This is a genomic window from Exiguobacterium flavidum, assembly GCF_003344535.1.
Taxonomy (GTDB): domain Bacteria; phylum Bacillota; class Bacilli; order Exiguobacteriales; family Exiguobacteriaceae; genus Exiguobacterium_A; species Exiguobacterium_A flavidum.
This window is the reverse complement of the sequence record NZ_QPKS01000007.1, coordinates 56,024-154,178: the sequence shown is the minus strand read 5'-3', so window position 1 is coordinate 154,178 and position 98,155 is coordinate 56,024. Positions and strand designations below refer to the sequence as shown.

Sequence of the window (98,155 nt, the reverse complement as noted above, 5' to 3'; positions counted from 1 at the left end):
AGCTGGGAGAGCGCCTGCCTTGCACGCAGGAGGTCAGCGGTTCGATCCCGCTAGGCTCCACCAATCTTTTTTCCTGAGATCTTAAGCAATCGCTTAAGTTTTTTCTTTTTAATGGAATGCCAAACCAGAGTACGTACGACCTGAGCACCGTGATTCCCTTCACGGTGCTCTCTTTGTGTATAAACATGCGCGTTTTTGTCGAGTTGAACCATCTTTTTGTTACCGCTTACAATAAGGGTATCAAAATGCGTAAAGGGGATACGTCAGATGAACATTGCGTACATCAGTGTGCCATATTGGTACGGTCAAGGAAAACGGGGAACGGATCTTGGACCGAAGGCAGTCGAGGAGGCAGGACTTTTCGAGACATTCGAGCGCTACGGGGAAAGCATCGAACGATTCGGAGAAGCAGCCGTACTTCCTGAAAGAGCAGTCTGGGAAGAAGATACATCGCTTAAGCGCTTAGAAGGCGTTCTGCACACGACGAATGACTTGCACCATCTCGTCCGCGACGCAGTCGATCAAGGGAAGTTTCCGCTGCTCGTCGGCGGCGATCACAGTATGGCGATCGGGACGATCGCAGGACTGAAGCAGGCGACACCGCGCCTTGGAGTTATCTGGTTCGATGCGCATGCGGATTTGAACACGCCGGACTCTTCGCCGTCAGGTAACATTCATGGGATGCCGCTTGCCGTCGCAATTGGAGAAGGCGAAGAACGCCTCGTCTCTGTAGGCGGTGCAGGAGCAAAGTTGCTGCCTGAACAGATCGTCTACATCGGTCTGCGCGATGTCGATCCAGGCGAACAACAATTGATTGAAGAACGGGGTATCCGGGTCTACGGGATGAACGACATCCGCGAGAGAGGCATGGAAGCGATCATGGAGGAAGCCGTACGCTATCTTGAAGAGGTGGCCGACCATTTCTATCTCAGTTTCGACCTCGACGGTCTCGACCCGAGCATCGTCCAGGGAATCGGGACTCCAGTCGCAGACGGCATCTCGCTCGAAGACGCACAAGTCGTTCTCAAACACTGTGCGGATCATGCCAGATTCATCGCGGCGGAATTCGTCGAAGTGAACCCGCTCCTTGAGGAAGGAAACGGGACGGCCATCGTAACGAACGGATTGATCGATAATCTGCTTGAGTATATGCAATCTCACCGACTGGTAAAATAATGGGATGATCTTGAACTCTTTTAGGGGAGTTCAAGATTTTTTTGTTACAATTCGAAGTGAAGTGAAACATTTATCGGATGTTCTCGTATAAGAGAATGACCGCATAGAGCGGGGGGTATTAATAGTGGAAGAAACGACACTTCGCTTGATCGAGCGGGTGAAGGGAGGAGACCGCGACGCGTTCGCCGCGCTCGTCGACCTCTATAAGGACGGCGCGTTTCTCGTCGCATTCCGGGTCTTGCGTGACCGGATGGAGGCAGAGGACGCGACGCAGGAAGCATTCATCCGTGTTTATACGAAGATTGACACATACAATGCACAATGGAAATTCCGGACATGGCTCTACCGGATCGTCACGAACGTTTCAATCGACCGGCTTCGGAAGAAACAGCCTGACTATTCCCTTGATGCTGAGATGTCGGGTACTGAAGGACTTACGCTGTACTCGCAGCTCGAGAGCAAGGATAAGCTGCCGGAACAGCAAGCTGTCGAATCGGAACAGCGATCCGAGGTGGAACAGGCGATTGCGATGCTGCCCGAGAAGTACCGGGTGCCGCTCGTCCTGAAATATGTAGAGGATCTGTCGCTCAAGGAAATCAGTGAGATGACGGATCTGCCTGTCGCTACAGTCAAAACACGCATTCACCGTGGTCGGGAAGCGTTAAAGAAACAATTTGTCAAACGGTGAGGGAGGACTTCTAATGACACGAGAACAGGCGCGTCAGCGTATTCATGAGTACTTGGATGAACAACAGCCGCCAGAGGACTGGAAGGCATTTGAAAGAGAGATGCAGGAAGCAGACGCAATGGAAGAATTCGAAGAGTATCGGCTCCTCGACGCGGAAATCCGTGCGCTCCCTGCACCGCGGTTATCGGCGGACTTTACGTCCCGCGTGCTGGCACGATTGCCCGAACAGGCGGAAACGCCGACGCCGCTTCTACGCAAGCCTTCAAGGTTCGGTAGCAAGATGAAGCAATATCCGCTGCTTGCGGCAGCATCGATTTTCTGTCTTTTATCACTTGGCAGCCTCGGCGGCTATTTCTCGCAGGAGAAACATGATCTATCCTATACGAATGTTCCGGGATTGATGGCGCAAAACGGTGAGGTCGTCGTACCGGCCGGCGTGACGGTCGACCAGGACCTGTACGTCGAGGGCGGGAATGTCCGGATCGAAGGAGTCGTCAACGGTGACGTCACGACGGTCGACGGCGATGCGTACCTCGCGAGTGCAGGCAGGGTGAACGGGAAGATCCAGGAGATCGATCAGCTGTTCGAACGGGTCTGGTACGGCGTCAAACGAATTTTTGAATAAGACGGAGGGACGAGTCGAGCTCGTCCCTTTTGTGCTATAATGGAGACTGTTTAAATCAGAAAAGATAGGGGGCACGGTTGGTGAATCTGTTCAACTGGCAACCACTTCAATTCCAGTTATTGAAACTAGGTGAAAACGTACACTGGTACGATTATATTAATGATGTCATCGATATCGCGGTCGTCACTTTCGTGATCTACAAGCTGATGGTCATCGTAAAAGGGACGAAGGCAGTCCAACTGATCAAAGGGATATCCGTCATTCTCATCAGTTGGTTCCTTAGCGGCTTCTTCGGATTGAAGACGCTCCAGTTCCTTCTCAATCAGGTCATCACATACGGATTGCTCGGCATCATCATCATCTTCCAGCCGGAGCTCAGACGGGGCCTTGAGCATCTCGGACGGACGAGCAAGTTCTTCTCGCGCAGCACGATCAGCGACGAGGATGAGCAGACGCGCGTCGTCGATGCACTCGTGACGTCCGCGCAGTACATGTCGAAGCGGCGGATCGGGGCACTCATCACGATCGAACGCGAGACAGGACTGAGCGAGTACGTCGAGACGGGCATCCCGCTCGGCTCGCAGATCACGAGCCAGCTCCTGATCAACCTCTTCATCCCGAACACCCCGCTCCATGACGGGGCGGTCATCGTTCAGCACGGCAAGCTTGCCGCCGCTGCCTGTTATCTGCCGTTGTCTGAGAGCGCGCACATCTCGAAGGAACTCGGAACCCGGCATAGGGCCGCGATCGGAGTCAGTGAGGTGACTGACAGCGTCACTCTCGTCGTATCGGAGGAGACGGGTGGCGTCTCTCTTGCGATCAATGGGCGTCTTTACCGTGAACTCGATGAAGAAGCGTTGCGTGCGAAACTGCTCGAGACACTCGTCAAGGAAGAGCCGGTCGCTTCGAACTTCTTCAACTGGAAAGGGGCGAAGAAGTGATGTTCGAGAAATGGTTCAACGAGACATGGTTCCTGCGGCTCGTCGCAGTCGTACTCGCGATCCTGCTCTATTTGATGGTCGCAGGGACGAACACCTCGACCGGCAGCGATGCTTCAGGATTTTTACCTGTCGCAGGGCAGAGCACGGCGAAATTTGACGTCCCAGTCACGGTCGACTATGATGAATCGCAGTGGGTCGTCTACAATGTTCCCGAGACGATTGAGGTGACGGTCAATGGACCGTCGAGCAGCCTGACGATGCTCCGGCTCGTACAGGACTTCGAACTCGGAATCGACCTGATCGGACTCGATACAGGATACCACCGGGTCCGGGTCCAGGCGAAAGGCTTCGGTAAGGACGTCGAAGTCGACATGAAGCAAGAGACGATCGAGGTCTTCCTCGATAAGAAAGCGACGAAGGAAGTCCCTGTCCAGGTGAAACTGTTGAACAAAAATAAATTGGCAGAAGGATTCGTCGTCGGTGAGGCACAGCCGAGCGAGCAGTCGATCGAGGTGACGGGTGGGGCGGAGAAACTCCAAGCGATCAGCGCGATCGAAATCCCAGTCGATTTGACGGGACGCGCTGCGACCTATACCGAAGCATTCAACGTCAAAGCGTTCGATACGAACGGAAATCCGGTCCAGGCGACCTACGATCCGAAGACGATCGACGTGACGATTCCGATCTATAAAGAAAGCAAGACGGTACCAATCAACGTGAACGTCAAGGACGCCGTCAAGAAAGGTTACAAACTCGTCAAGGTCGTCCCAGTCGTCACGGAGGCCCGCCTTTACGGCGAGATGGATCTCCTGTCGCGCATCGTCGCGGTCGAGACGGAAGCGATATCGATCAAGAACTTGACGAGCACGACGGAGAAGACGGTCAAGCTCGTCCAACCGGACGGCGTGACCGGCATGGATCCGATGACTGTCACGATCAGTATCGTCATCGATCGTAAAGATGCGAAGGCGACGACGGAGACGGTTGAGGACCGCGGTGAGAAGACGATCAGCAACGTCCCGCTCACCGTCAATGGATATGATGAAACGCGTTATACGGCGGAATACCCGCCGGCGGTCGATGTCGTCGTCCGCGGGAGCGAAACGGATCTCGCGACGATCGACGCGACCGACATAAAAGCTGTCGTCGATCTGACGGGGCTGAAGGAAGGCACGCATGGCTTGCCGATCTCCTATCAGACGTCCCGCGCCTTCGATGTGTTGCGTCCGGACAATGTCGACGTGACGCTCAAGTCGCGGGTGAACGCAGAGACGACCAATTAAACAATCAGTGAAAAGAGGAAAAACTAATATGGGTAAGTATTTTGGAACTGACGGCGTCCGTGGCGTCGCCAACGTAGAATTGACACCGGAACTCGCACTCCGTCTCGGACGGGTCGGCGGGTATGTCTTAACGAAGCACGAGAGCACACGTCCTAAAGTCTTGATCGGGCGTGATACACGTGTCTCCGGTCCGATGCTCGAGAACGCGCTCATCGCGGGTCTTTTGTCGATCGGTGCCGAGGTCATGCGTCTAGGCGTCATCTCGACACCAGGGGTCGCCTACTTGACGAAGACACTCGATGCGACGGCGGGCGTGATGATCTCTGCTTCGCACAATCCGGTCGCAGACAATGGCATCAAGTTCTTCGGGTCAGACGGCTTCAAGCTTGATGATGCGACGGAACTCGAAATCGAGTCACTGCTTGACGAGGCGGAAGATACTCTTCCGCGTCCGTCGGGTACGGAACTTGGATTCGTCCACGACTACTTCGAAGGAGCACAGAAGTACATCCAGATGCTCCGTCAGACGGTCGACGAGGACTTCTCGGGCATCCATGTCGCGATCGACGGGGCGCATGGCGCGACGTCGAGTCTGGCCCCGCGCCTGTTCGGTGACCTCGAGGCCGAGGTCTCGACGATCGGGACGACACCGAACGGATTCAACATCAACGACGGAGTCGGTTCGACGCATCCGGAACATCTTGCGTCCTTCGTCAGAGAACGCGGCGCGGACGTCGGCCTTTCGTTCGACGGCGACGGCGATCGTCTGATCGCAGTCGATGAGAACGGTGATATCGTCGATGGCGACAAGATCATGTTCATCTGCGGTAAGTACCTCAAGGAGATGGGCCGCCTGAAGGACAACACGATCGTCGCGACGGTCATGAGTAACCTCGGCTTCCACAAGACGGTAGCGGAGTCGGGCATGATCGCACTCCAGACTGCGGTCGGTGACCGTTACGTCGTCGAAGAGATGCGCAAAAACGACTACACGCTCGGTGGCGAGCAGTCGGGTCACATCATCTTCATGGACTATTCGACGACTGGGGACGGCATGCTGTCAGGCGTCCAGCTCCTGCAGATCATGAAGGCGACAGGCAAGAAGCTGTCGGAACTCGCTGCAGAGATGCCGGTCTTCCCGCAACGTCTCGTCAACATCCGCGTCTCGGACAAGAACGGCGCGATGAACGGACCGGAAGTTCAGGCGATCATCGCCGAAGTCGAGCAGGAGATGGCTGGTAACGGCCGGATTCTCGTCCGTGCTTCTGGTACGGAGCCGCTCGTCCGTGTCATGGCGGAAGCTCCGACGCAGGAAGCGTGCGACATGTACGTCGAACGCATCGCAAACGTCGTTCGTGAGCATTATGCGCTCCAGGAGAGCTAAATCGATTCAATGATTCGGCGTGTCTTTCGTCCTGTCTCAAGCAGGAACGAGGGACACGTCTTTTCTTTGGAAGTATTTAGGGGGAACAGGTTTGCATTCCCTTGGAAATCGGGAATAGTTACAAATGCGTTACCTTTGTTGCTTTTAGCAGGGAGAGTCCGTATGATTTAAAGGTCGGGCAGAAACGGTGGCCGGACGGAACGACAAGCGCCAGGGCTTCAACAGGAAGTCGACGAGGTGGAGGTTTATCGAATGATTCGGCGGATGCCTCCCGGTACCCTGTCAGTACCGAAAAGCACGGTTGAAAACGCCCGAGTGATCGGACGGACAAACAATCGCGCGATGACAGCTCTCTTCCGGAAGCCGTTTCCTTCCAAGGGAAATACAAGTATCAGAGGAGAAGTTAACATGTGTGGAATCGTAGGAATGATCGGTCAGGTCAACACGAAGGAAATTTTGCTGAAAGGACTCGAGAAGCTCGAGTACCGCGGTTATGACTCGGCAGGCCTTGCATTCGTGAACGATGGTGTTCAGGTGTTCAAGGAAGTCGGACGCATCGCTGCGCTACGCGAGCACGTTCCAGCTGAGGCGGACGGATTCGCAGGTATCGGCCACACGCGCTGGGCGACGCATGGCGTACCGAGCGTACCGAACGCTCACCCGCACCAGAGCACATCAGGGCGCTTTACGCTCGTGCACAACGGTGTCATCGAGAACGACGAGCAGCTCAAGGCAGAACTCGGCGTCGATCTGCTCAGCGACACGGACACGGAAGTCGTCGTTCAGTTGATCGAGAAGAACTTCAAGGCGACTGGAGACGTCACGGAAGCGTTCCGCAAGACGCTGAAAGCACTTCACGGCTCGTATGCGTTCGCATTGCTCGACTCAGAGAACCCGGACGTGATCTATGTCGCGAAGAACAAATCACCGCTTCTCGTCGGGATCGGTGACGGCACGTTCAACGTCGTCGCTTCGGACGCGATGGCGATGCTCCAGGTGACGGATCAGTTCGTCGAGCTACATGACGGCGAGATGATCATCCTGACGCGTGACAACGTGACGATCCAGGATCTTGAAGGCAACATCCTTGAGCGTGCGCCGTACACGGCTGAGATCGATGCATCTGACATCGAGAAAGGCACATACTCGCACTATATGCTCAAGGAGATGGACGAGCAGCCTGCTGTCATCCGTAACATCATCCAGAAGTATCAGAACGAAGCAGGGGAGATCACGCTCGATCAATCGGTTCGTGACCTCGTCCTCGGACGTGACCGCGTCTACATCATCGGTTGCGGTACGAGCTACAATGCAGGACTTGTCGGCAAGCAGCTGATCGAACAGATCGCAGGCATCCCGACGGAGGTTCATATCGCGTCAGAGTTCGGCTACAACATGCCACTTTTGACAGAGAAGCCGCTCTTCCTCTTCCTCTCACAGTCAGGCGAGACAGCGGACAGCCGTGCGGTTCTCGTCGAAGCGAAGAAGCTCGGACACCGTGCGTTGACGGTGACGAACGTCCAAGGTTCGACGCTGTCGCGTGAAGCGGATGCGACGCTCCTGCTCCACGCAGGACCAGAGATCGCGGTCGCCTCGACGAAAGCGTACACGGCTCAGATCGCCGTCCTCTCGATTCTTGCGTTCGACCTCGCGAAAGCGAAAGGAAAAGAACTTCCGTTCGACTTGATGAAGGAGCTCGCTCTCATCTCGAGTGCGATGGACACAGTCATGTCACAGAAGGATCGCTTCCAGGAAATCGCGGACGAGTATTTGAAGGAGTCGCGCAATGCCTTCTTCATCGGTCGCGGACAAGACGCATACGTCGGCATCGAAGGTGCGCTCAAACTGAAGGAGATCTCGTATATCCAAGCGGAAGGCTACCCGGGTGGTGAGCTCAAGCACGGACCGATCGCCTTGATCGAGGACAACACCCCGGTCATCGCGCTCGTGACGCAACCGCACGTTCACTTGAACAACCGTGGAAACGTCAAAGAGGTCGTCGCACGCGGTGCGAACGCTTGCGTCATCGCATCGGAAGGTCTTGACCTGCCGACGGACGCATTCGTCATCCCTATGGTCGAGACACTGCTCTCACCGCTCCTCTCTGTCCTTCCGCTCCAGCTGATCGCGTATTATGCGGCTCTCGGACGCGGATGCGACGTCGATAAGCCACGTAACCTTGCGAAGTCGGTCACAGTAGAGTAAACGATCTGAAGACAAAAAAGGCCTGCTTGACCGAATACATCGTATTCCTGATCAAACAGCCCTTTCCTGATACGAACGAAAATCGGAGTTCCTCTCTGATTCTCGTTCGTTTTTTTTGTTCAGATAGCCTTCGATCCCGTGTCTGATTGTTCATCTTCTTTCGATAAGATTTCGTTCGATCGTACATTCCCTTTGTAGATGAAGTACAAGGAAAGAACCATGAACAACAGAGCGAAGACCCGCTTCATGTCGAGCTCGATGATTAGACTGTTGAACCAGCCGAAGTGATCGATGATGACCCCGATGATGAGCTGGCCGGCGATTCCGGCAATGTTTGCCGCGATCACCCCGATTTTAGGGACGGCCATGACCGTCAGAAGTAAGTACATCGTACCGAGAAAAGCTGCGCTGAGTTGCCACTTCGGTGCTTCGAACAGTGCGAGCACATCACCGCTTCCAAAAAATAAGACGAAGATGACAAGGAACATCGTCCCGGTGAGGAAGGTAAGGAATGTCGTTTCAATCGTTCCTGTTCTTCGGCTAAGCGTACCGTTGATCGACGACTGTGCGCTTAACGTGATACCGCCGAGCAACGTAAATAAAATCATGAACAAACCCATGAAGTAAAACCTCCTAGTTGATTAATACGAGTGCGATAATCATCGAAAGGACGGCGAAGACCTTTTCTTTGTTGACCTTCGTCCTCCTGCTGCCAAGCCACCCGAAGTGCTCGATGACCATGCTCATGACTAGCTGTCCGATGATGACAGCGACCATCGTGATGCCGACGCCGACGAATGGGACGCTTACGATGATTGACGTCAAGTAGACGACCCCGAGCACTCCTCCGAGCAGAGACCATTTCGGTGCTTCTAGCGCATAGGAGAGCTTCCCTTTTCCAAAAAAGATCCATAGTAGCCCCATGATGATTGAACCCATGAAGAAGTTATAGAAGCTCGTCTCGATTTGTCCGATCGATTTTCCGAGCTCCGCGTAAATAGCCCCTTCAAAGCTGAGTGCAGCTCCGGCAAGTAAAGCGAGTGCGTAAAAAATAAAGCGCATGAAATAGTTCTCCTTTTTTGAATAATTACATATCTAGAAAAATAGATTTGTAGAGCGATAAAAAAAACAGAAATCGTGACTCAGATGTCTGTTTTTAAATATTCGGCTAACTGCTCAATGAAGAGGTCATTGCGCCGGTAGTAAGTCCATTGTCCATGACGAACCGATTCGAGCAATCCTGCTTTTTGCATCATGTTCAGGTAGCTGGAGACCGTCGATTGAGAAACTTTGGCTTTTTCTTGAATGTCCCCTACACATACTCCTCCTTTGTAGCTTACCTCCTTAGGCAGGTGAGCGCCTTGTTTAGGGAAATGCTTCTCAGGTTCCTTCAACCATCTCAGGATGTTGAGTCTCGTTTCGTTCGATAACGCTTTGAATACATCAATAGGTTCCATGGAAGAAATTATATATCGAGATTTTCCGATATGTCAAGTTGACGAATGTTGGAACAGGCGCACTGATGCATCATAGGCAAACCCGCAGGCTGTAAGATGACTTCAGGACGGGGGAGAGCGGGAAAATCAGGACGAACTCCCTGATATTTTTCATGAACTGCATTGTCCTGACATTCCGGACGCCATTCTACACGTCGATCCCGAACATGCTCGTCCTCAGGCTCAGCGTATTCATGCGAGATGCTAAAAGGAGGAGGGTCCTGTTACGGGACACCGCCTCCTCTCATGTTCAGCGTCTGGGCTGATTGTCCGAGTTCAGGATTCTTCTTCCCGGTACTCGAGTATGTCTCCCGGCTGACAGTCTAGCGCCTTGCAGATCGCTTCAAGCGTGGACAGACGAATCGCCTTCGCCTTGCCGTTCTTGAGGATCGACAAGTTCGCCATCGTGATGCCGACGCGTTCCGACAGTTCGGTCACGCTCATCTTGCGCTTCGCGAGCATGACGTCGATATTGATTATGATCATCTCATCCACCTCATACCGTCAGATCGTTCTCTGACTTGATATCGATCGCATTTTGAAGCAACTTTTGCAGGACGGCCGCGAACACGGCGACGATCGCAGAGCCGAAGAGAACGATCAGCCCGATCAGGATGATGCCGGGTGCATCATCCTTCTCACCCATCAGGTAAAGGAGCGGCATGAAGAGGACATACAGACCACCGATGACGAGGGCACAGTATTTGATCTTCTTCAGCGGATCGACCGCGACGGATGAGAAGACGAGATTCCGATCGATTGCATTCAGCAGCCGCACGGTCTGATACAAGGCGAAGAAGAACGTAAATGCCGTCACGTACAGACCGATCAGGAACGGATAGCGTAAAGCGGAAAACTCCGGATTGAGTTCGACGAAAAATGCGGCGATATCAGGCAGGATGAAGATGCATAAAGCGAGGACGGGAAGGGCGAGCAAAAGGACGACGACCTTCAGAAAAGTTGTTTCGCGCTTCATGATAGACACCTCGTTTCGTTAGGTTAATTCTATTTTATCGTTATATTTATCGTTTTACAATAAATAAATATTGTTTTATTTAATTTTTAGTGTCGTTGAGCGGATAGCAGCTTCAGCACTCCCATTTGAAGAAATCGTCATGATTGCTTGACGCGCAATACGGGCTGGTAACGTTCAAATAACAGAGCGATGATGAAAAAGAAGGTCAGTCCGAATCCGATATGAAGCATGGTGAATGCAATTCCGAAAGACGCAATCTCGTAAAGAAGAACAGGTAGCTTGACCGTTGTGAAGGCTCCGAGAAAGAAGACGATATAGCGCAATCCTGCCCCCTTCTTCAGAAGAAGAGTGGCAATGGGGAAAGCGACATAGAGGGGACCAGCCGCGAATGCTGCAAGTAGCAGTGCGTAAACGAATCCTCGTGTTCCTGCATCCGGTCCCATGTATCGGAGCAGTGTCTCCTTTCTTACCCATTGATCGAGCAGGCCGACCAGCACGAGAATCGGTGGAAGGAGCAGCAGCATGTTGAGCAGGCTATTGCCGGTCAGAAGCGTAGCCTTCATGGCACGCGCTGGATCTGCGATGAACAGCCCGACGAACAACAGGGCGACGAAGAGCGGAAATGATTTTTTCTTAAAATTTTTCATCCGAGCACCTCCGAGACGAGAAGAGCGAACAGCAGGCACATCAAAAACGCAGAGGCGTTTCTGGCATAGGCGAAACGTTTTCCGAACAGACGGCTCTCAAGGGGGATCGTCACGACACCTACCGCCATGAGAGAAGCCATCAACGCAGCAACTTGAGCTAGTCCAGCGCCATTTTCGACCAGTGTGGCACCAAGTGGAAAGACGATGAAGCTCGGGATGAGCGCGACGGAGCCAATTAACAGAGCACTCCCCATCCCCATCCATCCGGAGGTCTCTCCGATCATCGAAGAGATAGCGGCCGGAGTAAGCACGGAGAGAGACACACCAACGAACAACATGATGGCGAGCAGGTCCGGAAGCAGATTGAGGAACATCTTCCAGGATTTCGCGAGAGCAGCTCGCGTCTTTTGACGGTCTTTGTAGAAGGAGAGGGTGGTCAGAAGAAGAACCGTTCCGTAAAGTGCGATGCCGTTAGCCATCGTTTTCCACCATCTCCGCGTAACGCTTCAGGAAGAAGGCGAGGTTTTTTTGCTTCTCTTCGATATCTGTCCGGAACGCTGCCAGGCGTTCTTTCCCGAGGGGGGTGATCCGGTACATCTTGACCAGCTTATTTTGCGCAGAGGCAGGGAGGTAGGATTCCACCGCGCCTTCCTCTTCGAGTTTCTTTAACGTTCGGTATAAAATTGCACTATCAATCGGATTATAGGGCAGTTCTTCTGCGCAACGCTGCATGAGGTGTCCGCCGTATGTCGGACCTTCCGCTAGAAATAACAACAAAAATGCTCCTGTGTGCCGACCTGTGTGTTTCATATTAATTCCTCCCTTTACTGTTATAAACACCATACTGTCATTAACAGTATATTGTCAGGATGAATGGAATGCAAGTATGACAATTTCTTTTGTTAATGACACTGGAAAGGAAAGTCGCCGCAACGAAGGATTTTTTTGAAGCGAGAAGATGGTCTGCTGCAGGCAGGTCTTATTCGCTTCGAATCTTTCACTAACGAAGGGGGAGTTGACGTTTTTCGGGGCGAATAAGGATAGGTTGCGACATAGGCGGAAAGGAAGATGGATGAAGATGAAGGAATGGATCGAAGTAGAAGAAGAGCTCGAAGAACTGGCACCGCTGTTCTGCACGGCATATCCGGGACTCGGGATGACCGAGGAACAGATGTATCAGTTGTCGCGCGCGTCGATGGGGGAGACGGTGCGGCATATCGGTTTGAGGCAACACGGGGCGTTCGTCGGAGCGATGCGGCTGCACGACTTCTCGATGAATTTCAGAGGTGTGATGATCGAGGCATCAGGACTCGGCTCCGTCGCGGTCGACTTCTGTCACAAGAAGGAGGGAGTCGCGCTCGAACTCGTGAAGTATTTCCTGAAGGACGCTGAGGAAAAGCAGATGCCGATCGCGCTGCTCTATCCGTTCAATCCCGCCTTCTACCGAAAGATGGGCTTCGGTCACGGTACACGGATGAATCAGTATCAGATCAGACCGGAGCTGTTGCCTGCAGAAGGGTCGAAGGCACATATCCGCCTCGCGACACCGGAGGACGCGGAAGCGATCGCCTCCTATCATGCTTGGCGCGTTTCACGGCACCATGGTCTGATCGAGAAGACGATGGAAGATTTCCTGAAATGGTGGCGCGATCCGCAGTGTCGTGTCTTCGTCCTCGAGCGGTTCGGAGGCGTACGCGGTTATATGTGGACACGCTTCAAGAAAGGCGAGACGTCGTTCCTCGTAAACGACCTGTTCATCTCGGAGTTCGCCTGCGAAGACGAGAGCTTTCTCGACTGGATGGCATTCCTGCAGAGTCAGCGCGACCAGATTCGGTATGTTCTGCTGAACACGCAGGAAGAGGAGTTCTATCTTGCGCTTGATGATCCGCGAAACGGCAGTGATCGTCTGCTCGTCAGCGTCTACCATGAGACGAACCGGCAAGGGAGCGGCGTCATGTACCGCGTCGTCGACGCCGAACGGGTGATCATGATGCTCGACGGGACAGGAATCCCCGATTTCGTTTGCCGCCTGACGATTCGGGATGACTTGATCGCACGGAACGACCGTGTGTTCACGGTCGTCGTGAAGGGCGGACAAATCTCGATCGGTGACGAAGAACCGGCTGTCAGCCTGACGCTCGACATCGCCGATTTCTCGTCGCTCGTCATGGGCGCTGCGACGCTCCGAGGACTTGTCCGCTTCGGCAAGGCACACGTCCCGGAAGAATGGAGCGGCGTGCTTGGTCAGCTCTTCGGGTATGCGAAAAAACCGTTCTGTACGACAGGATTTTAAGGAGGAAACGAACATGACGATTGAGGTAGCTACATATGAGAGAAACGGGCTTCAATACGTGATTCGTCCGGCGGAGCAGCGAGATGCTCTCCAACTCGTCGATTTGCGTCTGACGATCGACGGCGAGACGGAGAACATGGACAGGGAACGCGGGGAAGGATATCTCGATCAGGAGATGTTCGAAGGTTTGATCGAGTCGGATACAAAGAGCAGCAACAACCTGTTCCTCGTTGCCGAGACAGACGGGCGCCTTGTCGGATTCTCGCGTTGTCAGGGAAGCGAGTTGAAACGGCTGGCGCACCAGGTCGAGTTCGGTGTCGGCGTCATTCAGGAATTCTGGGGGTTCGGCATCGGTAAGGGGCTCCTCACAGAATCTCTCGAATGGGCGGACGCGACCGGCATCGAGAAGGTGAGACTCAGTGTGCTCGAAACGAACGAGAAGGCGAAACAACTTTACGAGCGGCTCGGCTTCAACGTAGAAGGTATCCTGAGGAAGGATAAGCGTTTAAGTGACGGAACCTATCACGATACGGTGTTGATGGCCCGTTTTCGCAAGGAGGGGTGAACGTGGAAGCACGCTGGCAAAACAAACAGTACCGACGGCGATTGGAGGACTGGGCGACGGCCGAGACGGAAGAAGACCTCTCCTTCGAGGTACTGAAGAACACCGATATGTCCTTCCTGTTGAGGGGGCGTTCGAAAGACCGCACCTATTTCGTAAAGGCCGTCAACGAGGCAGCAGCCTTCGAGGCAGCTCTGACGGAATTGATTGCTCAGGGATTCCCGGGCGAGACGGTCGATCTCATCGCCGTGAACAGAAGAGAGAATTGGCTGTTGATGCACGAGTTGCCTGGCGTCCTTCTCAGGGAAGCACCGGATCGAGAGCATTATCAGGCATGCTTGCGGCATTATGCAGATTTCCAGCGCCGGACGATTCCGCTCGTTCCGGAATTGCTTGCCAGTGGCGTGCCGGACCGGCGGATGCCTGTCGTCAGACAAGAGATCGCGAATCATCTCGAGTCGTTATGCGCGACGGGACTCGAGGCGGATGAAACGGAGGCCATACTTGCTCTGAAAGAAGAGCTGTTGCAGATGTGCGATGAGATGGAAGGATCATTGCCGGATGCGATCGACCACGGTGATCTGCATTCCGGTAACATCTACATCGACCATGGGCGATGCCGCCTGTTCGACTGGGGGGATGCTTCTGTGACCCACCCGTTCCTCAGTACGCGTGTCTTCTGGAATTCGCTGTTCGAGCTGCTCGAAGATGACACGGAAGAGAATTGGATGCATGAAATCGAAAGGTTCCGTCCCATTTACCTGGAGGCGTGGAAAGGGTACGCGAGCGACGCGACGCTCGCGCGGCAGCTCCTGCTCGCAGAACAGATCGGTTGCGTCTATCGCGCGCTCAGCTGGCACCTGTATATCACGCCGCACCGGGCTGACCGGAAGGAATCGTACGACAAGCCGGCGCAGTGGCTGCGCCTGTTGCTTGATCACCGAAAACTGCTTAAGGAGGAACCATGATCAGAAACTCAGCGAAGGCCGTCATCATCGAGGACGGAAAAGTGTTGTTGACGAAGAACATCGATGCGGAAGGATGCTTCTATCTTTTTCCGGGCGGAGGACAAGAACAAGGAGAGACGCTTCACGAAGCAGTCGTCCGGGAATGCATCGAGGAGCTCGGCGAACAGGTCGAGGCATTCGACTTGCTCCATATCCGTGAATACATCGGACAGAATCACGAGTTCGCGATTCATGACGCGGACGTCCATCAGATTGAATTCTACTTCGCGTGTCGCTTGCTTGGGCGACAGGTGGAGGCGACGCAACCGGATGTCCATCAGACGGGAATCGAATGGGTGCCGCTCGCAGCCCTCGAAAACTATCGTGTGTATCCGATGGCGATTCGCCCGGTAATCGCCGCTCAGCACAAAAAGCTCGTGTATCTCGGAGATGTCAATTGAATAAGTTCTTCTGAACCTGTTTTTGGTTTTGCGAAACGGGGTAATGAAAGACCATGGCCTATCATTCGATTATAGAAACGAGGAGACGATCATGGATCTTTCAAAATATCGTGTCACACCAAATAAGGCGTTCGAACTTTCGAGCTACGCGACGAGTGAGGACGAACGTCCAAGTGAAAAGGAATTGCTCGAGCAAAAGGTACCGGAGAGCATCGAGAAGCTGAAGGATCTTCACTGGAAGCTTCACGCAGAGGAGAAGCACGGGATTCTCGTCGTCCTCCAGGCGATGGATGCAGGCGGCAAGGACGAGGCGATCAGTTATATCTTCTCGAACCTGAACGCACAAGGGTTGAAGACGATCTCCGTCAAAAAACCGTCCGAAACCGAGCAGAAGCATGACTACCTGTGGCGCGTCCATGAAGGGTTGCCGGCACGCGGCGAGGTCGGGATCCTCAACCGTTCCTATTATGAGGAAGTCATCGCCCCGCGCGTCCACGACCTGCTCGAGGAACATGAGGTGCCGGACGATGCCGAAGGGGATGATGTCTGGAAGGTGCGCTACCGGCAGATCAACGACTTCGAACGTTACATGCATGAGAATGGTTTCTACATCGTCAAGTTCTTCTTCAATGTCTCGAAGGAAGAGCAACGCAAACGGCTGCTCGAACGGATGAAGAATCCGAAGAAGAACTGGGAGTTCTCGTTCAACGACGTCAAGGAGCGCGAGCACTGGGACGAGTACCAGGACATCTTCGAAGACATGCTCGCTCATACGTCGACCGAGCATGCACCGTGGCACGTCCTGCCCGCCGACGACGAGTGGCACTCGCGCTATCTCGTCTCGGAAGTGATGAACGAGTTGCTCGAGAAGCTCGATCCGCAGTTCCCGGAAATCTCGGAAGAGGACCGGGAGGAGCTCGACAAATACATCGAAAAGCTTGAAAAAGAAGCGGAGTGATGAGGGGGCGCATGCTTGCATGCGTCCTTTCGCCTGCCTGAATGTCGAAAAATCGATACAACTGTTGAAAGCAGGACGGCTGCTCTTGCGTATAATGGATGGATAGGAAACGGAGGAATGCAAGATGACAGAATTACCGAATTGCCCGAAGTGCGGGTCGGAATACACGTACGAGGACGGAACGCTCTACGTCTGCCCGGAATGCGCCCATGAGTGGACGGCGGGTGAGACTGAAGCGGCGGAAGCGGCGAAGGTCGTCCGTGACGTGAACGGAAACGAGTTGAAGGACGGCGACACGATCACCGTCATCAAGGACTTGAAGGTCAAGGGGACGTCGCTCGTCGTCAAGCAAGGGACGAAGGTCAAAGGAATCCGGCTCGTCGAAGGTGATCATGATATCGACTGCAAGATCGACGGCCTCGGTGCGATGAAGCTGAAGTCGGAGTTCGTCAAGAAAATTTGAAATTGAGTGCCTTCTGCATGCGCAGAGGGCATTTTTTATTTTTTGTGCAGTTATCCGATTTCTTGTATCATTTAGGACAAATGTCCTTTAAGACGAGGGGGAAGTGCTTTTTAATGGAACCAAACGAAAAGGAATAGGGAGGTTCGATCATGAGAGGTACACTGTTCGCCATCGCAGGCGGCTTCTTCCTGACGCTCCAGAGCGTCGCGAACGCAAGGATCAGCTCTGTCATCGGGACATGGCAAGCAGCGACGATCACTCAAATGACAGGGTTCCTCGTCGCGTTGCTCGTCGCGCTCTTGCTGCGGGACAAGACGTTCAAGGAGATGAAGCACGTCAAGCCGATCTATCTGTCAGGCGGGGCACTCGCCGCGATCGTCCTGTTCAGCAACATCACTGCCGTCCACCGGATGGGGGTCACGCTGACGATTTCGATCTTCTTGATCGCACAGCTGCTGCTTGCACTCCTGATCGACTGGAACGGCTGGTTCGGCATGGTCAAACGGCGTCTGCGTATGCCCCAAGTCCTCGGCATCGCGCTGATGATCGCCGGTGTCGTCATTTTGAAGCTGTGAGGAGGGGGATGAATGGAAGAGTCCATCAGAAACGTGCTCGAACAGTACGGGATCGATGACGTGTTCGGTCCGGTGTTCGATCCGTACTTCACGCGGCATACGTTCACCCCAGGCGAACGAATCTGTACGCAGGGAGAACAGGCAGAGCGGCTGTTCGTGCTGATCGAAGGGAAGTTGAAAATCTCGACGACATCGCCGGAAGGGAAACGGCTCGTTCTCTCCTTCAAGCATCCGCTCGATCTGATCGGGGACATCGAATATGTGCAACGAACGGATCTGATGAACACGGTCGAGGCCGTCACACCGGTCACCGTGCTCGGTATCCCATACGAGGCGCTCGTGAAGCACGGATCGGATGATCCGGTGCTGCTCCGGTTTTTGCTCGAGACGATCACGCAGAAGTTTTTCCTGAAATCGAACTCCTTGAGTTTCAACCTGCTCTATCCGGTCGAAGTGCGGCTCGCGAGCTACCTGTTGTCGATGACGCCGATCGGGGAAGTGCTCGAGGAGATGGCGCTCTCGGACGTCGCCGATCTGATCGGGACGAGCTATCGTCACCTGAACCGCGTCTTGCGCGACTTCGAGCAGGACGGATTGATTGAACGCAGACGCGGATCAGTCCGACTGCTTGATCGTTCGGCGCTGCAAATGCGCGCCGGCAACAATATATACGAATGAGGAGGAATCGATCATGGCACTCGGTATGATGCTCGCTCTTTTAGGCGGGACGATGGTCGCCATCCAAAATACGTTCAACGCGAACGTCAAACAGAAGGTCGGCGCATGGGCGACGACGACGCTCGTCCTCGGACTCGGCTTTCTCGCCTCGCTGCTCGCGGGCCTGTCCTTCGAAGGGACGAATTTGTTCGACTTCGAGGCAGAATCCTGGTTCTGGTTCAGCGGCATCATCGGCGTCGGAGTCGTATTGTCGGTGACACAAGGCGTCCAGCAGCTCGGTCCTGGCTACGCGATCTCGCTCGTCATGGTCTCGCAGATCAGCTTCGCGCTCCTGTGGGACACGCTCGGCTGGTTCGGGCTCGAACAGGTGCCGTTCTCCTGGATGAAGGCGCTCGGCGTTGTGATGATCGGCTCCGGCATCCTGCTGTTCCAGCTCGGCGGTAGACGAGCCGAGCAGGTTTCAAAAAAAGAGATGGCTGGATGACGAAAAAAGGACGGGCCGCGGCCCGTCCTTTTTTCGTCAGTTCAAATCCATCTTGCTCAGTTCATTTGCTACGTCAGAAAACCCTCCGCTGACGGCGTTCATGACCTCGTCGCTCGTATCGACTTTCCATTCCCCGTCTACTTTCTTGAGCTGAAGCGTCGTCTTCATCGTGACGCGGTCAAGATCTTTCTTGGCAAGCTCCTTCTCGAGCAACGTCATCATCTTCTGCTCCATCTCCGCGTCACTCGGCGTATCGCCGGCAAAGGCATCCGCGAATGCGTCGCCGATCAACTCCTGCACGACACCTCCGAACACCTTCGCCATGTCCACATTCGTGATATCCGCCTCGACCGTCGCTGTATCTCCGGTGATTTTCTCTTTCGTCACGTCATATTCGAGTTCCTCGAAGATACCCGCGAACATCTCGCGCTCCTCCGTCGTCAGATCGTCGGCTTTTTGTTCGATGCTCGTATTCTCTCCTGTGGAGAGGTCGCGTGCCTTCTCGAGGTCGGCCTTCTTGACGGCGCCAAGGTAGCTTTCGGCCGTCTCTGCCGGTGTCGGACCGCCACACCCGGCAAGCAGTGCGAGCGCCGCCGCAGCGAGCAGTGTCATCCATTTCTTCATCAATGTGCCCTCCTATATCTTCTCATCGTTGCTTTGAAAGAGTAACACGTGCCGAAAGAGAAAGGAGTGCAAAAAAAGAGTAGGGTACTCCAAGAAAGGATGGTTGTTTGAGAAACTTGGAACGAGGCAATGAAATGAGAAAGACATGAAAAGGATAGGAGCGATCAATTTGGATAATAAGACATGGAATGAAGACTTCTTTGGGGAAGGGCTCGGGGAAGAGGAACAGGAACGCAAGAGGGAGATCGACCATGCCTTCGATGAGGCATTCGAGACAGAACGCCGTGACTTCAATCAATCGCTCGATCAGGACGTGACGATCGCATTGATCGGTGACGTCAACGCCGGGAAGTCGTCGACGTTGAACGCACTGCTCGGCCGGGAGGTCGCGACGGTCGGGGCCAGACCGGGTGAGACGACGCGAATCGAGAACGTCCGGCAACATCCGGAGGACCGGGTCATCTTCGTCGACACACCGGGACTGAACGACGCGAACACGGCGAACTCGGAAGCGACATGGAAGTTCTATGAACAGGCGGACGTCATCCTCTATTTCCTGAACGCGGCAGGAACCGTCCTGTCCGAGACGGAGACGGAGGCATTCCAGAAGATATACGCTCACAATCAGAACATCATCATCGTCGTCACGAAAATCGACGCGACGAATGATCTCGAGACGATCGTCCAACACGTCAAAGCGAAGCTGCCGGGACCGGTCATCGTCCCGATCTCAGCGAAAGAAGGGACGAACATCGACCGGCTGCGCCGGAATATCTTGGATCTGTTAAAAAAGTTCGATAAGGAAAATGTCTTCGTCAAAGAGATCGATCCCGCGCTGCGCGGAAAGGTCGCGAACAACTGGATCGTCGGGGCCGGCGCGGCGGCAGGTGCGATCGGCGCCGTCCCGCTACCCGGGGCGGACATCGTCCCGTTGACGTCGATCCAGATCGGTCTGATGCTCAAACTGTCGAACCTGTATGACCGTCCGCTGACGAAGGAGAACGCGAAGGAGCTGATCGTCGTCACGATCGTCGGGAACGCCGGAAAGACCGCGTTCCGGCAACTTGCTAAGATGGTTCCCGGCTACGGTGCTGCGATCGGAGCAGGCGTCGCCTCGGCTGCGACACTCGCACTCGGGTACGGGACGAAATATGCGTTCGAGAACCGGATCGAGCTGACTCCGGATATGTTCGTCGACTTCATCGCGAAGTTCAAGCGGAAGGAGAAATGACAGGGACGGAATTTCTCCCTGCTTCCATCCGAAACACGCCTAAATCCCCCTGTTTCGGGTAAAGAGGAATAGAACTTGAAAGTGGGAGGAAGAAGAATGAAGTGGAGAGGTAGACAGGGAAGTACGAACGTCGAAGACCGCCGGGGCATGGGCGGGAAAGGAATCGCGGGAATCGGGGGAGGGTTCGGCCTCGTCATCTTCCTGATCGTCACGCTGATGGGAGGGAACCCGGGGGATTTGCTCGGTGGACTTCAAGGAGCGGATACCGGGAGCAACACGGAGTATGTCGAGACGAAGGAAGAGAAGGAACTTGCCGAGTTCGTATCGGTCGTACTCGCGGATACAGAGCAGGTCTGGACGCAGGAGTTCGAGGAACGCGGGATGACCTACAAGGAGCCGACGCTCGTCCTTTACACGGATCAGGTCAGTTCGGCATGTGGTCAGGCCGGGGCTTCGGTCGGTCCGTTCTATTGTCCGGGAGACCAGAAGCTGTACATCGACCTCAGCTTCTATAAGGATCTCCAGACGAAGTTCGGCGCACCGGGAGACTTCGCGATGGCATATGTCGTCGCCCATGAGGTCGGTCATCACGTCCAGACGCTGCTTGGGACATCGGATAAGATCATGCCGCTGCGCAACAAGCTGAGCGAAGAGGAGTTCAACAAATATCTCGTCCGCTTCGAGTTGCAGGCGGATTACTATTCGGGCGTCTGGGCCCACCACGCGCAAGGGCAAGGCTTGCTCGAGGAAGGTGACCTGGAAGAGGCGCTGACAGCGGCGAACGCAGTCGGTGACGACACGCTCCAGAAAAAGGGACGCGGGTATGTCGTCCCCGAGAGCTTTACTCACGGGACATCCGCGCAGCGCGAGCGTTGGTTCTATAAAGGCTTCGAGAATGGAACGATCGAAGGCGGGAACACGTTCAACGCAAAAAATCTGTAAGCGAAACCGGCATCTCCTTGCATGAGGGGATGCTTTTTGTTTGAGTGGCGTCGTTAGAAAAAAGGAGGCACATCATGAGAATCGCACCGGGAGTCGAAATGCTCGAGCTTGTGGCGGAAGGATTTGGCGGTCGGTCGGTGCTGCATCCGACGCTCGTCTATGACGAGAACGAGGCTGTGCTGATCGATACCGGCATGCCTGGTCACTGGGATGAAATCGAGGAAGCGATGGACGAGCTTCACGTGCCGATCAGTCGGCTGAAGGCAGTCATATTGACCCATCAGGACCTTGATCATATCGGAAGTCTGCCGGAAGTCGTCATTGCGAAGAAGGACATCGAAGTGCTCGCCCACCGGCTCGATCGGCCATACATCGAAGGTGATATTCCACTTCTGAAAACGAATCTCAGCGTGATGAAAACGTTCATTAAGACGATGCAGCAGGAACATGCCGATGAGATGCGCCGGTTGTGCGAGAATCTGCCGAAGGCACCGGTAACCCGCGTCGTCGAGGACGGAGAGGTGTTGCCGTACTGCGGCGGGATGGAAATCCTGCATACGCCAGGACATACACCGGGACATATCAGCATCTACCTCCAAAAGAGCAGGGTGCTCGTCGCCGGGGATGCGATGATTTGCGTCCACGGAAAGATTGAGGGGCCGGTCAAGCGGACGACACCGGATCTCACCTCGGCCTACAGTTCGATTCGCCGTTTCATGCGCCCGGACATCGATTCTGTCATCTGTTATCACGGTGGGGCGGCTGTAGGGGAACCAAAAGCCCAAATCGAGCACTTGATGAAAGAATTGAAAGTATGAAGCGGAGAAACCGAAGGAGAAAGCTTCCTTCGGTCTTTTCTTCCACAAAACCGTCACACCTTCATCACCCCTCGCGCGTGGCAACTATCGGCTGAATCCGCTATACTGAATGCATATATGTGAATAAATTCACTAGTAGCGTTCACAATCATGGCGAAAGGACGTTTTATAGATGAACCCATTGAAAGGCATCATCTCCGTACCGCGACGGACGATGGTCGCATTCGCCCTGGTGGCCGTCCTGATGGGACTTGCCATCGTCGGGCAATCGTATTTGATCGTCGATATCGTCGACCGGATCTTTTTGAAAGAAGCGGACTTTAAAAGCATCCTGCCGATGATGTGGCTTTTGCTCGGCTTACTCCTCCTGCGTGTCGCGACGACGTATTGGAACGGAAGACTCGGGGCGAAGACCGCAGCGGACATCAAACAGGAATTGCGCGAAAAGCTGCTCGCGAAATATACACGGACTCCTGTCGCCTCCGCGATTTCCGGACAGTCGGGGGAGAAGGTGAGCGTGCTGCTCGACGCCGTCGACGAGATGGACAGCTACTATAGCCAGTACTTGCCGAAGGTCGTCCAGACGACGATCGTCCCTTTGATGGTTCTCGTCGTCGCCTTCTCTTACGATCTGTACACTGGACTGATCATGATGATCACGGCACCCTTCATCCCGCTGTTCTACATCATCATCGGCATCATGACACAGAAGCGGGCGGACGCCCAGCTTGAGAAGATGACGGCGTTCTCCGGGAAGTTCCTCGACACGCTGCAAGGCATCACGACGCTCAAACTGTTCGGACGCGCGCGGCGTGAGGAGCAGGCGATCGAAGCGAGCAGCCATGCGTTCCGCGACGCGACACTCGCCGTCCTCAAGATCGCCTTCCTGTCCTCGCTCATGCTCGAGTTCATCTCGATGCTCAGTATGGGGCTGATCGCGCTCGAGGTGAGCCTGCGTTTGATCCTCTTCCAAAGCATCACGTTCTTCCCTGCGTTTCTCATGCTCGTGATTGCGCCGGAGTACTACCTCGCGCTCAAGGAGATGGGGGCGGCCTTCCATACGGGAAGAGGGAGCGTCGCTGCGGCGAAGCGTATCGCGTCCGAGCTCAGCGCAGAGGAACGGACGGTCGCTTTCGGGAAACTGGAGCTGGAGGCTGACGGACCGCCTGAGATCCGCCTCGACGATGTCTCGTTCACCTACGGGGAAAGCTTCGCGCTTCGCGACATCGAGATGAAGATTCGGCCGTATGAGAAGGTCGCCTTGATCGGAAAGAGCGGGGCCGGGAAATCGACGGTGTTGCAGCTGCTCGCGGGGCTTGCGGATCCGCTTTCCGGGGAGGTCCGGATCGACGGCAGGAAGCGCCATGACTATGCGGAAGCGAGCTGGTTCAAGCGCCTGAGCTACATCTCGCAGCATCCGTACCTGTACGCCGGCACGCTTGCAGACAACATCGCGATCGGCGATCTGCGCACGAGCTCGCGCGCGGAAATCGAGGAGGCCGGACGAAGAGCCGGTCTCGCTGAGCTCGCCTCGACTTTGCCGGAAGGCTACGACACGCTGATCGGCGAAGGCGGACGCGGTCTCTCGGGCGGCGAGAAGCAACGTGTCGCCCTCGCCCGCGCCTTCCTGAAACAACCGGACATCATCCTGTTCGATGAACCGACGACAGGACTCGACGTCCGGACGGAACGGCTGCTCAGGGAAGCGATGGAGGAACTCGGGCGCCGGGCCACGGTCGTCACGGTCGCGCACCGGCTGCATACGGTGCGCAAGGTCGATCAGATTTTCCTGCTCGACGCGGGCAGCCTGATCGATGCGGGAACCCATGAAGAATTGCTCGGACGGAGTGAAGCATACAGGGAGATGACGAAAGTCGGAGGAGGTGTTGCGAAATGAAGGAGCTCGAGTCCGTTTTAAAAGAGATGGTATCAGAGAAGCGCGACATCATCCTGTCGGTCCTGTTCGGCGTCCTCGCCGGTATCACGGCAGTCGGATTGTTCGCCGCGAGCGGCTTTCTGATCTCGAAGGCGGCGCTCCTGCCGCCGATCCAGACGCTCGCCGTCCTGATCGCCGTCCAGAAGCTGTCGAGCCTGACTCGCGCCGTCAGCCGTTATGCCGAGCGCTACTATTCGCACCGGGCGACGTTCACGATCCTCGGAAACTTGCGGACGTCGTTCTACCGGCGGCTCGAGCCGCTCGCGCCGGGCATCTTCAATAAATACCGGAGCGGCGACTTGCTCGCGCGGATCGTCGGGGACGTCGAGAGCCTGCAGCATACGTTTCTCCGTGTGCTCTATCCGCCGATCGTGCTCGTGCTCGTCTTCCTCTGTACGATTTTCTTCGTCAGCTTCTTCGCGATCGAGGTCTCGCTCCTTCTGCTTGCAGGAGCCGTCCTGACGGGCTTCATCATCCCGGCACTCTTCGCGGTGAGGGAGCGACGTCTTGCGCGGACTGTCCGGGCGAGACGCGCAGTCTTGTCGACGGAAGTGACGGAGTTGCTGCAAGGGTATCGTGACCTGAAGATCTACCAGCAGCTTGACGAGAAGGAACGGCTGCTCGCTGAGGCGAGTGCCGCCTATGTCTCAGAGCAGCGCAGACGGGAACTCGACGGTGTCCGCAACCTGTCCGTCAACACGTTCGCGACGTTCATCATCTCATGGCTCGTCCTCGGGCTCGGCGCATGGCTCGTGACGGAAGGTGAGCTCGACGGCGTGTTCCTTGCGCTGCTCGTCATGACGTCGCTGACCGTTTTCGAGAACGCTGCACCGATGGCGATCCTGCCGGGCTTCTTCGAGGACAGCCGCCACGCGGCGGTGCGCCTCGAGGAAGTCGTTTCGGAAGAACGCGTGCAGGCTGAGAGCGGGATGCCGGAAGGACCGGTATCGATCGTCTTCAACGACGTCTCATTCAACTATCCGGGTGAGGCGCGTCCGGCCGTGTCAGGCGTCTCGTTCGAACTTCCTGCCGGTTCGAAGACGGCGATCGTCGGAGCGAGCGGATCCGGCAAATCGACATTGCTTCAGCTGTTGTTGCTGATGTATCCGGCTACAGGCATCACGATCAACGGAACCGACGCGAGACGGATTGATCAGGAAAGCCTGTACGCGATTGCGAACGTCGCACTGCAACAGAACCATTTCTTCTACGGGACGATCCGGGACAACCTGCTTCTCGCCGGTGAGACCGCCGATAAAGACTTGCTTGCCGCACTCGAAGCAGTCGCACTCGGGCATCTCACGCTCGAAGATCAGGTCTTCGAGAAAGGAGAGAACTTGTCCGGGGGTGAACGCCAACGTCTCGCAATCGCCCGCTTGTTGCTCCGGGAGGCCCGGATTTGGCTGCTCGACGAACCGACATCGTCGGTCGATCCGGTGACGGAGGCGCAAATCCATGAACAGCTCCTTGCCGCTGTGAAGGACGGAACGTTCGTCCTCGTCAGCCACCGCTTGCAAGGACTCGAGCGGATGGACCAAATCCTCGTCATGGACGAGGGACGCCTCGTCGAATCCGGCACCTATGCCGAACTGATGGATGCAAGAGGATACTTCTATGAAATGAAACAAATCGAACAGGCTGTCCTTGCCTGAACACGAAAATCCCGCTCTGCCCCCGACTGTGGGGCGAAGCGGGATTATTCGTGCGTCAGATCGGTCTGAGCAGTGCGCGGACCGGACTGCCGTCGCCTTCCGTCAGGGGAAGCGGTACGGCAATCAATTCATAGTCGCCAGGCGCGATGTCCTTCAGGACGACTCCTTCGAGTATATGGACGCCGTTTTCCGCGAGAGCGTGGTGTGCGTCCATCTCCTTGCTGTCGATCGCATCGACGGACGGCAAATCGAGTCCGAGCAGGACGACGTCATGGCGTCCGAGATGTTCCGCGAGATCCCGCGTGACCGGGGGGATCGACTTCGGGAACGTCTTCAAGTCCGGCCAAGCATCCGTCTTGATCAGCAGACGTGATACGCCGGTCAGGTCGATTCCTTCGAGTGCGCCTGCGTCGATCACCTGAAGTCCGGGCAGGTGGACGACCTTCGCCTTACCGATATAGACATCGGGATCGAGCGCGAGGACGCGCTTGCCGGCGTCATCGAAATGGAACGGGGCGTCGATGTGGGTGCCTGTGTGCAGGCTCATCGTCACCTTACCGACATTGACGGACCCGCTCTCCGACTTCGGCCAGACCACCTCGTAGGAGAAGGTGGTGTCGCCCGGCCAGGTCGTGATGGTCGCGTCGAGAGGTTGGGAGACATCGATCCATTTCGTCATAGCTTCGTCCTCACGCTCCACAGCTCAGGGAAGAACCGGTGATCGAGGACGCGACGCAGATAGTGGACACCGGACGATCCGCCCGTCCCCGGCTTGTTGCCGATGATCCGTTCGACGGTGCTCATATGGTTGAAGCGCCACATCTGCTGCTGGCTGCCGATATCGAGCAGCTTCTCACCGAGTTCGTACAGGTCCCAGTACCGCTCGACATCGCGATAGACCGTCACCCATGCGTTCTCGACGCTCTCGTTCGGGACGTAGTCCTGAGACCAGTCACGCTCGAGTGCTTCAGCATCGATCGGAAGACCGCGTCTTGCCATCTCCCGGATCGTGACATCGTAGATGCTCGGTGCGCAGAGGTGCTGTTGCATCTCTGCGAACAATGGAGCATCATGTTCATAAACTTTGAGCATATGCGCGTTCTTGAAACCTAGCGCGAACTCGATCTTCCGGTTCTGGAACGACTGGAAGCCGGAAGAGGAGCCGAGCTGATCGCGGAATTCAAGATATTCGGCCGGAGTCAGCGTCGCGAGCACGCTCCATGACTGAATCAGCTGTTGTTGGATTTTCGAGACGCGGGCGAGCATCTTGAAGGAACGTTCGAGTTCCTCGTTCGCGATCGCCTTCGTCGCGGCATCGATTTCATGCAGGATGAGCTTCATCCAGAGTTCACTCGTCTGATGGATGATGATGAACAACATTTCGTCGTGATGATCGGACAGGCGACGCTGGCTCGACAAAATCGGGTCGAGCGCAAGGTAGTCGCCGTACGACATCGCTTGCTTGAAATCGGTCTGGATCGTTCCTTCGAGCGGACCGTCGTATGCTTTTGTCATGATGAACCTCTCCTTACGGAATCATTTGGCGTCTTCCTTCGCAGCACCCGTCTCTTCCTGCGGCTGCGCGACGACTGCGTTTTGGCGTTTCCAGAAGTAATAGGCAGCTGACAGGAACAATAGCCATGGCACGCCGAACTGCAGGACGATCTTGAACATCGTGAACCAGGTCGACACGACGAGCGCAAACAGCAGCACGGCACCAAGGATCGACAGGTACGGATAGCCGATCATCTTGACCGGAAGCGTCCGGCCGCCTGTCGCTTCCCACGACTTGCGGAAGTACAGGTGCGAGACGAAGATCATGAACCAGGTGAACAGGGCACCAAACATCGAGATGCCCATCATGAACGGATAGGATCCGGCAGCCATGCCGCTGACGAGGGCTGCGAGGAAGATACCGATCGTCGAGACGCCGAGCGCGTAGAGCGGCACGTCCTTCTTGCTGAGCCGGCTGAACACGCGCGGTGCGTAAGTTGATTTCGACAAGGAGTACATCATCCGGGTCGAGGCATAGAGCTGGCTGTTCATGGCAGAAAGTGCGGCGGTCAGGACGATGAAGTTCATGATGCCGGAAGCTCCCGGAATCGAGAGGATCTCCATGACCTTGACGAATGGACTCTTGTCGATGCCAGCCTCTTTCCAAGGTACGATCATCAGCATGAGGGCGATCGTCACGACGTAGAACGTCGACAAACGGAAGACCGTCGCCTTGAGCGCCTTCGGTACCGCCGTGTCCGGGTCCTTCGCTTCACCCGCTGTGACGGCGATGAGCTCAGTCCCAAGGAAACTGAAGAGCGAAATGAAGATCGCGACCCACATGCCCCACCAGCCGAACGGCATGAACCCTCCGGCGTTCGTCAGGTTCTTCGCGCCCATCTCAGGAGAAGGGTCGCCGATCAAGAGATAGGCACCGAGCAGAATGAACATGAGGATGGCACTGATCTTGATGACGGAGAACCAATATTCGAACGTCGCGAACGTATGGACCGTCGTCGCATTGATATAGATGAGGGCGACAGCGAACAACAGAATCCAGACATATCCGGGGACGTCCGGGAACCAATACTTCATGTAGATGGCGATTGCGCTGACCTCGACGCCGATCGCGAGGACGTTCGCGACCCAGTAGGAATAGCGGACGAGGAAGCCGGCATAGGGACTGACATACTTCTCAGCGATCGTACCGAACGATCCGGATGTCGGATGCGCGACGGTCATCTCGGCGAGACAGCCCATCAAAAGCAGGACGATCAAGGCACCGACCGCATAACTGAGTAACACGCTCGGCCCCGCCGTCTGGATGGCAAGACCGCTTCCGAGAAATAGACCGGTCCCGATCGCGCAACCCATCGCGATCATCGTCAATTGGCGTGTCTTGAGATCACGCCGTAATTCGCCTGGCTGGTGTTTCTGCTCCATGAACAATTACCCTCCTTACGCGACTGTTTCGCGTTCATTTGAAAAGCGCTTGTATTGCTCTTCAAGCATGATCGTCCCGAGGAGCGAGACGACGTCGTACACATCCGCATACGTGTTGTACAGCGCGACGGGAGCGAGACGGATGATGTTCGGGGCGCGGAAATCAGGGATGACGCCATTCTCCTTCAGCGCCTTACAGATGCGGGCCGCTTCCGGATGTTCGAGGCTGATGTGGGCGCCCCGTTTGTCGTCTTCCCTTGGGTTTCCGATCACGAAGCCGAATCCTTCGAGCTCTTCGTCGATCAAGTCCATCATGTACTGGGTTAATTGAAGAGATTTCGCGCGGACCCGGTCAATTCCTGCTTCTTTGAACATTTTTAATGCGCCAATTTGCGGGGCGAGGCTAAGGACGTGCGGTGTCCCGATCTGATAAGCGCCGGCGTCTTCGGCCGGCGTCATCGAATGGTCCATGTCGAACTGTTTATCCTTGCGTGAACCGAACCAGCCGGAAAGCCCTGGATATGTCCCGAAGTGCCGCTCGTGGACGAACAGGCCTCCGACGCTCCCCGGACCGCCATTCAGGTGTTTATAGTTGCACCAGTAGGCGAAGTCGACGCCCCAGTCATGGAACTCATGCGGAATCGCACCGACCGAGTGACAACCGTCGAAGCCGATCAGGATGCCGCGCGCATGCGCTTCAGCCGTCAGGCGCTCCATGTCTAGAATCTGCCCACTCCGGTAGAGGACGGTCGGCAGGACGATCAATGCGACGTCAGGCGTCATCGCCTCGATGATGTCCTCCTCGTCAAGGAATCGGCCATCCCTGCTCTCGACCTGAACCAGGTGTTCGGCCGGATCGAGCCCGCGCAAACGGATCTGGCTCTGCAGGCCGTAGATGTCGGAAGGAAACGTCAGGCTGTCTGCGAGGATCTTCGTCCGCTTGCCGTGCGGATGGTAGAATGTCGAAACGAGTTGGTGGAGGTTGACGGTCGTAGAACCTGTCACCATGACCTCCTCCGGCCTGCCTCCGACTAGCGGGGCGTTCAGCGCAGCGAGTTCCTCCGAGAGCGTAAACCACGGATGGCGCCCTTGCATCCAACCGTCGATCCCGAGTTCGCGCCAGTCGGCAAGCGATTCGAGCAATGACTGTTCAGCCCGTTTCGACAGTAAACCGAGCGAATTCCCGTCCATATAGATCGTCCCGGGACGGAGATAGAACTCCTCCCGATAATCAGCGAGAGGATCGACCAGATCCAGCTCGTTTGCGTAGGCGCGTGTATATTCATAAGTCATGGAAAGACCTCCCTGTTTAATTTTCAGATAATTCCAAACAAAGCGTAGCAAAGAAATTGACACTGTGTCAATATTATTCAAAAGAGCACATCGGAAGAGGAGAAATGACGGGTGAGAGAGAAGACGGATAATATGAAAAAGACGGATAAAATCGATCGGCGCCATTTGCGCTCGATCCAGACGAGGGCCAAACTGCTCGAGGCGGGAAAAACCGTATTCCTCGAGAACGGCTTCCAGCAGGCGACGATTTCACAGATCATCAAGCGGGCAGGGGTAGGATACGGGACGGCATACGTCCACTTCGAAGGAAAGGACGACATACTCGTCGTGCTGATGGAGGATGTGATGGCGGCGTTCTACCGCGTGGCGGAAGCACCGTTCGATCCGGTGACGCGCAATGAAGCAACGAGAATCATCGAACGGCAGGCGACGGAGTTCCTGAAGCTCGCCGAGAAGGAGCGGCACATGCTGCGTGTCTTTGAGCAGGCGATCGGTATTTCGGATGCCGCACGACGAACGTGGCAAATGATACGCGAGCGGTTCATCGAGAGCATCGCGAAGGACATCCGCAGTGCGCAGCAGGCGGGACTCGCGCGCGAATTGAACCCGGACATCGTCGCGCGCGGCTGGTTCTTCGCGAACGAGATGTACCTGTTCGAAATCGTGAGGGAAGAGCAGACGGAGTCGGTCGAGACGATTGCGCGGACGCTTACGGCCATCTACACCGGTGGCTTGTACCCGCGCTGATTGGAGGGGGACAGCATGATATCATTCCACGAATACGAGGAGTCGGAACAAGAACAATTGATCGAGCTGTTGACGAGCGAGCACTGGCCTTTCCACGGACAGGAACAGCCGACAGCGGAATCGGTCGAGGCGCTGATCGACAAAGGTTTCTTCTCAGGAGCCGGCGTCAAGACGTTCTTCGTCAGACGCGAGGAGAAAGCGATCGGCCTGCTCCGCCTGTTCGACCTCGAGGATCCGACGGCACTGTTCGATATACGGATGAAAGGTCTTGAGCGGCGCGAAGGATATGGTTTCCTTGCCGTCAAATGGCTGACGAGCTACACGTTCGTCAACTATCCTGACGTCATACGGATCGAAGGACATACGAGGGCTGATAACATCGGGATGCGCAAGCTGTTCCATAAATGCGACTATGTCAAAGAGGCCTATCACCGGAAGGCTTGGCCGCAGGCCGGAAAGTGGTTCGATTCGGTCGGGTACGCGATGCTGCGGGAAGATTTCGAGAACGGGACGGTGACGCCGGTCATCGATGATATCCCGTTTTGAGAATCGATGCGATTGATCGGGCAGTGAACGGGAATCGTACCATCTAGGAGGTGGATGCGGATGGCATTCGATTACGAACTCAATTTCGAGACGACGGACTTCCGGAGAAATCCGGAACTGTACCGGGTCGGACGGGGCGAACAAGGGGTCCTGCTCGTCGAACCGTACAAGGGCGAGATTCTTCCGCACTGGCGTTTCAAGACACCCGCCATCGCGAAGGAGTCGTCCGAGGCAATCTATGCGATGTTTCTCGACTATAAGAAGGATGGCGATTTCGTCGGGATGGACATGGCACGTAAATTCATCCAGATGGGATATACACGGGCCCGGAGATATGCGAACTACAAGGGCGGACGAAAATACAAGGACCGTGAAAACGGGGAGCGTAACGCGAGGCAGATCGATCAGGAAAAGGCAGAGTCGGCGCGGATCTTCAAAGAGAAATGGGACGTCATCCGGGCGGACGAGGAGTACCTCGCCTTGAAGAAGGCGCATCAGAAGAAATACGGCTGAACGAAAAAAACGGACAAGGACGGTTCCTGCATGAGGAAACCGTCCTTGTCCGTTTGTTCAGTCCTGTTCGATTTTTGTGATCAAACGCGCCTGGCGTCGCTGCCAAATCAGGGAACCGGCGAGCGTCACGGCAAGGACGATGAGCCCGAGCATGAACGGGAACAGGATGTCGACGTCATAGAGCAGACCAGCGAGCGTCGGTCCGAGGACGTTGCCGATGCTCATGTAGGCGTTGTTCATTCCCATCGCGAAGCCCTGTTCGTTGCCTGCGAGCTTCGAAATCATCGTGTTCAGAACGGGACGCAGGATGGCTGTCGCAAGGAAGATGACGAGCGTGATCGCGAAGAAGGCGACGTAGCTCGAGGCGAACAGCGACAGCAGGAACCCGATTGCCGCGACGAACAGAAAGGCGTTCAGCACCCTTGCTTCACCGAAGCGGCGCGTGATGCCGTCGACGATGAAGATCTGGGCGACGACGCTGATGATTCCGGTCGATGTGACCATCAGCGCGATATCCTTCGGTGTCGCGCCGAACTGGTGATCGATGAACAATCCGAGAACCGATTCGTAGGCCATCAGACCGAAGCTCATGACGAGGGTGATGACGAGCGGGACGAAGTACGGTTTATGGAACGAGGTGCCAAGCTTCTTCAGCATCGAACCTTCCTCCGGAGCTGGAGCCATCGCCGTATCGGCGTGATATTCGCTCTCCTTCAGGATGACGACGCTGAACAGGACGGCGGCGAGCGAGACGATGGCCGAGACGAGAAGCGGAAGCTTCAGGTCGTAGTCGGCGAGGAATCCGCCGATGCCGGGGCCGATGACGATCCCGAGCGACATCGCGGCTGAGACGAAGCTGTTTCCTTTCGCCCGCTGATCCATCGTCGTGATATCCGCGACGTAAGCGAAGATCGCCGGAATCAGAAGGGCGGCCCCGATGCCGCCGATCGCACGGGACAGATAAAGGACCGTGACGCTGTTCGAGAAGTAGAAGACGAACATCGACAGCGTAAGCCCTGCAAGGCCGTAGATGATCATCTTGCGACGTCCGTGTTCGTCCGCCCATTTTCCGGCGACAGGCGACATGATGAGCTGGGCGCCGGCAAAGATGGCGATCATCAGACCAGCGGCAGTCCCGCCTTCCCCGATCGAGGCGAGGTAGGCTGGAAGGATCGGAATGATGATACCGAAACTTCCGACGGCGATGAACATGTTGATCATGAGGACGGTCAGTTTCTTTCGTTGTTCTGGTTGCATGGAGTACCTGCTTTCTGGAATATGTAGGATAGTCGTATCTGATTATCTTAGGTTCAAGACGAATCATGTGTCAAATCACGGGCTCTGTGAACGATGAACGATATGAAAGATACGCACTTCTCATCAGTCGCAAAATACATGAAAAGCGTCTCCGCGAGGGAGACGCTTTTCATGGTTTCATCTTCTGCGGCTTCAACAGCCACGACAAGTTCGGCTGCAATAGTGGACGAAGCGCCATCGTGACGTAGCGGTTCGAAAGGACCAAGACTAGCATAACCGATCCTGCGAGCGATACGCCGATCAGGAGCCAGGGTGAGTCCGCGATTGCAGGCGGGACATATTCCCGGAAGAACCGGACGGCAATCGTGTGGATCAGGTAGATCGCAAGCGTCTGAATCCCGATCTGGTCCATCGTCTGGCCGAGCGAACGCTTCGGCAAAAGGATCAGGACGGCGAACAGCATCGCGACGCTGAGTGCATAGATGAAGAGATGGGTCGTGATCCCGGTCAGCAGGCTGACGTCGAACTCACGGTAACGGTCGCGGAAGAAGAGCCACTCTGTCTCGAACCCGTTGCGTTGCCACCACCACATGAACACCGTCGCAAGAACGACGAAAGCAAGTGCTGCGAGACGCACCGGTACAGCCGTCAGACGCTCGCGTGTCGCGCCGGGGGCGAGCCAGCCCTTCTCTTTGACAAGGTAGCCGAGCAGGAAGAACGGATAGAAGCTGACGACCTTATGGAGCGAGAAGAACTTCGTGATCGGATCCGGGCTCATCGCGATGAAGACGGCGAGCACCACGCTCCAGAGCAACGGATAGCGCAGCTTCAAGAAGAGCGGGGTGACCGCTTGCCAAAGGATGACGCCAATCAGGAACCAGAGCGTCCACATCGGCACGTACGGCGCAAGCAGCCGGTCGTTCCATTCCACATACGGTATGTCCTGGATGAACGCCCAGTTAAGCACATGGATCGTATACCAGATCGCATAGAGAGCGATGAAGCCGATCAGCTTCTCCGGGCGCAATTTTCGGAAGAAGTAGCCGCTCATGAAGATGAAGGCGGGCATGTGCAACAGGTAGATGACGTTGTAGACGTCGTGGACGATCTCGTTGCCACTGCGCGCCCTGTACGCCTCGACCATATGGCCGAACACGACGAGAAAGATCAACAGCGTCTTGTAATTTCCAAGCCAGTGGTCGTACGCCTTCGCCGGTTCTAAAACCGGCTTTCTCATGATGTTCATGAGTTCTTCCCGAGCAGGATCTGATCGACGAACCGTTCGCTCGACTTGCCGTCCTGATGTTCGAAGAAATGGTTCGCGAAGCGTTCGACCTTCTCGATATCGAAGTCGCCGCTTTGGATGCGCTCGATCAGCTCATCACACGTCCGGACGATCGGTCCAGGGACGAACGATTCGAAATCATAATAGAAGTCGCGTTTTGCGATGTAATCCTCGAGGTCGTAAGCGAAGAAGAGCATCGGACGCTTCAGCAGCGAGAACTCGAAGCATGTCGACGAATAATCCGTGATCATGATGTCCGAGATGAACAGGAGCTCGTTGATCTCGCGATAGTCCGTCAAGTCGAGGAAAAAGTCGCGATAGGTCTCGGGGATGTCGGGACGATCGAGAATGAACGGATGGAGTTTCAATACGAAGACGTACTCCTCATGGAACGCTTCGTACAGTGCACTCAGGTCGAGCTGTCCGAAATCGTAATGGGCGGTACGCGCACCATTCCCGCGAAAGGTCGGGGCGAACATGATGACCTTCTTCTGCTTCAGGAGCGGATACTTCTCGTAGAGCGATTCCTTCGTTTTCGCGATGTATTCCTGGTCGAAAAACATGTCCGTGCGCGGAATCCCGGTCGCAATGACGTTGTCCTCCTCCATCCCGAACCCTTCGGCGTAATGGCGTGCGACGTGCTTCGAGCTGACGATCGCCTTCGTGTAGTTGCGATGGCTGAGCGAGTTCGCGCTCGGACCGCCCGGCTTGCCTAGACGGCTGTAGCCGAATGTCTTGAAGGCGCCAACCGCGTGCCAGACTTGAACAAGTTCCGTACCGCGGCGAATCTTGAGCGGATAGACCATCGGATAGAAATCATCGACGAACACATATTTGGCTGTCGCGAGATGATACGGCAACGCGAACTTGTCGCGCCATTTGCGGCGCGATTTCAGATGAGGCTTGAAGAAGAAACGGATGTCGAGGTCGAGGCCGCGCCGCTTGATCTCGTCTAGGATATAGGCGAAGTTTCCGCTGATGTCATCGCGCGAGTCAGATGCGAAGATGAGCTTGTTCCGTTGGAGCGGCTGCGTCCATTTCGTCACGTTATAGATCGACGTGTAGACGAATTGGCGGAATCGGAAGAGTTTCTGTCGAATCGCTTTTTGCCGTCTTTTGACAGACTGGACGATCCGAATCAATCGCTTCGACTCACCGAGCTTGAGCGAATGGAAACCGAGCGTATCGCTATAGTCCGAATACTGGATGATCAGCTGATAGCTCAGACGGAGCATCGCCGTGTTGTAGAGCGTCTCCGTCTTATAGACGACCGGGATGAGATGCCGCGTGTCGCCAAGCGGTGCTTCTTGGATGACTGTGTCCCCTTGGACGAGACCGCAGAAAGCATCGAAATAACCCATCGGCAACGGGCGTCCCGTTGGTGTGACCTTGTTGAGATCGACCGTCCCCTCGAATACACCATCCTCCCAGCCGGCAGCCCATGGAAATCTGACGATGAACTGGCGTTGGTTACGTTTGTTGCGGAAGATGAGCGCGCGCTCTACAGACAGTGCATCTTCAAAGGTGACGGTATTTTCGAACAGCGTCTGTTCAGTTTTCAAAAAATCACTTGCGCCCTCCATGCGGATGGCGAAGCGCATCTTCGTTCCGACGAACTCAAGGCGCTCCGTTTTCACTTCAAGAATAGGCAAGGTCATTTTGCGTTTCAACATACGAAACACTCCTTGTCAATAAAATGAGTTCAACATGAACAAATTTTACAAATAATTATCTTTCTTTACAATATTACACTGTATGAGGAAGGATAAGTATGATATATAAAGAAATAACTGAATATTTAACCATTAATTTCTTGGATTGTCGTTTGTTGTCGTGTCGTCTGCCTTAAAAAGGGATTACAACGAGCTGAAGGACGTCTGAAGGAGATGAACCGTACTGTCAGGGAGGCAGTGTTTTTATCATGATATGTGTTATTGAGTTGATTTAGCGGAATGAAGATTTCACCTCAAAAAAGGAGGGAGTGGGAGACCTTCTGAAGCAGGTTCCCGCGTAACGAATGATCTATGCAGCAATTTTAGCAGGCGGCAAAGGGACACGAATGGGCAATGTCGATAAGCCGAAACAATTTCTCATGATCGGAGACCGTCCGATACTCGTACACACGGTGGAGAAGTTCCTTCTGCACGAAGAATTTTCGAGGATTATCGTCGTGACTCCTGAAGAGTGGACGAACTATACACTCGATATATTAGAACGGTACATCGGTTTCGATGAACGTATCATCGTCACGAATGGCGGAAGTGATCGAAATGAATCGATCATGGCTGCGGTGAAGTGGATCGAAGAAAATGAAGGTTTAGGGGATCAGGACATCATCGTCACGCATGACGCGGTACGTCCATTCTTAACGCATCGAATCATTTCGGAAAACATTGCATCTTCACTTGAAAACGAAGCTGTGGATACAGTGATTGCTGCGATTGATACGATCGTCACATCAAAGGATGGGAAGACGGTCAGCGGTATACCGGTCCGTAATGAGATGTATCAGGGGCAGACACCTCAAAGTTTCAACATCAAGAAACTAAAAACACATTATGAATCACTTGGACCGCAGGAACGGTCGATTTTGACGGATGCCTGTAAAATTTTCTTGCTCAAAGGCAGTAGTGTCGCACTCGTCGAAGGCGAGATGTTCAACATCAAAGTGACGACTCCATATGATCTTCGCGTTGCGAATTCGATTCTAAAGGAGCATATCAACAGATGATCAATCCAATTTACCGCCTTGTCGCTCCGCGCCGGATTGAAGTGAGTTATGATGTGAGATCCTTAAAAGATGATCGCGTCATCGTTCGGCCGACACATTTGTCGATTTGCCACGCGGACCAGCGTTATTTCACGGGCAATCGCAGTGCCGAAGCCCTCGCGAAGAAATTGCCGATGGCCATGATCCATGAAGGTATAGGCAAGGTCGTCTACGATCCGGCAGGCCGCTTCAAAGTCGGCACGAAGGTTGCCATGGTCCCGAACTCCCCAGTCGATTCGGACGAGATCATCGGAGAGAACTACCTTCGGACGAGCCGTTTCCGATCGAGCGGATATGACGGATACATGCAGGACTACGCATTCATGAAGGCGGACCGCCTCGTCGAGCTCCCTGGATCGATCGATGAGGAAGTCGCTGCCTTCACGGAACTCGTCAGCGTCGCCGTCCATGCCATCACACGCTTCGACTCGATTGCGCACTCGCGCCGTGAAGTGTTCGGCATATGGGGAGACGGGAACCTCGGTTTCATCACAGCCCTTCTCCTTCGTAAAATCTACCCGAAAGCACGCCTCATCATCTTCGGCAAGACACAGGAGAAGCTTGACTATTTCTCGTTCGCGAGTGAAGTTCACCACATCGAGCGCATTCCGAGGGATATGAAGTTGAACCATGCGTTCGAATGTGTGGGCGGCATCGGCAGCCAGTACGCGGTGAATCAGATCATCGAACACATCGATCCGGAAGGGACGGTCGCGCTGCTCGGTGTATCTGAAGACCATGTCGCGCTCAATACACGGATGATCCTCGAAAAAGGACTTCGCGTATACGGATCGAGCCGCAGCACGCCGGCAGATTTCCAAAAGACGATGGATCTCTACGAACAATATCCGGATGTCCCGAAGTACTTGGCTAACCTCGTCTCGAGCGTTCATGACATTCGGTGCATCGACGACATCTACCGGGCGTTCGAATCGGATTTGACGAACGGTTTCGGCAAGACTGTCCTGAAATGGAATATGTGATCCGAATCAATAGCTCGCAGCCGCAATGTTCTTCACCGGACATTACGGTTTTTTTGTTTTCTCGTGCGTCATGTCTGCTAAAAAAGGAACCGGGGGGAGGGCTCGCGGCTCTCCTTCTCTCGGTTCCTTCGGATCATTCCATGGGGCTTTTGGCGCGAGCGGGGGTAGGCTCGCAGGATGCGCATTTCAACTAGAAATGCGTCAACTTGTTGCGTGCGCTCTCACGTTTTTTTACGGGCGGGACGACGTCCGGCCAGCCGAGCTGGAGGACACCGACGACACGTTCCGTCGAGGAAACGCCGACGAGCTGTTCATACTCTTCGGTGTACCAGTGCTTGCCAGTCTTCCAACAGACGCCGAGACCGATATCGGTCGCGAGCAATTGGATGTTCTGGATCAGGGCGGCCGTAGCGAGAAGGTCCTCGGTCTGCTGTGCTTCCGTGCCGATCGTCTGACAAAGCACAGTCAAATATACGGGAACGGTTGTGAACTGGCATTCCAAGGCTTTCCGCTGTTCCGGAGTCTTTCCGTCGAACTTGCCGGACCGCTCGAGCAACTGGAGCAACTCTTCGACATATCGTTCCCGCCCCTCGTCGATTGCGAGGACGAAACGCCACGGTTCCCGCAGCTTATGGTTCGGAGCATAGACGGCGATGTCGAGCAGTTCGAGTACCAATTCCTCGGGCACCGGCTGATCCGTGTATTTCCGGACGGTCCGGCGCTCGAGTATGAGCTGTTTTGCGTTCATGTGGCGCCTCCTTCATCTGATTCGATGTTCGTTCGGTCGAGAATCTCCATGATGTCATCATTGACTTATGTGACTCGATTTTTGCGATGGGATAGAAATGGACTTCTCTTTTCAGTGTCGACTGCCGTGCCATTGGCCAATATTCCATGACTTGGCAGCGTCGACCACCTTGGCACTGCCTGCCAGAGGATACGTCAGGAAAAATGTTGGAATGATCCACAATGCTTTCCTGGATAACTGAAAGACTTAATTGTACAATACTAGGTGAGACTCCACTATAATTGATAACGATTATCATTGTCAATTACTAAATGGCCATTTACGCTGAAAAAGGAAGAAAACCGTGACGTGTACATATAGTTTTGTCAGGAGTCGTCCTATTCCCGCCTCTTGAACTGACAAGGAAAGTTATCATCCTGATTGATGAACGTGGTTCATATCGATTTCGCCTAGCGGCTCGAGGCGTGCGAACTTATTGAAGATGACCAGGACGTATGATCATCATGATGCTCCAAGACCTGCAGCCTAACACATCCTCGCGCTGACGAATGGGAAATTGCCCGCAGAAGGAGAAGCAGAAGCAATTATTTCCCGGGATTAAGTCGAAATGTGTTGAATATGGGATTTAAAGTAATTAAATAACCTATATATGTAAAAAAATTTGTTTTCCTGATTCAAAACGGTAAGAAAAGGAATGAAATGAACGTTTTTTGGAAATTTTCGTTATGAACGAGGGAAATCCGTTCCTACTCATGATAAAGTAGAGGTGTAACCTACGCCCTCTTTCAAATTGGTAGGGTTATCATCACGTCGGTCTGCGGAATCGATAAATGAAAAAAGCGCTTGTCCGGTCCAGACGAGCGCTTTTTCTTATTCCTAGGATGTCCTGCGTTTTAATTGCCGCAGGCGGACGAGGGCGAAGAGGTGGTGCGAGAAATAGAGGCTGAAACCGAAAAACAGATAAAGGACAGCTGTAGAGATCTCGATACCGGGTACTGAGGACAGGTTGATCGAAAGAAGAATCGCGATGCTGAGCGTGTAGAAGAGACTTTCTAACGCTTGAGGCATGAGGCGATTTTTTTTGTACCAGAAGGAACGGATGACAGGCATCAGGACGATGCTTACAAGACGATCGAGCAAGCCGATCAGAAGGACACTGATCAAAAAAGCTGAAACCCCGTCGAAGTCGATGAGGCGGGGGAAAAGTATCCAGGTCGCAAGGACGAGAGGTCCGGCGAACAATAACATCGATATTGAAGCGCGAGAGAAGACGAGAAGTGCGTCAAGGCTCGTCTTGAGAGCACCTTTTAGCTTCTGCTGAATCGAAAGTTCAGGTTTTCCAAGCTGCCATGCGAAGCAGGCGGTAAAGATGAATGCGTAGAATTGAATGAGCGCGATCATGGTGCAACTCCTTTTTGAGAAAAAATCCAACGAACCTAGTGTAGCGATTTTCGTATGGAAGTGCAAAGGGAATGCCGCCTATTCGAAAGGGAGATGTGTCGAAATTGCCGACACATCTCCCTTTCGTCGCTCAAGCTTCGCGGAGGAAGCTGCGTTCGTATGGCGTGACCCGGTTACGGCCATCCTTCTTCGATACATAAAGCGCCTTGTCTGCCTGCTGCAAGACATCGTCCGAAGAGAATTCTTGCGCGGATTCGGAGAGACCGAGCGAGACGGTGATCTGGAGCGTCTGTCCGCGTGCGGAGAAGGTATGCTGCTCGACTTCGTAGCGGCACCGCTCAGCGATCAGTATCGCCTCCTTTATTCGCGTGTCGGGGAGGTATACGAGGAACTCCTCCCCTCCGAAACGCCCGACGATATCCTCTTGGCGGACGGACGAGAGAAGAACCTTCCCGAGCTGTTGCAGGACGTCGTCACCCGCATCATGACCATACTCGTCGTTGACGCGCTTGAAGAAGTCGATATCAACGAGGAGGAGGGAGTATGGATCATTCGATTCCTCCGCCCGCACGAGAACTTCATCGAGGCGGCGGCGGTTAGCGAGTCCGGTCAGCGCGTCGGTCAATGCGAGACGTTGCTGGCGCTTGACGTGATCAAAGTGACGGCGCATCTCCGTCAGCATGCGGTAGGTGACATAGCCCCCGAACAGGTTGGCTACCGTATAGATGAATGCGATCTTAAAGAAGACGATCCAGCCGTTCGTCAAAAAATAGATGGCAGGAAGCGAATAGAGTACACCCGCGATGATCATCCGCTGGAAGTTACCGAAAGTAGGCTTTGAATATTTGCGGAACAATCCCATCGTCACGATGATCAATAGCAGGACGACCGTCGAGATGATCGCACCTTCCAGCTCTTCTGCCGGTGTCGTCGCGAAACGGGCGGCAGAAATCATGGCTCCGGTCGTAAACGAACTGAGGAAACCGCCGAACATGCCGGCGATCACGACAGGTACGAGCCGGAGGTCGACACGGGCGATATCGATTTGTAGACTGTTGAACATCAGCATCATCGCGATGGCGCCTGAGGCAAGACCGATTGCCAGCCGAATCGAAACCGGTGATTTCGGACTGATACGTTTTTTGTGGCGGAACGGCAGGAAGAACAAAGAGACCGCTGTGAACAGGATACAGAAGTTCAGGATGAATTGATTGATCAATACGTACAGACGAAGTTCCCCCTTAAAATGCACTAACATACTTCTAATCCATATAACGGCATTTTCTGGGATGATTTTCACTTTTTTAAGAAGAAAAAGCCGATTCTTGTGCCAACGAGTGAATTGGCAAAGAATCGACCGGTCTGTTAAATTTCCTCTACCGTATCGAGTGTCAGGAGAATCTTGTCGAAGACATCCACCATCATCGAGAGTTCATCGTTCGTCAAATCGCCGAACCGCTCCTGAAGATAATCCCGTCGGATGATTTCGAGTTCACGGAAGGCGCGTTCCCCTTCAGGTGTCAATGTCACGAGAATCGAACGTCGATCCTCGTCCGATCGAATCCGTGTCACGTATCCGAGGCGGTACAATTTGTCCGTCAAAGCCGTCACCTGGCTCGTTGCAAGCTCGAACTGATCAGCGAGCGCAGTTGGCCGCTGAGGTCCATTCTCGACGAGGCTCCTCAAAATGAAGAATTCGCTCCGTGTCGCTTTCCCTTCGAAGCGCTGGTTCATCTCGCGCCGGATCGTCCGCAGAAGGATTCGCATCTGTTCCTCTACACGGTAAGTAAGCCGGTCATGTTCTTGTTTTGAATCTTGATTTGACATTAATCTAAACGCCCCTTCTGTCTGTCGCACATTATCATATATCAAGTGTATAGTATCGTTTCCCGTTATTCCATGCGCAATCGGGAAATCACCGCAATAATCATGGTTGACAAACTAATTTACCGGCGTGTAGTATAGCTTCTGTACTTGAAACTAAATATTCTCACTCAACCAGTGGGATGGAGGTTGCAGTTCTGAAGAGTAGGGACATGGATGTCGTCAAGCGGCAGGAGAAATGTCTTGAAAGGGAGAATTGCCGAAACGGCTTGTTGCTTGAAGGCAAGGCGTTGGGGTCAGATCGAACAGGTCTGATACTGTCACAGAACTTTTTCTGTGGGGAGCTATCTTTCACGACGGTATGATGAGACGCGATCTTAAAACGTCCATGCGTCCTCGTCTTCCATCTGGAAGGCAGGGCGCATTTTTTTGTGTTTTACGCAAAAACTTGTTTTTCGCTTTCATACGTCGGGAATACTACACCAATATAACGAAAAGAAAGCGAGAGGAAATTCATGAACAACTTGAACACACAACGAGCGCCAGAATCGCTCGATTCAACGGAGGAAGGACTCCGGCGCGGGCTGCAGGCCCGTCATATGTCGATGATCGCAATCGGTGGCGCGATCGGGACCGGTCTCTTCATCGCATCCGGTGCATCTGTGGCCGCTGCCGGGCCGGGAGGCGCACTTTTGTCATATGCCGTCGTCGGTCTCATGGTCTACTTCCTGATGACGAGCCTCGGTGAGATGGCGGCGTACATGCCGGTCGCCGGCTCATTCTCGACGTATGGAACGAAATTCGTCGATCCGGCCTTCGGCTTCGCGCTCGGCTGGAACTACTGGTACAACTGGGCCGTGACGATCGCGGTCGAACTCGTCGCCGCGGAGATCGTCATGAAATACTGGTTCCCGGACGTGCCGGGCTTCTGGTGGAGTGCACTCTTCCTGACGCTGATGGTAGGGCTCAACTACTTCTCAGTCAAAGGTTTCGGTGAGGCGGAATACTGGTTCGCGATGATCAAGGTCGTCACGGTCATCGTCTTCCTCATCGTCGGTGTCGCGATGATCTTCGGTCTGATGACGGACGCGGAACCGGTCGGATTCTCGAATTTCGGTCTCGGTGACGGTCCGATCGTTGGCGGTATTCCGGCCGTGATCGGTATCATTCTCGTCGCAGGTTTCAGCTTCCAGGGAACTGAGCTTGTCGGTATCGCAGCCGGCGAGTCGGAAGATCCGAAAAAAAATGTACCAAAAGCAGTCAAACAAGTTTTCTGGCGTATCCTGTTGTTCTACGTCCTCGCGATCTTCGTCATCGGTATGTTGATCCCGTACACGAGTCCGAACCTCGTCTCGAACGATTTGACGGACGTCGCAGTCAGTCCGTTCACGCTCGTCTTCGAACGGGTAGGCCTTGCCTTTTCGGCAGCCCTCATGAACGCCGTCATCCTGACGTCGGTCCTGTCGGCTGGTAACTCGGGGATGTACGCATCGACACGCATGCTCTACACGCTCGCCCGTCAAGGCGACGCACCGAAGATGTTCGCGCAGATTTCGAAGAACGGTGTCCCGCGCAACGCGCTTCTCGCGACTGCCGCGATCGGCGCGCTTTGCTTCCTGACATCGATGTTCGGCGGACAGGTCTACCTGTGGCTCTTGAATGCGTCGGGGATGACAGGGTTCATCGCATGGCTCGGTATCGCGATCAGCCACTATCGTTTCCGTAAAGGATATCTCGCCCAAGGCGGGGACCTCGCCGATCTGCCTTACCGTGCACCAGCCTTCCCGTTCGGACCGCTGTTCGCATTCGCGCTCTGTTTCCTCGTCATCGTCGGACAGAACTATGCGGCATTCCTCGCGGACCGAATCGACTGGGTCAGCATCGCGGCGACGTACATCGGTGTCCCGCTCTTCCTTGCCTTCTGGCTTGGTTACAAATTCAAGAACAAATCGTCGGTCGTCCGCTACGAAGACATGGATCTTGAGATCCCTGAAGCAGCTGCGACGCGTCGCTGACGACACATGCCGTTTCCCTCTTCGTGAGGGAAGCGGTTTTTTTGTACATGATCGTCACTCTTCCCGAATTGTCGTTTCAGCGAAGCGGATTAGAGGAACACCAACACCGTACTTGTCGCTAAGGTTCAATTGGAGAAAGGGTGGATCAGGATGGAACGGATTTTCATCAGTCCAGCGAAATATGTACAGGGGAAGGATGTTCTCGAAAAAGTCGGGACGTACACAGAGGGCTTCGGCAAGCAAGCGCTCGTTCTCGCTGACGAGATGGTGTGGGAGATTGCGGGTCATAAGGTGGCAGATTCACTCCGGTCATCCGGCGTCGCTGTCGAGGAGATCGTCTTCCATGGGGAGGCGTCCCGGCAGGAGATCGATTTGATCACGGAAGTCGCGCGTGAGGCGGACACGACGTTCGTTGTCGGAATCGGAGGCGGAAAGACGCTCGATACGGCAAAAGCGGTCGCGAGCGAACTCGGCATCCACGTCGTCATCATTCCGACGATCGCCTCGACCGATGCCCCGACGAGTGCCCTGTCCGTCATCTATTCGGAAGACGGGACGTTCGAGAGTTACCGATTTTACAAGAAGAATCCGGATCTCGTCCTCGTCGATACCCGTCTGATCGCTCAGGCGCCGGCCCGCTTCTTCGCCTCGGGGATCGCAGACGCGATGGCGACCTGGGTCGAGGTGCGCAGTGTCATCGCCTTTGGCGGAAGCGCGATGGCTGGAGGCGTCCCGACGATCGCAGCGACTGCGATCGCAGAGCGGTGTGAAGAGATCCTGTTCCAATACGGGCGGCAAGCTTATCAGTCCGTTGAGGCGAAGGCCGTCACTCCAGCCCTGGAGGCGGTCGTCGAAGCGAACACCTTGTTGAGCGGACTCGGCTTCGAAAGTGGGGGACTGGCGGCGGCCCATGCCATCCACAATGGATTCACGGCGCTCGAAGGAGAAATCCACCACTTGACTCACGGTGAGAAGGTAGCGTTCGGCACGCTCGTCCAGCTCGCCCTCGAAGGACGGCCGGCTGAGGAAATTGAGCGGTATATCGCTCTCTACATCGACCTCGGACTCCCGGTGACGCTCGAGGACATCAAGTTGAAGGATGCGAGCAAGGAGGACATCTTGAAGGTCGCGCAAGCTGCGACGATGGACGGTGAGACGATCCATCAGGCCTTTCGGGTGACGGCAGAGGACGTCGCGGACGCGATTGTCGCGGCAGATCGATACTCTCTCGCATACCTTCGGAAATGATGCCGGTCTTCTTTCCTTTCGAGTATGATGTAAGAAAGGGAGGTCGAATCATGAACTATTGGTATCACTTCAAACGGGCATTCTTGCCGATCGCGCTGTTACTGTTTGCGCTCGCCGCCTATCAAATGCTTTACCGGATGAACAACATCTGGCTATCGCTCGTCGGTCTCGTGCTCGTGTTCGGTGCGATCTATATCGTCGTCCGCAATCTGCGCAAGAAAGAAGAAGAGTAGGAAAGAAGATTGACCGAGCATGGTCAGGCATCCCTCAGGCCGAAAAAGGGTAAACTGAAGGCAGAAGGGGGAGGTACAACATGAAAAGAGCGATTTTTGCTGGCGGCTGTTTCTGGTGCATGGTCAAGCCATTTCATAAATACGACGGCGTCGAGCGCGTCATTTCCGGTTACACGGGTGGTCATACCGACAATCCGACATACAAGGAGGTCTGTTCCGAGACGACCGGTCACCTCGAAGCGATCGAGGTGACGTATGATCCGGATGTGATCACCTATCAGGAGCTGCTTGACATCTTCTGGCGTCAGATCGATCCGACGGACGGCGGTGGACAGTTCAATGACCGCGGCGAGTCTTATCAGCCGGCGATCTTCTATCTCGATGAGGAGCAGCAGGAGGCGGCTGAGGAATCGAAGGCACGTCTCGACGCATCTGGCCGCTTCGACAAGCCGGTCGCGGTCGACATTCGGAAAGCGTCGACGTTCTGGCCCGCAGAAGAATATCATCAGGATTATTATAAAAAGAATCCGTTCCGTTACGAGATGTATCGTGTCGGCTCTGGCCGTGCCAAGTTCTTGAAGGACGCCTGGAAGGATGCAGACAAGGAGAAGGAATTGAAGGAGCGTCTGACGCCGATCCAGTACAAGGTGACACAGGAGAACGGTACCGAGCCTCCGTTTCGCAACGAATACTGGAACGAGGAACGCCAAGGCCTCTATGTCGATATCGTCGACGGCACTCCGCTGTTCACCTCGAAGGATAAGTTCGATTCAGGATGCGGCTGGCCGAGCTTCGCGAAGCCGATCGCTGAAGAGGAGGTCGACGTCGCGCTCGATACGAGCCACGGCATGACGCGGACCGAGGTCCGTTCGTCGAAGTCGGACAGCCATCTCGGGCACATCTTCGACGACGGTCCGACAGAACTCGGCGGTCTCCGCTATTGCATCAACTCCGCTTCGCTCCGTTTTATCCCGCTCGAAGAGCTTGAGGCGGAGGGATACGGGGAATATAAGAAGATGTTCTAAAGGACGAAAAAGACGACAAAACGATATGTTTTGCTCGTCTTTTTTTGAGGAGGGAAAGGAATGTTTGAAGAAGTCTATGCTGAAATCAGAAAGACGACGATTGCGAAGGTGCTCGATTTCTATGACGGGACGATTCGCCAGTTGGACGAGGAAGGGCGTCAGGCGAAATATGCGAAGATGCTTGAGAGCCCGTTCCGCTTCTTTCGGGGCAGTTCTCACTTGTTCTATTACGATGTGACACGGATTCCGCTCGCCTTCGATACGCCTGTGCACTATCCGACCTGGATTCAGGGCGATTTACACTTCGAGAACTTCGGTGTCCACGGGAATGCTCTAGGAGAAGTCGTCTATGACGTGAACGACTTCGATGAAGGCTATCTTGGCTCCTATCTTTATGATGTGCTCCGGATGGCCGTCTCGGTCCAGTTGTTCGCAGAGGAATGCGGCCATGATCCGCGCGCCGGGATCGAGGCGTTCTGCCAGAGCTATCTTGATCAACTCCGGTTGTTCGCGCAAGGAGCAGAAAACCCGCGCACGTTTTCTTATACGAAGGGAAATACGAAAGGTCCTGTCAAGAAGCTGATCAAGAAAGCGGAAAAGAAACAAGCAGAGCTGCTCGCGGAACGGACGGAACTGCATGGAGGAGAGCGCCGCTTCAAACAGATGCCGGATATGGTGCCCGTCGATGAGACGACGCTCGACGCGATTCGCTCCGTCTGGCCTTCCTATATCGAGACGATCGATGAAGAAGACAGGCAAACTCCTTCGTTCTATAAGATCAAGGACGTCGTGACGAAAATCGAAAGCGGCACGGCATCGATCGGATTGAAACGCTTCTATATCCTGATCGAGGGAGAGGGCGGGGAACATGCCGATACGATTCTTGAGATGAAGCAAGCCCAGTCACCGGTCCCGGCCCTCTTCCTTCCGGCCTATCGTCCGGAAGTCGAGACGGTCCACCAAGGATTGCGAATCGTCGCCACGCAAAAGGCGATGCAAGCCCATGAGGATACATTTCTAGGTTATATGACCATGAAAGGGGAGGAATTCTACGTCCGGGAGCGTTCTCCCTTCAAAAAGAAGCTTAAGGCGAAGCACATCTCTGATGCGAAAGACCTGCTGTCGACACTAGCGATCCAAGGGAAGATCACAGCCAAGATTCACGCCCGGGCCGATGCTGATTCAGAGCTCTTGGCGCATCACGCGGACCAGATGATCGTCTCGTCGATCGGTAAGTCAGACCAGGCCTTCATCAGCCAAGTCTCGCGGTCTGCGGAAGCTTATGCGCGAAGGGTCAGGGAAGATTTTAAGATTTTCCAGGAGTGGGCACAATCGCGTCAGCGTTAAGGAAACCGGAGAAACGCCGCCAGACGGCGTTTTTTCGTTGTCAGAAGGTATGACCTAACAAAATAAAAAAGATGGGTCTTTTGACCTATATTAATTTGTCAGAAAACTTTGTAAATTTGTAACTAAGTTTTGAAAAAAAGAAAAAGAAACAGGGAGGAAGTACAACATGAGTTTGACGCGGAAAAAAGATATCTCCGCTATGATTGCTGCCAGCCAGCAGGGTACAGGGCTCGCACGAAATCTAGGCGCCATCGACTTGACATTTTTAGGGATCGGGGCCATCATCGGCACCGGAATCTTCGTCCTTACCGGGACGGGTGCGCTGACAGCAGGACCTGGACTCATCGTCTCCTTCATTCTTTCGGCCATCGCCTGTGCGTTGGCAGCTCTCGCTTACGCTGAATTCGCATCTACCATTCCGGTCAGCGGATCCGTCTATACGTATACGTATGCGACGATGGGCGAAATCTTCGCCTGGGTCATCGGCTGGAACTTGATACTTGAATATGGACTGGCCTCGAGCGCGGTCGCTGCCGGCTGGTCCGGTTACTTCCAATCGCTAATGGCAGGTTTCGGCCTCCACTTGCCGACTGCGCTCACTGCAGCACCTGGAGCGGTCGAAGGACAATCGACATTCTTCAACTTGCCGGCGTTCTTGATCGTCGCAATCATCACGCTTCTCCTCTCGCTTGGAATCAAGGAAACGAAACGTGTCAACAACATCATGGTCGTCATCAAGCTGGCGGTCGTCGTCTTGTTCATCGTGGTCGGCGTCGGATACGTCGAGCCGACGAACTGGACACCGTTCACACCGTTCGGATGGGGTGGGGTCTTCTCTGGGGCAGCTATCGTCTTCTTCGCCTACATCGGATTCGATGCCGTCACATCTGCGGCTGAAGAAGTCCGTGACCCGCAAAAGAACTTGCCGCGAGGCATCATCGGGTCGCTCGCCGTCTGTACGATTCTCTACGTCATCGTCGCGGCGATCATGACAGGAATCGTTCCTTACCAGCAATTCGCGGGTGTCGATCACCCGGTATCACTTGCTCTGCAACTTGCTGGCCAGAACTGGGTCGCAGGATTCGTCGACCTCGGAGCTATCCTCGGGATCACGACGGTCATCCTCGTCATGACATACGGTATGGTGCGTCTCGCGTTCGCTATCTCGCGTGACGGGATGTTCCCGAAAGTGTTCTCGGAGATCCATCCGAAATACAAGACTCCATTCAAGGCGACATGGATGATCGGCCTCACGAGCGCGACGATCGCAGGTTTCGTTCCGCTCAACGTCATCGCCGATCTCGTCAACATGGGGACGCTCGCAGCGTTCGTCCTGATCTCTGTAGCCGTCTTGATTCTCCGCAAGACACAACCGGATCTCCCGCGTGCATTCAAATGTCCGGGCATGCCTTACGTTCCGATTGCAGCAATCGCGTCTTGCTTGTTCCTCATGTTCAACTTGAAAATCGAGACGTGGATCGCCTTCTTCATCTGGTTCGCGATCGGGCTTGTACTCTACTTCGCGTTCGCCCGTCGCAACTCGAACCTCGAGACTGGTCAGACACCAGCAGCGGAGTTCGCGCCGACGAAGGAAGACTGATTCGAAAAAACTCAAATTCAAAACGGGTTCGCACTTCTCTCGTGAGAGGTGTGAACCCGTTTTTCGTCTGTTCGAAAAAAATCCTGTCTCAGGCCGGAGCCTGAGACAGGATGAATGATCAGAGGGAGATTGCATCATTGATTCGGACCGCATCAAATTCGCGCTTGATACTCTCATTGGCCTTCGCCTCTTCTTCCGGCGACCAACCGAGCTCGGTACGCATCGCGGCGAGAACGCCGTCTGCGTATTGCTGTGCTCTCGGGAAATCGAAGAAGACGGCGGAAGAGCGGCGATTCAGGAAATCCCCAGGCTGCATGACGAGCTCGTTCTCGAGCCCGTAAAGAAGGGCGGCATACCAGTGGAGAGGAAGTTGATAGCGAGCTGCTTCCGGACCGCGAGCACGAATCAGGTCGAAGACCCGCTCGACGTCCGTTCCGTAACGCTGGATCAGCCAAGTCGTCTCATTCGGTGAGAGACCGAGCGCCTCGCCTTTAGGCTGCTGTTCCTTCAGGTAGCGCTCGAATCCTTTGCTTCCTTCCGGGTGACCACCTCCGAGGCGAATCTTCGCCGTCCGGGAGGCGAGGTAGATCCGGTCCTCTTCTTCCTTGAATTGTTTTGCCACCATGTCGACGATTCGTTCGGCCATCTTCCGGTATCCTGTCAGCTTGCCGCCTGCGATCGACATCAGGCCGGATGGAGAGACGAAGATTTCGTCCTTCCGTGACAGTTCACTCGGATCCTTCCCGTCTTCGTGGATAAGCGGACGCAGGCCGGACCACGAGGACTCGACGTCCTCAGCCGTCAGTTCGACGTTGAACATATCGTTCGTCGCTTGCAGCAGGTAGTCCCGGTCCTCGACCGTGACGCCTGGCTCCAGGATATCACCTGTATAGTTCGTGTCGGTCGTTCCGATGTACGCCTTCCCGTCGCGCGGGATAGCGAAGATCATCCGGCCATCTGCGACGTCGAAGTAGATTGCCTGACGGAGCGGGAAGCGGGACTGGTCGATGACGAGGTGGACACCCTTCGTCAGGTGGAGCGATTTTCCTGATTTCGATCCATCCTTTTCACGCAGTTCATCTACCCACGGTCCTGTCGCGTTGATGATTTTCTTCGCGCGAATCGTGTAGGTCTTCCCTGTCAACACGTCCCGTACGTCGACGCCGACTGCCTTGCCGTTATGGTAGACGAGCGACTCCGCCTTCGTATAGTTGACGGCTCTTCCGCCATAGGAGATGGCTGCCTTCAGCACCTCGATCGTCAGACGTGCATCGTCCGTCCGGTACTCCACATACCGTCCGCCGCCGACGAGGTGTTCCGAACGAAGGAGCGGCTCATAATGCAGCGTCTCCTCCTTGGACAACATCGAGCGTCGTTCATGGCGTCGTACGCCGGCCAGCTGGTCATAGACGCGAAGTCCGACCGATGTCGACAGACTGCCGAACGTCCCGCCCTCGATCAACGGTAGCATCATCCATTCAGGCGTCGTGACGTGCGGCGCATTCTCGTAGACGATCGCGCGCTCCTTCCCGACCTCCGCGACGAGTTTGACTTCGAATTGTTTCAAGTAACGAAGACCGCCGTGGACGAGCTTCGTCGAGCGGCTCGAAGTCCCTTCGGCAAAATCCTGCATCTCGATCAACCCGGTGCGCATGCCCCGGCTTTGCGCGTCGAGCAGGATGCCTGCGCCCGTGATGCCGCCGCCGATGACGAGGACATCAAGCAGTTCCTGCCCCATCTCTTCGAGCCATGCTGTGCGTTCTGTACTTGAGAACATATCGCGATTCCCCCTGTTCGAAATTTGTGATTACTCCAGTCTTATCCATTTACCCTCTTTTACGCTTTTTTGAGCACATTCGATGATATTCATGACGGATACGCACTCCTCGGTCGTCACCGCAAGCGGAGCCTCGCCGCGGATGGCACGGGCGAGGTCGAGGTAATAGTCGGCGAAGGACGAGGCGAGGAACGGGCGTGCGATCGCCGGCTGCTCGGGCAACGCCCATTCGAACGTCTCACGCTCCGTGTCGACCGTATCGACGAAGAAGCTTGCTTCCGTCCCGTGGACGACGAGTGAATGCCCGGGCGAAGGGACGATCGAACCGATATGCAGGACGGCACGCCTCGTTCCGAAGGCGAGGATGAGGTGGGTATAATCATCGACGATGCCTCCCGTCCTCTGGATCGTCTGGTCGCAAAAGACACGATCCGGCATTTCGCCATAGAGCGTCAACGCCTGGTCGATCAGGTGCGAACCGAGGTCATAGAGCAGGCCGGCACCGGGGACGTCCTGCTCGCGCCACCGTTCCTTGACGTCCGGACGATAGCGGTCGTAGTGCGCCTCGAACGTATAGATATCGCCGAATTCACCGGCTTCCTTCAGCTTGATCAACGTATGGAAATCCTTCACATAACGGCGGTTGTGGTAGACTGTTAGCAAACGATCGACGGAAGAAGCGAGTGCTGAAAGATGCTCCGCCTCCTCGAGTGTGACCGTGAACGGTTTCTCGACGAGAACGTGACAACCATGCTCGAGCGCCTGTTTCGCGAGCGGATAATGCTCGGCGTTCGGTGTCGCGATGACGACGAGGTCGATGTCGTGGTGCGAGAGAATATCATGGAGCGAGCCGTAGACAGGGACATCCGGGTAGTTCGCCCGAACGGCGTCCGGACGGCTCGACTGGACGGCCGTCAACTCGTAATCCGGTCCCCTCAGATAAGGCGCATGAAGATGTTCTCCCGCGAGTCCGAATCCGATCAGTGCGGTACGTATCAATTGAAGCACTTCCTTCCTGAAATAATGCCTTCCGTCGAATAAGAAAGGTGAATGATCATGATCAGTGAACAACAAGTAATCGAAAAGATGAGACAAGCGATGGAGCGCATCGGACAGACGACCGGTACGGTCAGGACTCAGGAGGTCGCGGCGCTGAAAGCTTACTGTGAGCTGTTGCTGCTCAGTGAGGAGCCGGCAGGGACATCCGCCCCTCAGGTCGTCGTACCCGGTGCTGCGAACCCGGAACCGAAAGTCGATCCGATGATGGCGAAGTTTCTAGGGCTTTCTACAGACGAAGAGGAAAAACCTTCTTCGTTGCTTGATTTCTGAATACAAGGCGCACGAACAGGGAATGAAAAGCGATATGGAATTCAAATAAGAGGAGGTATTTTCATGAAGACGATCATCATCATCGGAGCAGGACCAGGGAATGGGCTCGAAATCGCGAAACGATTCGGAAGAGAAGGGTTCCACGTCGTCTGTGCGGCCCGAAAGACCGAGACGTTGTCTGCGGTCGTCTCCTCCTTGAAGGAGGAAGGAATCGAAGCTGTGGGCGTCGAGTGTGATGCTTCGAGACGCCAGGACATCGAATCGCTGATCAATTGGACGATCGAGCAATACGGGCAGGTCGACGTCCTTCACTACAACGCTTCGATGCTGCATCAGGCGTCGGTCCTTGAAGTCGAGGCGGAGCAGGTGGCGAAGGAGTTCGAAATCGACGTGCTTGGTGCTCTTCATGCCGCACAGCTCGTCGCCCCTGCGATGGTCGAGCGGGGGGAAGGGACGATTCTCATGACCGGAGGCGGAACGGCGCTTCACCCGATCAAGTCCCTCCCTGGCCTGTCGATCGGCAAGGCAGGCCTGAGACAGCTCGTCTACATGTTGAACGAGACGCTCGCGGACAAAGGCGTCTATGTCGGGACGGTCACGATCGCCGGCACGGTCGAGCGTGGCGGCTTCTTCGACCCGGCGCATATCGCGGATGCGTTTTATGAGCTGTACGAGACGCGCGACCAGGTCGAGTGGGTTTTCAAGAAGTGAAGCGTTTGACGGTCTATTACGATGGGGACTGTCCGCTTTGCCGGCGTTCCCGGGCGTTGCTCGAGAAGCTTGACGCTCAAGGGATCCTGAGCTTTCGTGATGCCCGGATTGAGCCGGCGCAAGACCGCGATGTCCTGCTTGCGCGCATGCATGTCGAGCGCGGCGAGGTTCGCTACGGCGGCATCGACGGAGTCCTGCTGCTGACACGCACCTTGCCGATGCTCCGTCCGTTCGCCCCGTTCGTCCTGTTGTCGATCTTGGCCGGATTTGGTCAACCCCTATATGATTTCATCGCAAGAAATCGTGTCGTCCCTGTCCGTTGCGAGGAGAATTGTTCGCTGTCAGGGAATAGAGGGCCGGTATGAAGCGATGGGTCATCATCGCGAGCATGCTGCTCGCAGGCTGCAGTACGACGGATGTCGCCGCTCCTGAAGGGAAGACGAACACCGTGACGGTCGAGCGCGTCGTCGACGGCGATACGATCGAGGTGCGCAGCGAGAACGGAAAAGTCGAGGACGTCCGGATGCTACTGATCGACACGCCAGAGACGGTCCATCCGGATAAACCTGTCCAGCCGTTCGGACAGGAAGCCTCGCGTCTGACGAAGGAGTTGCTGCCGGAAGGAACGAAAGTGACGCTCGAACGGGACGTCTCGGAACGTGACAAGTACGGCCGGTTGCTCGCATATGTCTGGAAGGATGACGAGATGATCAATCAGGTCCTGCTGCGTGAAGGACTCGCTCGAGTCGCTTATGTATTCGAACCGGACACGCGATACGTCGACGAATTTCGCGCCATCGAGAAGACCGCTCGTGAGGAAGAAAGAGGGATCTGGTCGATCGAGAACTATGCGACCGACAGAGGATTCGACGAGGCGCTCTCTGACGATCCGGATTGTGCGATCAAAGGCAACATCAATCGTTCCGGCGCAAAGCTCTACCATCTGCCGGGCGGGCGCTCCTACGATGAAGTGAAACCAGAAGAGATGTTCTGCAGCGAACAGGACGCGAGAGACGCCGGCTTCCGCCGAGCACAATGAGAAACCAAACAACAATCAAGCGAAGCTCTTCCGGCCTGAATAGGCAGGGAGAGCTTTTTTTGTTATCCTGAACTGGAATAGTCAGAAAAAGGAAGGTGTATCTCATGTTATTCCATTTTCATTACTGGACACCGTTCGTCGAGGAGACGGAACGATTTTATATGAACCAGGGATTTCGCGTCACCCAAAGGATCGGCAAACATGAAGGAACGTTTCAGGAGTTCAACCCACCGCTCGAATGGGACGATTTTCGGGAGAAGAAGGTCCTCTTTCGCATCGTCGAGATGAAGCGGGGGGCGGTCAACATCACGTTCGGTTTCGGCAAACGGGTGATGTTCGACCACATCGGCCTCCTCGTCTCGGACGACGAGAAACGGAAAATCTGCGAACGCGCCCGGCGCCTCGGCTGGAGCGTCGACGATGGAGAGCGACGGACGTTCCTCGCTACGCCGTACGGTTTTCGGATCGAGCTTCAAACACATGAGGATGCCGTCGACTCGTTGGATGACGGCATAAGGGTTACACGGATGCAGATCGCAGTGAAGCAGGACGGGCTCGAAGCGGATTTATATCACCTGTTGCCGCACTGGCGGGGGGAAATCACGAGCGTCGTTCGAGAAACATGCACGCTTGAGGAAGTGACGATCGACGGCCTTGCCGAGAGTGACGTCACTGACCCGAATGCTGTTCGGATCCGTACGAAAGAATCGGTTGGTGAAGCATGACAAAAGGAGCAGGCGGCGATAATTGCCGATCTGCTCCTTTGAATTTGTGTTGAATTTGCCCTGTGCGTCATTCCGGCGGTGTCGCTGGCGGCTGATAATGGCGGATGTTATCGTCCTCATCGAAAGCGATCGTGACGTCCGATACGCCTTTTAGGACGCGGATCTGCAGCTCGAGACGGTCCTTGATGTCATCGGCTTGCGCGATCGTCAGCGTCGGGTCGACTTCCACTTCGATTTCGACATGGTAGTGGTCGCCTTCCTTGATGACTTCGAGCTTCTCGATGTCACGTACTTCCGAGTCGGCGAGCAGGATGGCGGCGATCTTCGCAGTCATCTCTTCGTCGATTTCACCGAGGGCACCTGCTGCGTTCTGCATGAAGACGTTCCCGACGACGTAGAACATCATCAGACCGATCAGGATCGAGGCGATTCCTTCCGCTTGATGGAACGGCGTATAGTACGAGATCAAGACTGCGATGATGGCTACGATTCCGCCGAGTGTCGCGACTAGGTCCTCGAGGAAGACGAGCTTCGTCGCCGGCTTCGCGCGTCCGAGGTTCGTGAAACTTTGGAAGAAGAGCGGAATCCCTCGGGCCTTCAACCCGGTCTCGTGAGCGATTTCCGTCATCGCCTTGTAGAGGACGCCGATTTCAAGAACGACCCCGATACCGAGGACGGTCAGGATGATCCAAAGGCCGGACGTCGCTTCACCCGGCGGATGAATGAGATGCAGGTAGCCTTCCCGTACCGTCTCATATGCGAGAATCGCGACGACGAGGATCGCCGCGAGCAGGACGAGGTTGACGAGGCGCCCGAATCCGTTCGGGAAGCGCTTCGTCGGTGCCTTCTTGCTGAGGGCGGAACCGATGTAGACGAAATATTGGTTGGCGGCGTCGCCGGTCGTATGCATCATCTCAGCGAACATGGCGACGTTCCCGGTCAACAGGTATCCGATAAATTTGATGATGGCGATCAGCGTATTGACGAGAGCTGCGGCGAGGGCGGACTTATTTCCGCGTTTCAATAAACCGAAAAATGTGGCCATGTCATGACTCCTTTTGAATAGTAGTGGGCAAAGAGAAAAGAACAGTGGACGATGTGTCTGCTGTTCTTTCGCTCGAGACGGAGGAGCGGCTCGATTGACGTGCTTTGCGATACCGTTTATTTACCCCGTCCTTATTCTCGAAAAACTTTATTCTGTATAAAATTGATTCATTTGAACGGAGAGTCGGCCAGCCTGACGATTTGGCGTCCGATTCTCCGTCCGTTCCATAAGGCGACGACGGCGACGAGTAGGGCGGCCCCCATCATCTCATAGACCGCGAGATAGTATCCGGCATAACCTGCCGGCAGACTGACGATTCCGACGAGCGAGCTCGTCCACTGGCGGATTTTGAGTGATTCGATGTTCGCGTTGCGCGCGAACTTCTGCTGCTCGAACAACCGGAAACGTGTCGGTTCCGCGAGCGCCTCGTTGACGAGGCGCGGCAGTGAAAGGAAGCGGGCTCCGTACGTCCCGGCGATCTTCAGGTAACGGTTCTGCGTCCGTCCTTCGCTCTCGAGCCACCGCTTGACCATCGGCTTCCCGATCTCGAGGAAGTTGATGTGCGGGGAGAGGATTTGCAGAATGCCGAGCAGCGTCGAGACGGCCCGGCCAAAGAAGGCGAACTCGGCCGGGAGCTGGATCGGCTCATTTCGGACGAGCAGTTCGATGTCTGAAAGCACCTTCTCGATGACGCGCGTATCGACCTGTTCGAGATTCGTCTCGAGATAGAAGTTGACCGCTCGTTCGATCGCCTGGCGGATGTTCTGTTTGTTCGCGTTCGGCAGGAGGAAGCGGAGCTCCTCGAGGCCGTCGACGATCGAGTCGTAATCGAGCGTGACGAACGACTGGAGAATGCCGCGGATGGCCTGCATGTCCTGAGGCGTCGTCGAGCCGACCATCCCGAAGTCGAGCAGGATGATCTTCCCGTCAGCACGGACGAGGACGTTGCCGGGATGCGGGTCCGCGTGGAACTTCCCTCCGAAAAGCAGCTGCTCGCCAGCGTTCAGGAAAAGGCGCCGGGCGAGGTCCTCGCGGTCGATTCCATGTTTCTCGAGGAAGTCGAGGTCCGTGATGCGCGCCGCCTCGACGAAGTCCATGACGAGCACGCGGTTCGTACAAAATTCCTCATAATAGTCCGGAATCTCGATGTCCGGGCTGTTCTCATAGACTTGTTTGAAATAAAGGGCGTTCTTCAGTTCGGTCTGGAAGTTCAGCTCGTCACCGATCACGAAGACCATCTGGCGATAGAGGCTCTGCAGATCGGTCGACTTGTTGAGTGCCGTCCGGCGGAGCATCGCGATGACGATCCGCATCGCGCGGAAGTCGGTATGGATGATTTTCTCGATGTTCGGCCGCTGCACCTTGATCGCGACCTTCTTGCCGTTGCTCTTCAGGATGGCGCTGTAGACTTCACCGATCGAAGCGGAGGCGATCGGTTTCGGACTGATGTCCGTGACGACGTCCTCGATCGGCATCGCCCAGTCCTCTTCCATGATCGCCCGCGATTCCTTGAGCTTGCTCGAAGGGACGCGGTCGATCAGCTCCGTCAATTCAAGGAGGACGCTCGGCGGGAAGAGGTCGGCGCGGATCGAAAGGAACTGCCCAAGCTTGATGAGGAGTCCTTCAAGACGGAGCGCCTTCTTTTTATAGTCGCGCGCGATGCCGATCATGAGACGTTCGAACTCCTCATTGTTCGTCCCGCGATGTTTCCGGCTGAACCGATAGATGACGTAGATGTATTTCGCGAACATCGTCACGATGACGAAAATCCGGTAGAATGCCCAACGTTTCATAACACCAACCCGCTTCCTTTCCGATTTGCTTCAGTATATGTTACATTGCCGAAAAGCGAAATATGCAAACGGTCCCCGAATGTCGAAAAAAGAAGCTTTACGGCGACGAAAAAAAGCGTATAGTGAATAGTGGAATTTAATTGGAAAGGTGAAATGTGAAGCATGTCCTGGGAACTGTTGAATATCATCGGAACGATCGCGTTCGCGATGAGTGGCGCGATCGTCGCAATGGAGGAAAAATATGATTTGTTCGGTGTCTGGCTCCTTGCGCTGACGACGGCTTTCGGAGGCGGGGCGATCCGCAACCTGTTGATCGGCGTACCGGTCTCGGCACTGTGGGAACAGGAGGACCTGTTCCTCGTCGCTGTGCTCGTAGCGCTTCTGATCTTCATGCTGCCGCAGCTCTTCCTGCCGCACTGGGGCAAATGGGGCGTGCTCGCGGATGCGCTCGGCCTCTCTGCCTTCGCGATCCAGGGGGCTTTAATGGCGGCCGAACGCGGACTGCCGATTTCGGCTACTATCTCTGCTGCCGTCCTGACTGGCGTCGGAGGCGGCGTCATCCGTGACCTGCTCGCAGGACGGAAGCCGCTCGTGCTGCACAAGGAAATCTATGCGATGTGGGCCGTCATGGCGGCGATCGTCGTCGATCATTTCGAACTGTCGGACCCGCTGCAGCTGTTTACGCTTCTCGGGCTGATCACGACGCTTCGTATGTTATCCTATTATTATGAATGGAACTTACCAGCAAGACGTCTAGGGGGAGAATGAAGTGAAAGTATTGATCATGATCGGCGCCATCTCGATGATGCTCGCCGTCGCGCTCGGGGCATTCGGTGCCCATGCGCTCAAGGAACATTTGACAGAGCGGATGCTCGCGAACTGGCAGACGGGTGTCCTCTATCAGATGATCCACTCGCTCGGCATCCTCGCGCTCGGCGGGTTACTGCTCAAACTGTCGATTTCGCAATGGTCGCTCGCAGGATGGCTCATGCTTGCCGGAATCGTCTTCTTCTCGGGCAGCCTGTACATCATGGCGCTGACTGGGGTGACGAAGCTCGGGGCGATCACGCCGATCGGTGGCGTGTTGTTCATCGCGGCATGGATCTTCGTCGCGATCGGCGCCTATAAAGGACTATGAAAAAAAGCGTTGGGACCTTCTCGGTCTCAACGCTTTGTTGTAGTAGTCTGATCCAGTTTCTTCAATGCTTGCTCATAGCGAAACAGGACGCGATCGGCGACCGGTTTCAACTCCTTCGAAAGCACAGCGAACTGCAGTTCACGAGATCGTGAAGATCGAGTAACAGCGTTCCCCATGGTGGTAATTCCTCCTTAACGATACAATAATGCGTCAGCAGAAATTATATTCCCACGATAGGGAAGGCCGAAACAGCTTTTAGCACATCAAAGTGCGAAATGGCGTGGCAGTTCTTCGCTCGGCAGGATGTTTCCGATGAAGAATTCGCCAAATTCGCCATATTTCGCGCTGACTTCGTCGAAGCGCATCTCGTAGACGATCTTCTTGAACTGAAGGATATCGTTCGAGAAGAGCGTGACTCCCCACTCCCAGTCGTCGAAGCCGGTAGAGCCGCCGATGATCTGTTGGATCTTGCCTGCATAGCTGCGACCGATCAAACCGTGACGGTACATCAGTTCCTTGCGCTTCTCCATCGAGAGCGTGTACCAGTTATCGTTGTCGCGGCGCGCCTTGCTCATCGGATAGAAGCAGATGTGCTTGGACTTCGGCAAGGTCGGATAGAGTCGTTCGCGGATGTATGGGTTCTCGTAAGGGTCCCCCTCGCCTGAACCGCGGTATGTTCCGAGTTCGACGACAGAGACGTAGGAATAGCTCGGGATGAGGTATTCGTAGAGAGCAAGCTTCTGAAGCGAGAGCTCGACGTCCTGGATCTCCTCCATCGTTGGACGAAGCACCATGAAGACGAGATCAGCTTTCTGCCCGATCACTGTGTAGAGGGCATGGCTGCCTTCCTTCTTCGCCTCCACCTCATCCATCTGTGCAAGGAACTGCTGGAATTCAGCGATCATCTCTTCGCGTTTTGCCGCGTCGAGTTTTTTGAGTTCCGTCCAGTTGATCCGGCGGAAATCATGAAGCGTATACCAGCCGTCGAGCGTTTCCGCTGCCTGTTGCGTAGCTGTAGGTTCGGTTGATTGATGTTGCATGATGAAGCCTCCTTGAGAATTCATGAATGATGGTGCTACCGTATTCCATCGTACCATATTTCCGAAAAAGGAGAGAGCGGGGCGTGACAGCGCGAACATCCCGCTGAATGCGTAGTCCGGTGCAATCCGGGGAATGAAAGATAGGGGAACGACAGAATGAGCTCGTCCTCTTCTGTATCAATCGTTTTGATTCACTGTACCACATGGCGGTTCTTCTTGATAATCAAAGGAATTTCTTTGTAGGATTCAAATTGTTTTATAAGAGAAACTGAACTGTGTATAATGTGGTGAGAAGGTTTGAACGACGTGTGAACATTTCGTTCGCGACGCAATCCATTATAAGGAGAGATATTCATGCAACTATTTGAAATGCTCGAAACGAAGGTAAAGGCGGCCCGCCCGACGATCGTTTTCCCGGAAGGAATCGACGCGCGCGTCCTCGGCGCAGCAGTTCGTTTGAAAAATGACGGGATGGTCACACCGATCGTCATCGGACCGCGCGAGAAAATCGAACAGACGGCAAGCGAGAACGGAATCGAGCTCGGGGATTTGACGACGATCGATCCGGCTACTTACGAAGGTCTTGAGGAACTCGTCGCTTCGTTCGTCGAACGCCGCAAAGGTAAGGCGACGGAAGAACAGGCACGTGAACTGATCTTGAAGGACGTCAACACGTTCGGCACGATGCTCGTCCACACGGGCAAGGCAGAAGGCCTCGTCTCGGGTGCGATGCACGCGACAGCTGACACGGTACGTCCAGCCTTGCAGATCATCAAGATGCAGGAAGGCTACAAGAAGACATCAGGCGTGTTCATCATGGTACGCGGTGACGAGCAGTATGTATTCGCAGACTGCGCGATCAACATCGCACCGGATGCGAACGACCTGGCAGAAAACGCGATCGCTTCCGCGAAGACGGCGAAGACGTTCGGCATCGAGCCGAAAGTCGCGCTCTTGAGCTTCTCGACGAAGGGGTCGGCAAAGTCACCTGAGACGGAACGCGTCGTCGAAGCGACTCGCCTCGCGAAGGAACGTGCTCCGGAACTCGCAATTGACGGAGAACTTCAGTTCGACGCAGCGTTCGTCCCGAGCGTCGCGAAGACGAAAGCACCGGATTCGGATGTCGCAGGCCAGGCGAACGTCCTGATCTTCCCGAGCCTCGAAGCAGGTAACATCGGCTACAAAATCGCTCAACGCCTCGGCGGATTCGAAGCGATCGGACCGATCCTTCAAGGTCTCAACAAGCCGGTCAACGACTTGTCACGCGGCTGCAACGAAGAGGACGTCTACAAACTTGCACTCATCACGGCTGCCCAGGCACTCGACGAGCGCGCAGAAGCTTAAACACGAAGAGAGTTTCCCGATATTTCCCGGGAAACTCTCTTTTTTAGATGTTCCATTGACAGACGCGGTTCCGTCCGCTTCTTTTCGCCTTGTAGAGACCGAGGTCGGCCCGTTTCGGCAGTGAGGCGACAGGGTCTTCCGGGAAGCTCGCGATGCCGATCGAGACCGTGATATTGATTTCCGACTCGTCTGGCAAGAGGAAGGACTCAAGCTCAATCCGCTTGCGGGTTCGTTCAGCGACGAGCATTCCTTCCTCCTGGCGACAGTTAGGAAGCAGGATGGAAAACTCCTCGCCACCGTTGCGGGAGACGACATCGCTTTCGCGCGCCGTCTCCCGCAAAAGTTCCGCCACTCTGACGAGGACGGCATCGCCCGCATCGTGTCCATATGTATCATTGACCTGCTTGAAATGATCGATGTCGAGCAGAAGCATCGCACACGGAATATTTTTTTCGGTCGCCTGCGTCTCGAGGCGGCGAAGCAGGTTCTCGAACCTCCGTGTGTTGTTCAAGCCGGTCAGGAAATCGGTATGCGACGACTTCCGGTATTCGGCGACGAGAGAGGAATGTTGCTCCAACTCATAAAACGAATAGTACATCTGGAACAATAGCCAGCTGAGGACGGCACCGGTGCCGACGAACATCGACACGCGAAGGATGAAGTCATCCCCAACCTGGTACTGCATCGAGGTCAGGATGATCAGCAGAATGCTGGAGACGACGTGAAGCGAGAACACCGTCTTCAGCGTCCGGAGCGGTTGCTCAGTGATCAAATACAGCCAGGTCAACAGAAGGACGACGCTGATCGTCAAAAGCTCATCTTCGAAGTCCTGTGCCTCGGTCAGCAGGAAGGCGAGAGCGATGTTGACGGATGTCGCGATGTACAAGCCTTTCTCTCTAAAATAGATTCCGGCGATGGCGAGAGGGAAATAGCCGAAATTGAAATAGTGGAGATCGGAACTCGTGATGCCATGCCACATCGTCAGACCGGCGACGAGCCCAAGGAGCACATTCGAGACGATGACTTCGAGTCGATGAGCCTCAAGCCAATTTTTATAGACGATGTGCACGACATATAGAAGGGCGAACAGGACGGCCGCATTGGAAATGAAATCGTTGATCATATGCATGTTCCCTTCGAGAGTAATTCAACAATCATTGTAACCGTTTTTATGAAAAGCGCTACCAGAAAAATATTTTTCCTGCTAAAAGGTATAGAATTAAGGCATCACAAATCGATTTTCTGAATATTCCGTGTAATATCAAGATAGTGTTTAATGTCGTTGAAAACGTTTACAAAATGGACACATTTTCTTATACTGACATCGTAGCAGTTGGGGAACTGCTAAAAGAACGGGGAATGGGAAGGACGTTAGAGAGATGAAACAACAGACAGAACTGAATCGGGGACTCGAGGAACGTCACATCACGCTGATGTCACTCGGGGCAGCTATCGGTGTCGGATTGTTCTTAGGTTCGGCGACGGCCATCAAACTAGCAGGTCCAGGTATCTTACTAGCCTATTTGCTGGGCGGGGTCATCATCTACATCATCATGCGGGCACTTGGGGAGCTCGCGGTACGGGAACCGGTTGCGGGAAGCTTTGCTGAATATGCCCGGAAATATGTCAGTCCGCTCGCAGGATTCCTGACGGGCTGGAACTACTGGCTGCTCTGGATCTTCACTTGTATGGCGGAGATCACGGCTGTCGGGATCTACATGCAGGAATGGTTCCCGCAGTCGGAACGATGGGCTTGGGCGCTTGGTGCGCTCATCCTCATGACGAGCATCAACTTCGTCGCGGTCAAGTTCTACGGGGAGTTCGAATTCTGGTTCGCCCTGATCAAGATCGTCGCGATTGTCGCGATGATCGTACTCGGAATTCTGACGATCGTCGTCGGCTTCGGCAACGGCGGTACACCGGTCGGAATTTCTAATCTGTGGGCAGAAGGCGGCTTCTTGCCTAACGGATTCGGCGGCGTCCTGCTCGCCATGCAAATGGTCATGTTCGCCTTCCTTGGCATCGAGGTCATCGGCGTGACGGCAGGTGAGGCGAAAAATCCGAAGAAGACGATCAAGAAGGCCGTCAACAACGTCTTTTGGCGTATCTTGATCTTCTATGTCGGAGCTCTCTTCGTCATCCTGTCGATCTATCCATGGAACGAAGTCGGCAAGGACGGCAGTCCATTCGTCCTTCTGTTCGATCAACTCGGTATTCCGGCAGCAGCCGGGATCATCAACTTCGTCGTCCTGACGGCGGCGCTTTCTTCTTGTAACTCAGGAATCTTCTCGACGGCACGGATGATGTTCAATCTGGCGGAGAACAGCGAGGCGCCTAGACGGTTTGCACGTCTGTCACGCAACGGTGTGCCGGCGCTCGCGACTGTCCTTTCAGGGGCAGCTCTCCTCGTCGGCGTCGTATTGAACTACTTCCTTCCGGAGAGCGTCTTCGCAATCGTCACGAGCATCGCGACGTTCGGAGCGGTCTGGACATGGGCGATGATTTTGATCGCGCAGATGCGGGCCCGTAAAGTCTACGGGACGGCGGAGTTCGGGGTTCCGTTCTTCCCGGTCGCGAACTACATCGCACTCTTCGCTTTGGCGGGTGTCATCGTCCTGATGGCGTTCAGTGAAAGCACTCGGATCGCGCTTATCGTCGGTCCGCTCTGGTACGCGGTCTTGATCGCCGTCTACTATGCACGGGGAATGCATAAGGAGACGCGTACGCTCAAGCGTGCGTCTGGGGAATGATGAACAGGGCGGTCTCTTTCGGGGGAAGGAGACCACCCTGTTTTCTTTTGTCTTCGGGCGGGAATATGGCAGTGGGGGTATCATCTTTGGTATTCTGGATACAGGAAATCATTTTAAGGAGGAACTTTCATGAAGAACATCACAGTCGATGAACTCAAACAAAAACTCGAGGCTGGCGAACGTCTGAACGTCGTCGACGTCCGCGAACAGGACGAGTACGATGCGGGTCATATCCCGGGCGTACGATTCCTGCCGATGTCTGAAATCGGTGAGCGTTATACGGAACTTCAGGAAGGTGAGACGTACTACATCATCTGTGCGGCGGGCGGCCGCAGCGAGAATGTCAGCCGCTTCCTCGACCAGTACGGATACGACATCGTCAACGTACAGGGCGGCATGAGCAGCTGGACGGGCGATATTGAAGCATGAGGGGAATGAAGACACGGAAAATTCCGTGTCTTTTTTGTGGGTCAGAACACCTATACACAATGCGCGGGATTCCTCCGATATACAAAGTGGAAGATGTATATCGTGTAGAGGAATGGAGTGGAACGATTTGAAAAGAAGTAAGGAACGAACGAAACGAAGCATGAGCATCAAGCAAAAACTGATTCTCTCATCACTTGCGCTGATGATCATCCCGGCGCTGATCATCGGGATCGTCGCCTATCAGTTGTCGAGCCAGAAGATAGCGGATCAGATCAAGGAAGCGGCACATCAAGCGGTCGTCCGGATCGATTCCGAGATCGAGGGGACGGTCGATCCGATGCGCCGCGACCTCGCATTTTTCGCGGACCGGATCGACGGGACGCTCTATCAATCAGGTGAGCAGAACCTCGCCTTGAAGGAAAAGATGACGGAATACCTCGATATTCATCCGCAGGCGAGCAATATCTATTTCGGCACGAATGACGGAGAGATGACGATCTACCCGGAACAGGCGATGCCGGACGGGTATGACCCGCGCGAACGCCCATGGTACAAGGCAGCGGAAGAAGCGGGCGGCAAGGTCGCGATCACGCCTCCTTACGTCGACGCGGCGAGCGGCAAGATGATGGTGACCCTTTCTCAGAAGACGGGCAACGGCAAAGGGGTCATCGGCATCGATGTCGACGTCGAAGGTCTCGCTGAAATCACGAAATCGATCAAGGTCGGCAAGGAAGGATACGTGACGGTCCTCGACGCGGACCAGCAGTTCGTCGTCCATCCGACGATGAAGCCGGGTACGAAGGGGGAAGGCGAGTGGATCGCTCCCCTCTATGCGAGCAAAGAAGGCCAGTTCACCTACCAGTTCGAGGGAGAAGACAAGGAGATGGACTTCGTGACGAACAAGCTGACCGGCTGGAAGGTCGCAGGCACGCTCTATTCGAAGGAAATCACGGATGAGACGTCCGGCATTCTCTGGACGACACTGATCGTCCTCGCAGGCATGCTGCTCGTCGCGACGGCCCTCATGTTCTTCATCCTCCGCTCGATCTTGAAGCCGCTCCGTGAGCTTTCAGATAGTGCGCAGCGGATCAGCGAAGGCGATTTGACGGAGCAGGTCGCAGTCGAGACGGACGATGAGATCGGTCAGCTCGGCAACAGCTTCAACTCGATGGTCGATTCGCTTCGCCTGATCATCAAGAACCTCGATGAGTCGGTCGCCCAGGTCGCGGCATCCTCGGAAGAACTGATGGCGAACTCGGAACAGACGACTGCCGGGACGGAACAGATCGCAGCTGCTATACAGCAGATGTCGGCAGGTGCGAACCAGTCGAAACAGCAGCTCGAAGGCAATGCCGTCTCGCTCCAATCGATCACACAAGGAGTCATGCGGATCGCTGAGAGTTCGAGTGCGGTCTCGGATCTCTCCCGCACGACGTCGCTCGAGGCGGAGACCGGTACGAACGCGGTCGGACAGAACCTCGAGCAGATGCAGTCGATCGACCGTTCGGTCAGGGAGTTCAGCCAGGTGATCGATTCCCTGTCGGTCCGTTCGAACGAGATCGGAAAGATCGTCGAAGTCATCAATGGCATCGCGGCCCAGACGAACCTCCTCGCCTTGAACGCGGCGATCGAGGCTGCCCGGGCAGGCGAACACGGCAAAGGGTTCGCGGTCGTCGCGAGCGAAGTCCGAAAGCTCGCGGAACAATCGCAAGAGTCGACGAAGCAAATCGCCTCACTCGTCGCGAACATCAAGCAGGATACGGATGTGTCCGTCCGCCTGATGGACGAAGTGACGACAAGCACGAAGCAAGGATTGGCAGTCACGGAGGAGACGGCGAAAAAATTCGCCCAGATCCTGGCCAGCACGCAGGAAATGACGCCGCAGATCGAGGAAGTGACGGCGACAGTCCAGGAAATCGCCGCGAACGTCCAGGAGGTCTCGGCATCGGCGACGGAGATCGCGCATATCGCAGAGGAGAACGCGAACAGTTCCGGCATGGTCGCAGCGACGACCGAGGATCAACTCGGATCGATGGAAGAGATCACCGAATCCGCGAAGTCGCTCGCTGCCATGGCAGAAGAGCTGCAAGGTCTCGTCACGAAATTCAAGATATGAACAAAGGGCCTGTTGAAAAACAGGCTTTCTTTTCGCGAATCATTTGCATATACAAATGATTTCGGCTATGCTTTCTGTGAAAGGGGAGAGGACATGTCGCATGAAGTCGAAGATCACTGCCTCTATTTCGTGGCCGGAAGGTTCCACCGTATCATGACGAAGCTCGCGGAAGATGCTTTCCTACCGAGCGGACTCGCTCCCAGCTATGCCTACATCCTGCTGGCACTCTCACGCAAGGAGATGACACAGAAGGAGCTTGGCGAGACACTCCATTTCCAACCGTCGACGCTGACACGTTTCGTCGACAAGCTGCTCAAGGACGGCTATGTCCATAAACGGCAGGAAGGCAAATATGTCCACATTCGCCTGACGGAAGCGGGGGACGGAAAACTCACGGAAATCAGAGGTTGTTTGAAGGTGCTCTACCGGCGTTACGTCGATCTGCTCGGCAAGGAGACGGCCGAACAGCTCGTATCGGACATCAAAGGCGCAGCTGCGATTTTGGAGCAGGATTGACCTGCTTCTCCCCTCTATATTTGTATATACAAAGGAGAAGATGAAATGAACACACTCGTACTAGTCAGTCACCCGAACTTGAATGAATCCCGCCTCAACCGGAAACTGCTCGAAGCGATTCCTGAAGGGGTGACGGTCCGCGACCTCTATGCCATCTATCCTGACGGTAAGATCGATGCCGAGAAGGAACAGGAGCTCCTGTTGTCCTTTGACCGGATCGTCTTTCAGTTTCCGTTCTACTGGTACTCATCGCCGTCTCTTCTCAAGGAGTGGCAAGACAGCGTCTTGACTTACGGGTTCGCTTACGGCGCGGAAGGAACGGCGCTTCGCGGAAAGCGTTTCCGCCTGGCTGTGACGACGGGCGGACCGTCCGAAGCTTATCAGGCAGAGGGACATAACCGCTTTACGATGGATGAGTTGTTCGCACCATACAAAGCGATGGCGAATTTGACCGGGATGGAGTTCGAGGAGCCGTTCCTCGTCCAAGGCGCGATGCGTCTGACGGAGAGTGAGCTTGAAGCGCATATGCAAGCATACGGAGGCTTATTCGTCCGTTCGATCGTTCGAAAATAATTCATCAGAAAGCCCCATACCTTCGATTGAATCCCCGACAGTAAGGGAAAATACTACTGTTAGCTGCATTGTCTTCTATCGGAGGGAGGCGGAACAAATGTCTTGGCAAACCAAGTTGAAGGAATGGGAAGACGCCGGCGTGATCGACGCAGGGACGAAAGCGCGCGTCTTCGAGTATGAAGGGAAGCTGAAAAGGGAGAAGAAGCGCTTCCCGCTCCTCGTCGTCATCGGTCTCATCTTCGTCGCACTCGCCATCATGAGTTTCATCGCGGCCAACTGGCAGGCGATTCCTGCACTCGTCAAAATCGGTCTCGTTCTTTTATTGATGTGGGCGTTCTACGTCCTTGCTGACGTCTCGGAACGCCGGAAAATCTGGAGTCCGGTCGCGTTTCGGATTCTCGGTATCATCTCGTTCGCCGGTGCGATCGTCGTCACCGTCCAGACGTTCCACATGTCGCAGCAAGGAACCTTTCTTGCGTGGGCGGTCCTGCTGATGGCACTCGGACACTACTTCCTCTGGCGTCACGAAGCCTATACGATCGTCGCCTTCATCGCGGGCATCAACCTGCTGACGACGGCAGGACAGTCCGTGACGTGGCTCGAGTGGGCGTTGCTCCTCGCAGTCGGCCTCGCCTGGTTCTACTTCAGTCAGAAACCGCTGCCGCAGCTGTTCAGCTGGATTTTCCTGTTCGGTTCTGGAGTGCTGCTCTGGTCGCTCGTCGACGGATATGACGGGGTACTTTGGGCGATTTGGACGCTGTTCGCACTCGTGCCGCTTCTGTTCCTGATCAAGGACGAGGAGGCGCGGAAGAAATTCGTTCCGATCTACCTGTTCGTCGGCGGTGCTGCTTCGGTCGTCTACCTCGCGGTGCGCGGAGGGACGGAGGACTGGACTGTCGACATGAGCTATTATGAATCCGCAGCCCTGCTGCTCGTCGCCCTGGCCATCGGCTACGTCGGATACAGATGGTTCAAGCCGCTCCTGTGGCTCGTCCCGCTCGGCCTGTTCGGCTTCGCGCTCTATGATGACACGGCGATCGCGCTCGCTGCGATCATCGAAATCGTCGCGTTCGCTTTCCTGATTTACAGTGAACGCAAGGATCATTCGCTCGTCATGCCGTTCGTCTATTTCATCGCCGTCCAGATGGCGATCTACTTCGTCTACGCCTGGGACCGGCTCGACATGTCGCTGTTCTTCCTGATCGGTGCGATCATCGTCTTCCTGCTCGCAGGCATCGCCTGGTGGCTCCGTCGCAGACGAGAGGGGGCGACGACATGATGATGCTCGGTCTGCTCGTGATCATCGTTGGTGTGATGGCAGCGGGATGGTACTGGTCTCAAGGGAGGGGGAACCGGTCATGAAACGTTATCTCTTTCCGCTCATCCAGACATTGATCGTCGGACTCGTCGTTCTCGCGTTCTTCGCCATCAGCTGGTTCGGTGACAGCTACCGCTTCCGGGCTGAGCCGTACGATCCGTTCAATCCGGTCTATGGTGAGTTCGTCATGCTGCAATATCCGGATCTCACTCCCGGTGCCGGTGTCGAGGAAGGCACGGTCTACGTGACGTTCAAGGAAGGTGACGACGGTTACGCCGTCATCGACCGGATCTCGAACGAACGGTTCCTCGGCTCGACGAAGGGCGACTATTACGATAAGCTCGTCCGGGTCCCTCAGCTCGAGCAATACTACGTCGAACAAGGTACCGGAAAAGGATACGAGGATGCGAAGGACCTCGAAGTGAAGGCGGACGTCGCGCCTTGGGGTGCCATTCGCCCCCGTCATCTCGATGTCCGGAGTGAGTGATGAATCGAATTGAACAAAACGGCCCCCTCTTCCAAGGAATACGATGGAAGAAGGGGCCGTTTTCGTTAGCCGTGTGGTAGTCCGTTAAGCAAGTTTGCGCTTCGCGGCGTCCCAGCGCGGTGATTTGAGCAATTCAATCCACTTGCGTGCGGCAGAGATCGTGATGACGATGCCGAGCACACCCATCGTGATCGAGAGGACGGTGTTCAAGACGCTGAAGCCGGCAGATTCCGGATTCGCATAGACGTTCGCGACCATCCAGACGTCTGCCGTCGCGACTGTCGCGAGCAGATAGACGAGCGGGATGAACGTCGTCAAGGCATAGATTTTCTTGTCGGCGATCTTCAGGATGATCGTCGTACCGATGATGAGGCCGATCGACGCCATCAGCTGGTTCGATACACCGAACAGTGCCCAGATCGAACCGATGTCGCCTGAGAAGAGGAGATAGCCCCAGAAGAACGTACCGAGCGCGCTTGCGAAGATTGCTCCCGGCACCCAGTCGACACGTTTGAGAGGTTTGTAGAACTCGCCGAAGAAATCTTGGATCAAGTAACGGGCGACGCGTGTCCCGGCGTCGATCGCCGTCAGGATGAAGACTGCTTCGAACAGGATGACGAACTGGAAGAAGAACGATGCGATTTCGCGGAACCACGGGATGACACGGAAGATGAACGTCATACCGACTGCGAGCGAGACGGCGCCGCCTGTACGGCCTGCGAGATCCAGACCGATCTCACGCGAGAGGTCGTCGAGATAGACTGTGCTCATGCCGAGTGTCGCGAAGACTTCCGGTGTCGAGTTGATCGCGAAGTAGTCGCCGACTTCGAGTGAAGTCGCAGCGATGAGTGCCATGACGGCGACGAGGCACTCGACGAGCATCGCGCCGAAAGCGACAGGTTTGATATCGCTCCAGCGGTTGATCATCTTCGGCGTCGTCCCCGAACCGACGAAGGCATGGAAGCCTGAGATGGCACCGCAAGCGATCGTGATCGAGATGAACGGCCAGACCGGACCGGCGATGATCGGACCGCCGCCGTTCACGAACTTCGTGAACGCAGGGAAGCGGATTTCCGGGTTGATGATGAAGACGCCGATGATGAGGGCAACGAAGACACCGATTTTCATGAAGCTCGACAGGTAATCGCGCGGAGCGAGGAGCAACCAGACAGGAAGCGCCGCTGCGAAGAACGCGTAGACCGGAAGTGCGATCGCGAGCTGGCGGCTCGAGAGGTCGAACCAGTCACCGATGAATGTCTCCGTCAACTGCGGGCCGAAACCGATCGCAGCAAGGATCAGCAGGAATCCGACCGTCGAAGCGAGGGCGAGGTTCCCGCCTGCTTTCAAGTAGAGACCGACGGCCATCGCGATCGGAATCGTCGCGAAGACGGCGAACGTGCCCCATGGGTTATGTTCGAGGGCGTGCAGGACGACCATCGAAAGGCCGGCCATCGTGATCGTGATGATGAAGAGCATCGCGAGTCCCGTACAGAAGCCGGCGACCGGACCGAGCTCCTTCTTCGCGACCTCGGAGAGCGACTGCCCGTCTTGGCGCATCGAAGCGAAGAGAACGACCATGTCGTGGACGGCTCCGCCGATGACAGCACCAATCAAGAGCCAGAGCAAGCCTGGCAGGTAACCGAACTGTGCGGCGAGGACCGGACCGACGAGCGGACCGGCTGCTGCGATAGCAGCGAAATGGTGACCGAACGAGACCCACTTGTTCGTCGGGACGTAATCTTTTCCGTCCTCGAGTTTATGGGCTGGCGTCTGCTGATCGTCTTTGATCTTCAAGACTTTCGCTGCCATGAACGTACCGTAAAGACGGTAGGCGATGAGTAGAATACAGATGACTGCAATGACGATAGGTGTAGCGTTCATCGTGATGAACCTCCTTCAGGAATGTTTTTCTGAAGCAAGTGTATCTCGAATGAAAACGCTTACTTATCGATTTCGGACGAAAAGCCGTTTTCTGAGGATGAACGGTCGGAAACGGGCAATGAAAAACCGCTCAGCAAGCTGAGCGGTCAGATGTAGGTCGATTGGCTGATGATCCGGTCGAGCAGTCGTCCGCTCTCGACGCCGTCCTCCCCGGTCACCGCGAGCGGATTTCCTTCGCGGATGGCTTCGATGAACTGATGGACGACGTCCGTGAAGCCCTTCGTCCGGAGGATCGTCTCCCAGCTTGGAGCGGTCCGGACGAACGCCGCGTCCTTCGTCCACGTCGACTGGGACAGGTTCCGGACGTCATAGAGCCCGTTGACCGTAACGGCTGAAAGGCGTTCATCATTCGAGCCGCAGGAGCGGTGCATGCTGATGTGCGCAGGAATCCGTTCGTCGATCAGGAAGGAATGCTCTGCGTAGACGAGAGATCCGGCATCGTCGGTCTGGATGATGCCGTTCAAAAGCCGGATCGGCCGGCCGGCGCTCAGCCAGTGGATCGTATCGACGAGGTGGATGTAGTCGTCGAACAGCGTCTCACTCGCCGGGACCGGTTTGACGCGGGAGGCGCGGTGCTTCTCCATCCGGATCGAGGCGACGGAGTCGAGGGGCAGTTCAGCGATTTCCCGGTAGAAGGGTGCGAAGCGCCGGTTGAATCCGACCGTTAGGAGCAGCTTGCGCTCACGCGCGATGCGGACGAGTTCTTCTGCCTGTTCGGTCGTCTCAGCGAGCGGCTTATCGATATAGACATGTTTTCCTGCGAGCAGACTCTCCATCGCAAGGGAATGATGCGCCTCGGTCGCGGCATGAATCATGACGGCATCGACCTCCTGCAACAGGTCGGCGAGGTGTTCGAAGCTCTTCAAACCGCTCTTCTTCTCGATCAGCTCCCGCTTTCCGGCTGAGCGGGTATGGAAACCGATCCATTCTGCGCCGGTCAGCTCATGCATGAGCGGCAGATATACTTTTTCTGCGATTCCGCCGATCCCGACCAGTCCAATCCGTACTTTCATCATGATGACTCCTCCTTGTTAGATACCGAGTGCATCTTTCAGCGTCTTGACATACGTGCGGCTGACCGGCAAATCCATCCTGCCGATCTTGATATTGTAAGCTCCGTTGAACCACGGCTCGATCGCCTCGATCGCTTCGAGGTTCACGATATAGGAGCGATGGACCCGCAGGAAGCGGTGTTCAGAAAGCTTGCGCTCGAGTTCGGTCAGCGTCTCGTTCGACGAGTATTCACCGGAGTCCGTCGTAAGCTTCGTCTTGCCCCCTTCGGCGACGACATAATGAATGTCTTGCGGCGAGAGGAGCTTGAGCTGATCGCCCGACTCGACGGCGAGCCGTTCGAAGCGAGGACTTTTTCGCAATGCCGGGCGGCCGATCTTATCGAGAGCGCGCCTGATGCGGTGGGGGTCATACGGCTTAAGGACATAGTCATAGGCATTCAGCTCGAACGCCTCTAGCGCATGGGCATCGTAGGCGGTGACGAAGATGATCGCCGGGGCATGCGGGATCGACTGCAGACGTTTCGCGACGTCGAGGCCGCTTCCGTCCTGCAGCTCGATATCGAGGAAGACGACGTCGGGCTGATGTGTCCGGACGAGCGTCTCTGCGCCTTCGGTCCGGTCGCTCTCCGCGACGACTTCGACACCGGCATTCAGCACGTGATAGCGCAGCTCGTCCCGTGCCAGCGGTTCGTCTTCAATGAGTATGGCGCGCATAAGCGACATCCTTTCCGGGCTCGAGGGGCAGACGGATCGTCACCGTCGTACCCTCGCCGCTTTTGATTTCAAATGATCCGTTGTTTCCATATAACGTGCGAATCCGTTCCGACGTGTTGAACAGGGCGTTGCCGTTCCCGCTTGATGTAACGACTTCACGGCCGAGCAGTTTCAATCGTTCCGATTCGATGCCGCGTCCGTTATCGACCACTTCGAGGACGAGCTGGTCCCCATCGATGAAGGACGTGATGCCGACATAACCGCTCTCGTTTTTAGGGAAGGCGTGGATGAAGGCGTTCTCGACGAGCGGCTGCAGGACGAATGGCGGAACGAGCATCTGCTCGGTTCCTTCTGCGAGGTCGATGTCGATGAATGCCCGGTTCGGGAAACGGGCGGACTCGAGGGAGATGTAGGCCTCGACGTGTTCGAGCTCCTTCGACAAAGCGATTTCCGGATGGCGTGCTCCCTGCAGGTTGCTGCGGAAGAACGTCGACAATTCGAGCAGCAGTTGCCGTGCCGCCTCGACGTCGGTCCGGCAAAGCGCATAGATCGTGTTGATGGCGTTGAAGAGGAAGTGCGGATGGATCTGTGCCTCGAGCGCACGGATTTCCGCGTCCTTCAACAGCTGGGCCTGGCGTTCGGCCTGGCCGAGTGCGAGCTGCGTCGAGAACAGCTTCGCGAGTCCTTCGATCAACTCGATCTCGACGGCGTCGAGTTGATCGTTGTTCGGGTAATAGACCTTCAACGTCCCGACGGTCTCGCCGCCGACCATCAGCGGGGCGATGATGCCGGCCTGCAGCGGACAGTTCGCTTTCGGACAATCGATGTCCTCCTTCTCAGTCGCGAGCCGGACCTCACCCGTCTGAAGGACATGTTCAGTCGGGCGGGTCGTCCAGTGCTCGCCACTCCTGTGATGGTCGCTGCCTGCACCGACATGGGCGAGGATGAGGGCGCGGTCCGTCAGCGACACTGCGTCGGCACGCGTCTCTTGCAAGAGAATCGACGCGACAGCTTCCGCCGAATGCGGGCTGAGCCCGCTCTTGAGGAACGGAAGTGTCAGGTCGGCGATATGGAGCGAGCGTTCCGCCTCACGGGCGCGGACCTGTTCCTCCTCTCTGGCCGCTGAACGGATGATCGAGAGGAAGAGCCAGACACCGAGCGCGTTGACGATGCTCATCGGGACCGAGATGAAGCGGACGAGTTCGAGGGCTGCGTCGAATGGTGTCGAGACGAGCAGGATGAGTGACATCTCGAACGCCATCAGGAAGATGGTCAGGACGATCGGGAAGAAGGCGTTACTGCGAAAACGGTCACGCCAGATCGGACGGGCAAGGCCGCTGAGCATGCCGGCTGCGACGGTCGAGAAGGCGCAGGCGAACGCCGTGAAGCCGCCGAGCGAATACCGGTGGAGTCCGACGATCAACCCGGTGATCGTACCGCCGACAGGTCCTGCAAGCAGTCCGCTGATGACGACGATCATCGTCCGCGTGTTCGCGATCGCCGATGTGCCGTCGACTTCCTCGAGCCACGTGTGCGGCAGGAAGTTCGCGAGGTCGACCTTGACGCCGGTGTAGTTGCTGATGATGCCGTACGACGCGAAGAAGACGATCAGGGCGGCGAACTGCCACGGCCGGTCCGGTTGCCGCATCAATCGGCGCGTCGGCCCCCATTGCGCGAGGATGAAGGCGAGGATGATCATGATACCAAGCCGTTCCATCAAAAAGGGGATGAGTTCAAGCAATTTTTTCGCCTCCATTCGCTTTTAGTGTATACGCTTCCGCACCGGACGACAACGAGGAACGAACACAAAAAATGCCTGAAGCATCCGCTCCAGGCATGTTGATCATTGAGTTGCTTTATCGAACGTGATCCGTGCGATCGCATCGTGCTGATGGATCGTCTCTTCGTTTCGGCATTCGACGAAGAACTTCGTGACGGCCTCCATCTCGTAGAGGTCAGCCGCGATCAGTCGGACCATGTCCTCGACGAAACGCGGGTTCTCGTACGCCATCTCCGTCACCCGCTTCTCGTCCGGACGTTTGAGGACCGGGTGGAGCGGTGCCGAGGCATTCGATTCCGCTGCGTGCAGCAAATCCTGCTTCCAGTCGAATTCAGGTGCTTGCACGTCGAGTGTCGCTTCGATCGTGACGTACCCGCGCTGGTTGTGGGCGCTGTATTCGCTGATTTCCTTCGAGCATGGGCAGAGCGTCGTGACGTTGATCGTCAGACCGACCGAGAGCGTCGCCTCGTCCGTCTCATTGTTGACGCTGACAGTCTGCCAGACTTCTGCGTTCATGAGGCCGCTGAGGCCAGTCGCAGGCGCCTTGCGCGAGAAGAACCAAGGGTAGCGGACAGTCAGCTGTCCTTCCGTCTGTTCCATCCGGACGGCGAGGTCGCGCGCGAATGCGACGAGGCTGTCGTTCGTGATGACCCAGCCTTCGTTGTGATAAGCGTCGAGCTGCTCCGTCAAGCGGCTCATGTTGATGCCTTTACGGTCCTGGACGAGGGACGTCGAAAGCTCGAACGTCGCAATCGTCGCTTGCGTCGCGTCGCCATCCTTGACGACGACAGGGTGTTTGACATTCGAGATGCCCACGGCGTCGAGTGCGAACAGGAAGTTCTTCGGCGTGTTCTGCAAATCGACCATCTGTTCTTTTTCAGTCGGTTTCGTGCCTTCGATCGGAGGGACAGAACCAAACAATTTATGGCGCTCCTCTTTCGTAGGCAAAGTGATTGGGTAGGTAGACATGGAATCGGCCCCTTTTTCGTAATGATCGCTGATATATACAACATGACAGCAGTTAGAGCGCTGAGCAAGTGTAGTGACTTGATTGATGTGCTGTATTGCATTTTATCATGAAGTGGGACGAATCGGAACTTGAATGTCTCGGACATATCGAGAAAGACCGGGGTTGCCAAAATAGGGTCTATGCCTTAGTATATGTTCATATGAACGCATAAAGTGAAATCATCCAAAAATGGAAGAGAAGGGAATGTGGAATATGGATTGGCAGTTAGTATTACAATATGCGTGGATCGTGCTCGTCTTGATCGCGCTCGAGGGTCTGCTTTCGGCGGATAACGCCCTCGTCCTCGCCGTCATGGTCAAGCACTTGCCGGGAGAACAGCAGCGTAAAGCGCTCTTCTACGGTCTCGCAGGAGCGTTCGTGCTCCGCTTCGCGGCATTGTTCGCGATTTCTTTCCTCGTCAACATCTGGCAGATTCAGGCGATCGGGGCAGCTTATCTCCTCATCATGAGTTTCCGTCATATCTATAAGACGATACAGGCTCGGCGAATCGGTGAGACCCACGGCGCTGAAGAAGAGGACAAAAAACCGAAATCGGAAGAGCCGGTCTCAAAAGCCGAGTTCTGGAAGACGGTCGCGAAGATCGAATTCGCCGATCTCGCCTTCGCGGTCGACTCGATTCTTGCAGCGGTCGCTCTCGCGGTCGCGCTTCCAGACTGGGGTACCGGTGAAGTCGGCGGCCTCAACACGGGTCACTTCGTCGTCATCCTGACAGGCGGTCTGCTCGGTGTCGTCCTCATGCGTTTCGCCGCTCGCGTCTTCGTCAAGTTGCTTGCTGAACGCCCGGGTCTCGAGACGGCAGCATTCGGTATCGTCGGCTGGGTCGGTGTGAAGCTCGCGGTACTCGCGCTCGAACACCCGAAATACCACGCATCGATCGAAGGCACGTTCATGGAAGCGTTGAAGCTCCCTGAAGGTTTCGGCCACAGCACGATCTGGCAGATCTTCTTCTGGACGGTCATGATCGGCATCGCGCTTTGGGGATGGTTCTCGTCGCCGAAGACGAAATCGAACCCGGAAGCGGAGAAAAAGGTCGAGAAGAAAATCGATAAGATGTAATCAGGGGCGGCCGCTTTGCGGCCGTTCTTTTTCGTGCAGGCGAATCGCTTTTTCTTTTTCAGGAAGTGACCTTATAATGTATAAGTAAGTTAGCTTTTTAGAAAAGGAGTCTTCGCTCATGGATGTTGGATTAATCACGCAATATGTAACGGTCGGACTCGTCCTGATCGTCCTGCAAGGGCTGCTGTCTGCCGACAACGCGATGGTCATGGCCGTGCTCGTTCGTCCGCTGCCGGACGAACAGCGCAAGAAGGCGCTCTTCTATGGGCTCGTCGGCGCACTTGTCCTCCGTTTCGTCGCTATCTTCTTCGCGTCCTATCTCGCGACCGTCTGGCAACTTCAGGCACTCGGTGCGATCTACCTGTTCTATGTCGCGCTGAAAGGGATCGTCGAGTCGCGCTCCCATCATCACAGTGTGCCGGGTGCGCTCGCGCCGAAGAAGGAATCACCGAACTTCTGGTGGACCGTCGTCAAGGTCGAGTTTTCGGACCTTGCCTTCGCAGTCGACTCGACGCTCGCTGCCGTCGCGATGGCGACGACGCTTCCTGCCGTCGGCGGGATGATCGGCGGACTGAACACCGGCCAGTTCTGGGTCGTCTTCTTCAGCGGAATCGTCGGTCTCGTCATCATGCGATACTTCGCGAGCTGGTTCGTCGTGTTGCTGCAAAAGCGTCCTGGTATCGAGGAGGCGGCATTCTGGCTCGTCGCCTGGGTCGGCGTCAAGCTCGTCGTCATGACGCTCGCCCATCCGAAGATCGCCGTCCTGCACGAGGAAGTGCCTGAAGGCGCCGTCTGGCAGACGATCTTCTGGGCCGTCCTGCTCCTGATCCTCGTCGTCGGCTGGTTCCGCGGCGGAAAAGAAGCGGACAAAAGCACGCAACATCGAACGCAGGAACGAAAATGAGCTAAAATACAGTTAGAAGAGATGGACAGGGAATTCGATTCTGCTGTCCATTTTCATTTGAGGAGGGATTTCATGCAGAATGGAACGTTCATCCGGATGATCACCCGGATGCAGAATGTCCCGCGCTGGGATGAATACGCGCCGCGCTTCCCGGACAATGCGGCGAGCCACAGCTTCCGCGTCGCGCTGTTCAGTTTGATGGCGTGCTACATCGAGGAACGGGAAGGAAGACGGGTCGACCGACTGGCGGTCCTCGGAAAGGCGCTGTTCCACGACATGAACGAGGTCATCACGGGACCGATCAAACACCGGACGAAGAAGGAGCCGACGCTCCATGCCCATATCAAGGACATGGAACGTCAGGCGAGCGAACAGCTCGTCAGCCTGCTGTCGAAATCACTTCAGCAGGAGTTCCATTCCTATCTCGTCCTGGCCGAGGATCAGTCGGCGGAAGGGCGGATCATCGACGCGATCGACACGTTCGACGCGATGCTTTATGCCCGGAGGGAAGCGCTCGTGACGGGTTCCGTCTTCTTCGAGGAGAAGATGAACGAATTGAAGACGCTGCTTCTGCAACATCCGCTGACATCGATCCGGGAGCTGACGGCTTCTGTCTTCGTCGAGGACGACATGTCACGTTTCATCGACAACGTCATGATGATGGACACGATCCGGCGCTGGAAGGGCCGATTCAACACGATCGACGACAATGACGCGACGCATGCGTTCCGGGCGGCCTCGCTCGGCCTCTTCAACGGCCTGATCGAATCGAAGAAGTACGGCGTCGCTGTCGATACGGCGGAGGTCGTCTCGCGCCTGCTCTGCCATGATCTCGTCGAAGGGGTGACAGGTGACGTCCTCGGACCGGTCAAACACGCGACGCCTGTCACCGGAGCCGCGTTCGAGGCATACGAGCGCGCTGAGAGCGAGGCGTTGATCAAACTGCTTCCTGATATCATGCAGCGGGACTTCCACCGCTTCCTCGCCGAGGCGAAGGACGATACGTATGAGGGACTGATGGTCGACGTCGCGGACAAGCTCGACGCCTTGATCAAGATGAACATGGAGCGCAAGCTGAACGGTGTCGAGTACGAGACCGGGTACCGTGCGCAGCTCAAGAAGGTCCAGACGAAGTATGAAAACCCGGCCGTCGTCTTTTTCCTCGCCTATGTTCTGCATGATCTGGATTATGTGACGTCATGAGGTGGGAAAGATGCAGATGAATCCACCGCTCAAGTCAAGCCGGCTGACGCTCGTTCTGATCCTCGGATCACTCTCTGCGCTCGGCCCGCTCTCGATCGATATGTACTTACCTGCCTTCCCGGACATGGCGAAATCGTTCGGGACAGGTGCTTCGCAGATCCAGCTCAGCTTGACGGCCTGTATGCTCGGGATGGCGCTCGGACAAATCGTCGTCGGTCCGCTCAGCGACATACTCGGCCGGAAGCGTCCGCTTCTGCTCGCCTTGTTCGCATACTTCCTCGCCTCGCTGTTTTGTGCGTTCGCACCGTCGATCGAGGTGCTCGTCCTGGGCCGCTTCCTGCAGGGAGCGGCCGGTGCTTCCGGCATCGTCATTTCCCGGGCAATCGTCCGCGATCTATATGAGGGGCCGGAACTGACGAAGTTCTTCGCGACGCTCTCGCTCGTCAACGGTGCGGCGCCGATTCTCGCACCTGTCATCGGCGGCCAGATTCTCCGCTTCGGCGATTGGCACATCGTATTCTTCGTCCTTGCGCTCTTCAGCACGCTGATGCTGATTGCGGTCGCGTCGAAGCTTCCGGAGACGCTGCACGCCGAGCACCGGGCGGAGGCGGATTTCAGGGCGACGTTCCGGACGTTCGGCCGCCTGTTGTCGGACCGGGTCTTCATCGGCTATGCCTTCGCGCAAGCTTGTGTGATGGGTGCGTTGTTCGCCTACATCTCCGGTTCCCCGTTCGTCCTTCAGAACATCTACGGGGCGAGCCCGCAGCAATTCAGCTTCCTGTTCGGGATCAACGGGATCGGCATCATCATCGCGGCACAGTTCGCCGGAAGGATGGCGGGGCGGATCGACAGTGAGAAGATGATGCGGGCCGGTCTCGTGATCGTCTCGCTCGCAAGCATCCTGCTGTTCCTCGCCCTGACGTTTGCGAGTTCACTCGTCCTGGTCATGATTCCGCTGTTCTTCGTCGTCTCGAGCGTCGGTCTGATCACGACGATCGGTTTTACGCTCGCGATGCAGAACTACGGGGCGACAGCTGGCAGTGCCTCGGCGCTGCTCGGCTTGCTCCCGATGCTCGTCGGTTCGACCGTCTCACCACTCGTCGGCGTGCTCGGTGAAGACTCCGCACTGCCGATGGCGCTCATCATCATGACGCTCGATTGCCTTGCGCTCGTCCTGTACAGGGTGCTGATCGTCCGCCGTCCGCGGTGAGAATATGAAAAATGAACGCCTGATTCGCTCTACTGCGGTCAGGCGTTTTTTTGCTGTCGAAAAAAAAGCAGTTCCGAAATTATTAGTATCAGATACTATTGTTTGGTAGTATTAATATTTTTTTGGTGTTATGATTGAACGGTTGAGAAAAGATGTCTCGGAATTTTGAAATATGAAGGAGTTGCTTTATGGAATCGCAAGATTTACATTCATTCAGCTGGTATGCCGCACGTGTCAAGAAACACCTGCCGGCAGAAGCGTTCCAGCCGGTGCCGATCCGGCTGCTCGGCGGATTCGCCTATGTGCTTGTCGTCATCACCGGATTTTTACTGATCGGTCTGCTTGAGCTCTATCCGATCGTCAACATCGCGATCGCGCTCGTCATCGGGATGAGCTTCGCCGCAATGGGCTTCCTCGGCCACGAGATCCTGCACGGGACGGTCGTGCGCAAGGCTTGGATCCGCAACGTCCTTGGAGCGGTCTTCTTCTGGCCGCTCAGCACAGGGCCGCGCCTTTGGCGGAAATGGCACAATCTGACACACCACGTCCACACGCAGGACGAGGAGAATGATCCGGATGCCTGGCCGACGCTGCAGAAGCTCGCGAAGAGCCCGGCGCTGCAATGGGTGTACCGCTTGCCGTTCCCGATCCGCGCTTTCTTCGGCTTCCTGTCGCTTTCGCTGACGTTTTCGCTCCATTCGCTTCATATGTTCTTCGTCTATATCAAGGATTTCAAGAAGGAGACACGGACGACGGTCTGGCTGCAGATGCTCTTGCCGTGGGCGACATGGCTCGGCCTGCTCGCGATCATGGGTCCTGTAAAATGGTTCTTCGCGTTCCTTTTGCCCCTTTTGATCGGAAACTTCATCGTCATGGCGTACATCTCGACGAACCACCGGTTGAATCCGCTCGTCCCGGTCAATGATCCGCTCGCGAACAGCTTGACGGTGACCGTCCCAAGATGGGTCGACTTCCTGCACTTCAACTTCTCATACCATACGGAGCACCATCTATTCCCGGGGATGAGTTCGAAGTATTATCCGCTCGTCAAGGCGCGGATCAAGGAGATGTGGCCGGAGCGTTACCATGAGATGCCGATGGCGAAGGCGATGATCGCCCTCTACAAGACGCCGCGCGTCTACTTCGACAACACGGGACTGATCGATCCGAAGGACGGAAAACTCTACGGATCGCTCGGACATGGGCTTGATCCGGATCGTCCGTCATATGATAAGATCGATGTCGACAAGGCGCTCGTTCAAGAGGAACGGCGCAAAGAAGGATGAAAAAATACCCCGCCTCCTCCAAGGAAGCGGGGTATTGTCAATCTTCGTATCCGATGACGATGAGTCCGGGACCGGTATGTGAACCGATCGCTGCGCCGGCGATCGTGATGATGACCTCGGCAGGTTCGAATTTCTCCTCGATCATCGCCTTCAGCGCTTCCGCGCGATTGACATCGTCGCCGTGCCCGATGATCAGGCGTTTGCCGTCGATGTTCTCGCGCGACTCCTCCATCCAGTCGACGATCCGGTGCATGACCTTCTTCTGGCCGCGGATCTTCTCCTTCGGGATGAGCTTCCCGTCCTCGACCGTCAAGAGCGGCAGGATGTTGAGCAGACCGCCGATGAAGGCGCTCGCGCGCGAGACGCGGCCGCCGCGCAGCAGATAGTCGAGCGATTCGACCGTGAAGAGATGGCGGACCGTGTTGACCTTTCGTTCGCTGTAGGCTTTGACGCTCTCGAAATCATTCGTCTTCGCGTATTCCGCGACGTCGAGGACGAACAGCGCCTGACCGGTCGAAGCCGTCTTCGTGTCGATGACGGCATAAGGGACGTCCGGATAGTCTTCCGCGAGCTCCGAAGCGACCATGACGGCCGTCTGATATGTACCGGACAGTTCGCTTGAGAAGGCGAGATAGAGGAAGGGTTCGCCTTGCTCGAAATGTTCCTTGAAGACGGTCTCCATCCGCGGAATCTCGACTTGGAACGTCTTCGGTGCGGCACCGTCCCGCATCCGGTCGTACAGTTCCTTCGGCGAGATCGTCTCCCCATCGAAGTGGGTCTCTTCCCCGATCAGGACGCCGAACGGCATGACCGTGAAGCCATACGCGTCGAGCAGTTCCTTTGGTGCGTCGGCACCGCTGTCAGTGATGAATCGTACCATCTATTTCACTCCTTTTCACCCGAGGGCTTTTTTGTTGCGTTCAAGCATGCGATTCCAATTCGCGCCGAACAATTCGTTCTCCGTCTCCGTCAAGGAGGACGGGATGAGGCGTGCGTTCATTGCGATCAGCGCCTGGTAGGCGCGGAGCAGTGTGTCGCCCACCGTCAGCGGAATGCCGAGCAGTTCCTCGAGCGAAGCCATCGTCTCCGGGACGACATCCGGATAGACGAACTTCGTCTCCGCGTCCTTGCGCGCCGCGGCATAGAAATCGCGGATCAGCGCGGCACGCGCGCTCCCGCTTCCGGTGACGCAGAGGTAGATCTGGACGGCGACACCGCCGCGGACACGGCGCTGGGAGATGCCGGCGAACTTCTTGCCGTCGATCGACAAGTCGTACGTCCCCGGACAGTAGGAGCCGACGACTTCCCCCGGCATGATGGCGGACGTCTCGTTCGCGAACATCCGGCGCACGAGGGCGAGCATCGCCTCATATCCGCTGTCGATGTCGATCCCGCCGCGCTCAGGCAGGACGAGCGACAGATTCAGTACGCCCTCGTCGAGGACGACGGCGAGACCGCCCGAATTCCGGACGACCGGAGTGAACCCGTTCGTCTCGAGGACGGCGACGCCATCCTCGAGGTACGGAAGGCGTGCGTCCTGGATGCCGAGGACGACGGTCTTATGATGCACCCACGCGCGCATGGCGGCGCCTTCCGTCGCGACAGAAGCGCAAAGCGTGTCGTCCATCGCGAACGACTGGGTGGCATGGAATGCCGCACCGAGCGTCGTTTGATCAAATATACGATAATGGTCTTGCTGTAAGAGTTCGATTCCCATTGGCCCGTTCCTTTTTCTAGATTTGCGAAACCATTATAGCATAGGGATACGTTTCTTTACTTCAGGAAGGACGGAGACAGGAACAGCAAGGGGCGGGGACGAACGGTATACTAGAACAAAATGCATCAAAAGGGGAGAAGTCCGTGTATCAGTCATTAGGTCAACTGAAAGAGACGAAAGTGTTCAAGGATCCGGTCCATCGCTATATCTATGTCGATGATCAGCTGATCTGGCAGCTGATCGGCACGAAGGAATTCCAGCGCCTGCGCCGGATCAAGCAGCTCGGGACGTCGTTTTTGACGTTCCATGGAGCGGAACATACGCGCTTCCACCATTCGCTCGGCGTCTATGAGATCACGCGCCAGCTGATCAACGTCTTCAACGGCCGTCCGGAATGGGACGACCAGTACCGAGAGCTCGCGCTGTGTGCGGCCTTGCTCCACGACGTCGGACACGGCCCGTTCTCGCATGCGTTCGAGAACGTGTTCGGCGTCGAGCATGAGACGTGGACGGAACGGATCATCCTTGGCGACACGGAAATCAAGGCCGTGCTCGATCAGGTCGGGGACGGATTCGCCGAGGAGGTCGCTGCCGTCATCCGCAAGACCCATCCGAACAAGCTGCTCGTGACGATGATCAGCTCGCAGCTCGACGTCGACCGGATGGACTATCTGCTGCGCGACGCGCATTTCGCGGGCGTCAGCTATGGCACGTTCGACCTCGAACGGATGCTTCGCGTGCTACGCCCTTCGCGCGACCAGCTCGTCGTCAAGCAGTCCGGGATGCACTCGATCGAGGATTACATCATGCGACGCTATCAGATGTATTGGCAGGTCTATCTTCACCCTGTCACCCGGTCGAGCGACTACCTGCTCAAGGCGATCCTCGAGCGGGCACAGGAGCTCTACGCCGGGCATTACGACTTCACGGTCACGCCGTTCCACCTTATTCCGCTATTCGAGCAGACGATGACGCTGAAAGACTACCTCGCACTCGACGAGACGATCGTCTATTTCTATTTCCAGCAGTGGATGGAGGAGGAGGACAAGGTGCTAAGCGATCTCGCGAGCCGTTTCGTCAACCGGAAGCTGTTCAAATACGTCGACTACCCGCAGGAGAAGCGCGACGCCGTCCACGAACGGCTCTGTCTTGCCTTCTCGAAGATCGGTCTCGATCCGGACTATTATCTGCTCGAGGACAAGCTGAGCCGACTGCCGTACGACCTCTATCTCGAGAACGGCGAGATCAGCCGACACCCGATCATGCTCCAGATGAAGGACGGGACGCTGAAGGAGATCTCGCAAGTCTCGCCGCTCGTCCGGGCGATCGCGACTTCGCGCCAGACGGATGAGAAGCTGTTCTTCCCGCAGGAGGAGCTGTATGACCTGAAGGAGTTCGCGAACGAGAAGATGCAGATCGACACGTTGCTCAGAGGTGACCATTGAGGGACGTGCGGATCGAACACATCCTGAACCGCCTCGGCACCCAGTCGTATCTGCAGCTCACAGGCGCGACGTCCTCGACCGTTATCGAAGCGGCCGGGGACGTCTTTCGTTTCTTGACGAACGAGAGGTGGCTGAAGGAAGAGCCGGATCTGATCCGACACGAGGCATGGGCGCTTCAGCTCGGTTTTCCTTTCGCACCGAAGCTCCTAGCCTTCGAAGAGGCGAACACGGAAGAGTTGCCGTGGCTACGGATGACGAAGATGGAGGGGCGGGTCGATCTTGCGCCGCGCGACAAGGGAGAATGGGTATCCGAGCTCGCCAGGGTACTCGCCTTGATCCATGGTCAACCGTTGTCATCTAGCGCCTATCATTACCGCCCGTATCACGCGGAACGAATCGTCCCGTCGTGGGTGAGGGGAGGAGCATGGGAATGGGCCGCCCGACAGAGCTGTCCGCCGAGCGCAAAGCTTGCCTTGATCCACCGGGATTTCCACCCGGTCAATGTGCTTTTCGAAGAAGGAAGGGTAACAGGAGTCGTCGACTGGATCAATGCCTGCACCGGACCAGTCGAAGCCGATCTCGCTCATTGTCGGCTGAACCTTGCGCTGCTCGAGTCTGTCGACATCGCGGATCAGTTCCTTCGGCATTACGTAGAGCGGACCGGCCTGAAGTACGATCATCGCTGGGACCTGATGGCCGTGTTCGATTTCGAGCTCGAGCAGTTGGACGTCTACCCTGGATGGGAGGCGCACGGAAGAACAGACCTCTCGAAAGCTAATGTTCGGAAACAGCTGGAGAATTATGTCTTGAAAGTGTATGAAAATAGCGTAAGCGGTTTCTAATTTCGTTTTTCCTCTTGCAGTTCTCTAAATTGTTGATTATCCTAATACTTGTGTAAAAGATTAAACGTCAGACATCGTACTTATGTACAACTTAGAGAATGAGGAGAGAAATAGATGAAATATCTTATCGCTTTACTTGGCCTAGCTGTCGTACTCGGACTTGCATTCCTCGTAAGCAGCAATCGCAAACAGGTAAAATTGAAACCGCTTGCGGTCATGCTTGCACTTCAGCTGATCCTTGGATTCGTCCTTTTGAACACATCATTTGGATACATCGTCATCAAGGCTGTCGCGAAGGTCTTCGAGAAGTTGCTTGAGTATGCTGCAATCGGGATCAACTTCGTCTTCGGCGGACTTGCGAACGAAGGCGCGCACGTCTTCTTCATCAATGTCCTCCTGCCGATCGTCTTCATCTCGGCACTGATCGGGATTCTTCAATTCACGAAGGTCCTTCCTGTCATCATGCGCGGTATTGGTTTCGTTCTTTCGAAAATCAACGGCATGGGTCAGCTCGAGTCATATAACGCCGTCGCCTCAGCTGCGATCGGCCAGTCGGAAGTATTCATCACGGTCAAGAAACAGATCGACCGTCTTCCTGCGAACCGTCTTTACACGCTTTGTGCTTCAGCGATGTCGACGGTGTCGATGTCGATCGTCGGTGCCTACATGACGATGGTCGAGCCGAAGTATGTCGTGACGGCGATCGTCCTCAACCTGTTCGGCGGTTTCATCATCGCCTCGATCATCAACCCGTACACGGTCGATCCGAAGGAAGATATCCTCGAGATCATCGAAGAGAAGCAGACGTTCTTCGAGATGCTCGGCGAGTATATCATGGACGGATTCAAGGTCGCGATCATCGTCGGTGCGATGCTGATCGGTTACAACGCCTTGATCGGAATGATCAACGACCTGTTCGACATGACGCTCGGCATCTCGTTCCAAGACCTCCTCGGCTACATCTTCTCGCCGATCGCCTTCATCATGGGTGTTCCTTGGGCGGAAGCAGTCAGCGCGGGCAGTATCATGGCGACGAAGCTCATCACGAACGAGTTCGTTGCGATGCTCAGCCTTCCTGAATACAAAGGCGAGTTCTCGGAGCGTACGCTCGGTATCGTCTCGGTCTTCTTGATCTCATTCGCGAACTTCTCGTCGATCGGGATCATCGCAGGTGCCGTCAAAGGACTCAGCGACCGTCAAGGGAGCGTAGCAGCGAGCTTCGGCTTGAAGCTCCTCTATGGCGCGACGCTCGTCAGTATCTTGACTGCGGTCATCGTCAGCGTATTGATCTAACCCTCTTTTCCCCGACTCGTCCTTGCAGGACGGTCGGGTTTTTTCTTTTTTTTCGTTTAGATTGGCAAAGAAAAGGAAAAGGAATACTAATATTTTCCCTCTCGCAAGCTCTTCTCATGTGCTGATCTGCACGACTTCCACCACACTTCGCTTTTTTCGATAGCCTGGCATACACCGAGTGATTTTGACACCAAGAGGCAGGAGGGGTCTTCATGCTTGACCGACGATTTCTGATGCAATTTTTACTGCGCCCGAAAGAGACCGGTGCAGTCATGCCAAGCTCGTCCTATCTGAGCCGGAAAATGATGGCGCCGATCGACTTCGAAAAAGCGCGCTGCATCGTCGAGCTCGGGGCCGGAACGGGCATATTCACGCAAGGGCTTTGCCGAAACATGCGGCCGGGGAGCATGCTGATCGTCATCGAGAACAACCCGCGCTTTTGCGAGCAGCTCGCGAGGCAGTATAAGGGAAAATCGGGCATCTGTATCTGCCTGGACGGAGCGGAGGCGTTGACCGCAGTCCTAGAGCGTCACGGAATCGAGCAGGTCGACTACGTCGTCTCGGGGCTTCCGTTCGCGAGCCTCGACCAGATGCTGTCGCGAGACATTCTCGAAGCGGTCCGGCGTGTCCTGAAGCCGAACGGGTCCTTCATCGCGTTTCAATACACGAAGTGGAAGCGGGAGTTCTTCGAGTCCCATTTCAACGCGATCGCCTGGAACCGGGAACTGCGCAACTTCCCGCCGGCGTATGTGCTCGAGTGCCGCAACATTTGAATGACTGAAGCAACAAAAATAGCCAAGTCCGGTGTAAGCGCGGACTTGGCTATTTTCATCTGTACGAGGCGATTGCGACGCGCTGGCCGAGATAGGCGTTTTCATGCAGGGCTTGGTAGGAGAGACGGGCGACGTTCGCCCGGGGAATCGAGTTCGTCTCTCGCGTGAAGCGGTCGATTTCAATCAGTGGGTCATCGATCGGTTCCTCCTCGTTCAATCCCGTTGGACAGATGACGGTCCAGTCGAGGCCGGACGAGGAGAGAAGGAGATAGGCGCGGAGATGGTCTTCTGCGGCTGTCGTCGAGCGGCGCTTCGACTCGCTCGACTCGAAGCGGTAACGCCCGGGTTCGGTGCTTGAATCAAGGATGCCGGCCGTTCCGATCGTGATGATGCGTCGGATTCCGTAACGCTTCGCTGCATCGATGAGGAGCGGCGTCGCTTTCGTCAGGACGTCCTGCTGATCCGTCCCGAGCGCGCTCATGACGGCATCGGCACCCTCGGTCGTCCGTTCGATTGAAGATGGATCCGTCGCGTCGCCGACGACCTCTTCGAGCCTGGCGTTTGCCGGCAGACTGCCTCCCGTCCGGACGAGTGCTGTCACATGATGTCCGCCCGCGAGCAGCAGATTCAGTAATTCCCGCCCCGTTCGTCCAGTCGCGCCGAGCAGTGCAATCTTCATGACGTCGCCTCCTTGGCCGGACGTGAGTAGTGCAACATCGCGAATTGACCGGATTGTTCAATCTTGTCGAGCCGGACGTTCGTCTCCTTCGTACCTTCCGGGAAGAGCGGGATTCCGCTTCCGAGGATGACGGGAGCGATGGCGATCGTATAGGCATCGATCAGGTCCGCTTCGAGCGCTGCTTTGATGATTTCACCTCCGCCGACGAGCCAGATGTCCCCATCTGACTGTTCCTGAAGACGGGGGAGGAGTGTCGTGAGCGATTCGTCGGTGAACGTCACGTATTCCGTCGCTTCTTGCTTGCTGCGCGTCCAGATGTAGCTCGGCGTCTCCTTGTATGGATACTCGCCGTTCTCGAGCATCAGAACTTCATCGTATGTTTTGCGTCCCATCACGACAGTCCCGATCGTCTTGAAAAATTCGGCGTACCCATTGTCGCCGTCTCCCTCGACAGCGAACAGCCAGTCGAGCGCGCCGTCCGTCCGGGCGATCCGTCCGTCGAGGCTTGATGCGATATACAGGACGATTCGATTCTTCTTCATTTCGTTTCCTCCTTGTCAGAGACGGACAGCCGATCCAAAAGGACCGGCTGTTTCTCATTTATCCGCGAACATGACGCCTGCTTGGCCGTAGTCCGTCTTTTCCATCTCCTCGATGAAGACGGTGATATTCTCCTTTGGTGCGTTCGTCGTCTCAGAGACGGCTTCCGTGACCTTCTCGATCAAGGCACGCTTCTGTTCGACCGTACGGCCGGACAGCATCTTCACTGTAACGTATGGCATGTCAGTTCCCCCTTGGAAAATGGATGACTTTCCTCTCAAGTATATCATCGGAAAAGACCGGATGCGTTTCAGAAATGGAAACGGGGGAAAAAGGAATGTTAACAAGTCCGAAGTTACATATAAAAGCAGAGGTGGATGAACCATGGAATCAATCATTCGTAAGAAGATACACACGCTGTTCATATTCGACCGCGAACTGCCGGAAGATGAGGATTATGCGTTATCGCAAGCGAAAGGGCTTGAGCTCTCGTCGATCCTTCTCGGACAGAACATCCCGTTCGGGCGTCTCGTGACGGACCGTGCTGTGGCCGAGGCGTCCGGAAGTACGGAAGCGCGCAGATACGGCATCATCACCCTGCTTGAGGACGATCCGAAATGGAAACCGCTCTTCGCGAACCGGAAACTCTCCGAGACGGAGGAAGTCGAACTCGAGGAAAAGGTGACGCAGCTCGCAGGGCAGCTCCGCGCCATCCGGTCGCGCTGTGGGTCACTCCAGCGAATCGTCCTGTTCGGGCGGGCGGCCCAGACGATGTTCGACCGGGCACTAGCGAAACTCGAGGCGATGAACCCGCCGGCGCATGAGGAACTCGCGTCGCTCGAATGCCTGCGCCTGCCGACGCTCGCACGCGCGTCGCGCGAACAGATCGAATCGATCAAGAACTGAGCTTGCACAGAGGACCGAATGCGGTATGATAGAGGCAACGGTTTTTCTGAAAGGACGATCTACTTATGGAAAAGAAGATAAATTTCAACATCATCTCGGATAACTCGACGGACGGACACGGCGGCTTTGGTGTCGGAACGCTCAGCTTGAACAGTATGTCGCCGGTCATCATCTCACCGGAGGACGGCGAGGCGTACATCGACATGGGCGCGATGCACGCGAAGGCGGCGGTCGAGAAACGAATCAAGTTCACGACGGATAAGGCAGACTCGCCGAACGGTAAGCTGTACTGGATCGTCTGGGTGACGGTCGGCCGTAAACCGGAAGGCTTCTACTACGGCGGTGTCGCCGCATGTGACATGCTCGTCGACGTCGAAGCTAGACGCGGGTGGAAGATTCTTCCGGACCACGTCAACAAGATGGATAAGTCGCTCAAGGGCCGGATCGTCGTCGATCACATGGATCAGCGTTCGAAGGAATTGTTGCGTGATTTCCTGAAGTCGCACAAACCGGAGATGTGGGAGAACGCGGAACCTGAATTGCACGAGGCGCTGAACTGAGACAAGGGACTGGACGGAGGATGATACCTCCTGTCTGGTCCTTTTTTGTCGTGCGTCACCTGGAAGGAAGAGGGAAAAAAGAGAGGGCACGTCGAACTAGAACTAGAGAGTGGGGGAACAAAAGGGGGAGTTCAAATGAACAGAGAAGCATTGGCACAAACATTTTTGGCGTTCGCGGAAAGAGAATGCCGGGGATCAAGCACGCTATATGAACGCTTATCGCGCGACATCGCACAGGACGCGGAGATGCTTCAGCTCTGCGGAAGCGCAAGGGAAGGGCAACCGGTACCGAACCTGTTGTTCGGTGCCGTCCATTACCTCTTGCTCAAAGGGAAGGACCATCGATTGAAGGCGTACTATCCGGACATGGCCGCAACGCCGCTTCCGTCCGAGGAAGCGTTCGAACCGTTCCGCGACTTCTGCCGCGCGCATCGAACGGAAATCGAGGAGTTGTTGCGAACACGACTCGTTCAAACGAATGAAGTCCGCCGGTGCGGCTATCTGTATCCTGTGTTCGGTCTCGTCCATCGTCTGACGAATAAACCGCTCGGGCTGATTGAGATCGGGACGAGTGCAGGACTGCAGCTGATGTGGGATCGGTATGCCTATACGTATGGGCAGAGAGGGAGCGTCGGTGATCAGGACGCACGACTCCGAATCTCTTCGGAGATCATCGGCGAGGCGACTCCGCGGTTGCCTGAAACAGCACCTCCCGTCTCACACCGGATCGGCCTCGATCTCAACATCGTCGATTTGAAGGATGAGGACGAAAGACTCTGGCTGAAAGCGTTGATCTGGCCGGAACATGAAGAACGGCTGACCCTCTTTGAGCGGGCAGCACGTTATATCGATGAGCAGCCGCTTCAGCTCGTAGAAGGAGACGGCGTTCACCTGCTCCCTGCATACGCCAGCCAAGTCGGGGAAGAGAGCGCGCTTTGCATCTTCCATACCCATGTGGCGAATCAGATGCCGCTTCATGTGAAGAAGGAGCTGCTGCGTACGATTGAAGAGATCGGCAGAGAGCGGGAGGTCTTCCATATCTACAACAACGTACAAGACAGGTATCTGCATCTGGATCGTTATCAGAGCGGCGTCGTAACGAAGCAGACGATTGCCGAGACGGACGGGCATGGGCGATGGTTCAAGTGGTTACTCGCAGCGGCGCATGAAAAAACACCCGCCAATCAGCGGACGTGATCCGTCGAGAGGCAGGCGAGAGATGTACCGTCTACTCGTCTTGACGCTCAAGCGTGACGACGACGAGCTCCGGCTGATTGAAGACGCGAAGCGGAAAGAGGCTGTTGCCAAGGCCTCGGCTGACGACGAGCTCCGTTCGATCGACCGTGTAGCGGCCTGCCGTATACTTCGGCATGAAGCCTTGGCCTGGAGAGAAGAGGCCGTCCATCCCGGGAAGGCGGATCTGACCGCCATGGGCATGGCCGGAGAAGACGAGATCGATACCCGATCTCGAATAAGCGTCGACGTATTCCGGACGATGGGCGAGCAGGATCCGGAACGTCTCGGGCGGGATGCCGGCATTCGCCTTCGCAAGGAAGCTGTCCGTCGTCTCGCGTTCAGAATACAGGAGCTCATCTTCCGTCGGTGTCGTCGGGTCGTCGATGCCGACCAGGGCGATCGCCTCGCCGTCCCGTTCGAGCTTCCGGTTCTCGTTGCGAAGGATGTCTACGTCTTGCGACAGCTTCGGAAGCAGAGCTAGGCCGCGCCGCACTTCATGGTTGCCCGTGACGAAGTAGGTCGGATACTTCGCGCTGAGTGATGCGGCGAGCGAAATGGCCGGTGCTTCGTCCTTCCGTCTCGAGTCGACGAAGTCTCCCGTCAGAAAGATCAGGTCGGGCCGCTCCGCGTCGATCGCCTTGAGCAGCTTTTTCTGTTCCTCGCCGAACCACTTGCTGTGCAAGTCGGATACTTGAAGGATCTTCAAGCCGGCGAAGGACTTCGGCAGCCGTTCGGAAGTGATCGTGAGCCGGCTCACCTCGAGTGCATTATTACTGTGATAGAAAAACCATCCGCTAAGCGTCAGGATGGACAGGGATGACAAAATGATTTTCGTACGTCGCTTCATAAGTCTCATTCCTCCATATGTTTCAGTGTACAGGAAATGCGAAATGGATGGCGAATGCGAGACGAACATCAAGGAGGGTGAGCATGAAACGAAAAATCGGACTGGTCTTGATCGGCACCCTTTCTCTGGCTGGTTGCACCGAAGAAGCGAAGCCTGCGATGCCGGTCGAGGTCGCATCAAAAAGCGACTGGGAGGCCGGAAACTACACATACGATTCCATTCGGGACTATCTGCCCGGGATGCAGGCGAACCAGTTCGTCTTCCTCAGCGTCATGCGCAAGCGAACGCAAGACGAACTGGTCGTCCGTGTCCGGTACGCGATCGACGACGTGCTCGAGCAGTCGTTGCGCGCGACACGCGAAGACTATCAGATCGACTTGTTGCTGACTGATGGGACGGAGCGGTTTGAAACAAATCGTACGGCCTCTGTTGAATCCATTTCGGCAAGCCGTCTGACGGAGGGAGAGAAGCAAGAGGTGAATCGCAACTATCATCAGCTCGAACAGCGTTTCCCGCTTGAAGAATTGCCGACCCTTCTCTTGAGACGTTTGGACGAGGCCCGTTTCGATTTACGTTTGCTTGACGGGAATGCGGAAGAGGTCTTCGTCGTGGTCGACGTTGAATCGTTCGCTGAAGAAAGGTGAATGGGAAAAGGGAGCAGACTCGGCATGAGTCTGCTCCTTTCCAAGTGAACCGTTCAAAGTGTCGCACGCCAAGCGATATAACTTTGCGTATGGGACTTGTTCTCTACTTCCATTGTACCGTCCTGTATTGAATTTCTGTAGTCTGTTTCTTTAGTTGCGGTTGCCCTATGATGAAAACTGTAAGATTGAAATGAGAGAGGGGAAGCGACATGAAAAATGACGAGAAGAAGATTCTGGACCAGGGACCATTTTTCCATGGCACGAAAGCCGAACTGAAAGTCGGAGAATTACTCGAGCCGCAATTCCTGTCGAATTTTCAAGACAAACGGTCGAATTTCATTTACTTTACGGCGACACTCGAAGCGGCAAAGTGGGGCGCCGAATTGGCCAAGGCGGATGCGAAGGAGAGAATCTACATCGTGGAGCCGTCAGGTGATTTCGAGAACGATCCTAATCTGACTGATAAGCGATTCCCTGGAAATCCGACCCGCTCGTACAGATCGAAATTCCCTTTGAAGATTGTAGGAGAACTGGCTTCATGGGAAAGACATTCCGATGAGGAAATCAATCGGATGATCGCCTCCCTTGAGAAATTGAAGGAAGATGGCAGAAATGTAATCTACGATTAAGCTTCAAAGAGAACGGTCCATGCGCTTCCCGTAAGCGTCTCTTATGAAAACCAACTGAAAAGACGATCATTTTCCGGGAAATACGGAAGATGATCGTCTTTTTGAATGAGTCGTCAGTGAAACAGAATACCACTTACTCGTTCGAAGCTTTCCTCTCGACCGTCGCCGACTGATCGGGTTCGTCCGACAAGTCCTTAAAGAGCGAGACGATCATCAGGATGACGACGAAGACGAACGGGAATGCGGCAAGAATCGCCGCTGCCTGCAGCGTACCGAGTCCGCCGGTCGACAGCAGGACCGCTGCGATCGAGGACTGGATGACGCCCCACGTCAACTTGATGCGAAGACTAGGCGTCAGGCTGCCGCCTGACGACAGCATGCCGAGGACGTATGTCGCGGAGTCCGCTGACGTGATGAAGAACGTCGTGATGAGCAGGACGGCAAGAATGCTGAGCACGGTGCCGAAACCGCCGAACGTCTCAAGTAAGGCGAATAATCCGGTCTCGATTCCGTTGTCGTTGACGACGCCGATCAAATTCGCATTGTCGAACATCTCGCTCCAGATGGCCGTACCACCGAAGACGGTGAACCATAGAAGGCCGAAGACGGTCGGGACGAGCGTGATGCCGATGACGAACTCGCGGATCGTCCGTCCGCGGGAGACGCGGGCGATGAACGTACCGACGAATGGTGACCATGAAATCCACCATGCCCAGTAGAAAATCGTCCAGCTGTTGATCCATTCGCGTTCACCCGGCTCGAAGGCCGCGGCGCGGAAGCTCATGACGGGCAGGTTCTGCAGGTAGGCGCCTGACGTCTGAACGAACAGGTCCATGATGAAGCTGCCCGGTCCGACGAGCAGGACGCCGACCATCAACAGCAGCGCCGCGATGATGTTCGCGTTACTGAGGATCCGGATCCCTTTATCGAGACCGGACGCCGCGCTGTACATATAGAGCACGGAAATGATCAGGATGATGACGAGTTGGGTCAGGAAGCTGTTCGGGATGCCCGGAATCAGGAAGTGGAATCCGCCTGAGATCTGCTGGGCACCGAGCCCGAGGGATGTTGCGACCCCGAACGTCGTCGCGACGATCGCAAGGATCTCGACCGTGTTCTTGCCGAACACCTCATAGCGCGAATGCATGAGGGAAGCGACCGTGTCGCCGATCGTCGCAGGACGCCCTTTTCGGAACGTCGAGTAGGCGATCGCAAGTCCGACCATCGCATAGAGTGCCCATGGATGGAGACCCCAGTGGAAGAATGAGTAACGCATCGCGAGGCGCGCCGCGTTCGCTTCGTCCGCAGTCGGGACAGGTGGCGTGTGAAAGTGCGTCAATGGTTCCGAGACGCCCCAGAAGACGAGTCCGATCCCCATGCCGGCGCTGAACAACATGGCGAACCATGAGATCAGCCCGAAATCGGGACGGTCCGTATCCTTGCCGAGACGGATCGAGCCGAAGCGTGAAAAAATCAGGAAGAGTGCAATCAACAGGAATGCTGACATGCTGAGCAGATACAACCAGCCAAAACGTGCCGTCAGGAAGGCCTGTGCTTTCGAGGTGACGTTCAGAAGACTTGCGGATCCGAGTGCGGAGTCCGGAAGAATCCCCCAAATCGTGAAGAGAAGACAGAAGACGACAGAGATTTTGAAGACGGTCGTCAGCTTGCTTGTGTGTCGTGTCATCGGTGATCACGTCCTTTCTTTCTTAAGATGACAACTTGGTTCTTTACCCTATCTGAAAATAGGAAAACACCTGTTTTCAAAAAAACACGCAAGACATGATATTCTCTGATTACCCGAATCAGGAGCTTTTAGGCATCCTAAGGAAGAAGAACGGCTTTTTTTCTTATTAGATGTAGCGGTTTCACCTGTTTTTCGGTATACTCGCATTTGTATGATTAAGAAGCGCCATGAACGCCACTCGCATACGAACAACTTTTGGCTTTTCCTAAAGAAAGGGGTTCTATCGCAAATGGAACAAAAATTGAAGTTATGGTTCACGGAACACCAGACGGAAGATTACGGTATCACTTTCCGTGTCAACCACGTTTATGAGAGCGAACAAACAGAGTTTCAACGCCTCGAAATGGTAGAAACGGACGAGTTCGGTACGATGTTGCTGCTCGACGGTATGGTCATGACGACTGATAAAGATGAATTCGTATATCACGAGATGGTCGCACACGTCCCTCTCTTCACACACCCGAATCCGAAGAAGGTCCTCGTCGTAGGCGGCGGAGACGGCGGAGTCATCCGCGAAGTGCTCAAGCACCCTTCGGTCGAAAAAGCGGTCCTCGTCGAAATCGACGGCAAGGTCATCGAGTACTCTAAGAAATACCTTCCGAACATCGCGGGCGGTCTTGACGACGCACGTGTCGAAGTCATCGTAGGGGATGGGTTCATGCACATCGCGGAAGCTGTCGACGAGTACGATGTCATCATGGTCGACTCGACGGAGCCAGTCGGCCCGGCGGTCAACCTGTTCACGAAAGGGTTCTACGCAGGAATCTCGAAAGCACTCAAAGAAGATGGCATCTTTGTCGCGCAGTCGGACAACCCGTGGTTCACACCGGACTTGATTCGTGACGTCCAGCGTGACGTCAAGGAAATCTTCCCGATCACGAAGCTCTACATCGCGAACGTACCGACGTACCCGAGCGGCATGTGGACGTTCACGATCGGCTCGAAGAAGCACGACCCGCTCGCGGTCGAAGCATCACGCTTCCATGAGATCGAGACGAAGTACTACACGCCTGAACTTCACACTGCAGCATTCGCTCTGCCGAAGTTCGTCAAGGATCTGACAATCTGATTCAAGCAGGAGTGCTCCGTCAAGGGGGCACTCTTTTCTAGTGATTAAGGAGGAATATACAATGCGTTTTGATGAAGCCTACTCAGGTAAAGTATTTATCGCAAGCCAGCCGACGCACGAGGACGCGAAGTCGGTCCTCTACGGCATGCCGATGGACTGGACGGTCAGCTTCCGTCCGGGCTCGCGTTTCGGTCCTGCCCGCGTCCGTGAAGTATCGCTCGGACTCGAGGAGTACAGCCCGTATCTCGACGGCGACATCGCCGATGCGAAACTGTTCGACGCAGGGGACATTCCGCTTCCGTTCGGTAACGCGCAGAAGTCGCTCGACATGATCGAGGAGTATGTCGATTCGCTTCTGACAGCAGGTAAGTTCCCGCTCGGCATGGGCGGGGAGCACCTCGTCACGTGGCCGGTCGTCAAGGCGTTCCACAAGCACTATGACGATTTCGTCGTCCTGCATTTCGATGCGCATACGGATCTCCGTGATTCGTACGAAGGAGAGCCGCTCTCGCACTCGACACCGCTCAAGAAGATCGCGAACTTGATCGGACCGGAGAACTGCTACTCGTTCGGCATCCGCTCAGGGATGAAGGAAGAGTTCGAGTGGGCGAAGGAATCGGGCTACAACCTGTTCAAATATGAGATCGTCGAGCCGCTCAAGGCGGTTCTGCCTAAGCTTGCCGGCAAGAAGGTCTACGTGACGATCGACATCGACGTCCTCGACCCGTCTGCAGCTCCAGGGACAGGCACTCAGGAAATCGGCGGCGTGACGACGAAGGAACTCCTCGAAGTCGTCCATATGATCGCGCGCGCTGACGTCGAAGTCATCGGAGCGGACCTCGTAGAAGTCTCTCCTCCGTACGACCAGTCGGATATGACGGCGATCGCGGCAGCGAAGGTGCTCCGCGAGATGATGATCGGATTCGTGAAATGACGGCTTGAGCCGGCTCCTCTGTGAGCCGGCTTTTTTGTGATGTGCTGGGAAATATAGAAACAGCACACCGAAGTATTCACAGATTATTCTGAATGTTTTATCTTAGAGGTGTCACCACGGGAGAAGAAGTCGTTCTGTCAAAAGGAGAGGGGAAAGACAATGAAGAGACTACTATCGATCATCACGGCCGCCTTCTTGTTCATGCTTTTA

The 98,155-nt window shown here is 55.4% G+C and carries 102 protein-coding genes and 1 riboswitch (1 of these 103 only partly in view); of the genes, 64 read left to right on the top strand and 38 right to left on the bottom strand.

Annotated features, from left to right (window positions below):
* The first annotated feature begins 267 nt into the window (after positions 1–267).
* The 7 genes from rocF to glmS all read left to right on the top strand — a co-directional run bounded on the left by rocF (position 268) and on the right by glmS (position 8,302).
* A complete protein-coding gene (gene rocF, locus DFG60_RS08815) occupies positions 268–1,176 on the top strand; it encodes an arginase (RefSeq protein WP_114571391.1) in 909 nt (302 codons plus the stop codon).
* Between the two features lie 124 nt (positions 1,177–1,300).
* Positions 1,301–1,864, top strand: a complete 564-nt coding sequence (gene sigW / locus DFG60_RS08810; RefSeq protein WP_114571390.1) for an RNA polymerase sigma factor SigW — start codon at positions 1,301–1,303, stop codon at positions 1,862–1,864.
* A gap of 13 nt (positions 1,865–1,877) precedes the next feature.
* Positions 1,878–2,489: an anti-sigma factor gene (locus DFG60_RS08805; RefSeq protein ID WP_114571389.1), complete on the top strand. Its 612-nt coding sequence runs from the start codon at positions 1,878–1,880 to the stop codon at positions 2,487–2,489.
* Positions 2,490–2,569: 80 nt separating this feature from the next.
* Entirely contained in the window at positions 2,570–3,430 is an 861-nt protein-coding gene (gene cdaA / locus DFG60_RS08800; RefSeq protein WP_114571388.1) for a diadenylate cyclase CdaA, read from the top strand.
* Entirely contained in the window at positions 3,430–4,713 is a 1,284-nt protein-coding gene (locus DFG60_RS08795; RefSeq protein WP_114571387.1) for a CdaR family protein, read from the top strand. Before cdaA ends, DFG60_RS08795 begins: the two co-directional genes overlap by 1 nt.
* 28 nt (positions 4,714–4,741) lie before the next feature.
* Positions 4,742–6,097, top strand: a complete 1,356-nt coding sequence (gene glmM / locus DFG60_RS08790; RefSeq protein WP_114571386.1) for a phosphoglucosamine mutase — start codon at positions 4,742–4,744, stop codon at positions 6,095–6,097.
* Between the two features lie 408 nt (positions 6,098–6,505).
* Positions 6,506–8,302, top strand: coding sequence for a glutamine--fructose-6-phosphate transaminase (isomerizing) (gene glmS / locus DFG60_RS08785; protein ID WP_114571385.1), 1,797 nt, complete (start codon positions 6,506–6,508; stop codon positions 8,300–8,302).
* A 119-nt stretch (positions 8,303–8,421) separates the two neighbouring features.
* Here glmS and DFG60_RS08780 read toward each other — a convergent pair whose 3' ends face one another.
* From DFG60_RS08780 to DFG60_RS08745, 8 genes are all read right to left on the bottom strand, one after another.
* Complete coding sequence (locus DFG60_RS08780; RefSeq protein WP_114571384.1) at positions 8,422–8,922, bottom strand: DMT family transporter; 501 nt, start codon at positions 8,920–8,922, stop codon at positions 8,422–8,424.
* A gap of 13 nt (positions 8,923–8,935) precedes the next feature.
* Entirely contained in the window at positions 8,936–9,364 is a 429-nt protein-coding gene (locus DFG60_RS08775; RefSeq protein ID WP_114571383.1) for a DMT family transporter, read from the bottom strand.
* Between the two features lie 80 nt (positions 9,365–9,444).
* On the bottom strand, positions 9,445–9,759 hold the full coding sequence (locus DFG60_RS08770) for an ArsR/SmtB family transcription factor (protein WP_114571382.1): 315 nt from the start codon (positions 9,757–9,759) through the stop codon (positions 9,445–9,447).
* A 315-nt stretch (positions 9,760–10,074) separates the two neighbouring features.
* Positions 10,075–10,284, bottom strand: a complete 210-nt coding sequence (locus tag DFG60_RS08765) for a helix-turn-helix domain-containing protein (protein ID WP_114571381.1) — start codon at positions 10,282–10,284, stop codon at positions 10,075–10,077.
* Between the two features lie 10 nt (positions 10,285–10,294).
* Positions 10,295–10,774 carry a DUF2975 domain-containing protein gene (locus DFG60_RS08760; protein ID WP_114571380.1) on the bottom strand — a complete coding sequence of 160 codons (480 nt, stop codon included), beginning with the start codon at positions 10,772–10,774 and terminating at the stop codon, positions 10,295–10,297.
* Positions 10,775–10,911: 137 nt separating this feature from the next.
* Positions 10,912–11,421: a permease gene (locus tag DFG60_RS08755; RefSeq protein WP_114571379.1), complete on the bottom strand. Its 510-nt coding sequence runs from the start codon at positions 11,419–11,421 to the stop codon at positions 10,912–10,914.
* The gene (locus DFG60_RS08750; protein WP_114571378.1) at positions 11,418–11,900 is read right to left on the bottom strand and encodes a hypothetical protein; all 483 of its coding nucleotides are present in this window, start codon (positions 11,898–11,900) and stop codon (positions 11,418–11,420) included. The genes DFG60_RS08755 and DFG60_RS08750 overlap by 4 nt, the downstream gene beginning before the upstream one ends.
* Complete coding sequence (locus DFG60_RS08745; protein ID WP_114571377.1) at positions 11,893–12,231, bottom strand: PadR family transcriptional regulator; 339 nt, start codon at positions 12,229–12,231, stop codon at positions 11,893–11,895. The genes DFG60_RS08750 and DFG60_RS08745 overlap by 8 nt, the downstream gene beginning before the upstream one ends.
* Positions 12,232–12,499: 268 nt before the next feature.
* On the opposite strand from DFG60_RS08745, the gene DFG60_RS08740 reads away from it, so the two are divergent.
* From DFG60_RS08740 to DFG60_RS08700, 9 genes are all read left to right on the top strand, one after another.
* A complete protein-coding gene (locus DFG60_RS08740) occupies positions 12,500–13,714 on the top strand; it encodes a GNAT family N-acetyltransferase (RefSeq protein ID WP_198661571.1) in 1,215 nt (404 codons plus the stop codon).
* Between the two features lie 13 nt (positions 13,715–13,727).
* Complete coding sequence (locus DFG60_RS08735; protein WP_114571375.1) at positions 13,728–14,279, top strand: GNAT family N-acetyltransferase; 552 nt, start codon at positions 13,728–13,730, stop codon at positions 14,277–14,279.
* Between the two features lie 2 nt (positions 14,280–14,281).
* Positions 14,282–15,244, top strand: coding sequence for an aminoglycoside phosphotransferase family protein (locus DFG60_RS08730; protein WP_114571374.1), 963 nt, complete (start codon positions 14,282–14,284; stop codon positions 15,242–15,244).
* Positions 15,241–15,684 carry an NUDIX domain-containing protein gene (locus DFG60_RS08725; protein WP_114571373.1) on the top strand — a complete coding sequence of 148 codons (444 nt, stop codon included), beginning with the start codon at positions 15,241–15,243 and terminating at the stop codon, positions 15,682–15,684. Before DFG60_RS08730 ends, DFG60_RS08725 begins: the two co-directional genes overlap by 4 nt.
* Before the next feature lie 91 nt (positions 15,685–15,775).
* Complete coding sequence (locus DFG60_RS08720) at positions 15,776–16,642, top strand: PPK2 family polyphosphate kinase (RefSeq protein WP_114571372.1); 867 nt, start codon at positions 15,776–15,778, stop codon at positions 16,640–16,642.
* A gap of 124 nt (positions 16,643–16,766) precedes the next feature.
* Positions 16,767–17,105: a zinc ribbon domain-containing protein YjdM gene (locus DFG60_RS08715; protein ID WP_114571371.1), complete on the top strand. Its 339-nt coding sequence runs from the start codon at positions 16,767–16,769 to the stop codon at positions 17,103–17,105.
* 149 nt (positions 17,106–17,254) lie between these two features.
* Positions 17,255–17,680, top strand: a complete 426-nt coding sequence (locus DFG60_RS08710; protein WP_114571370.1) for a DMT family transporter — start codon at positions 17,255–17,257, stop codon at positions 17,678–17,680.
* Between the two features lie 12 nt (positions 17,681–17,692).
* Positions 17,693–18,358 carry a Crp/Fnr family transcriptional regulator gene (locus tag DFG60_RS08705; protein ID WP_114571369.1) on the top strand — a complete coding sequence of 222 codons (666 nt, stop codon included), beginning with the start codon at positions 17,693–17,695 and terminating at the stop codon, positions 18,356–18,358.
* A gap of 13 nt (positions 18,359–18,371) precedes the next feature.
* On the top strand, positions 18,372–18,842 hold the full coding sequence (locus tag DFG60_RS08700) for a DMT family transporter (protein WP_114571368.1): 471 nt from the start codon (positions 18,372–18,374) through the stop codon (positions 18,840–18,842).
* A 36-nt stretch (positions 18,843–18,878) separates the two neighbouring features.
* Here the strand turns inward: DFG60_RS08700 and DFG60_RS08695 are convergent, their stop codons facing one another.
* Positions 18,879–19,466, bottom strand: a complete 588-nt coding sequence (locus DFG60_RS08695; protein ID WP_114571367.1) for a DUF4878 domain-containing protein — start codon at positions 19,464–19,466, stop codon at positions 18,879–18,881.
* A 169-nt stretch (positions 19,467–19,635) separates the two neighbouring features.
* Here DFG60_RS08695 and DFG60_RS08690 point away from each other — a divergent pair, with 169 nt between their 5' ends.
* The 5 genes from DFG60_RS08690 to cydC all read left to right on the top strand — a co-directional run bounded on the left by DFG60_RS08690 (position 19,636) and on the right by cydC (position 26,045).
* Positions 19,636–20,697, top strand: coding sequence for a YcjF family protein (locus DFG60_RS08690; RefSeq protein ID WP_232818684.1), 1,062 nt, complete (start codon positions 19,636–19,638; stop codon positions 20,695–20,697).
* Between the two features lie 96 nt (positions 20,698–20,793).
* On the top strand, positions 20,794–21,639 hold the full coding sequence (gene ypfJ, locus DFG60_RS08685; RefSeq protein ID WP_114571365.1) for a KPN_02809 family neutral zinc metallopeptidase: 846 nt from the start codon (positions 20,794–20,796) through the stop codon (positions 21,637–21,639).
* Between the two features lie 74 nt (positions 21,640–21,713).
* A complete protein-coding gene (locus DFG60_RS08680; protein WP_114571364.1) occupies positions 21,714–22,457 on the top strand; it encodes an MBL fold metallo-hydrolase in 744 nt (247 codons plus the stop codon).
* 172 nt (positions 22,458–22,629) lie between these two features.
* A complete protein-coding gene (cydD, locus tag DFG60_RS08675) occupies positions 22,630–24,354 on the top strand; it encodes a thiol reductant ABC exporter subunit CydD (protein WP_114571363.1) in 1,725 nt (574 codons plus the stop codon).
* Positions 24,351–26,045, top strand: a complete 1,695-nt coding sequence (gene cydC / locus DFG60_RS08670) for a thiol reductant ABC exporter subunit CydC (protein WP_114571362.1) — start codon at positions 24,351–24,353, stop codon at positions 26,043–26,045. Before cydD ends, cydC begins: the two co-directional genes overlap by 4 nt.
* Before the next feature lie 55 nt (positions 26,046–26,100).
* On the opposite strand, the gene kynB is transcribed toward cydC, so the two are convergent.
* The 4 genes from kynB to kynU are packed head-to-tail and all read right to left on the bottom strand — an operon-like array spanning position 26,101 to position 30,275.
* The gene (gene kynB / locus DFG60_RS08665; RefSeq protein WP_114571361.1) at positions 26,101–26,724 is read right to left on the bottom strand and encodes an arylformamidase; all 624 of its coding nucleotides are present in this window, start codon (positions 26,722–26,724) and stop codon (positions 26,101–26,103) included.
* The gene (gene kynA, locus DFG60_RS08660) at positions 26,721–27,560 is read right to left on the bottom strand and encodes a tryptophan 2,3-dioxygenase (RefSeq protein WP_114571360.1); all 840 of its coding nucleotides are present in this window, start codon (positions 27,558–27,560) and stop codon (positions 26,721–26,723) included. Before kynA ends, kynB begins: the two co-directional genes overlap by 4 nt.
* Before the next feature lie 21 nt (positions 27,561–27,581).
* The gene (locus DFG60_RS08655) at positions 27,582–28,982 is read right to left on the bottom strand and encodes an amino acid permease (protein WP_114571359.1); all 1,401 of its coding nucleotides are present in this window, start codon (positions 28,980–28,982) and stop codon (positions 27,582–27,584) included.
* A 15-nt stretch (positions 28,983–28,997) separates the two neighbouring features.
* Positions 28,998–30,275, bottom strand: coding sequence for a kynureninase (gene kynU, locus DFG60_RS08650; protein ID WP_114571358.1), 1,278 nt, complete (start codon positions 30,273–30,275; stop codon positions 28,998–29,000).
* Between the two features lie 132 nt (positions 30,276–30,407).
* Here kynU and DFG60_RS08645 point away from each other — a divergent pair, with 132 nt between their 5' ends.
* From DFG60_RS08645 to DFG60_RS08635, 3 genes are read left to right on the top strand one after another with little or no spacing between them, the layout of a single operon-like run.
* Entirely contained in the window at positions 30,408–31,022 is a 615-nt protein-coding gene (locus tag DFG60_RS08645; RefSeq protein ID WP_114571398.1) for a TetR/AcrR family transcriptional regulator, read from the top strand.
* A 15-nt stretch (positions 31,023–31,037) separates the two neighbouring features.
* Positions 31,038–31,568 (top strand): GNAT family N-acetyltransferase, encoded by a 531-nt coding sequence (locus DFG60_RS08640; protein WP_114571357.1) that lies wholly within the window; start codon positions 31,038–31,040, stop codon positions 31,566–31,568.
* A 60-nt stretch (positions 31,569–31,628) separates the two neighbouring features.
* A complete protein-coding gene (locus DFG60_RS08635; RefSeq protein ID WP_114571356.1) occupies positions 31,629–32,081 on the top strand; it encodes a DUF4385 domain-containing protein in 453 nt (150 codons plus the stop codon).
* Positions 32,082–32,138: 57 nt separating this feature from the next.
* On the opposite strand, the gene DFG60_RS08630 is transcribed toward DFG60_RS08635, so the two are convergent.
* The 3 genes from DFG60_RS08630 to DFG60_RS08620 form a co-directional block, all read right to left on the bottom strand.
* Positions 32,139–33,338, bottom strand: coding sequence for an MFS transporter (locus DFG60_RS08630; protein ID WP_114571355.1), 1,200 nt, complete (start codon positions 33,336–33,338; stop codon positions 32,139–32,141).
* 169 nt (positions 33,339–33,507) lie between these two features.
* Positions 33,508–34,584 (bottom strand): acyltransferase family protein, encoded by a 1,077-nt coding sequence (locus DFG60_RS08625; RefSeq protein ID WP_232818683.1) that lies wholly within the window; start codon positions 34,582–34,584, stop codon positions 33,508–33,510.
* On the bottom strand, positions 34,581–36,296 hold the full coding sequence (locus DFG60_RS08620; protein ID WP_232818682.1) for a CDP-glycerol glycerophosphotransferase family protein: 1,716 nt from the start codon (positions 36,294–36,296) through the stop codon (positions 34,581–34,583). The genes DFG60_RS08625 and DFG60_RS08620 overlap by 4 nt, the downstream gene beginning before the upstream one ends.
* Positions 36,297–36,640: 344 nt before the next feature.
* Between DFG60_RS08620 and DFG60_RS08615 the strand changes: the two genes are divergently transcribed.
* A complete protein-coding gene (locus tag DFG60_RS08615) occupies positions 36,641–37,354 on the top strand; it encodes an IspD/TarI family cytidylyltransferase (protein WP_114571354.1) in 714 nt (237 codons plus the stop codon).
* The gene (locus tag DFG60_RS08610; RefSeq protein WP_114571353.1) at positions 37,351–38,376 is read left to right on the top strand and encodes a ribitol-5-phosphate dehydrogenase; all 1,026 of its coding nucleotides are present in this window, start codon (positions 37,351–37,353) and stop codon (positions 38,374–38,376) included. Before DFG60_RS08615 ends, DFG60_RS08610 begins: the two co-directional genes overlap by 4 nt.
* Before the next feature lie 190 nt (positions 38,377–38,566).
* On the opposite strand, the gene DFG60_RS08605 is transcribed toward DFG60_RS08610, so the two are convergent.
* From DFG60_RS08605 to DFG60_RS08590, 4 genes are all read right to left on the bottom strand, one after another.
* Entirely contained in the window at positions 38,567–39,124 is a 558-nt protein-coding gene (locus tag DFG60_RS08605) for a nitroreductase family protein (RefSeq protein WP_114571352.1), read from the bottom strand.
* Positions 39,125–40,000: 876 nt separating this feature from the next.
* Positions 40,001–40,525, bottom strand: coding sequence for a hypothetical protein (locus DFG60_RS08600; protein WP_114571351.1), 525 nt, complete (start codon positions 40,523–40,525; stop codon positions 40,001–40,003).
* Between the two features lie 130 nt (positions 40,526–40,655).
* Entirely contained in the window at positions 40,656–41,783 is a 1,128-nt protein-coding gene (locus DFG60_RS08595) for a diguanylate cyclase (protein WP_114571350.1), read from the bottom strand.
* A 107-nt stretch (positions 41,784–41,890) separates the two neighbouring features.
* On the bottom strand, positions 41,891–42,352 hold the full coding sequence (locus DFG60_RS08590; RefSeq protein ID WP_114571349.1) for a MarR family winged helix-turn-helix transcriptional regulator: 462 nt from the start codon (positions 42,350–42,352) through the stop codon (positions 41,891–41,893).
* Positions 42,353–42,524: 172 nt separating this feature from the next.
* Positions 42,525–42,704, top strand: a riboswitch (Lysine riboswitch).
* Between the two features lie 160 nt (positions 42,705–42,864).
* On the opposite strand from DFG60_RS08590, the gene DFG60_RS08585 reads away from it, so the two are divergent.
* The 6 genes from DFG60_RS08585 (at position 42,865) to DFG60_RS08560 (ending at position 49,817) form a co-directional block, all read left to right on the top strand.
* Positions 42,865–44,364, top strand: coding sequence for an amino acid permease (locus DFG60_RS08585; protein WP_114571348.1), 1,500 nt, complete (start codon positions 42,865–42,867; stop codon positions 44,362–44,364).
* Positions 44,365–44,514: 150 nt separating this feature from the next.
* Positions 44,515–45,612, top strand: coding sequence for a glycerol dehydrogenase (locus DFG60_RS08580; protein ID WP_114571347.1), 1,098 nt, complete (start codon positions 44,515–44,517; stop codon positions 45,610–45,612).
* Positions 45,613–45,662: 50 nt separating this feature from the next.
* Complete coding sequence (locus DFG60_RS08575) at positions 45,663–45,845, top strand: hypothetical protein (protein ID WP_114571346.1); 183 nt, start codon at positions 45,663–45,665, stop codon at positions 45,843–45,845.
* A gap of 80 nt (positions 45,846–45,925) precedes the next feature.
* Positions 45,926–46,870: a peptide-methionine (S)-S-oxide reductase MsrA gene (gene msrA / locus DFG60_RS08570; RefSeq protein WP_114571345.1), complete on the top strand. Its 945-nt coding sequence runs from the start codon at positions 45,926–45,928 to the stop codon at positions 46,868–46,870.
* Positions 46,871–46,930: 60 nt separating this feature from the next.
* Positions 46,931–48,217 (top strand): DUF2252 domain-containing protein, encoded by a 1,287-nt coding sequence (locus DFG60_RS08565; RefSeq protein ID WP_114571344.1) that lies wholly within the window; start codon positions 46,931–46,933, stop codon positions 48,215–48,217.
* Between the two features lie 166 nt (positions 48,218–48,383).
* A complete protein-coding gene (locus DFG60_RS08560; RefSeq protein WP_114571343.1) occupies positions 48,384–49,817 on the top strand; it encodes an amino acid permease in 1,434 nt (477 codons plus the stop codon).
* Between the two features lie 118 nt (positions 49,818–49,935).
* Here DFG60_RS08560 and DFG60_RS08555 read toward each other — a convergent pair whose 3' ends face one another.
* Entirely contained in the window at positions 49,936–51,594 is a 1,659-nt protein-coding gene (locus DFG60_RS08555; protein WP_114571342.1) for a glycerol-3-phosphate dehydrogenase/oxidase, read from the bottom strand.
* Between the two features lie 30 nt (positions 51,595–51,624).
* Complete coding sequence (locus tag DFG60_RS08550) at positions 51,625–52,602, bottom strand: Gfo/Idh/MocA family oxidoreductase (RefSeq protein ID WP_232818681.1); 978 nt, start codon at positions 52,600–52,602, stop codon at positions 51,625–51,627.
* A 48-nt stretch (positions 52,603–52,650) separates the two neighbouring features.
* Between DFG60_RS08550 and DFG60_RS08545 the strand changes: the two genes are divergently transcribed.
* The 5 genes from DFG60_RS08545 to DFG60_RS08525 all read left to right on the top strand — a co-directional run bounded on the left by DFG60_RS08545 (position 52,651) and on the right by DFG60_RS08525 (position 55,398).
* The gene (locus tag DFG60_RS08545) at positions 52,651–52,923 is read left to right on the top strand and encodes a DUF5327 family protein (protein ID WP_114571395.1); all 273 of its coding nucleotides are present in this window, start codon (positions 52,651–52,653) and stop codon (positions 52,921–52,923) included.
* Positions 52,924–52,986: 63 nt separating this feature from the next.
* Positions 52,987–53,634: an SDR family oxidoreductase gene (locus DFG60_RS08540; RefSeq protein WP_114571340.1), complete on the top strand. Its 648-nt coding sequence runs from the start codon at positions 52,987–52,989 to the stop codon at positions 53,632–53,634.
* Positions 53,631–53,999, top strand: a complete 369-nt coding sequence (locus DFG60_RS08535; RefSeq protein ID WP_198661570.1) for a thiol-disulfide oxidoreductase DCC family protein — start codon at positions 53,631–53,633, stop codon at positions 53,997–53,999. The genes DFG60_RS08540 and DFG60_RS08535 overlap by 4 nt, the downstream gene beginning before the upstream one ends.
* Positions 53,996–54,673, top strand: a complete 678-nt coding sequence (locus DFG60_RS08530) for a thermonuclease family protein (protein ID WP_114571338.1) — start codon at positions 53,996–53,998, stop codon at positions 54,671–54,673. The genes DFG60_RS08535 and DFG60_RS08530 overlap by 4 nt, the downstream gene beginning before the upstream one ends.
* Before the next feature lie 104 nt (positions 54,674–54,777).
* The gene (locus DFG60_RS08525) at positions 54,778–55,398 is read left to right on the top strand and encodes a hypothetical protein (protein WP_114571337.1); all 621 of its coding nucleotides are present in this window, start codon (positions 54,778–54,780) and stop codon (positions 55,396–55,398) included.
* Positions 55,399–55,465: 67 nt separating this feature from the next.
* Here DFG60_RS08525 and DFG60_RS08520 read toward each other — a convergent pair whose 3' ends face one another.
* Together DFG60_RS08520 and DFG60_RS08515 are read right to left on the bottom strand one after the other, a co-directional pair.
* The gene (locus DFG60_RS08520) at positions 55,466–56,443 is read right to left on the bottom strand and encodes a cation diffusion facilitator family transporter (protein ID WP_114571336.1); all 978 of its coding nucleotides are present in this window, start codon (positions 56,441–56,443) and stop codon (positions 55,466–55,468) included.
* A gap of 167 nt (positions 56,444–56,610) precedes the next feature.
* A complete protein-coding gene (locus DFG60_RS08515; protein WP_114571335.1) occupies positions 56,611–58,236 on the bottom strand; it encodes an ABC1 kinase family protein in 1,626 nt (541 codons plus the stop codon).
* Between the two features lie 162 nt (positions 58,237–58,398).
* Between DFG60_RS08515 and DFG60_RS08510 the strand changes: the two genes are divergently transcribed.
* Together DFG60_RS08510 and DFG60_RS08505 are read left to right on the top strand one after the other, a co-directional pair.
* Positions 58,399–59,004: a trimeric intracellular cation channel family protein gene (locus tag DFG60_RS08510; RefSeq protein WP_114571334.1), complete on the top strand. Its 606-nt coding sequence runs from the start codon at positions 58,399–58,401 to the stop codon at positions 59,002–59,004.
* Between the two features lies 1 nt (position 59,005).
* Positions 59,006–59,374 carry a DUF423 domain-containing protein gene (locus tag DFG60_RS08505; protein ID WP_114571333.1) on the top strand — a complete coding sequence of 123 codons (369 nt, stop codon included), beginning with the start codon at positions 59,006–59,008 and terminating at the stop codon, positions 59,372–59,374.
* A 263-nt stretch (positions 59,375–59,637) separates the two neighbouring features.
* Here the strand turns inward: DFG60_RS08505 and hemQ are convergent, their stop codons facing one another.
* Positions 59,638–60,414 (bottom strand): hydrogen peroxide-dependent heme synthase, encoded by a 777-nt coding sequence (hemQ, locus tag DFG60_RS08500; protein WP_114571332.1) that lies wholly within the window; start codon positions 60,412–60,414, stop codon positions 59,638–59,640.
* Between the two features lie 354 nt (positions 60,415–60,768).
* Between hemQ and pta the strand changes: the two genes are divergently transcribed.
* Positions 60,769–61,758 carry a phosphate acetyltransferase gene (gene pta, locus DFG60_RS08495; protein WP_114571331.1) on the top strand — a complete coding sequence of 330 codons (990 nt, stop codon included), beginning with the start codon at positions 60,769–60,771 and terminating at the stop codon, positions 61,756–61,758.
* A gap of 43 nt (positions 61,759–61,801) precedes the next feature.
* On the opposite strand, the gene DFG60_RS08490 is transcribed toward pta, so the two are convergent.
* On the bottom strand, positions 61,802–62,881 hold the full coding sequence (locus DFG60_RS08490; RefSeq protein ID WP_157964512.1) for a GGDEF domain-containing protein: 1,080 nt from the start codon (positions 62,879–62,881) through the stop codon (positions 61,802–61,804).
* Positions 62,882–63,137: 256 nt separating this feature from the next.
* On the opposite strand from DFG60_RS08490, the gene DFG60_RS08485 reads away from it, so the two are divergent.
* The 7 genes from DFG60_RS08485 to DFG60_RS08455 all read left to right on the top strand — a co-directional run bounded on the left by DFG60_RS08485 (position 63,138) and on the right by DFG60_RS08455 (position 69,947).
* A complete protein-coding gene (locus DFG60_RS08485) occupies positions 63,138–64,508 on the top strand; it encodes an amino acid permease (protein ID WP_114571329.1) in 1,371 nt (456 codons plus the stop codon).
* 129 nt (positions 64,509–64,637) lie between these two features.
* Complete coding sequence (locus tag DFG60_RS08480; protein WP_114571328.1) at positions 64,638–64,937, top strand: rhodanese-like domain-containing protein; 300 nt, start codon at positions 64,638–64,640, stop codon at positions 64,935–64,937.
* A 127-nt stretch (positions 64,938–65,064) separates the two neighbouring features.
* The gene (locus DFG60_RS08475; protein WP_232818680.1) at positions 65,065–67,053 is read left to right on the top strand and encodes a methyl-accepting chemotaxis protein; all 1,989 of its coding nucleotides are present in this window, start codon (positions 65,065–65,067) and stop codon (positions 67,051–67,053) included.
* A 93-nt stretch (positions 67,054–67,146) separates the two neighbouring features.
* Positions 67,147–67,569, top strand: coding sequence for a MarR family winged helix-turn-helix transcriptional regulator (locus DFG60_RS08470; RefSeq protein WP_114571326.1), 423 nt, complete (start codon positions 67,147–67,149; stop codon positions 67,567–67,569).
* A gap of 45 nt (positions 67,570–67,614) precedes the next feature.
* Positions 67,615–68,142, top strand: coding sequence for an NAD(P)H-dependent oxidoreductase (locus tag DFG60_RS08465; RefSeq protein ID WP_114571325.1), 528 nt, complete (start codon positions 67,615–67,617; stop codon positions 68,140–68,142).
* A 97-nt stretch (positions 68,143–68,239) separates the two neighbouring features.
* Positions 68,240–69,421 (top strand): DUF2157 domain-containing protein, encoded by a 1,182-nt coding sequence (locus tag DFG60_RS08460; RefSeq protein ID WP_114571324.1) that lies wholly within the window; start codon positions 68,240–68,242, stop codon positions 69,419–69,421.
* A 79-nt stretch (positions 69,422–69,500) separates the two neighbouring features.
* Positions 69,501–69,947, top strand: coding sequence for a GDYXXLXY domain-containing protein (locus tag DFG60_RS08455; RefSeq protein ID WP_114571323.1), 447 nt, complete (start codon positions 69,501–69,503; stop codon positions 69,945–69,947).
* Positions 69,948–70,031: 84 nt separating this feature from the next.
* Here DFG60_RS08455 and DFG60_RS08450 read toward each other — a convergent pair whose 3' ends face one another.
* From DFG60_RS08450 to folE2, 5 genes are all read right to left on the bottom strand, one after another.
* Positions 70,032–71,828 (bottom strand): carbon starvation CstA family protein, encoded by a 1,797-nt coding sequence (locus DFG60_RS08450; protein ID WP_114571322.1) that lies wholly within the window; start codon positions 71,826–71,828, stop codon positions 70,032–70,034.
* A 146-nt stretch (positions 71,829–71,974) separates the two neighbouring features.
* Positions 71,975–72,904, bottom strand: coding sequence for a Gfo/Idh/MocA family protein (locus tag DFG60_RS08445; protein ID WP_114571321.1), 930 nt, complete (start codon positions 72,902–72,904; stop codon positions 71,975–71,977).
* 15 nt (positions 72,905–72,919) lie between these two features.
* Positions 72,920–73,615, bottom strand: a complete 696-nt coding sequence (locus tag DFG60_RS08440) for a LytR/AlgR family response regulator transcription factor (RefSeq protein ID WP_198661569.1) — start codon at positions 73,613–73,615, stop codon at positions 72,920–72,922.
* Positions 73,596–75,356: a sensor histidine kinase gene (locus DFG60_RS08435; RefSeq protein WP_232818679.1), complete on the bottom strand. Its 1,761-nt coding sequence runs from the start codon at positions 75,354–75,356 to the stop codon at positions 73,596–73,598. Before DFG60_RS08435 ends, DFG60_RS08440 begins: the two co-directional genes overlap by 20 nt.
* Positions 75,357–75,458: 102 nt before the next feature.
* Positions 75,459–76,364 (bottom strand): GTP cyclohydrolase FolE2, encoded by a 906-nt coding sequence (gene folE2 / locus DFG60_RS08430; RefSeq protein ID WP_114571318.1) that lies wholly within the window; start codon positions 76,362–76,364, stop codon positions 75,459–75,461.
* 253 nt (positions 76,365–76,617) lie between these two features.
* On the opposite strand from folE2, the gene DFG60_RS08425 reads away from it, so the two are divergent.
* The 5 genes from DFG60_RS08425 to DFG60_RS08405 all read left to right on the top strand — a co-directional run bounded on the left by DFG60_RS08425 (position 76,618) and on the right by DFG60_RS08405 (position 82,084).
* Positions 76,618–77,481 carry a TerC family protein gene (locus DFG60_RS08425; protein ID WP_114571317.1) on the top strand — a complete coding sequence of 288 codons (864 nt, stop codon included), beginning with the start codon at positions 76,618–76,620 and terminating at the stop codon, positions 77,479–77,481.
* A 118-nt stretch (positions 77,482–77,599) separates the two neighbouring features.
* The gene (locus tag DFG60_RS08420) at positions 77,600–78,385 is read left to right on the top strand and encodes a TerC family protein (protein WP_114571316.1); all 786 of its coding nucleotides are present in this window, start codon (positions 77,600–77,602) and stop codon (positions 78,383–78,385) included.
* A 72-nt stretch (positions 78,386–78,457) separates the two neighbouring features.
* Positions 78,458–79,588 (top strand): YfbR-like 5'-deoxynucleotidase, encoded by a 1,131-nt coding sequence (locus tag DFG60_RS08415; RefSeq protein WP_114571315.1) that lies wholly within the window; start codon positions 78,458–78,460, stop codon positions 79,586–79,588.
* Positions 79,589–79,598: 10 nt separating this feature from the next.
* On the top strand, positions 79,599–80,798 hold the full coding sequence (locus DFG60_RS08410; RefSeq protein WP_114571314.1) for a multidrug effflux MFS transporter: 1,200 nt from the start codon (positions 79,599–79,601) through the stop codon (positions 80,796–80,798).
* A 188-nt stretch (positions 80,799–80,986) separates the two neighbouring features.
* Positions 80,987–82,084 carry a fatty acid desaturase family protein gene (locus tag DFG60_RS08405; RefSeq protein ID WP_114571313.1) on the top strand — a complete coding sequence of 366 codons (1,098 nt, stop codon included), beginning with the start codon at positions 80,987–80,989 and terminating at the stop codon, positions 82,082–82,084.
* Between the two features lie 37 nt (positions 82,085–82,121).
* Here DFG60_RS08405 and DFG60_RS08400 read toward each other — a convergent pair whose 3' ends face one another.
* Together DFG60_RS08400 and DFG60_RS08395 are read right to left on the bottom strand one after the other, a co-directional pair.
* A complete protein-coding gene (locus DFG60_RS08400) occupies positions 82,122–82,964 on the bottom strand; it encodes a DegV family protein (RefSeq protein WP_114571312.1) in 843 nt (280 codons plus the stop codon).
* 15 nt (positions 82,965–82,979) lie between these two features.
* Positions 82,980–83,801 (bottom strand): lipoate--protein ligase family protein, encoded by an 822-nt coding sequence (locus DFG60_RS08395; RefSeq protein ID WP_114571311.1) that lies wholly within the window; start codon positions 83,799–83,801, stop codon positions 82,980–82,982.
* A gap of 143 nt (positions 83,802–83,944) precedes the next feature.
* On the opposite strand from DFG60_RS08395, the gene DFG60_RS08390 reads away from it, so the two are divergent.
* From DFG60_RS08390 to DFG60_RS08375, 4 genes are all read left to right on the top strand, one after another.
* The gene (locus DFG60_RS08390) at positions 83,945–85,246 is read left to right on the top strand and encodes an HD domain-containing protein (protein WP_114571310.1); all 1,302 of its coding nucleotides are present in this window, start codon (positions 83,945–83,947) and stop codon (positions 85,244–85,246) included.
* 5 nt (positions 85,247–85,251) lie between these two features.
* Positions 85,252–86,088 (top strand): phosphotransferase family protein, encoded by an 837-nt coding sequence (locus tag DFG60_RS08385; RefSeq protein WP_232818678.1) that lies wholly within the window; start codon positions 85,252–85,254, stop codon positions 86,086–86,088.
* A gap of 114 nt (positions 86,089–86,202) precedes the next feature.
* On the top strand, positions 86,203–87,381 hold the full coding sequence (locus DFG60_RS08380) for a NupC/NupG family nucleoside CNT transporter (protein ID WP_114571309.1): 1,179 nt from the start codon (positions 86,203–86,205) through the stop codon (positions 87,379–87,381).
* Positions 87,382–87,593: 212 nt separating this feature from the next.
* The gene (locus DFG60_RS08375; protein ID WP_114571308.1) at positions 87,594–88,154 is read left to right on the top strand and encodes a class I SAM-dependent methyltransferase; all 561 of its coding nucleotides are present in this window, start codon (positions 87,594–87,596) and stop codon (positions 88,152–88,154) included.
* 55 nt (positions 88,155–88,209) lie between these two features.
* Here the strand turns inward: DFG60_RS08375 and DFG60_RS08370 are convergent, their stop codons facing one another.
* Genes DFG60_RS08370 through DFG60_RS08360 form a run of 3 tightly spaced genes read right to left on the bottom strand, consistent with a single transcriptional unit; the run spans position 88,210 to position 89,615 of the window.
* On the bottom strand, positions 88,210–88,833 hold the full coding sequence (locus tag DFG60_RS08370) for an NAD(P)-dependent oxidoreductase (protein WP_114571307.1): 624 nt from the start codon (positions 88,831–88,833) through the stop codon (positions 88,210–88,212).
* The gene (locus DFG60_RS08365; protein ID WP_114571306.1) at positions 88,830–89,375 is read right to left on the bottom strand and encodes a dihydrofolate reductase family protein; all 546 of its coding nucleotides are present in this window, start codon (positions 89,373–89,375) and stop codon (positions 88,830–88,832) included. Before DFG60_RS08365 ends, DFG60_RS08370 begins: the two co-directional genes overlap by 4 nt.
* A 54-nt stretch (positions 89,376–89,429) precedes the next feature.
* A complete protein-coding gene (locus tag DFG60_RS08360) occupies positions 89,430–89,615 on the bottom strand; it encodes a 2-hydroxymuconate tautomerase (protein ID WP_023466792.1) in 186 nt (61 codons plus the stop codon).
* A 142-nt stretch (positions 89,616–89,757) separates the two neighbouring features.
* Between DFG60_RS08360 and DFG60_RS08355 the strand changes: the two genes are divergently transcribed.
* From DFG60_RS08355 to DFG60_RS08345, 3 genes are all read left to right on the top strand, one after another.
* Positions 89,758–90,279 (top strand): hypothetical protein, encoded by a 522-nt coding sequence (locus tag DFG60_RS08355; protein ID WP_114571305.1) that lies wholly within the window; start codon positions 89,758–89,760, stop codon positions 90,277–90,279.
* A 65-nt stretch (positions 90,280–90,344) separates the two neighbouring features.
* Positions 90,345–90,839: a YwhD family protein gene (locus tag DFG60_RS08350; protein WP_114571304.1), complete on the top strand. Its 495-nt coding sequence runs from the start codon at positions 90,345–90,347 to the stop codon at positions 90,837–90,839.
* 135 nt (positions 90,840–90,974) lie between these two features.
* Positions 90,975–92,036 carry a DUF2332 domain-containing protein gene (locus DFG60_RS08345; RefSeq protein WP_114571303.1) on the top strand — a complete coding sequence of 354 codons (1,062 nt, stop codon included), beginning with the start codon at positions 90,975–90,977 and terminating at the stop codon, positions 92,034–92,036.
* A 31-nt stretch (positions 92,037–92,067) separates the two neighbouring features.
* On the opposite strand, the gene DFG60_RS08340 is transcribed toward DFG60_RS08345, so the two are convergent.
* Positions 92,068–92,922 carry a metallophosphoesterase gene (locus tag DFG60_RS08340; RefSeq protein WP_232818677.1) on the bottom strand — a complete coding sequence of 285 codons (855 nt, stop codon included), beginning with the start codon at positions 92,920–92,922 and terminating at the stop codon, positions 92,068–92,070.
* A gap of 83 nt (positions 92,923–93,005) precedes the next feature.
* Here DFG60_RS08340 and DFG60_RS08335 point away from each other — a divergent pair, with 83 nt between their 5' ends.
* Together DFG60_RS08335 and arr are read left to right on the top strand one after the other, a co-directional pair.
* Positions 93,006–93,566, top strand: a complete 561-nt coding sequence (locus DFG60_RS08335) for a hypothetical protein (protein WP_114571301.1) — start codon at positions 93,006–93,008, stop codon at positions 93,564–93,566.
* Positions 93,567–93,775: 209 nt separating this feature from the next.
* The gene (gene arr / locus DFG60_RS08330; RefSeq protein WP_114571300.1) at positions 93,776–94,195 is read left to right on the top strand and encodes an NAD(+)--rifampin ADP-ribosyltransferase; all 420 of its coding nucleotides are present in this window, start codon (positions 93,776–93,778) and stop codon (positions 94,193–94,195) included.
* A gap of 133 nt (positions 94,196–94,328) precedes the next feature.
* Here arr and DFG60_RS08325 read toward each other — a convergent pair whose 3' ends face one another.
* A complete protein-coding gene (locus tag DFG60_RS08325; protein WP_114571299.1) occupies positions 94,329–95,882 on the bottom strand; it encodes a BCCT family transporter in 1,554 nt (517 codons plus the stop codon).
* 301 nt (positions 95,883–96,183) lie between these two features.
* Here DFG60_RS08325 and speE point away from each other — a divergent pair, with 301 nt between their 5' ends.
* From speE to DFG60_RS08310, 3 genes are all read left to right on the top strand, one after another.
* Positions 96,184–97,011 carry a polyamine aminopropyltransferase gene (speE, locus tag DFG60_RS08320; protein ID WP_198661572.1) on the top strand — a complete coding sequence of 276 codons (828 nt, stop codon included), beginning with the start codon at positions 96,184–96,186 and terminating at the stop codon, positions 97,009–97,011.
* 61 nt (positions 97,012–97,072) lie between these two features.
* The gene (speB, locus tag DFG60_RS08315; protein ID WP_114571297.1) at positions 97,073–97,945 is read left to right on the top strand and encodes an agmatinase; all 873 of its coding nucleotides are present in this window, start codon (positions 97,073–97,075) and stop codon (positions 97,943–97,945) included.
* 159 nt (positions 97,946–98,104) lie between these two features.
* Positions 98,105–98,155, top strand: the 5' end (the start) of a protein-coding gene (locus tag DFG60_RS08310) for a DUF4397 domain-containing protein (protein ID WP_114571296.1). 735 nt of this gene lie beyond the right edge of the window; the window shows 51 of its 786 coding nt (coding positions 1–51); the start codon lies at positions 98,105–98,107; its stop codon lies off the right edge, out of view.

Bases quoted from the DNA above. Each gene is read 5' to 3' on its own strand.
- DFG60_RS08545 (WP_114571395.1), top strand. From the start codon at position 52,651: ATGATCAGTGAACAACAAGTAATCGAAAAGATGAGACAAGCGATGGAG.
- DFG60_RS08555 (WP_114571342.1), bottom strand. From the start codon at position 51,594: ATGTTCTCAAGTACAGAACGCACAGCATGGCTCGAAGAGATGGGGCAG.
- DFG60_RS08770 (WP_114571382.1), bottom strand. From the start codon at position 9,759: ATGGAACCTATTGATGTATTCAAAGCGTTATCGAACGAAACGAGACTC.
- DFG60_RS08585 (WP_114571348.1), top strand. From the start codon at position 42,865: ATGAACAACTTGAACACACAACGAGCGCCAGAATCGCTCGATTCAACG.
- DFG60_RS08595 (WP_114571350.1), bottom strand. From the start codon at position 41,783: ATGTTAGTGCATTTTAAGGGGGAACTTCGTCTGTACGTATTGATCAAT.
- msrA (WP_114571345.1), top strand. From the start codon at position 45,926: ATGAAAAGAGCGATTTTTGCTGGCGGCTGTTTCTGGTGCATGGTCAAG.
- DFG60_RS08745 (WP_114571377.1), bottom strand. From the start codon at position 12,231: ATGAAACACACAGGTCGGCACACAGGAGCATTTTTGTTGTTATTTCTA.
- DFG60_RS08755 (WP_114571379.1), bottom strand. From the start codon at position 11,421: ATGAAAAATTTTAAGAAAAAATCATTTCCGCTCTTCGTCGCCCTGTTG.
- DFG60_RS08720 (WP_114571372.1), top strand. From the start codon at position 15,776: ATGGATCTTTCAAAATATCGTGTCACACCAAATAAGGCGTTCGAACTT.
- DFG60_RS08805 (WP_114571389.1), top strand. From the start codon at position 1,878: ATGACACGAGAACAGGCGCGTCAGCGTATTCATGAGTACTTGGATGAA.
- DFG60_RS08560 (WP_114571343.1), top strand. From the start codon at position 48,384: ATGAGTTTGACGCGGAAAAAAGATATCTCCGCTATGATTGCTGCCAGC.
- DFG60_RS08625 (WP_232818683.1), bottom strand. From the start codon at position 34,584: ATGAACATCATGAGAAAGCCGGTTTTAGAACCGGCGAAGGCGTACGAC.
- DFG60_RS08460 (WP_114571324.1), top strand. From the start codon at position 68,240: ATGTCTTGGCAAACCAAGTTGAAGGAATGGGAAGACGCCGGCGTGATC.
- DFG60_RS08375 (WP_114571308.1), top strand. From the start codon at position 87,594: ATGCTTGACCGACGATTTCTGATGCAATTTTTACTGCGCCCGAAAGAG.
- DFG60_RS08325 (WP_114571299.1), bottom strand. From the start codon at position 95,882: ATGACACGACACACAAGCAAGCTGACGACCGTCTTCAAAATCTCTGTC.
- rocF (WP_114571391.1), top strand. From the start codon at position 268: ATGAACATTGCGTACATCAGTGTGCCATATTGGTACGGTCAAGGAAAA.
- DFG60_RS08565 (WP_114571344.1), top strand. From the start codon at position 46,931: ATGTTTGAAGAAGTCTATGCTGAAATCAGAAAGACGACGATTGCGAAG.
- DFG60_RS08335 (WP_114571301.1), top strand. From the start codon at position 93,006: ATGAAACGAAAAATCGGACTGGTCTTGATCGGCACCCTTTCTCTGGCT.
- DFG60_RS08490 (WP_157964512.1), bottom strand. From the start codon at position 62,881: ATGATCAACGATTTCATTTCCAATGCGGCCGTCCTGTTCGCCCTTCTA.
- DFG60_RS08740 (WP_198661571.1), top strand. From the start codon at position 12,500: ATGAAGGAATGGATCGAAGTAGAAGAAGAGCTCGAAGAACTGGCACCG.
- DFG60_RS08610 (WP_114571353.1), top strand. From the start codon at position 37,351: ATGATCAATCCAATTTACCGCCTTGTCGCTCCGCGCCGGATTGAAGTG.
- DFG60_RS08365 (WP_114571306.1), bottom strand. From the start codon at position 89,375: ATGAAGAAGAATCGAATCGTCCTGTATATCGCATCAAGCCTCGACGGA.
- DFG60_RS08600 (WP_114571351.1), bottom strand. From the start codon at position 40,525: ATGATCGCGCTCATTCAATTCTACGCATTCATCTTTACCGCCTGCTTC.
- DFG60_RS08465 (WP_114571325.1), top strand. From the start codon at position 67,615: ATGAACACACTCGTACTAGTCAGTCACCCGAACTTGAATGAATCCCGC.
- kynA (WP_114571360.1), bottom strand. From the start codon at position 27,560: ATGACAAAAGCATACGACGGTCCGCTCGAAGGAACGATCCAGACCGAT.
- ypfJ (WP_114571365.1), top strand. From the start codon at position 20,794: ATGAAGTGGAGAGGTAGACAGGGAAGTACGAACGTCGAAGACCGCCGG.
- DFG60_RS08760 (WP_114571380.1), bottom strand. From the start codon at position 10,774: ATGAAGCGCGAAACAACTTTTCTGAAGGTCGTCGTCCTTTTGCTCGCC.
- DFG60_RS08530 (WP_114571338.1), top strand. From the start codon at position 53,996: ATGAAGCGATGGGTCATCATCGCGAGCATGCTGCTCGCAGGCTGCAGT.
- DFG60_RS08645 (WP_114571398.1), top strand. From the start codon at position 30,408: ATGAAAAAGACGGATAAAATCGATCGGCGCCATTTGCGCTCGATCCAG.
- DFG60_RS08605 (WP_114571352.1), bottom strand. From the start codon at position 39,124: ATGAACGCAAAACAGCTCATACTCGAGCGCCGGACCGTCCGGAAATAC.
- DFG60_RS08340 (WP_232818677.1), bottom strand. From the start codon at position 92,922: ATGAAGCGACGTACGAAAATCATTTTGTCATCCCTGTCCATCCTGACG.
- DFG60_RS08580 (WP_114571347.1), top strand. From the start codon at position 44,515: ATGGAACGGATTTTCATCAGTCCAGCGAAATATGTACAGGGGAAGGAT.
- DFG60_RS08695 (WP_114571367.1), bottom strand. From the start codon at position 19,466: ATGAAGAAATGGATGACACTGCTCGCTGCGGCGGCGCTCGCACTGCTT.
- DFG60_RS08765 (WP_114571381.1), bottom strand. From the start codon at position 10,284: ATGATCATAATCAATATCGACGTCATGCTCGCGAAGCGCAAGATGAGC.
- DFG60_RS08415 (WP_114571315.1), top strand. From the start codon at position 78,458: ATGCAGAATGGAACGTTCATCCGGATGATCACCCGGATGCAGAATGTC.
- DFG60_RS08445 (WP_114571321.1), bottom strand. From the start codon at position 72,904: ATGATGAAAGTACGGATTGGACTGGTCGGGATCGGCGGAATCGCAGAA.
- DFG60_RS08635 (WP_114571356.1), top strand. From the start codon at position 31,629: ATGGCATTCGATTACGAACTCAATTTCGAGACGACGGACTTCCGGAGA.
- DFG60_RS08710 (WP_114571370.1), top strand. From the start codon at position 17,255: ATGAGAGGTACACTGTTCGCCATCGCAGGCGGCTTCTTCCTGACGCTC.
- DFG60_RS08655 (WP_114571359.1), bottom strand. From the start codon at position 28,982: ATGGAGCAGAAACACCAGCCAGGCGAATTACGGCGTGATCTCAAGACA.
- speB (WP_114571297.1), top strand. From the start codon at position 97,073: ATGCGTTTTGATGAAGCCTACTCAGGTAAAGTATTTATCGCAAGCCAG.
- DFG60_RS08615 (WP_114571354.1), top strand. From the start codon at position 36,641: ATGATCTATGCAGCAATTTTAGCAGGCGGCAAAGGGACACGAATGGGC.
- DFG60_RS08400 (WP_114571312.1), bottom strand. From the start codon at position 82,964: ATGGTACGATTCATCACTGACAGCGGTGCCGACGCACCAAAGGAACTG.
- DFG60_RS08775 (WP_114571383.1), bottom strand. From the start codon at position 9,364: ATGCGCTTTATTTTTTACGCACTCGCTTTACTTGCCGGAGCTGCACTC.
- DFG60_RS08380 (WP_114571309.1), top strand. From the start codon at position 86,203: ATGAAATATCTTATCGCTTTACTTGGCCTAGCTGTCGTACTCGGACTT.
- DFG60_RS08575 (WP_114571346.1), top strand. From the start codon at position 45,663: ATGAACTATTGGTATCACTTCAAACGGGCATTCTTGCCGATCGCGCTG.
- DFG60_RS08680 (WP_114571364.1), top strand. From the start codon at position 21,714: ATGAGAATCGCACCGGGAGTCGAAATGCTCGAGCTTGTGGCGGAAGGA.
- DFG60_RS08630 (WP_114571355.1), bottom strand. From the start codon at position 33,338: ATGCAACCAGAACAACGAAAGAAACTGACCGTCCTCATGATCAACATG.
- kynU (WP_114571358.1), bottom strand. From the start codon at position 30,275: ATGACTTATGAATATACACGCGCCTACGCAAACGAGCTGGATCTGGTC.
- DFG60_RS08750 (WP_114571378.1), bottom strand. From the start codon at position 11,900: ATGGCTAACGGCATCGCACTTTACGGAACGGTTCTTCTTCTGACCACC.
- cydC (WP_114571362.1), top strand. From the start codon at position 24,351: ATGAAGGAGCTCGAGTCCGTTTTAAAAGAGATGGTATCAGAGAAGCGC.
- DFG60_RS08440 (WP_198661569.1), bottom strand. From the start codon at position 73,615: ATGCGCGCCATACTCATTGAAGACGAACCGCTGGCACGGGACGAGCTG.
- DFG60_RS08350 (WP_114571304.1), top strand. From the start codon at position 90,345: ATGGAAAAGAAGATAAATTTCAACATCATCTCGGATAACTCGACGGAC.
- DFG60_RS08370 (WP_114571307.1), bottom strand. From the start codon at position 88,833: ATGAAGATTGCACTGCTCGGCGCGACTGGACGAACGGGGCGGGAATTA.
- pta (WP_114571331.1), top strand. From the start codon at position 60,769: ATGCAACTATTTGAAATGCTCGAAACGAAGGTAAAGGCGGCCCGCCCG.
- DFG60_RS08520 (WP_114571336.1), bottom strand. From the start codon at position 56,443: ATGGCCACATTTTTCGGTTTATTGAAACGCGGAAATAAGTCCGCCCTC.
- kynB (WP_114571361.1), bottom strand. From the start codon at position 26,724: ATGACGAAATGGATCGATGTCTCCCAACCTCTCGACGCGACCATCACG.
- DFG60_RS08725 (WP_114571373.1), top strand. From the start codon at position 15,241: ATGATCAGAAACTCAGCGAAGGCCGTCATCATCGAGGACGGAAAAGTG.
- DFG60_RS08540 (WP_114571340.1), top strand. From the start codon at position 52,987: ATGAAGACGATCATCATCATCGGAGCAGGACCAGGGAATGGGCTCGAA.
- cydD (WP_114571363.1), top strand. From the start codon at position 22,630: ATGAACCCATTGAAAGGCATCATCTCCGTACCGCGACGGACGATGGTC.
- glmS (WP_114571385.1), top strand. From the start codon at position 6,506: ATGTGTGGAATCGTAGGAATGATCGGTCAGGTCAACACGAAGGAAATT.
- DFG60_RS08590 (WP_114571349.1), bottom strand. From the start codon at position 42,352: ATGTCAAATCAAGATTCAAAACAAGAACATGACCGGCTTACTTACCGT.
- arr (WP_114571300.1), top strand. From the start codon at position 93,776: ATGAAAAATGACGAGAAGAAGATTCTGGACCAGGGACCATTTTTCCAT.
- DFG60_RS08355 (WP_114571305.1), top strand. From the start codon at position 89,758: ATGGAATCAATCATTCGTAAGAAGATACACACGCTGTTCATATTCGAC.
- DFG60_RS08700 (WP_114571368.1), top strand. From the start codon at position 18,372: ATGGCACTCGGTATGATGCTCGCTCTTTTAGGCGGGACGATGGTCGCC.
- DFG60_RS08510 (WP_114571334.1), top strand. From the start codon at position 58,399: ATGTCCTGGGAACTGTTGAATATCATCGGAACGATCGCGTTCGCGATG.
- DFG60_RS08470 (WP_114571326.1), top strand. From the start codon at position 67,147: ATGTCGCATGAAGTCGAAGATCACTGCCTCTATTTCGTGGCCGGAAGG.
- DFG60_RS08405 (WP_114571313.1), top strand. From the start codon at position 80,987: ATGGAATCGCAAGATTTACATTCATTCAGCTGGTATGCCGCACGTGTC.
- DFG60_RS08395 (WP_114571311.1), bottom strand. From the start codon at position 83,801: ATGGGAATCGAACTCTTACAGCAAGACCATTATCGTATATTTGATCAA.
- DFG60_RS08795 (WP_114571387.1), top strand. From the start codon at position 3,430: ATGTTCGAGAAATGGTTCAACGAGACATGGTTCCTGCGGCTCGTCGCA.
- DFG60_RS08410 (WP_114571314.1), top strand. From the start codon at position 79,599: ATGCAGATGAATCCACCGCTCAAGTCAAGCCGGCTGACGCTCGTTCTG.
- DFG60_RS08360 (WP_023466792.1), bottom strand. From the start codon at position 89,615: ATGCCATACGTTACAGTGAAGATGCTGTCCGGCCGTACGGTCGAACAG.
- DFG60_RS08640 (WP_114571357.1), top strand. From the start codon at position 31,038: ATGATATCATTCCACGAATACGAGGAGTCGGAACAAGAACAATTGATC.
- hemQ (WP_114571332.1), bottom strand. From the start codon at position 60,414: ATGCAACATCAATCAACCGAACCTACAGCTACGCAACAGGCAGCGGAA.
- DFG60_RS08735 (WP_114571375.1), top strand. From the start codon at position 13,728: ATGACGATTGAGGTAGCTACATATGAGAGAAACGGGCTTCAATACGTG.
- folE2 (WP_114571318.1), bottom strand. From the start codon at position 76,364: ATGTCTACCTACCCAATCACTTTGCCTACGAAAGAGGAGCGCCATAAA.
- DFG60_RS08450 (WP_114571322.1), bottom strand. From the start codon at position 71,828: ATGAACGCTACACCTATCGTCATTGCAGTCATCTGTATTCTACTCATC.
- DFG60_RS08425 (WP_114571317.1), top strand. From the start codon at position 76,618: ATGGATTGGCAGTTAGTATTACAATATGCGTGGATCGTGCTCGTCTTG.
- DFG60_RS08705 (WP_114571369.1), top strand. From the start codon at position 17,693: ATGGAAGAGTCCATCAGAAACGTGCTCGAACAGTACGGGATCGATGAC.
- DFG60_RS08480 (WP_114571328.1), top strand. From the start codon at position 64,638: ATGAAGAACATCACAGTCGATGAACTCAAACAAAAACTCGAGGCTGGC.
- DFG60_RS08345 (WP_114571303.1), top strand. From the start codon at position 90,975: ATGAACAGAGAAGCATTGGCACAAACATTTTTGGCGTTCGCGGAAAGA.
- glmM (WP_114571386.1), top strand. From the start codon at position 4,742: ATGGGTAAGTATTTTGGAACTGACGGCGTCCGTGGCGTCGCCAACGTA.
- DFG60_RS08515 (WP_114571335.1), bottom strand. From the start codon at position 58,236: ATGAAACGTTGGGCATTCTACCGGATTTTCGTCATCGTGACGATGTTC.
- DFG60_RS08525 (WP_114571337.1), top strand. From the start codon at position 54,778: ATGTTATTCCATTTTCATTACTGGACACCGTTCGTCGAGGAGACGGAA.
- DFG60_RS08485 (WP_114571329.1), top strand. From the start codon at position 63,138: ATGAAACAACAGACAGAACTGAATCGGGGACTCGAGGAACGTCACATC.
- DFG60_RS08455 (WP_114571323.1), top strand. From the start codon at position 69,501: ATGAAACGTTATCTCTTTCCGCTCATCCAGACATTGATCGTCGGACTC.
- DFG60_RS08420 (WP_114571316.1), top strand. From the start codon at position 77,600: ATGGATGTTGGATTAATCACGCAATATGTAACGGTCGGACTCGTCCTG.
- DFG60_RS08780 (WP_114571384.1), bottom strand. From the start codon at position 8,922: ATGGGTTTGTTCATGATTTTATTTACGTTGCTCGGCGGTATCACGTTA.
- DFG60_RS08715 (WP_114571371.1), top strand. From the start codon at position 16,767: ATGACAGAATTACCGAATTGCCCGAAGTGCGGGTCGGAATACACGTAC.
- DFG60_RS08620 (WP_232818682.1), bottom strand. From the start codon at position 36,296: ATGTTGAAACGCAAAATGACCTTGCCTATTCTTGAAGTGAAAACGGAG.